General features: G+C 37.4%; 94 protein-coding genes, 1 tRNA gene and 1 pseudogene. 35 read left to right on the forward strand and 61 right to left on the reverse strand.

Features of this window, described 5'->3' with window-relative positions; translation table 11 throughout:
- Window positions 1–205 precede the first annotated feature (205 nt).
- Both V7122_RS03860 and V7122_RS03865 read left to right on the forward strand, forming a co-directional pair.
- Window positions 206–574 carry a YtxH domain-containing protein gene (locus V7122_RS03860; protein ID WP_335525855.1) on the forward strand — a complete coding sequence of 123 codons (369 nt, stop codon included), beginning with the start codon at window positions 206–208 and terminating at the stop codon, window positions 572–574.
- 283 nt (window positions 575–857) lie between these two features.
- Window positions 858–1433 (forward strand): HTH-type transcriptional regulator Hpr, encoded by a 576-nt coding sequence (locus V7122_RS03865; RefSeq protein WP_335355609.1) that lies wholly within the window; start codon window positions 858–860, stop codon window positions 1431–1433.
- A 3-nt stretch (window positions 1434–1436) separates the two neighbouring features.
- Here V7122_RS03865 and V7122_RS03870 read toward each other — a convergent pair whose 3' ends face one another.
- On the reverse strand, window positions 1437–1772 hold the full coding sequence (locus V7122_RS03870; protein WP_335355608.1) for a DUF1878 family protein: 336 nt from the start codon (window positions 1770–1772) through the stop codon (window positions 1437–1439).
- Window positions 1773–2048: 276 nt separating this feature from the next.
- Between V7122_RS03870 and V7122_RS03875 the strand changes: the two genes are divergently transcribed.
- Entirely contained in the window at window positions 2049–2597 is a 549-nt protein-coding gene (locus tag V7122_RS03875) for a DUF3267 domain-containing protein (RefSeq protein WP_335525856.1), read from the forward strand.
- Between the two features lie 183 nt (window positions 2598–2780).
- Entirely contained in the window at window positions 2781–2984 is a 204-nt protein-coding gene (locus V7122_RS03880) for a hypothetical protein (RefSeq protein WP_335344873.1), read from the forward strand.
- Window positions 2985–3061: 77 nt separating this feature from the next.
- Here the strand turns inward: V7122_RS03880 and V7122_RS03885 are convergent, their stop codons facing one another.
- Window positions 3062–3157 (reverse strand): YjcZ family sporulation protein, encoded by a 96-nt coding sequence (locus V7122_RS03885; protein ID WP_335355371.1) that lies wholly within the window; start codon window positions 3155–3157, stop codon window positions 3062–3064.
- 36 nt (window positions 3158–3193) lie between these two features.
- A complete protein-coding gene (locus V7122_RS03890) occupies window positions 3194–3295 on the reverse strand; it encodes a YjcZ family sporulation protein (RefSeq protein WP_438824764.1) in 102 nt (33 codons plus the stop codon).
- 276 nt (window positions 3296–3571) lie between these two features.
- On the opposite strand from V7122_RS03890, the gene V7122_RS03895 reads away from it, so the two are divergent.
- Window positions 3572–4447 (forward strand): peptidylprolyl isomerase, encoded by an 876-nt coding sequence (locus tag V7122_RS03895; RefSeq protein ID WP_335355369.1) that lies wholly within the window; start codon window positions 3572–3574, stop codon window positions 4445–4447.
- Window positions 4448–4519: 72 nt separating this feature from the next.
- On the opposite strand, the gene V7122_RS03900 is transcribed toward V7122_RS03895, so the two are convergent.
- From V7122_RS03900 to V7122_RS03915, 4 genes are all read right to left on the reverse strand, one after another.
- Window positions 4520–4708, reverse strand: a complete 189-nt coding sequence (locus V7122_RS03900; RefSeq protein WP_335355104.1) for a sporulation YhaL family protein — start codon at window positions 4706–4708, stop codon at window positions 4520–4522.
- Between the two features lie 417 nt (window positions 4709–5125).
- Complete coding sequence (gene yhaM, locus V7122_RS03905) at window positions 5126–6070, reverse strand: 3'-5' exoribonuclease YhaM (RefSeq protein ID WP_335355105.1); 945 nt, start codon at window positions 6068–6070, stop codon at window positions 5126–5128.
- 90 nt (window positions 6071–6160) lie between these two features.
- Window positions 6161–8959 carry an ATP-binding protein gene (locus tag V7122_RS03910; protein WP_335355106.1) on the reverse strand — a complete coding sequence of 933 codons (2799 nt, stop codon included), beginning with the start codon at window positions 8957–8959 and terminating at the stop codon, window positions 6161–6163.
- Between the two features lie 11 nt (window positions 8960–8970).
- A complete protein-coding gene (locus V7122_RS03915; RefSeq protein ID WP_335355107.1) occupies window positions 8971–10191 on the reverse strand; it encodes a metallophosphoesterase family protein in 1221 nt (406 codons plus the stop codon).
- Between the two features lie 299 nt (window positions 10192–10490).
- On the opposite strand from V7122_RS03915, the gene V7122_RS03920 reads away from it, so the two are divergent.
- On the forward strand, window positions 10491–11846 hold the full coding sequence (locus tag V7122_RS03920; protein ID WP_335344881.1) for an arsenic transporter: 1356 nt from the start codon (window positions 10491–10493) through the stop codon (window positions 11844–11846).
- 36 nt (window positions 11847–11882) lie between these two features.
- Here the strand turns inward: V7122_RS03920 and V7122_RS03925 are convergent, their stop codons facing one another.
- Both V7122_RS03925 and V7122_RS03930 read right to left on the reverse strand, forming a co-directional pair.
- On the reverse strand, window positions 11883–13139 hold the full coding sequence (locus V7122_RS03925) for an ABC transporter permease (RefSeq protein ID WP_335525857.1): 1257 nt from the start codon (window positions 13137–13139) through the stop codon (window positions 11883–11885).
- Complete coding sequence (locus V7122_RS03930; protein ID WP_335525858.1) at window positions 13132–14031, reverse strand: ABC transporter ATP-binding protein; 900 nt, start codon at window positions 14029–14031, stop codon at window positions 13132–13134. The genes V7122_RS03925 and V7122_RS03930 overlap by 8 nt, the downstream gene beginning before the upstream one ends.
- Window positions 14032–14197: 166 nt before the next feature.
- Here V7122_RS03930 and V7122_RS03935 point away from each other — a divergent pair, with 166 nt between their 5' ends.
- On the forward strand, window positions 14198–14383 hold the full coding sequence (locus tag V7122_RS03935) for a YhzD family protein (protein WP_335346563.1): 186 nt from the start codon (window positions 14198–14200) through the stop codon (window positions 14381–14383).
- 61 nt (window positions 14384–14444) lie between these two features.
- On the opposite strand, the gene V7122_RS03940 is transcribed toward V7122_RS03935, so the two are convergent.
- The 4 genes from V7122_RS03940 to V7122_RS03955 form a co-directional block, all read right to left on the reverse strand.
- Window positions 14445–15236: an enoyl-CoA hydratase gene (locus V7122_RS03940; protein WP_335346562.1), complete on the reverse strand. Its 792-nt coding sequence runs from the start codon at window positions 15234–15236 to the stop codon at window positions 14445–14447.
- Between the two features lie 148 nt (window positions 15237–15384).
- A complete protein-coding gene (locus V7122_RS03945) occupies window positions 15385–17004 on the reverse strand; it encodes a long-chain fatty acid--CoA ligase (protein WP_335346566.1) in 1620 nt (539 codons plus the stop codon).
- A 152-nt stretch (window positions 17005–17156) separates the two neighbouring features.
- A complete protein-coding gene (locus V7122_RS03950) occupies window positions 17157–18668 on the reverse strand; it encodes a coproporphyrinogen III oxidase (RefSeq protein ID WP_335525859.1) in 1512 nt (503 codons plus the stop codon).
- 160 nt (window positions 18669–18828) lie between these two features.
- Window positions 18829–19695, reverse strand: a complete 867-nt coding sequence (locus V7122_RS03955; RefSeq protein WP_335525860.1) for a Cof-type HAD-IIB family hydrolase — start codon at window positions 19693–19695, stop codon at window positions 18829–18831.
- Window positions 19696–19886: 191 nt separating this feature from the next.
- Here V7122_RS03955 and V7122_RS03960 point away from each other — a divergent pair, with 191 nt between their 5' ends.
- The gene (locus V7122_RS03960; protein ID WP_066295079.1) at window positions 19887–20087 is read left to right on the forward strand and encodes an alpha/beta-type small acid-soluble spore protein; all 201 of its coding nucleotides are present in this window, start codon (window positions 19887–19889) and stop codon (window positions 20085–20087) included.
- A 73-nt stretch (window positions 20088–20160) separates the two neighbouring features.
- Here V7122_RS03960 and V7122_RS03965 read toward each other — a convergent pair whose 3' ends face one another.
- A complete protein-coding gene (locus V7122_RS03965) occupies window positions 20161–20511 on the reverse strand; it encodes a YlbF family regulator (RefSeq protein WP_335355148.1) in 351 nt (116 codons plus the stop codon).
- A gap of 94 nt (window positions 20512–20605) precedes the next feature.
- Window positions 20606–21742: a DUF445 domain-containing protein gene (locus tag V7122_RS03970; RefSeq protein WP_335525861.1), complete on the reverse strand. Its 1137-nt coding sequence runs from the start codon at window positions 21740–21742 to the stop codon at window positions 20606–20608.
- Between the two features lie 346 nt (window positions 21743–22088).
- Between V7122_RS03970 and V7122_RS03975 the strand changes: the two genes are divergently transcribed.
- From V7122_RS03975 to V7122_RS03990, 4 genes are read left to right on the forward strand one after another with little or no spacing between them, the layout of a single operon-like run.
- The gene (locus V7122_RS03975; protein WP_335355114.1) at window positions 22089–23453 is read left to right on the forward strand and encodes a YheC/YheD family endospore coat-associated protein; all 1365 of its coding nucleotides are present in this window, start codon (window positions 22089–22091) and stop codon (window positions 23451–23453) included.
- A gap of 60 nt (window positions 23454–23513) precedes the next feature.
- Entirely contained in the window at window positions 23514–24617 is a 1104-nt protein-coding gene (locus tag V7122_RS03980; protein ID WP_335355115.1) for a YheC/YheD family endospore coat-associated protein, read from the forward strand.
- Window positions 24583–25950 carry a YheC/YheD family endospore coat-associated protein gene (locus V7122_RS03985; protein ID WP_335355116.1) on the forward strand — a complete coding sequence of 456 codons (1368 nt, stop codon included), beginning with the start codon at window positions 24583–24585 and terminating at the stop codon, window positions 25948–25950. The genes V7122_RS03980 and V7122_RS03985 overlap by 35 nt, the downstream gene beginning before the upstream one ends.
- The gene (locus V7122_RS03990) at window positions 25947–27116 is read left to right on the forward strand and encodes a YheC/YheD family endospore coat-associated protein (protein ID WP_335525862.1); all 1170 of its coding nucleotides are present in this window, start codon (window positions 25947–25949) and stop codon (window positions 27114–27116) included. Before V7122_RS03985 ends, V7122_RS03990 begins: the two co-directional genes overlap by 4 nt.
- A 45-nt stretch (window positions 27117–27161) precedes the next feature.
- On the opposite strand, the gene V7122_RS03995 is transcribed toward V7122_RS03990, so the two are convergent.
- A complete protein-coding gene (locus V7122_RS03995) occupies window positions 27162–27290 on the reverse strand; it encodes a hypothetical protein (protein WP_335345325.1) in 129 nt (42 codons plus the stop codon).
- Window positions 27291–27437: 147 nt separating this feature from the next.
- Here V7122_RS03995 and V7122_RS04000 point away from each other — a divergent pair, with 147 nt between their 5' ends.
- Both V7122_RS04000 and V7122_RS04005 read left to right on the forward strand, forming a co-directional pair.
- Entirely contained in the window at window positions 27438–27650 is a 213-nt protein-coding gene (locus tag V7122_RS04000) for a YheE family protein (RefSeq protein ID WP_335345326.1), read from the forward strand.
- Between the two features lie 65 nt (window positions 27651–27715).
- Window positions 27716–27901 (forward strand): hypothetical protein, encoded by a 186-nt coding sequence (locus tag V7122_RS04005; protein ID WP_335345327.1) that lies wholly within the window; start codon window positions 27716–27718, stop codon window positions 27899–27901.
- A gap of 58 nt (window positions 27902–27959) precedes the next feature.
- Here V7122_RS04005 and V7122_RS04010 read toward each other — a convergent pair whose 3' ends face one another.
- The gene (locus tag V7122_RS04010) at window positions 27960–28202 is read right to left on the reverse strand and encodes a hypothetical protein (protein WP_335345328.1); all 243 of its coding nucleotides are present in this window, start codon (window positions 28200–28202) and stop codon (window positions 27960–27962) included.
- Between the two features lie 285 nt (window positions 28203–28487).
- On the opposite strand from V7122_RS04010, the gene V7122_RS04015 reads away from it, so the two are divergent.
- On the forward strand, window positions 28488–28700 hold the full coding sequence (locus V7122_RS04015) for an alpha/beta-type small acid-soluble spore protein (RefSeq protein ID WP_335345329.1): 213 nt from the start codon (window positions 28488–28490) through the stop codon (window positions 28698–28700).
- A gap of 73 nt (window positions 28701–28773) precedes the next feature.
- On the opposite strand, the gene fumC is transcribed toward V7122_RS04015, so the two are convergent.
- The 8 genes from fumC to V7122_RS04055 form a co-directional block, all read right to left on the reverse strand.
- Entirely contained in the window at window positions 28774–30156 is a 1383-nt protein-coding gene (gene fumC / locus V7122_RS04020; protein WP_335525863.1) for a class II fumarate hydratase, read from the reverse strand.
- Between the two features lie 370 nt (window positions 30157–30526).
- Window positions 30527–30841: a YbjQ family protein gene (locus V7122_RS04025; RefSeq protein ID WP_335345331.1), complete on the reverse strand. Its 315-nt coding sequence runs from the start codon at window positions 30839–30841 to the stop codon at window positions 30527–30529.
- Window positions 30822–31025, reverse strand: coding sequence for a hypothetical protein (locus V7122_RS04030; protein ID WP_335345332.1), 204 nt, complete (start codon window positions 31023–31025; stop codon window positions 30822–30824). The genes V7122_RS04025 and V7122_RS04030 overlap by 20 nt, the downstream gene beginning before the upstream one ends.
- 6 nt (window positions 31026–31031) lie before the next feature.
- The gene (locus V7122_RS04035) at window positions 31032–31247 is read right to left on the reverse strand and encodes a sigma-Y antisigma factor component (protein WP_335355119.1); all 216 of its coding nucleotides are present in this window, start codon (window positions 31245–31247) and stop codon (window positions 31032–31034) included.
- Window positions 31244–31573, reverse strand: coding sequence for a YxlC family protein (locus tag V7122_RS04040; protein ID WP_335490097.1), 330 nt, complete (start codon window positions 31571–31573; stop codon window positions 31244–31246). Before V7122_RS04040 ends, V7122_RS04035 begins: the two co-directional genes overlap by 4 nt.
- Window positions 31548–32108, reverse strand: coding sequence for an RNA polymerase sigma factor SigY (gene sigY / locus V7122_RS04045; RefSeq protein ID WP_335525864.1), 561 nt, complete (start codon window positions 32106–32108; stop codon window positions 31548–31550). Before sigY ends, V7122_RS04040 begins: the two co-directional genes overlap by 26 nt.
- A gap of 173 nt (window positions 32109–32281) precedes the next feature.
- Window positions 32282–34327, reverse strand: a complete 2046-nt coding sequence (locus V7122_RS04050; RefSeq protein WP_335525865.1) for a transglycosylase domain-containing protein — start codon at window positions 34325–34327, stop codon at window positions 32282–32284.
- A gap of 275 nt (window positions 34328–34602) precedes the next feature.
- Window positions 34603–35085, reverse strand: a complete 483-nt coding sequence (locus V7122_RS04055; protein ID WP_335485530.1) for a helix-turn-helix transcriptional regulator — start codon at window positions 35083–35085, stop codon at window positions 34603–34605.
- Between the two features lie 265 nt (window positions 35086–35350).
- On the opposite strand from V7122_RS04055, the gene V7122_RS04060 reads away from it, so the two are divergent.
- The gene (locus V7122_RS04060) at window positions 35351–36484 is read left to right on the forward strand and encodes a histidine kinase N-terminal domain-containing protein (RefSeq protein ID WP_335485520.1); all 1134 of its coding nucleotides are present in this window, start codon (window positions 35351–35353) and stop codon (window positions 36482–36484) included.
- A gap of 138 nt (window positions 36485–36622) precedes the next feature.
- On the forward strand, window positions 36623–37162 hold the full coding sequence (locus V7122_RS04065) for a GNAT family N-acetyltransferase (protein ID WP_335345844.1): 540 nt from the start codon (window positions 36623–36625) through the stop codon (window positions 37160–37162).
- 322 nt (window positions 37163–37484) lie between these two features.
- On the opposite strand, the gene V7122_RS04070 is transcribed toward V7122_RS04065, so the two are convergent.
- Window positions 37485–37862, reverse strand: a complete 378-nt coding sequence (locus V7122_RS04070) for a heavy-metal-associated domain-containing protein (protein ID WP_335525866.1) — start codon at window positions 37860–37862, stop codon at window positions 37485–37487.
- A 256-nt stretch (window positions 37863–38118) separates the two neighbouring features.
- On the opposite strand from V7122_RS04070, the gene V7122_RS04075 reads away from it, so the two are divergent.
- From V7122_RS04075 to V7122_RS04085, 3 genes are all read left to right on the forward strand, one after another.
- Entirely contained in the window at window positions 38119–39420 is a 1302-nt protein-coding gene (locus V7122_RS04075; RefSeq protein WP_335345843.1) for a hemolysin family protein, read from the forward strand.
- A gap of 261 nt (window positions 39421–39681) precedes the next feature.
- The gene (locus V7122_RS04080; RefSeq protein ID WP_335345847.1) at window positions 39682–40083 is read left to right on the forward strand and encodes a MerR family transcriptional regulator; all 402 of its coding nucleotides are present in this window, start codon (window positions 39682–39684) and stop codon (window positions 40081–40083) included.
- Between the two features lie 63 nt (window positions 40084–40146).
- Complete coding sequence (locus V7122_RS04085) at window positions 40147–41490, forward strand: hemolysin family protein (RefSeq protein WP_335345842.1); 1344 nt, start codon at window positions 40147–40149, stop codon at window positions 41488–41490.
- A gap of 115 nt (window positions 41491–41605) precedes the next feature.
- Here V7122_RS04085 and V7122_RS04090 read toward each other — a convergent pair whose 3' ends face one another.
- Window positions 41606–43012 carry a HAMP domain-containing sensor histidine kinase gene (locus tag V7122_RS04090; RefSeq protein WP_335355126.1) on the reverse strand — a complete coding sequence of 469 codons (1407 nt, stop codon included), beginning with the start codon at window positions 43010–43012 and terminating at the stop codon, window positions 41606–41608.
- Window positions 43002–43703, reverse strand: a complete 702-nt coding sequence (locus tag V7122_RS04095) for a response regulator transcription factor (protein WP_335355127.1) — start codon at window positions 43701–43703, stop codon at window positions 43002–43004. The genes V7122_RS04090 and V7122_RS04095 overlap by 11 nt, the downstream gene beginning before the upstream one ends.
- 180 nt (window positions 43704–43883) lie before the next feature.
- Here V7122_RS04095 and V7122_RS04100 point away from each other — a divergent pair, with 180 nt between their 5' ends.
- Entirely contained in the window at window positions 43884–44522 is a 639-nt protein-coding gene (locus V7122_RS04100; RefSeq protein ID WP_335345839.1) for a hypothetical protein, read from the forward strand.
- A gap of 128 nt (window positions 44523–44650) precedes the next feature.
- Here the strand turns inward: V7122_RS04100 and V7122_RS04105 are convergent, their stop codons facing one another.
- Together V7122_RS04105 and V7122_RS04110 are read right to left on the reverse strand one after the other, a co-directional pair.
- A complete protein-coding gene (locus V7122_RS04105) occupies window positions 44651–45583 on the reverse strand; it encodes a hypothetical protein (RefSeq protein WP_335525867.1) in 933 nt (310 codons plus the stop codon).
- The gene (locus V7122_RS04110; protein ID WP_335345837.1) at window positions 45576–45971 is read right to left on the reverse strand and encodes a response regulator transcription factor; all 396 of its coding nucleotides are present in this window, start codon (window positions 45969–45971) and stop codon (window positions 45576–45578) included. Before V7122_RS04110 ends, V7122_RS04105 begins: the two co-directional genes overlap by 8 nt.
- Before the next feature lie 228 nt (window positions 45972–46199).
- Between V7122_RS04110 and V7122_RS04115 the strand changes: the two genes are divergently transcribed.
- The gene (locus V7122_RS04115) at window positions 46200–47093 is read left to right on the forward strand and encodes a YitT family protein (protein ID WP_335345836.1); all 894 of its coding nucleotides are present in this window, start codon (window positions 46200–46202) and stop codon (window positions 47091–47093) included.
- Window positions 47094–47327: 234 nt separating this feature from the next.
- Here V7122_RS04115 and V7122_RS04120 read toward each other — a convergent pair whose 3' ends face one another.
- Complete coding sequence (locus V7122_RS04120; protein ID WP_335355128.1) at window positions 47328–47543, reverse strand: hypothetical protein; 216 nt, start codon at window positions 47541–47543, stop codon at window positions 47328–47330.
- An 852-nt stretch (window positions 47544–48395) separates the two neighbouring features.
- Here V7122_RS04120 and V7122_RS04125 point away from each other — a divergent pair.
- A complete protein-coding gene (locus V7122_RS04125) occupies window positions 48396–48704 on the forward strand; it encodes a hypothetical protein (protein WP_335355129.1) in 309 nt (102 codons plus the stop codon).
- Between the two features lie 201 nt (window positions 48705–48905).
- A pseudogene (locus tag V7122_RS04130) lies at window positions 48906–49152 on the forward strand (GMC family oxidoreductase); the annotation flags it as partial.
- A gap of 212 nt (window positions 49153–49364) precedes the next feature.
- On the opposite strand, the gene V7122_RS04135 reads toward V7122_RS04130, so the two are convergent.
- The 6 genes from V7122_RS04135 to V7122_RS04160 all read right to left on the reverse strand — a co-directional run bounded on the left by V7122_RS04135 (window position 49365) and on the right by V7122_RS04160 (window position 54856).
- Window positions 49365–50780: a SpoVR family protein gene (locus V7122_RS04135; protein ID WP_335355130.1), complete on the reverse strand. Its 1416-nt coding sequence runs from the start codon at window positions 50778–50780 to the stop codon at window positions 49365–49367.
- A gap of 110 nt (window positions 50781–50890) precedes the next feature.
- The gene (locus V7122_RS04140; protein WP_335525868.1) at window positions 50891–51475 is read right to left on the reverse strand and encodes a PepSY domain-containing protein; all 585 of its coding nucleotides are present in this window, start codon (window positions 51473–51475) and stop codon (window positions 50891–50893) included.
- Between the two features lie 106 nt (window positions 51476–51581).
- The gene (locus V7122_RS04145; protein WP_335525869.1) at window positions 51582–52307 is read right to left on the reverse strand and encodes a PepSY domain-containing protein; all 726 of its coding nucleotides are present in this window, start codon (window positions 52305–52307) and stop codon (window positions 51582–51584) included.
- 79 nt (window positions 52308–52386) lie between these two features.
- On the reverse strand, window positions 52387–53736 hold the full coding sequence (locus V7122_RS04150) for a sensor histidine kinase (protein WP_335525870.1): 1350 nt from the start codon (window positions 53734–53736) through the stop codon (window positions 52387–52389).
- Window positions 53733–54425 (reverse strand): response regulator transcription factor, encoded by a 693-nt coding sequence (locus V7122_RS04155; RefSeq protein WP_335525871.1) that lies wholly within the window; start codon window positions 54423–54425, stop codon window positions 53733–53735. Before V7122_RS04155 ends, V7122_RS04150 begins: the two co-directional genes overlap by 4 nt.
- 128 nt (window positions 54426–54553) lie before the next feature.
- On the reverse strand, window positions 54554–54856 hold the full coding sequence (locus V7122_RS04160) for a DUF3889 domain-containing protein (RefSeq protein WP_335525872.1): 303 nt from the start codon (window positions 54854–54856) through the stop codon (window positions 54554–54556).
- Window positions 54857–55087: 231 nt separating this feature from the next.
- On the opposite strand from V7122_RS04160, the gene V7122_RS04165 reads away from it, so the two are divergent.
- On the forward strand, window positions 55088–55339 hold the full coding sequence (locus tag V7122_RS04165; RefSeq protein ID WP_335345829.1) for a YhdB family protein: 252 nt from the start codon (window positions 55088–55090) through the stop codon (window positions 55337–55339).
- A gap of 81 nt (window positions 55340–55420) precedes the next feature.
- Here the strand turns inward: V7122_RS04165 and V7122_RS04170 are convergent, their stop codons facing one another.
- The 4 genes from V7122_RS04170 to V7122_RS04185 form a co-directional block, all read right to left on the reverse strand.
- Window positions 55421–55948 (reverse strand): NADPH-dependent FMN reductase, encoded by a 528-nt coding sequence (locus tag V7122_RS04170; RefSeq protein ID WP_335355149.1) that lies wholly within the window; start codon window positions 55946–55948, stop codon window positions 55421–55423.
- Window positions 55949–56106: 158 nt separating this feature from the next.
- A complete protein-coding gene (locus V7122_RS04175) occupies window positions 56107–56748 on the reverse strand; it encodes a response regulator transcription factor (protein WP_335525873.1) in 642 nt (213 codons plus the stop codon).
- An 11-nt stretch (window positions 56749–56759) separates the two neighbouring features.
- Complete coding sequence (locus V7122_RS04180) at window positions 56760–57875, reverse strand: GAF domain-containing sensor histidine kinase (RefSeq protein ID WP_438824734.1); 1116 nt, start codon at window positions 57873–57875, stop codon at window positions 56760–56762.
- A 170-nt stretch (window positions 57876–58045) separates the two neighbouring features.
- Entirely contained in the window at window positions 58046–59782 is a 1737-nt protein-coding gene (locus V7122_RS04185; RefSeq protein WP_335355138.1) for a phospho-sugar mutase, read from the reverse strand.
- A 476-nt stretch (window positions 59783–60258) separates the two neighbouring features.
- On the opposite strand from V7122_RS04185, the gene V7122_RS04190 reads away from it, so the two are divergent.
- Window positions 60259–60693 carry a disulfide formation protein C gene (locus tag V7122_RS04190; protein WP_335355139.1) on the forward strand — a complete coding sequence of 145 codons (435 nt, stop codon included), beginning with the start codon at window positions 60259–60261 and terminating at the stop codon, window positions 60691–60693.
- Between the two features lies 1 nt (window position 60694).
- Complete coding sequence (locus V7122_RS04195; protein ID WP_335355140.1) at window positions 60695–61165, forward strand: thioredoxin family protein; 471 nt, start codon at window positions 60695–60697, stop codon at window positions 61163–61165.
- 51 nt (window positions 61166–61216) lie between these two features.
- On the opposite strand, the gene V7122_RS04200 is transcribed toward V7122_RS04195, so the two are convergent.
- The gene (locus tag V7122_RS04200) at window positions 61217–61615 is read right to left on the reverse strand and encodes a YhcU family protein (RefSeq protein ID WP_335355141.1); all 399 of its coding nucleotides are present in this window, start codon (window positions 61613–61615) and stop codon (window positions 61217–61219) included.
- 132 nt (window positions 61616–61747) lie between these two features.
- On the opposite strand from V7122_RS04200, the gene V7122_RS04205 reads away from it, so the two are divergent.
- Window positions 61748–62692, forward strand: a complete 945-nt coding sequence (locus V7122_RS04205) for an RluA family pseudouridine synthase (protein WP_335355142.1) — start codon at window positions 61748–61750, stop codon at window positions 62690–62692.
- Between the two features lie 99 nt (window positions 62693–62791).
- On the opposite strand, the gene V7122_RS04210 is transcribed toward V7122_RS04205, so the two are convergent.
- Window positions 62792–63052: a GlsB/YeaQ/YmgE family stress response membrane protein gene (locus V7122_RS04210; RefSeq protein ID WP_335345567.1), complete on the reverse strand. Its 261-nt coding sequence runs from the start codon at window positions 63050–63052 to the stop codon at window positions 62792–62794.
- 454 nt (window positions 63053–63506) lie between these two features.
- Between V7122_RS04210 and V7122_RS04215 the strand changes: the two genes are divergently transcribed.
- Window positions 63507–64124 carry a DUF47 domain-containing protein gene (locus V7122_RS04215; RefSeq protein WP_315668054.1) on the forward strand — a complete coding sequence of 206 codons (618 nt, stop codon included), beginning with the start codon at window positions 63507–63509 and terminating at the stop codon, window positions 64122–64124.
- 13 nt (window positions 64125–64137) lie between these two features.
- Window positions 64138–65136: an inorganic phosphate transporter gene (locus V7122_RS04220; protein WP_335345568.1), complete on the forward strand. Its 999-nt coding sequence runs from the start codon at window positions 64138–64140 to the stop codon at window positions 65134–65136.
- 117 nt (window positions 65137–65253) lie between these two features.
- Here the strand turns inward: V7122_RS04220 and V7122_RS04225 are convergent, their stop codons facing one another.
- The 3 genes from V7122_RS04225 to V7122_RS04235 form a co-directional block, all read right to left on the reverse strand.
- Complete coding sequence (locus V7122_RS04225; protein ID WP_335525874.1) at window positions 65254–66945, reverse strand: DL-endopeptidase inhibitor IseA family protein; 1692 nt, start codon at window positions 66943–66945, stop codon at window positions 65254–65256.
- Between the two features lie 108 nt (window positions 66946–67053).
- A complete protein-coding gene (locus V7122_RS04230) occupies window positions 67054–68433 on the reverse strand; it encodes a sensor histidine kinase (RefSeq protein WP_335525875.1) in 1380 nt (459 codons plus the stop codon).
- Window positions 68430–69140, reverse strand: coding sequence for a response regulator transcription factor (locus V7122_RS04235; protein WP_335345571.1), 711 nt, complete (start codon window positions 69138–69140; stop codon window positions 68430–68432). The genes V7122_RS04230 and V7122_RS04235 overlap by 4 nt, the downstream gene beginning before the upstream one ends.
- Before the next feature lie 192 nt (window positions 69141–69332).
- Between V7122_RS04235 and V7122_RS04240 the strand changes: the two genes are divergently transcribed.
- On the forward strand, window positions 69333–71222 hold the full coding sequence (locus V7122_RS04240; RefSeq protein ID WP_335525876.1) for a dihydroorotate dehydrogenase: 1890 nt from the start codon (window positions 69333–69335) through the stop codon (window positions 71220–71222).
- Window positions 71223–71238: 16 nt separating this feature from the next.
- On the opposite strand, the gene V7122_RS04245 is transcribed toward V7122_RS04240, so the two are convergent.
- Window positions 71239–72627, reverse strand: a complete 1389-nt coding sequence (locus V7122_RS04245) for an L-cystine transporter (protein WP_335485448.1) — start codon at window positions 72625–72627, stop codon at window positions 71239–71241.
- A 224-nt stretch (window positions 72628–72851) separates the two neighbouring features.
- Here V7122_RS04245 and V7122_RS04250 point away from each other — a divergent pair, with 224 nt between their 5' ends.
- A complete protein-coding gene (locus tag V7122_RS04250; protein WP_335489517.1) occupies window positions 72852–73037 on the forward strand; it encodes a hypothetical protein in 186 nt (61 codons plus the stop codon).
- Window positions 73038–73103: 66 nt separating this feature from the next.
- Here V7122_RS04250 and proC read toward each other — a convergent pair whose 3' ends face one another.
- From proC to nikC, 7 genes are all read right to left on the reverse strand, one after another.
- Window positions 73104–73913 carry a pyrroline-5-carboxylate reductase gene (gene proC / locus V7122_RS04255; protein WP_335525877.1) on the reverse strand — a complete coding sequence of 270 codons (810 nt, stop codon included), beginning with the start codon at window positions 73911–73913 and terminating at the stop codon, window positions 73104–73106.
- A 27-nt stretch (window positions 73914–73940) separates the two neighbouring features.
- On the reverse strand, window positions 73941–74594 hold the full coding sequence (locus V7122_RS04260) for an NUDIX hydrolase (RefSeq protein WP_335525878.1): 654 nt from the start codon (window positions 74592–74594) through the stop codon (window positions 73941–73943).
- Between the two features lie 30 nt (window positions 74595–74624).
- Entirely contained in the window at window positions 74625–75581 is a 957-nt protein-coding gene (locus tag V7122_RS04265) for an MBL fold metallo-hydrolase (RefSeq protein WP_335525879.1), read from the reverse strand.
- A gap of 132 nt (window positions 75582–75713) precedes the next feature.
- The gene (locus V7122_RS04270) at window positions 75714–76727 is read right to left on the reverse strand and encodes an ABC transporter ATP-binding protein (protein ID WP_335525880.1); all 1014 of its coding nucleotides are present in this window, start codon (window positions 76725–76727) and stop codon (window positions 75714–75716) included.
- Window positions 76720–77745 (reverse strand): ABC transporter ATP-binding protein, encoded by a 1026-nt coding sequence (locus V7122_RS04275; protein WP_335525881.1) that lies wholly within the window; start codon window positions 77743–77745, stop codon window positions 76720–76722. Before V7122_RS04275 ends, V7122_RS04270 begins: the two co-directional genes overlap by 8 nt.
- 14 nt (window positions 77746–77759) lie before the next feature.
- Entirely contained in the window at window positions 77760–78683 is a 924-nt protein-coding gene (locus V7122_RS04280) for an ABC transporter permease (RefSeq protein WP_335346551.1), read from the reverse strand.
- Window positions 78684–78704: 21 nt separating this feature from the next.
- A complete protein-coding gene (gene nikC / locus V7122_RS04285) occupies window positions 78705–79610 on the reverse strand; it encodes a nickel transporter permease (protein WP_335489538.1) in 906 nt (301 codons plus the stop codon).
- 309 nt (window positions 79611–79919) lie between these two features.
- On the opposite strand from nikC, the gene V7122_RS04290 reads away from it, so the two are divergent.
- Window positions 79920–81512, forward strand: a complete 1593-nt coding sequence (locus tag V7122_RS04290; protein ID WP_335525882.1) for a glutathione ABC transporter substrate-binding protein — start codon at window positions 79920–79922, stop codon at window positions 81510–81512.
- Window positions 81513–81600: 88 nt separating this feature from the next.
- On the opposite strand, the gene yhbH is transcribed toward V7122_RS04290, so the two are convergent.
- Window positions 81601–82761 carry a sporulation protein YhbH gene (yhbH, locus tag V7122_RS04295; protein WP_438824765.1) on the reverse strand — a complete coding sequence of 387 codons (1161 nt, stop codon included), beginning with the start codon at window positions 82759–82761 and terminating at the stop codon, window positions 81601–81603.
- Window positions 82762–83365: 604 nt separating this feature from the next.
- Between yhbH and V7122_RS04300 the strand changes: the two genes are divergently transcribed.
- A complete protein-coding gene (locus tag V7122_RS04300) occupies window positions 83366–83518 on the forward strand; it encodes a hypothetical protein (protein WP_335525884.1) in 153 nt (50 codons plus the stop codon).
- 73 nt (window positions 83519–83591) lie between these two features.
- On the opposite strand, the gene V7122_RS04305 is transcribed toward V7122_RS04300, so the two are convergent.
- The 5 genes from V7122_RS04305 to queG form a co-directional block, all read right to left on the reverse strand.
- Window positions 83592–85487 (reverse strand): PrkA family serine protein kinase, encoded by a 1896-nt coding sequence (locus V7122_RS04305; RefSeq protein ID WP_335525885.1) that lies wholly within the window; start codon window positions 85485–85487, stop codon window positions 83592–83594.
- Between the two features lie 435 nt (window positions 85488–85922).
- Window positions 85923–86672 carry an oxygen-insensitive NADPH nitroreductase gene (nfsA, locus tag V7122_RS04310; RefSeq protein WP_335525886.1) on the reverse strand — a complete coding sequence of 250 codons (750 nt, stop codon included), beginning with the start codon at window positions 86670–86672 and terminating at the stop codon, window positions 85923–85925.
- Between the two features lie 382 nt (window positions 86673–87054).
- Window positions 87055–87528, reverse strand: a complete 474-nt coding sequence (trmL, locus tag V7122_RS04315) for a tRNA (uridine(34)/cytosine(34)/5-carboxymethylaminomethyluridine(34)-2'-O)-methyltransferase TrmL (protein WP_335525887.1) — start codon at window positions 87526–87528, stop codon at window positions 87055–87057.
- 82 nt (window positions 87529–87610) lie between these two features.
- Window positions 87611–88492 carry an amidase domain-containing protein gene (locus tag V7122_RS04320; RefSeq protein ID WP_335354376.1) on the reverse strand — a complete coding sequence of 294 codons (882 nt, stop codon included), beginning with the start codon at window positions 88490–88492 and terminating at the stop codon, window positions 87611–87613.
- Between the two features lie 90 nt (window positions 88493–88582).
- Window positions 88583–89713 carry a tRNA epoxyqueuosine(34) reductase QueG gene (queG, locus tag V7122_RS04325; RefSeq protein WP_335525888.1) on the reverse strand — a complete coding sequence of 377 codons (1131 nt, stop codon included), beginning with the start codon at window positions 89711–89713 and terminating at the stop codon, window positions 88583–88585.
- A 107-nt stretch (window positions 89714–89820) separates the two neighbouring features.
- On the opposite strand from queG, the gene V7122_RS04330 reads away from it, so the two are divergent.
- Window positions 89821–90489 (forward strand): B3/B4 domain-containing protein, encoded by a 669-nt coding sequence (locus V7122_RS04330; protein WP_335348139.1) that lies wholly within the window; start codon window positions 89821–89823, stop codon window positions 90487–90489.
- 75 nt (window positions 90490–90564) lie between these two features.
- On the opposite strand, the gene V7122_RS04335 is transcribed toward V7122_RS04330, so the two are convergent.
- Window positions 90565–90638 (reverse strand) — tRNA-Gly (locus V7122_RS04335).
- Between the last annotated feature and the right edge of the window lies 1 nt (window position 90639).

The following is a 90639-nucleotide window of genomic DNA, read 5'->3' on the forward strand; positions in this document are numbered from 1 at the left end:
ACCTCGAGGTCGACAAAAACGCGACGTCCTGTCGCATTGTCGACACTAGTACGTCCTGTACGTCGGGGGTAGGCGCTGGAGCTAGACAGTTCTCAAATTTGGAAAAGTTATACAAACACTTTAATAATAATTGTTATCATTATTTTATGGAGTCATGTTTTAACTCATAGTAAAATTGGTATAAGCTAATCAATGAGGTGATAAAATGAAGGCAAAATCATTACTTATAGGCTTTTTAATAGGTGGTGTAGCAGCAGGGATTAGTACTCTATTAACTGCCCCAAATTCTGGAAAAGAAACGAGTCGAAATTTAAAAGAAAATGCTGGAAATATAAAGAAACAAATGGAAGAGCTGAAAAATCAGATCATTGATCTAAAGGATACAGCTTTAAGGGGAGGCAAGGAAAGCAAAATCATCATTGCTGAATTTTTATCAGATGTGAAAACGATGGTTGATGAATGGAAACGTGATATCCATTCCGGCCAGCAAGCTTTACATAAGGAAATTCATGCGATTGAAGAGGCTATTTCAAATCTTGAAAAAAGTCTAGATCTTAAGAATGAGAAAAAATAAAATTTTTTTTAAAAAATCCTTCTTTATTCTATTAAAAAGAAGGATTTTTTCATTTTAAGCCGAAAATAAATATATTAATAAAGTGACAATGCCAAAACTTCATTTTTTTGTTTGTTCTTCGTTTTAAAAAAGTTTTTTCTAAAATCATAAGTTGTTTCACAAAATTGAAGAAAAAATAGCTTTAAGAAATAATTTCTAAAAATTTAGTAAATTTTTTCTTTATTAATTTTTACTTTATTGGCATAATGAATATAGAGAACTAGAAAAGTAGGTGAATAGTTTTATGACAGATAAAATGTATTCAATGAAGGAAGCAATGATTTTCAGCCAAAGAATTTCTCAACTTAGTAAAGCTTTATGGAAATCCATCGAAAAAGACTGGCAGCAATGGATTAAGCCCTTTGACCTAAACATCAACGAACATCATATTTTATGGATTGCCTATCACTTAAAAGGGGCATCTATTTCGGATGTGGCTAAGTTTGGAGTCATGCACGTATCAACAGCATTTAACTTCTCAAAAAAACTTGAAGAGCGTGGCTTTCTGAAATTTTCCAAAAAGGAAAGCGACAAAAGAAATACGTATATTCAGATTACTGCCGAAGGCGAAAACATTTTATTGCAATTAATGGAGACTTACGATCCAGATCAATATGCAGTGTTTTCAGGAGCAGCACCATTAAGAGAACTTTATGGGAAATTTCCAGAAATTATTGAAATCATGGCCATAGTGAGAAATATATATGGAGATGACTTTATGGAGATTTTTGAAAAATCATTTAATAATATTGAAAATGATTTCGTAGAGGAAGAAGGAAAGCTGCAAAAAAAAGAAAGCTCTCTTCAGGAATCAGTTTAATCTTTAAAGATATTTCACAAATTCGTCCATTAGAGGAATAAATAAACCTTGCTTTAAACAAGCTTGCACTGCTTCCTTCGGTTCAAGATCCTTATGTAACCTATAAGTAAATTTATTGTAAAGCGGATGAAAGTAGACAAACCCTTCCGCTTTTTGTTCTTCCAACTCTATGCTCAACTCTTCACATTGTCTGTAGAAATCTTCAACTTCGCTTTCAGCTAATGACTTTTCGACAATTAGTTTAAAAAATTCCAAATTTCTATTTTCGATCATCTTAAGTAAAAGCTTTTGCTGATATTCTAACTTATTCATTCTCTTCATAACCTCATTTATATCCATTATTCACCTTTTCCTCCTAACCGTTTTAGACCATAATGTCTTATATTGTGAACAGAATCACTTCAATTAATATCAGCTATTATTCAAATATAAACTATACCATATTTTCGACAAAATCCATGATTTTTCCCTATTGATTTTTTTAGACATTCAGCGTAAAGTATCTTAGTAAGTTTGAAGAAAAAGATTTTAAAAGAAATGTATAAAGTGAAAACTTTCATTGAAATTCCATCATTTCTTCTCGAACTTTATTTCTCCTTTTGGAGGTATGATACTATGAATTCATGGAAGACGATTAACTTTTCTAGACAGTATGGCTCACAAAGACTTTTCATTTTGTCTTCCTTAACAATGTTGCTGACATTTATTTTCGTATATGTGCCTGCGCAATTTTTATTTAATGCACATTCATTCTATGACAATTATTTTTACTTATTTATTCTCGGGCTTTGGCTAATTTATCCACTTCATAAGTTTTTTCATTATTTACCATTAGCTCATCATGTAAATAAAGTAAAAAAGGAACTATCAATAAAATATGGGATTTTACCTGTCATTCATATAAAGGTTTTTGAACCGATTTCTAAATGGCAATTTATTTTTGCCCTTTTTGCACCTTTTATCGTTATTAATAGTATTTTGATTTTTGCTTGTTATATGTACCCTCATTATTTACATTATATTACCATCATACTTGCTTTTCATGCTGGCTTATGTCTTCCTGATTTTATTTGTGCAAAGAATGTGCTGTTCGCACCAAATTGTTCATATATTGAAGAGAATGATGATGGAATTGAAATATTGCTCCACAAAAACGATGATTAGAAGAAAAAGGTATCCGATATTGGATGCCTTTTTCATGAATTTGATAAAACCAAGTTTTCACAAGTCTTAAAGACTATCTTTTTTCCGTAAATTTTGTTATTGTAAATAACATACAACTGGATTTAGGCTGTCTGAATTGCTATTTACGCAAATAGCCCAGACCCTACCTTTTTTTCTTCATAAATGCAAAGGAGGGAATCTTCGGTGATCTCCATATTTTTCATTATTTTTGCCGTCTTTATCCTATATAATATTAACAAAATGACCAATTCGCTTTGTCTCCAAAAGGAAATCCCTGAGGAGCGACAGCCTTCAGTGTTTAGAACGATTAATATTTTAATAACAATTCTTCTCATATCGTCATTTGTAGAGATTCTTTATGCTTAAATAATGTAGAAAAAGCGGCGGATTATACTTCCCGCCGCTTTTTCATTTAGGATGGATGAATCTTTATGTCGAAGTCTCTATAGCCAAGATGTTCCAATGATGATTAATAGGATAAACAAAACGACAATTAAGGCAAATCCGCCTCCGAATCCATGTCCAACTCCTTCTGACATAATGCTTCCTCCTTCCCTGCTTGCAAAACAGTTATCTTAGCACCAAGAAGCGCCAACAATTATTAATAAGATGAATAGCACTACAATTAGTGCAAATCCACCTCCGAAACCAGCACCCATGAGACACCCTCCTTTCATGTTGCTAAAATATACTATTCAACGAACACCCTATTCGAATAGGCACCTATCATCATAATCCGAAAATTATTGGGTTTTAATCTTTAGTGCTTTGATAAAAGTGTCTTTGTAGTATATGACCCCACTTTAATTAAGAATAGTCAGTTACCTACAGGAGAGAATCTAAATAAATTTTTAAACTTCAATAGGTTATTGTTTTTGTTCTCCAATTCATTTGTGGTATAGTAGGTTTTATGAAATTGGTTATTGAAATAAATTATCCTAGGAGTGTTCAACATGAAAAAATGGATTGTTACCCTCACATTAACAGCTGGGGTCTTAGGCTTAACTGCTTGTAATGTTACTAATAATGCGAGTGATTCAGATGTAGTAGTTCAGACAAAGGCTGGAGATATTACAAAGGACGAGCTTTATGATGCGATGAAAGAAAAAACTGGCGAGGCAATTCTTCGTGAGCTAGTTTATGAAAAGGTCCTTTCAAAAAACTACAAAGTATCTGATAAAGAGTTAGATGAAAAAATTGACGAACTTAAAGAACAGCTTGGTCCAAATTTCGAGATGGCCCTTCTTCAATATGGCTATAAAGATGAAGCTGAGCTTAAAGACACCTTTAGAACTGGCTTAATGCAGGAAAAGGCAGCTATTAAAGATATAAAGGTAACTGAAAAGGAACTAAAAGAATACTACGATAATTACAAGCCTCAAATAAAGGCAAGACATATTCTTGTAGCAGATGAAAAAACAGCTAATGAAGTAAAGAAGAAGCTTGATGAAGGAGCTAAGTTTGAGGATTTAGCGAAGGAGTATTCTACAGACCCAGGCTCAGCAGCAAATGGTGGAGATCTAGGCTGGTTTGGTCCGGGAAGAATGGTCCCTGAATTTGAAAATGCAGCATATGCGTTAAAGGTTGATGAAATTAGTGCGCCTGTGCAATCACAGCATGGATACCATATTATTCAAGTAACAGAGAAAAAAGAGAAAAAATCCTTTGAAGAAATGAAAGAGAAAATGGAATATGATTTAAAGGTTTCAAAGCTTGATGCGGATAAAATTCAGAAGGCAATGGAACGTGAATTAAAGGATGCAAACGTGAAGATAAATGACAAGGATTTAAAGAGTATTTTAGAGACCCCTGAAGCTGCTCAACAATAATTTTACAAAAAAAGACCCCGGACAGCTTATATAACTATATAAGCTGTCCGGGGTTTAATTTTTAGAGGTTGTTCATCCTAATGACTGCTGATTGGTTCTTCTCGCCTCCCTTTCCTTTTCAATCCTTTCGATATAAACTCTGCCTTCAAGTTCGATGCTTTCATTTTCTACTCTTCGTTCTTCTCTTCCTGCCTTAATCGCCATATAGGCACTAAGGAGAATCCCAATAGCGATAAAAAAAACCCAAAATGGTATGATCATGACAATCATCTCCCTCCTATTTGTCTAGCTTCAGCGCCTACCCCCGACGTACAGGACGTACTAGTGTCGACAATGCGACAGGACAAGGAAAGCTTCGTCAGCGACACATCGCACGACCAAAAGTGAAGCTTTTGGGAGGACGTCGCGTTTTTGTCGACCTCGAGGTCACAAGCCAATCCTGAAAGGTAGAGCTCACCTTTCCGAGAGGCTTTCTTGTGCTTGTCGGGGGTGGACACAAAGGATAGCTTCTGCGAATAATCATCGCAGGAACAATTGTCCTTTGATTGTTCCGAAGGCGCTTACGCTTTTCTATTTGAATGGTTGTCCACTCTTTTATAAAATATTTATGTTTTTCAAATAGAAATATGAATAAACAGCAAAAAATCGTCCTGCCAAATATGGAGGACGATTTTATTATTATTTATGGAAAGCAGGTTTATAAAATGATCTATTATCAAGTGCGAAGACTCTTTCAGTAAATTCACCTGGTTTTACCCGTTCAAGCGCACGGTCAAGCATATTCATTTTAGCGTCTAGATTATCAATATAATGAAGAATTTCCGCCTCTTTTATGAGCGGAGGCTTAGGGCTTCCCCATTCTGCCTTTCCGTGATGGGAAAGGACTAAATGCTGCAGAATAAGAACTTCTTCTCCTGTAATGGATAGCTCTTCTGCTGCTTTGCCAATTTCGTTAACCATGATCGTTATGTGGCCAAGTAAATTTCCTTCTATCGTATAAACGGTTGAAATTGGGCCAGATAGCTCAATTACCTTTCCTAAGTCATGGAGAATAATTCCCGAGTATAATAGATCTTTATCCAGACTTGGATAAAGGCCCGCTATCGCCTTTGCTAAATCAAGCATAGAAACTACATGATAAGCTAATCCTGAAACAAATTCATGATGATTTTTCGTTGCTGCCGGATATTCCAAAAATGCCTGCTGATGCTTTTTTAATAAATGACGCGTAATTCTCTGGAGATTTGGATTTTGCATTTCAAAAATGTATTGAGTGATTTTACTAATCATTTCATCGGCACTTAAAGGGGCTGTTTCAAGAAAATCAGCCAGTTTAACAGAATCACTTGAGGAGGCTGGGCGTATTTGTCTAATTCTGAGCTGATTACGCCCCCGATAGTTTAATATATCACCCGAAACTTTAACAATGGTCTCCGGCATATAGATCTTTTCATCACCGTCAGACACATCCCAAAGCTTCGCCTCTATTTCTCCACTCTGATCTTGAAAAATAAGGGTTAAAAAAGGCTTTCCATTACTTGCAATTCCTTTTGTTGCATTTTTTATCAATAAAAAAAGTTCGATCTGTTCACCAACTTCATAATAGACAATTCCTTTTGACATAAGTGGTCCAACGCTCCTTTCTATTAAAATAGTATATCATAGACAGATAAGAGTCTAACAGAAATCGATGGATAACCTATTGATTCCCTTTCAGTTTATTGGCATTCCCATCTCTTTACCAACTTCAACGATCTGCTCATCTAAGAAATAGGTTAATAAATGCTGATGGCAAGTAAAAAACAGAACCTGGCGCCCGTTTAATTGCTTAAGCAATTGAATAACTTTCTTTGTTCGATGTTGGTCAAAATTAACAAAGCTGTCATCAATAATGATAGGAAAAGAGAACTTTCCATAAATGGTAACTGCTAAAGCAAGCCTTAATGACACATAAACCAGTTCGGCCGTTGCTTGGCTTAGCTCATTGGCTTCAAATAATTGCTGATCCTTCCTTTGTATAAGGAATCCGCTTCCCTCTTGTTTTGGAAAGATTTTTATGTATCTGCCATCTGTTAAATACTTCAGATTTTCCTCTGCTTTTTCAAGCATTTTCGGAAGTCTCTCATTTTTAAATCGTTCAATCGTATGATTTAACATATCCTTTGCCAGAGCAAATTTGGCCCATTCACGTGCCCCTATGTCTAATTCTGACTGCTTATGCTTATATAAATGTAATAAATCAGCATAAGTGCCTCCTTCTTCTAACAATTGAATTTCATATTTTACCTTTGCGATGTCGCTTTGCAATATAGGAATATTTTCTTCATGTATTTTATGCTTTGTTGTATTGCTGTAAATTCGTTCATCTAAATCAGCAATTTCCCGAAAAGATTCCATTTCCTGTTCATTTAACGTGGCAATCTTTAACTGCCTCTGTAAATGAAGCAATTGTTCCTCGAGCGTCCGTTTCCTCTCATCAAGTTTTCCAGTTTCCCGGAAAGACTTTTCAGTTGTTACAAATGCTTGTTGAAATAGCTCTTCTTTTTTCCGTTTGAAATGATTCCATTCTAGCTGATATTTCTGTCTTTCTTCCTTTAGTTCATTAAACTTTTCCTTTCTTCCTTCATAAGCCATATTCTTTTCGATTTCTTCCTTTAATCGTTTTCTTAACGTATATGCCATTTCTTGAATGCTCGAATAAGTCAATCCTAAAAACTCATTACATTGATGCTCGATAGCTTCAACGATTTCATTAATTTTTGCTGTAATTAATTGATGCCTATCAATAGCCATTTTCTTTTCACGATAAAGCTTTTTTAGCTGTTCGATTAGCTCAAAGGCATCAGATAAATGGGCAAGGGCAATTTCTCTAGGCAAAAACAAGCCTTTTCCAAGTTCGATCATTTCCATTTCAGCCTTAACCATTTCATTTTCCCAAGTTTCATAGTCCAATAATACCCTTTCATATTGAGCATTTCTTTCTGTCCATTGAACTTTGAACTGAGTCAGCTGTCCTAATTGATTCCTGTCTTTAACAATGTCATGATCCGCATTTGCCGATTTCTTATTAAACAGATAAATTGAAAAAACAAGTCCAATGACACCAAGCAAAATGATTGGTAATGTTGATTCGAATATCCCCCAAGCAATCAAGACGGAAAAAAGTATCGAAAATATTGTGAATTGAGTCCTTTCCTGAACTCTTTTTCTCCGAATGTTTTCTTCCAAAGCTTTTCTTTCTGTTTCAGACTGAAGCTTTTTTTCATACTCCTTTATTTTATCTTCGATTTCCTCAAGCATCTGCTTTTCATTATTAAATCTTTCATCAAGGTCAATTTTTTTCAAATCGAGCCGCCGATATTTTTCCTGAGCGTTTTTGACTTTTTCTTTCATGAAGACACTTGTATTTATGGAGATTAAATCTTCCTCTTCAATGTTTAAATGAAGCTTTTCTCTTAAACTTAATTCTTCGTCCTTTAGCTGTGCACACCTTTCTTGCAGTTCCTTTTCTTCCTGTTCAAGCCTTTCATATAAAGATAGGCTTTCGACAGCCCTCATGATTTCATGCTCCTGACCTAGCAGATTGATATCAGGTGTGTTACTTCTAATCTCCTCTGCTAAAACAGACAGCCGATCGGTAAGGCTAGAAATATACCCTTCCAATGGCTTCATCAGTTCTTCAATTCTTTCTAATTTTAAATGACCATCAATTGGAAATTGAATATCCTCATACTCCTTTAATTCCTCTAAAATGGCCATTTCCTCTAGCTTGAGCGGCTGAATTTGCATCCAGGCTTCTAATTTTAGTTTCATCGAATGGAGCAGGGCTTGTTCTGCTTGTGTATCTGTCAGTTCTTTTTCTAAACGTTCTTTTTCACTTTTGAGTTTCCAATAATGCTCATTTTGCTGCTCAGCCTTTTTTAATTCACTGCGCAGATGCTTTAGCTCTCTAAGCTTTTCATTTAAGTATGGTTTTTTGCCATTTGGTTTAAAGCGGCTATCCATTTCCTTTTGCAATGAATTTTCAGCACGAACAAGCTGATCTGTTCCTAAAGCTCCAGCCGAAAATAGGAATTTCCCTAGATCTTCTCCTTTTATTTGATGTACATTTTGAATACCATGTATACTAAATGAAAAAATCGATTGAAATAAGGTTTTATTAACACGATGTAGAAGGTCTCTAAGAAGCTCTTCTCCTCCCCTAGTTCCATCCTCAAGCATCACATTTACATCTCCCGAGGCTTTCCCTTTAACCCTTTCTATGATCACGATCCCTTTTTCGTCTATATCTACAGTCATCCTGCCGCCGTATTTTGTGCCCTCTTTTGGTTCATATCTCAGCTCTGATTGAAGCTTCGTTGGGAATCCAAATAAAATACTATGAATAAATGACATAATCGTTGACTTCCCCGCCTCATTTTCTCCAAATAGAACTTGAAACTCATGCATATTAGTCATTTTCAAATCTGTAAATTTCCCAAAACCATAAATATGGATATCCTTAATTTTCATCCAATCACCTCCTATTGCTTATATAACATATTAACTAATAGTCTCTCTGCCTCTTTGGCAATCTCACTTTTCTCCTCATCTGATATACTGTGCAGAAGCCTTCTTGCATCTGGATGACTAAATAAAGTTGAAATGCTGCTGTCTAAGATGTCATATTGGTCTGCTGTCATAAAAAGCTCCGCGTAAAATTCCGATTCATTTGCCAATTGCTCTCGATTCCAATCGGCTTTTTCATTTATTGTTAAGCTAGAAACCCAAACAAACGCCTCTTCTTCCCATTCATCTTCCTGCAAAGCATCTAATAAATCCCCATTCGTTATGCTACTCATATCCTGTTTTGGCAGATTAACATCATTTAAGTCCAACGATACAATGGTTCCTTTATTTTCTACCCTAATCTCCTGCATTAGACTTTTGCAAATGTCATATATCTCTTGAAATGATGAAGCCTTGGAGACATCTACTTTCACTTCCTCCCAAAGAACTGCTGAAGTTTCAATAAACTGCAGCTCCGCCTCTTCCTCTGTTAATTGAACTAAGTAACAGCCCTTACTCCCTGTCTCCTTTCGATTCCTTCCTTGAACATTTCCTGAGTAAATAACTGGAGGAAATGTATGCAAGGTTTGGCGTTTATGTATGTGGCCAAGAGCCCAATAGTCAAATTCCTTATCAAGTAAATCCTTGATCGAAAAAGGGGCATATTTATCGTGTTCGTTATTCCCTTCCAAATGACCATGGAGAATCCCAATATGAAAATCCGCTCCCTGTTTCTTTTTATAATGATTGATCATTTTATCGTACACATGCCTTCTAGGATAGCTGAATCCATAAAGATGGACAGACACATTTTCATTCTTAACAAACCTGACTCCCTCTATCTCATGAGAGAAAATGTGGACATTATTTGGCATGGCTAGATGTGTCCAATTTCCTTCCATATGGTCGTGATTTCCATGAACAACATACACTGGAATATTTTTTTCATTCAGGCGCTCCATTTCTTTACAAAATCTAATCTGGGCACGAATACTGCGATTCTCCCCATCAAATAAATCACCTGCAATAATGACAAAATCCACTTGATGGATTAAGGCATTGTCTATAACTGTCTTTAATGCCTCAAAAGTGCTGTCTTGAAGTTTACTAAATATTTTCTGGGGCAAGTTCATTAACCCAATCATTGGACTATCCAAATGCAAATCTGCAGCATGGATAAATGTCAGCTTTTTCATTTGATAACCTCTCGATCTTTTTCCCCTAATTTTACCCTATTCTAAATACGAATGCACGTTCTTACAATCTAAACATTTTAGATAAGATCAAAGACTATTCTTTCTTAAAATTTCTCCGCTATTAACAAGATTTGCATACATAGTCTCCTATCCTCTGTAGGCATCTTGCTTATATGGATAAACATACTTTTTGACTAAAATGGATGTTTGTCCATACCCCGCTTCATTAGGATGAATATAAATATGGTATATAGGACACGCAGGGTAGATGTCCTTTCGAGTATAAGGAGAGAAATAACATGACTTTCGAAATTGGTATGACTATATTTGTCTTTATTGTCACAATGTTAGTCATTTTTTGGAGACCAAAAGGGTTAAATGAGGCGTGGCCAGCTTCTGTTGGAGCCCTGATTATTTTACTTACCGGGATTGTATCAAAAGCAAACATTCTCGATATTATAGATAAAATTGGCGGTGCCTCAATTACGATTATGGCAACCATTGTCATGGCTGTCATACTAGAAAGCTTTGGATTTTTTCACTGGGCAGCTGCCAGACTTGCAAATTTATCAAGGGGCTCTGGCTATAGGCTATATTGGTATATTCAATTACTATGTTTCTTAATGACACTATTATTTAATAATGATGGCAGCATCCTAATTACCACTCCTCTATTAATCATCCTTCTTAGAAATCTACGGCTAAAACCACATCAAATGATCCCCTATTTATTGAGTGGAGCTTTAATCGCTACTGCATCTAGTGCACCAATCGGCGTAAGTAATATTGTCAATTTAATAGCTTTAAAAATTATAGACATGTCGTTATATATGCATACGGCCATGATGTTTGTACCAGCGACATTGGGATTATTATTTATGGCAACGATTATGTTTCTAGTTTTAAAGAAGAAGCTTCCAAAGCAATTGCCGGCCACAAAGGATGAAATAGACGAGGTTTTTTTCACAAAGCATTTTCATCCTCTAAAAAAGTCACTATCTGTTGAAACGAAAAAGAAGAGAACAAAACTAATGTTAAAAGTATTATTATTTGTTTTCGTCATGCGCTGCTTGCTTTTCGTTGCATCCTATTTAGCTATTCCGATTGAATTAGTCGCTGTATTAGGATCACTCGGCTTACTTATGTGGAGATGGTATCATTTAGGAACAAATCCAGTAGATATCATAAAGAAAACACCATGGCATATTCTCATATTTGCTTTTTCAATGTATGTGATCATTTATGGGCTTAATAATGTGGGGCTTACAGAATTACTCGTTCAAACTTTTGAACCAATTGTAAATAGAGGATTGTTTCAAGCAAGCTTTATAATGGGCGGACTCGTTTCCATCCTTTCCAACATATTTAATAACCACCCAGCATTAATGATCGGGACCATTACTTTGACTGAAATGGGACTAGATGCGATTACATTAAAGACCATTTATTTAGCTAATATTATTGGCAGCGATATGGGATCCTTATTACTGCCAATCGGGACACTCGCTTCCCTCATTTGGATGCATATATTGAGGAAATATAAAATTAAAATAAAATGGAAGGACTATCTTAGTGTATCCATCCTTGTCATTCCAATCTCTACAATCGTTACATTGTTTCTTCTCTATTACTGGGTGCAGATGGTGTTTGCATAAAAGAAGGCTCTGCACTGTGCAGAGCCTTTTAATCTTTTATTCATTTTTCGTAAGCTGCAAAGCCTTTTTAATATCCTTAAAGGAGTTTGATTTGCCATACATGAGAACTCCCCCTTTATATACCTTTGCACCGAATATGGCCAAAATTACAATCGTGATGATCAATATCGCAATGCCTAATAACGGCTCCCAGACTGGCAATGTCAGCATTCCTACCCGCATAAACATAAGCATCGGCGTGAAAAATGGAATATAAGAGGCAATCGTCATAAAAGACGTATCCGGCTGGCTTAGTCCAAACATGGATATCATAAATCCTGCCACAACAAGCATCGTCATCGGCATAATCATTTGTTGGACATCTTCAATCCGGCTGACAAGCGATCCAAGAAATGCAGCTAATGTTGCATATAAGAAGTATCCTAGTAAAAAGAATACGAGAGCATAAATAATAGACGAAATCGGAATATCACTAAACCCGAAAACTTCGAAAAAACCGCCTTGCATGCTTTCCATATTTCTCTTTACAAAATAAAAACCAACAACTAGGATAATTCCCATTTGCGTTAAACTAAGCAATGCTATTCCAATAATCTTTGCAAACATTTGCTTAACAGGTGCTACGCTTGAAATAAGAATTTCCATTACACGTGAGGATTTTTCTGTAGCAACCTCCATGGCAATCATATTCGCGTATAAAATAACAGCGAAATAAATGATAAAGAGCAGGACATAGACGAGCCCTCTTGCCTGGTTTAATTCTTCTTCCGTTTTTGCATTTTCTTCAAGTGCGATTTTACTAAAGGAAACTGGCTCATAGAGCTTGCCTAATTGATCCTGAGATAAATTTATTTTTGAAGCTGCAAGCTCTGTCTTTATTTGCTGCAAGTAGTGCTGAAGTTCTGAAGAAAGTGCAGTATCAGCAATGCTTCTTGCTTTATAAGCGGCTTCCGGCAACCCTTCCGGATTATGGGATAGGATGAGCAAGCCTTCATATTCATCCATTTTCACTGCGTTTTCTGCATCTTTTACACTACCATTAAAGGTTTTAAGCTGAATATCACTATTGTTCATTTTCAATTGGTTCAATAAAGGATTGATTAGTTCTCCCGTTTCGTCTATGACAGCAATCGTTTCTTCAGATCCTTCACCTTTATTGAAAAAGTCCATAATTCTAGACATATTAGTTAGGCACGCTACAATTAGCACTGTGATAAGCGTTGTAATAATAAATGATTTTGTTTTGAGCTTGGAAAAGTATGTATGACCAAGAATGATCCAAAAATTACTCATAGGAAGCACCCACCTTCTCAATAAAAATATCATTCAATGAAGGCTCTTCAAGTGCAAACTTTCGAATAAATCCTTTTCCAACAATCTCCTTCAAGACTCTCTCTGCAATGTCTTCACTTTCGATTTGCAAATGGATGCCTTCAGTCGTTTGCCGAGCCCTTGAAACGCCAGGATAATTCTTTAAATACTCAAGGCTGAAGTCAGCATGAATAACTAAATTCTTTTTCCCGAATGAACGTTTGATTTCTTTTAGGGCCCCTTTCACAACTGGCTTCCCTCTATGCATGATGCACAAATGCTCACACATTTCTTCCACATGCTCCATGCGATGGGAAGAGAAAACAATCGTAGTCCCTTTATTCTTCAATTCAATAACAGCATCTTTAAGCTGTTCCACATTTACTGGATCTAAACCGCTAAAAGGTTCATCGAGAATTAATAATTTTGGTTTATGTATGACCGCTGTAATAAATTGGATTTTTTGTTGGTTCCCCTTAGAAAGCTCCTCGACTTTTTTATCCACATATTCAGGTACTTTAAACCGGTTCAGCCAGTAGTCAAGCTCCTTCAATATTTCTTGTTTATGCATTCCCCTTAATCTCGCTAAATAAACAATTTGATCCTTAACCTTAAGCTTCGGGTATAACCCTCTTTCCTCTGGCAGGTACCCAATAATCGGACTAGTAGAATAATCAATCCGTTTTCCGTCCCATGTGATATTCCCTTCACTTGCATCAATTAAGCCAAGAATCATTCGAAAAGTTGTCGTTTTTCCCGCTCCGTTCGCCCCAAGAAAGCCAAACATTTCTTTTTCGGGAATCGTTATTGAAAGGTCATCAACAGCTGTAAACTTTCCAAAGCGCTTTGTTACATGCTCTAATTTTAATCCCATTTCATACTCCTCCTATCCTCTTACTTATACGATTAATATAGAAAAAAGGTTCAAATACTTTTTCATTTTTTCCTATTTGATCTCCATTAATAAAGACTTTGCACAAATCCGAAAATTATGGAAAAATAATAGTAATCACTATTATTAGGATCAAGGAGGATTTTTTATGAAGACATATAAATTAACTGTTTTTGAAAAAAGTGGAGAAAAGCTTTTAGACGAGGCCTTTCAAGCAGGAGATGATATAGAGGCAAAAGGGAAGAGCGAGCAAATGATAAAGGAAAAAGGCTTCGATGAAAAAACATATCGCTGCACTTCTCCTTCTGGGAAACTCATTTTATTTCATTCTTAATTGACTTAAATGGCGATAGCAAAAAAGAACTGAAGCTAACCTTTTTTGCTTTTCGCTCACATTATTTTCCGATAAATACAGGTTTTCTTTTTTCGATGAACGCTTGAATGCCCTCTTGGTGATCTTGCGTTTGCGTCATTTTATACTGACCCGCTTTTTCAAGCTCGAGGATTTTATTTAGTTCTGGGAGGTTTTTTTCTATAAAGATTTTTTTCGTTTCAATCATGGCTTTTACTGGGCTTCTTAGCCAAGTATTTATTTTTTTGTCTAGTACATTGTTCAGCTCCTCTTCAACTGCCTCATGAATAAGACCTAGCTGGTAAGCCTCATCAGCAGCTAATGGCCTCCCTTCCCAAATGAGGTGCTTTGCTTTATCTTCTCCAAGACGCTTTTCTAAGAAATAATGGGCCGCACCATCAGGAATTAAGGCGATTCCAATAAAATTCATCGCAATCTTGCTCGATTTCTCAGCTATCACATAATCAGTCGCTAAGGCAAGGCTAAGACCAAGACCTGCAGCTGCACCCGAAATTGCACTAATTGTTAATTTAGGCATGCAATAAAGCTCTTTTACGACTGTACTAATGCTATCCATCACTTCAGGAAAGGCACTTTTATCAGTTGACGATAACATCGTTTTAATGTCTCCCCCTGAACAGAAAGCCCGTCCTTTTCCTGTCAAGACAACAATATCAACCTCATCAACAGTAGTAACCTTCTTTAATACAGCAGCCAGATCCTTAAGCATTTCTACGCTTAACGCATTAAGGGAATCTGGTCTGTTCAGCTCAATTTTAGCCACACGCCCATGAATTACCAAATTTACTGTTTCAGTTCCAAAGTCAATAGTCAATCTAACCCCTCCCTTTCTTTAAATCTAATTATAATGACTTTCATCAAATTTAAAAACTTAAATGAACGATTATTCATAATATTTTTGATAATAATTTGAACAGCCAAAATGAGAAACGACCGTAAAAAAATACGGCCGCATACTTTACCTATTTTGTCTCGGTCAGATCCTTTTGTACCTGATCTCTTAGTGCCATCTTCAGAAACTTGCCAACGGAGGTTTTCGGAATTTCATTTAAGAATAATATCTCATCTGGAAGCCACCATTTGGCAAATTGCGGCTTTAAAAATTCCAATATTTCTTGTTTGTCTACTTTACCTTGATAAGCTTCTTTTAGGACTATACACGCAACTGGACGCTCCTGCCATTCTTCATGAGGTACAGCTACTACAGCTGCCTCAAAGACAGCCTCATGTGCCATCAAGGCGTTTTCAATATCAACAGAGGAAATCCACTCTCCGCCACTCTTAATCAAATCCATCGTTCGGTCGACAATTTTCATAAAGCCTTCCTCATCAATGGTGACCACATCCCCTGTGTAGAGCCACCCATCACGAAACGCCTCAGACGTTCGTTCGTCCTTATAATATTCTGAGGCAATCCAAGGTCCCCGAATAGCAAGCTCCCCCATTTCCTTTCCATCCCAAGCTGCTTCTCCATCCTTCCCGACAATTTTCATTTCAAGTCCTGGAACGAGAATGCCCTGCTTTGCTTTCAAGTCTAGACGCTCCTCATAGGAAAGCTCTTCCTGATAGCTTTTTAAGGTAGAAATTACGACTAATGGACTCGTTTCAGTCATCCCATAAGCATGCATGAAAGGAATATTGTGCTTTTGTTCAAAGGCTTTGATCATCCCTTTCGGTGCTGCAGAACCGCCACATAGGACTGAACGCAGTGAGCTCATATCATACTTGTTTTCGTCAAGCTCCTTTAATAATCCCAGCCAAATCGTTGGAACACCTGCTGTTATGGTCACCTTTTCCTCTTGAATGAGTTCAGCTAATAGCCTTGGAGTAAAATACGGACCCGGCATAACTAGGTTTGTGCCAAACCAAACAGCTGCAAACGGCAATCCCCATGCATTAACATGAAACATCGGAACGACCGGCATGGCAATATCCTTCTCACTAACCCCCGCACTATCTGCCATTCCTAATGCCATACTGTGAAGGACGATTCCGCGATGAGAATAGATGACACCTTTTGGATTCCCTGTCGTGGCTGACGTATAGCACATGCCAGCTGGAGCATTTTCATCAAGATCATCTGGATAATCATAGTCACCCGTAGCCTCTTCAAGTAACTGCTCGTAATGGTAAACAGGAGATAAAGTTGTTTCAGGAAGCTCTTCATCATCCGTCATGATGATAAATGCTTTCACATTCGGCAACTTGTCCTTTACTGCTTCAATCAACGGGAGGATATCTGAGTCAATTAAAAGAACTTTATCCTCTGCATGATTAATAATAAAAACAATATGCTGCGGAGATAGGCGAATATTAATCGTATGGAGTACGGCCCCGCTGCATGGAATCGCAAAATACGCTTCCAAATGGCGGTGGTGATTCCAAGCTAGAGTCCCTATCTTATCTCCTCTTTCCACTCCTAGCTTTTGGAGACTTTCAGCAAGCCTTCTTGTCCGGTCAGCTATCTGCTTATATGTAAACCGCTGAATCCCGCTCGCTGTTCTTGATACAACCTGTTTCTTTGGAAAAAATCTTTCCGCTCTCTTGATCATTTGCGTCATTGTTAAAGGTGTTTGCATCATCATATTCGATTCCTCCCTTAAATTAAGCGCTTACATTCTATTCAATGAAGTGTATGATCTTTTGTACCTAAAACATTCTATTTAATTTAGAAAAACCCTTCTTATTTTCTAAATTTTCAAAAATATCATCATTAAGAAAAACCCCTGCTGTTTTAAACAAGGGTTTCTTGTGTATCAAATAATTCACTTAATAATCTCAACTTCTCATCTGTGTATTTCTCAAAGCTTTCATTGTATGTTTTTGGGTCCTTCGGATTGGCAAATTGTGTGATTTTCCCTGTGGTCGGATGGACAAATTTACTAGCTGCGCCACAACCCAGACCAATTATCGTCTGCTGCTCTTCCATGATCATAATATTATAGATACTGTCCTGACCGGGAAGTGAGTAGCCAACATTCTCAAGATTGCCAAGGATATTTTTTTGTCTATATAAATAATATGGGGTATAGTTATGCTCTTTTGTCCAATTCTCAGCCGTGTCCATCATCTTTTCAATTTCATTTCGATCGGCTACCTTGTATTTTTCCTTGTTTTTCGTCATTTCGGAAGCACGTTTGAAAGAAAGAGTATGCACAGTAAGCGATTCTGGCAAGAGCTTTTCTGTTTCACTTAGTGTGTGTGAAAATTCCGGCATGCCTTCACCTGGGAGCCCAATAATTAAATCCATATTAATATTATTCATGCCCATATTTCGTGCTAAATGGAACTTTTCTATCGTTTCTTCAACAGTATGATGTCTTCCAATCGCTTTTAATGTTTCCTGAATATAGGACTGCGGATTAATGCTAATCCGATCTATTTTCCACTTTTTTAACACTTCGAGCTTTTCAGTTGTGATCGTGTCCGGCCTTCCTGCTTCAACGGTAATTTCACGTATCTTTTCCACATCAGGGAATGAGGTATACATTTCTTCATAAAGCATATCCATCTCTTCAGCGGTAATACTTGTAGGGGTGCCCCCGCCGTAGTAAACTGTCGTGATTTTCACCTTATTTTCTTTAAGCCAGTCCCCAACCTTCCTCATTTCATAATGAAGACCTCCTAAGAATGAATCAACAGACCCTTGCCGTCCATTAATGGCATAAGCCGGGAATGTACAATAGGCACACTTTGTTGGGCAGAATGGAATTCCAATATAAATGCTGACTTCATTTTGAAGCTCATAAAGGTCAGGTACAACAGTCAGTTGCCTGTCAACAATTTGCTGCATAAGCTGGATCTTTTCATCTGTAATTAAGTAATCCTCTTTTAATTGATGATGTGCCTCGGCCATAGGTGTTTTCATTTTCATATGGCGATGCAGAAGCTTTGTTGGACGGATTCCAGTAAGGATTCCCCACTTTTGACTAATGCCAGTCCACTCTTGTAGAACCTTTAAATATACATGGGAAACGGCAGTTTTAATTTGCTTAAAATACTCTTTCTCTGACTCTGTATCTATTAATAAAGCTTCATAGGATGCTGCCTTCTCCATCCTATCCCGATCTGTAAGCGAAGCTTTAACACGAACAGATTCTTTTGCTTCCAGATTAATAACGATCTTTAAATCCTCATCATGATGAGAATTCAAGGACACTTGGCATTCCTCAAAAAATAAATTTGCGATCAGTTGAAGCGGACGCAGAAACCGCTCATCTTGTAACCCTGTAACTAAAATTTGCAATGCAATCACCTTTTTATCAATATAGTGAAACTACCATCAAAATAGATTTGATGGCAGTTAGAATTGTATTATTATGAACCTATTTAAGTGTACAGAAATGATTATTTAAGGTCAATATGTAAAGAGCTGATCTGTTAAGATCAACTCCTTTTGAATAAAACTATTTCAATAAATTCATTTTCTTCAAAAATTCAATCGGATGCTGCTTTCTGAAATGCTCCTTCACCATATAGGTGACGCCGTGCTGATTATTCAAACGTGTGACCCAATCCGCTGCTTTTTTAACTTCTACAGGTGCATTTCCCATGGCAACACCGAGTCCGGCAGCTTCAATCATGCCAAGATCATCGAGGCCATCCCCAATCACAACCATTTCACTGCGGGCAATATCTAAGTGGTCTCCTAAATACAACAAACCATTAAGCTTGGAAACTCCAGCTGGTATTATATCGATACGGAGATTGTTCAGCTGGAGAATATCAATTTCTGAAAACATCCCTTTTATGGCTGCCGTTGCATCCAATTGATCTGTTTCATCCTCAAAATAAACTTCTATTTTCGGAGGATTGGCAGGGGCATCGAGGATCGTATCACTTAAGGAATCGACAAATTGCTGAGAATAAAAAATCGGATCTCCTGATGAAAAGACGGTCTTAGCCAGCATATTATGATTTAGCTTAGATTTGTTGGCTAACGAATATTTTTCATGAACCAATCGAATCTGACAGGAAAATCCTTCAAGCAACCTCACAATTTCATAAGTTACATCCTCTGCAATCCGCCTGACAAAAATGGGTTTATCCCGTGAGCTGGCAATATAAGCTCCACTATGTGCGACAATGGATGAGTCTAATTTTAGTGCTTTTGCCACTTTTTTTGCGGATGGAAAGCTTCTTGCCGTTACTAGTGTTACATAGATACCTTTTTGCTGCACATATTCGATCGCTTCTTTTGTAGATTTATGAAGTCTTCCATTTGATTGAAGAAGAGTGCCATCAATATTTAACGCTAACAGCCTGTAAATCATCATATTGCCCCCTATTCGTGGAGTGTAAAATTGTCCTATTACACTTTTATGAAAGGAGAAAAAGGAATAGAACAATCCCTGTGAAAACTTCATCCCCTGAAAAATTTACCAATTTAAAAAATGTATAAAGAGTAATTATTCAATTAAAAATAGGATTGTAACATTTAATTACACCAAAGGAGATGATTTACATGGCAAGAAGCAACAATTCAAATCAGCTAGTAGTACCAGGAGTTTCTCAGGCAATTGAGCAAATGAAGTACGAAATTGCAACAGAATTCGGTGTGAACCTTGGCCCAGAAACATCTTCAAGAGCTAATGGTTCAGTTGGTGGAGAAATTACGAAGCGCCTTGTACAAATGGCTGAGCAGCAGCTTGGCGGCAGGTTTTAAAGAATCAACTCAATAATTATATATGAAAAACCGCTCCTAAAATAAGGAGCGGTTTTCATATCCAAATATGGAATTAACCTAGTGGTCCATATAATTCTTCAAGTGGTTTCATAATGATTTTATTTAACTCAGCAATAAGCATGCTCATCCTCTGCTCTGCTTCCATTAGCTTGGCTATTTTAGGATTTTGCTGTACGAGTGCTACAGATTTTTGTGCCTGCTCAACCTCTGCCTGAGATATATCCTGCCCCATCATTTGTTTTTGTTGAAGCTGCATTTGAATATGGCGAAAGTTATCAAACATCGCCTTTGCTGATGGATCAGCATTGACCTCAGCATAAGCTTGCTTCAAAATTAAATATTCATTGCTTTGCCTTACTGCTCTCTCAAGTTCACCTGCGATATTAAATAAATTAACTGCCATCTTTTGAATCCCCTTTCCATTTTGGGCAATCACTTCACTATACCAAACTATGCCATTCATTGCGAGGTGTGTATCTGATAATTGGTAAACTGCTCTAAAGCAGAATGGCCAAAATCCCTTGAAATAGACCAATAATTCCACCAAGCAATGCCCCTAGAAGTGTAATCATTTTTAATTCGCTATTAATAATGGTTAGTACCATTTCTTCCAGTCTCTCGACAGAGAATGCTTCTACTTGCTCCCGAATAATTTCTTGTAATCGAAGCCTCTCCATTAACACATCTACCCGGATAGTTAGCCATTCTCCAAAAAACTCAACACCCTTGGGCACCATTGAATCAATGATTTCTGACCGGTAAGCTTCACTCAATTTAGAAATCGGTGCATGAAATAATTGTTCTAATTTTATGACATTATTAACACTTTTCTTCACAAAAGAAAGGATTTCTTCTTTATTAAATTGCTCTTCAATCTTAGCAGCTTCCCATTCAAGGATTTTATCCCATTCTTTTTTTATTAGTGAAGTGATTATATCAGCTGTACCCTCATTCTTTAAAAACTTGATAATTTCCGGCTGTATCTTATCAGCTATATTGATGTTTCCCATAAACATTTGCATCATACTTCCAAGAACACCGCTTCGTTCCTTTAAAAAATCATCGGCCATTTTCTGAATTCGCAAATTACCTTCAAAGCTTGAAAAATAATCAACCCCTTTTTGAAGAATAAACTTGCTGATTTCAGGGATTTTTCCATTTACTTTTTCGATTATTTTTTCTGGGATTATTACTTTTAATGGCTGATCTCGATATTTCTCCAGTATACTTTCAAATTTTTGCTCAACAACCTCATTCAAACGCTTTTCTGTTTTCTCGTGGACATTTTTTATCCCTAAGTTATCCAATAATTGTGCAGGGCTTTTCTCACTAATTAAGAAATTATCCAGTTCCCTTTGAACAACTGCTGTCATTTCCTTTTGAAAATTGTCATTTAAAAATTTCCTTTTAATACTTTCAGGTGTTAAAAGATGGTTAACGACCATCTTCCCCATTTGTACTGCAAGCTCGTCTCGGCGCCTTGGGATTAAACCGGGTGTAAATGGAACTCTCCACTTTCCAATATATAAAGCTTTATAAGGCCTAAATAGCATTTTTATGGCAAGGTAATTGGTGAACCCATTAATAACTGCCCCAATAGTTACCATTAATAAAATTGTCAATAAAATTTTCATGTGATTGAACATCTACCTTCCATCTGGACTTGCGCACAATTTTAACCTTTTTTACATACGATACTTTATCAGCTTTTGCCTATTTTTTCATTATTAATGCGTTAGTGAAACTTCATTCTGTGGGGGAGTTCCTTCATCCCCCGCAGAATGTTAGTTGCGGCCCACAGGATGTGGGTCACACAGACGTTGCCACAGGACGTGGCGTTCTTAGTCAGTGTTCCTATTATCGGGCCTTTACGGGCTGTTTGATCTCCCATTATAGAATAATATGTTTCGGCAACTCCTTCAAATGGGAGTCTTACAGCCCGTTAATCTGCGGCAAAAAATTCAAAAATGAGGAATGATCATGAATTTATCATTATTACCTATTACGATTGTTCCAGCCAAATCGTTTCAATATATGGACCACTCAATAAAAATTAGCCATTCCCTCATTCATTATTGGAGAATAGATGAAGCTAAAACATTTGATGTTGCTGTGGGAAACAATCGCATTTCTGTCATGATCGAGAGTGCTCCTATTACAAAGGATGAAATCATCATGAGTGAAGATTTGTTCCGAGAGTTGATGCTGCCTATACAGGTAACACAATTTATTGCACATTATTCCAAAAAGGAAAATACCCTTACTATTGGTCCGGTAATTGGCTTATTGACTGAAATAAGCTTCTCGGAAGAGTTGGAACCTCATTTTCGCTCCATCCATAGTTTTTGCAAGGAAATGCACGATGTAGTATCGGAAATAGGCGGCTTTTTCTATGTTTTTTCATTAACCGATTACTCGGATGGGATCATGAACGGCTATTATCTACTAGATGAAAGCTGGCATAATTCTCCTGTCCCTCTCCCTAATGTCATCTATAATCGTATACATTCACGTAGGCTTGAAGCAAGCTTATTTTTCCAAAAATTTAAGAAGGCTGTTTTCTTACACAATATTCCTATATTTAATGATCATTTTCTCACTAAAAACACGGTCAATGATTTATTAATCTCCGAAGAGTATTTGCATCCTTTTCTTCCGGAAACATTACTAGCAACAGAGCAATCCTTGGAAGAATTAAAGATGAAATACGATTCGATTTTTATAAAGCCTATCCATGGAAGCCAAGGCAGAAATATAATAAAGCTTTCAAAAATTAATAATTCGCTCCAAGCAGAATTATCTACTGCCAAGGGGCGGGACCACACGTATTTGTTTAATACGTACAGCGAGTTTTTCAAATGGATTCAGCCATTTCTTGAGAAGAGAACCTATATTGTGCAACAAGGAATCCCTTTAATAAAATACAAAAATAACCAGTTGGATTTTCGAATCCTTTGTCATCGAAATTTACAAAATTCCTGGAAGGCTACCTCCGCAGTAGCAAGAATATCAGCTGAGGAGCAGTTTGTTTCAAATATTGCAAGAGGCGGAGAAATCATGAAACCTGTTCACGTTTTAACAAAATTATCGGATCGGAAGACAGCCATCCAGCAGCTTGCACTAATGAAGGAGCTTGCAGTAGAAGCCTCGTCTATTATAAGCCATCATTCCGATGGCTTGATGGGAGAGCTTGGGATAGATATCGGGGTGGATGAAAGCGGAAAGCTTTGGATCATTGAGGTAAATGCCAAGCCTTCCAAGAACCTCGGAGAAAATGAAAATAAAATACGTCCCTCTACAAAGGCTTTACTAGAATACTGCACCTTATTAACATTTTCCATGTAACAATGAGTCCCAAGATTATTAAACTCAACATCTATGTCTTACTTCAAGGAGGTATTACTAATGCTGTCAATTGGGTTAATGACGTTGCAAACGTTTAATGAAAAACATTATTTCAATGAAATCGCAAAAAGAGCACACCAGCTAGAAATGATCTGTTATCGATTTGTACCCTCTAATATTAATCCCATTTCAGAAAATGTGAACGGGGACTATTTTAATCCCAACACTAATGAATGGGAGGCTTGTGAATTTCCTCTTCCTAAAATACTTTATGACCGTTGTTTCTACAAAGAGGATCCTCATTCCAAACAATGCAAAGCAATTGTAAAATGGCTAAAAACGAAAAAGGAAGTATTATTTTTAGGATACGGTCTGCCAAATAAATTGGAATTGTATCATGCGCTTGAAAATTCAATACTATCACCTTACTTGTTGAAATCGAGTCAAGTAACTTCAGGTCAACATGTCATTCAGCGCCTTATTCCGAATAAGCCTGTCATGATGAAACCAGTAAATGGCTCTCAAGGTAGAGGAATTTACTATTTAGAAAAGAAAAATAATGAAATCATTGTTCAAACAGACAAACAAGATAAAACGATTACACGCCAATTCCCTTATGAAGAGAAGGCCATTTCATGGATCGATTACCTCATTAAAGAAAGAGAATATCTGATCCAGGAATACAAGGAGCTTGCAAACAATAGAAATCAGCCCTTTGATATTAGAGTACTGCTCCAAAAAAATGAATATGGAGAATGGAAGGAAATTGCCAAAGGGATAAGAACAGGTAAAGAAAAGGGGATCGTTTCGAATATTAGTGCGGGAGGAACGGTTTCTGCTTATGAGGATTGGCTGGCAGCATATCCTCCTTCAGAAAGAGATTACCTAAATAATGAAATAAATGAAGTTTTGAGATCCCTGCCACAAATGTTAGAACAGCATTTTCCTCCGCTTTTTGAATTAGGCGTGGATATTGGGATAAGTAAAGATCATGCCATCTGGATACTGGATATCAACTCCAAGCCAGGACGCAAGGTTGCTATAACGATTAATCCATCTTTGGAAGATCCATTATATACTTCCCCCCTTCTTTACGGCAAAAGATTAGATTTTGAAAGGAGACAAATTAATGAGAAAACAATATCAGGTAGAAATTCTTCATGACATCTCCCATCAAGTCTATATCCCAAATGAAGCCGTTCCGAAAACAAACCTATCAAAAATTGCTTTTGGGTCAAAGTCCATTGAAACGAGAATAGACATTCAGCCAAATAGCAAGGAAATGATAAGCCTTAGCAAGGATATCGCCGAGCAACTAAAGCTTCCGGATTTAAAGGTTCCTCTTCATATTTTCAATGATGATGAAACTCTTTTTATTGGACCACTCGTTGGCATTTTCACATCAGGCTTTACCCCTTTTCCGATGCGGCCAATCGGCGAACGGAGCCTATTCTTTGCCAAGCTGCTTTCGGTAAAAAAGGCTGTTGGTGCAATGCCCTTTGTGTTCGGGGAGCAGCATATTAATTGGGAGCAAGGATTAATAAACGGATTATTTTACCACCATAATGGATGGAAGACATTTGAGGTTCCCTTTCCTAACGTTATTTATGATCGGCTGCCTAACCGAAAAAGCGAAAGAAAAGCGGAGCAGAAAAATATAAAGGAAAGGCTGCAATCTGAATATTTAATCCCATGGTATAATCCCGGTTTTTTTAATAAATTAGATATTTTTGACCGGCTAATTCAAGATGACACAATTGCAAAATTCTTACCGGAAACTCATCCCTTTGTTTCATTTTCTGAAATTGAAAGAATGCTGAGCGAATACGGGCATGTGTATGTGAAGCCGATAAACGGAAGTCTCGGCTTAGGAATCCATCAAATCTTATATGATAAAGCAAAAGGTTATTATTTTTGCAGATTCCGAAGCCATGAGGGAGAAAATAAGCTGCTGAAATATAACAGCTTAGAAGGATTAATGAATCATGTTTTTGCAGATAAAAAATTAAATCGAATGCTCGTTCAGCAAGGAATTCATTTATTGCGAAAAGATCAACGGCCAATTGACTTTAGGATACACACAAATAAAAATAATTTTGGAGATTGGGTTGTGACGGCCATTGCAGCTAAAGTAGCAGGGGCTGGAAGTGTGACAACGCATGTTAAGAGCGGTGGGGTCATCCAAACGATGGCCGAGGTTTTTCCATCTTTAGAAGAACAAAGGCTTGCAGAAACAAAACTTTCAAATGCTGCCCTGTTATTAAGCAAAGCATTGGAAGAAAATATGGAAGGTATAATTGGTGAAATTGGATTTGACCTCGGGCTCGATCGACAAGGAAATGTATGGCTATTCGAAGCTAACTCTAAACCGGGCAGATCCATTTTCAAACATCCAGAGTTGAAGGAATTTGATTTTCTAACGAGAAAGCTTTCCTTATCCTTTGCTGTATTTTTGGCTGAAAGGGCGATTTTGAGTCCTGAGGAAGTTTTTAGATGAGCATTTTTTATGACCTTGAACTTAAAAATTGGTTTACTCTTAATAAACAATCGAAAACATTAGGCTTCAATAAGCACCCAGTTCAAATGGTTAGCTCCGCACCCGCATGGAGCCTCTCCTTTCATATTTCACCTCAGAAGGAAGTTCCCTTAATTGGAATTTTAACAGGTAGAAAAAAGGATAATAAAGTAACTGGGAATGGCAGATTATTTAAAGAGCTTCAGAAAGAAATCATAAAAAACGGCGGAATATCCATCGTTTTTACTCCCCAAAATATTAACGACCATTCAATAAAAGGATATATGTATCATCCAACTAAAGATAAATGGTACGCTGTTCAATGCCCTATCCCACATGTTATCTATAATCGGGTACCTTTTCGCAGAATTGAAAAATCAGATTCATTTTATGAAGCTTATCAATTTTTCAAAAGCAAGAACATTCCCTTTTTTAATACGTGTTTCCTTGATAAACATGAATTATATCAAGTATTATCCAAGGATTCTTATTTCCAAAAGCTGATGCCAGAAACTATAAAAATCTGTGAAAAACCTTCGCTAATGAATTTTTTTGAAATGCATCGTCAATTATATTTAAAGCCATCATTAGGTTCAAAAGGAAAGGGCATTTACCTTGCTTCTTTAAATAAGGATTCCACAATTAAATTGCAGGGGCATGAGGAATTACATCTGTATGAAGATTTTCATACCTTTTGGATGAAGTGGAACTCGGTTTTTTTAAAAAAATCGTATATCGCCCAAAATGCGATCGACCCATTGTTATATAATGGAAAGCGGTTTGACTTTCGAATTCTTGTCCATTATGTAAATAATCAATTTAACGTAACGGGCATAGGCATCCGGCAATCCAAGGAACAAAATATAACAACTCATGTTCCTAATGGCGGAATTATTCTGCCCTATAAACAATTACAATCGAAGGAGCATGATCAGTTTATAGTAGAAGTAGCCAATCGTGCAGGAAAGCTATTATCAAAGGAAATCGGTTTTTTTGGCGAATTTTCAATAGATGCAGGAATCTCTGCAGACGGCCAGTATGTGATATACGAAATCAATTCCAAGCCAATGCGCTTTGATGAACAGGAAATAGAAAGGAAAAGATTTCAAACTTTGGCCTGTCTTTTTCTTGAGTTAGCAGGATTTTAATTCAGCAGTCCACAAAAGGTATCAGCCTATGTGGACTGCTTTTATTTATGCTCTCTTAGTTGGTCCGGCAAAAGAGCGGAACTGTTTCTTTAATTTTTGGCGGGATTTATCATTCCTTAATAAGTACGCTGCTCCTAATGCTAAAGTGGTTAAAGCCCATTTATTTCTATTCATTTAAGCAACTCCTTTTTCGTTTAATAAGTGTACATACTTCTTCTTCCCTTCAACTAAATGAATTACACTGGTTTTTCATGTCATGTGATTTATATTATTGGGTTGTTTGACAAAAAGGTGTAAGATAAAAGCAAAGGAGGCCGTGATATGTTAACGCATTTTCAATACAAGCCTTTATACGAAAATAAACAATTGCCAGGATGGAAATTTTCCTTTTACTTTAACAAACAGAAATTTAATGGGATTTATCATCAAAATGGTAAAATCGAATGGACCTCAAACACGCCAAATGGAGAAGATGAGATTATATTAATGGAACAAATTCATGAATTAATGCTTTTTCATGTTTATGATCAGTGATTAGTATGTTTTCATAACTTCTTTGGAATGATAAGCCATATCAAATCCAAAGGAGGCATACAGCGATGCCTGATAAAAAAAGTGTAAAAGATGATTCTCATTATGAAGGACGAGACAAGGCATATTTAGACATTGATCGAATGATCAATGAAGGAATGTCGGGCGGTTCCGTACATATGAGGGAAGAAACAACTAATATTGAGGAAGCTAGAGATCTTTTCGAAGAAGATCCCCCATATACAGCTGAATAACTAAGCATGACAAAAAATAGCACTTTCTCAAAATGAGGGTGCTATTTTTTAGTAAAAATTATTCCTTGATCAAGGAGATCTCCTGATTTCCGCATGATAAACATTTCAATAAATGTGGGCATTCTTTGTTTAAGTAATCAGTTGGATAGCCATTTTCCAATTTCATAAGATCAATAGGCATGTATGCACTATAATCATCGTAATAATCCATAACCCTTCCTTGATCGTAAACTCGATTACCGCAAGATGAGCATTTTGTCTTTATTTCCTCAAATCCATTACAGATTGGACAAATAGCCATTTCTATGCCCCCACTCCATACTTAATTATGTCATTCATTTTCCATAACCTTATCGTTCGTAAATACTTTAATAGTTATGACAAAACCATTAGGAAACAATTCCCACTACAAAAAAAGAATAAGCGATCAGAAAAACACCATAATATAGAGTAAACACAGACACACAAACAACTTTCCACTAACCGATGGGTTAAACCAGTTAGAGGTAACAAGTTTATCTTGTGTCGGTGCAACTCCGGCTAACCCAACCATACTAATAAAATTTAATGAGGAGATGAACCAATTATGAACAACAACACAAGAAGCAATTCCTCAAACCAATTACTAGTACCAGGAGTAGCACAAGCACTTGACCAAATGAAGTATGAGATTGCTAACGAATTTGGTGTAAACTTAGGTGCTGACACTACATCTCGTGCCAACGGATCTGTTGGAGGAGAAATTACAAAACGCCTAGTTCAAATGGCTGAGCAACAACTTGGCGGTTACCAACAATAATAATTTGTTAAACACAATTTAATAAGATATGGCTTTAGCCCCCTTCTAAAAGGGGGCTTTTCCATAGGTTTAGCTATACCATCTTTGAAGGATCTACCCACAAATCGAATTGTTCACTTGTAACATGCCCAGTCTTCAGGGCCGCTTCTTTTAAAGTATTATTTTCTTTAAATGCCAGCTTTGCAATCTCAGCTGCCTTTTCATAGCCAATATGAGGGTTAAGAGCGGTGACAAGCATTAGTGATCTATTTACATGATCCGCAATAATCTCTTTATTAGCTTCTAGGCCTAGCAAGCATTTTTCATTAAACGAATCCATTCCATCTGATAAAAGGCGAAAACTTTGGATAAGGTTGAAAATAATGACTGGCTTAAAGACATTTAATTCGAAATTCCCTTGGCTTGCGGCAAAACCGATTGTTGCATCATTGCCGAAAACCTGACATGCGATCATTGTAAGTGCTTCACTTTGTGTCGGGTTTACCTTTCCTGGCATAATGGAGCTTCCCGGTTCATTAGCGGGGATAGAAAGCTCCCCAATACCGCTCCTAGGTCCACTGGCGAGCCATCTGACATCATTGGCTATTTTCATGAGATCTGCAGCCAAAGCCTTTAAAGCCCCATGAACATAAACAATTTCATCATGGCTTGTTAAGGCATGAAACTTATTGTCTGATGATCGGAAAGCATGCCCCGTTCGCTTCGAAATTTCTTTTGCAACCTCTTCCCCAAAAGATTTATCTGCATTTATGCCTGTACCTACTGCTGTTCCCCCAATGGCAAGATCTAGTAAATGATCCATTGCTTCCGAAATCATCCGCTCGCTTTTATCAAGCATAGCGCGCCAGCCGCTTATTTCCTGACCTAATGTCAATGGGGTAGCATCCTGTAAATGAGTCCTACCAATTTTCACAATCGCTTGAAAAGCCTCTTCCTTTTGATGGACGGTTTTCTTCAATGCTTGAAGTGAAGGAATCAGCTTTTCGGCTATTTCGATATATGCTGCTACATGCATCGCTGTTGGGAACGTATCGTTCGAACTCTGGGACATATTCACATCGTCATTAGGATGCACCTTCGTATTTGAAGCTCCTTTTGCCTGCAGGAACTCATTTGCTCTTCTTGCCACGACTTCGTTTACGTTCATATTGGATTGGGTACCGCTTCCTGTCTGCCAGACTACTAGTGGAAAATGATCATCAAATTTCCCTTCAAGAATTTCCACGGTTGCCTGAACAATGGCCTCCTTTTTTACTTCCGATAATTTTCCTAGCCTATTGTTTACAATAGCAGATGCATTTTTAATTTGGGCAAAGGCATAAATAACCTCCATCGGCATTTTTTCAATGCCAATACGAAAGTTTTCCCGGCTTCTTTGGGTTTGTGCACCCCAATATTTATCCGCTTGAACCTTTATTTCCCCAAGCGTATCTCTTTCAATCCGAAAGTTTTCCATGAAACCACTCCTTGGTAATGTTTAAATAATTCCCTTCCCTTATATTCTATTCCCTATTTTTAGACTTTTATCGGTAACTTAGAAAAGGGTAGGCGTCAGGGCTAGACATAAAAAAAAACTGCTTTGCATGAGCAAGCAGTTTTTAGTGTTTCACAACTGTATATCCGATAAAATAACCAAGGACCATAATACTGGCAATAACTAATGTAATCGAAAGCTGTTCCATTTTATATTCCCCCTGATTCTATTTATACGTTAAAAATAGCATAGAAAGAGGGTTAATTTTATGTATAGATAGGAACATTTCGTGACAAGAAGGTGACATATTTATGAACTCTTTGCTCACCTGTGTACAATCTCTTTGCATAACTTATTCAACATAAACAGCCGTTCCATATGCAATAATTTCTGATGCATTCTGCATAACTGCTGAAGATTGCAGACGCATGCCTATAATCGCATTCGCTCCCTTTGACCTAGCATCTTCTACCATTCTGCCAATGGCCTTCTGTCTTGCTTCTTCCATCATCTCCGTGTATTCACTTATTTCTCCACCTACAATAGTCCGTAAGCCAGCCATAATATCCTTGCCGATATGCTTAGATTGAATGCAGCCTCCTCTGACAAACCCTTTTAAATCTTTAATTTCCTTCCCCGGAACAGAATCAATAGTTACGATAATCATTACGTTTTTCCTCCTCTTTTTCTTTCTGTCTTTCCATGATTAATATGATAAAAATAAGTAAAAACAGAACAGCGTATATGACATAAATCAAAATGGCTATTTTAATATTGATAAACAGCATAACCAATCCAATTATTTGGCTTACGACTGTTAACAGCAGAAACAGCTGCTTTAGTTTCCCCATAAATCTTCATTCCCTTAAATGAGACTTTTTCTTCTTTTTCCACAGCTTCCTTACAAACAGTAAATAAACTAATGTGGGAAGCGGCGCCTGGATTAAGCCGATAATTCCCCAAAGCCAATAGTTATGTCCATGTTTCCTTGCATTTATGAATAGAAAAGTACTTTGACTGATCAAAATGACGGCAACAACCATAAGTAACGGAAAAGAAACTTCCTCATTCATGTTTCCTTCACCTGTTTAACGTACTGAAATGACACGAATCCAATAATAAACATTATAGTAAGACCTTGTATCGTGAAAAAGACAATTGGAACACGGTACAGGGCAAATAAAATGCCGCTTAATATAATTAGTGCAATGATTGCGAAAAGTGAAGCATCGAAAATAAGCTTCTTTTTTAAATTTTTCTTCTCTTCGACAATCAAATTCTCAAACCACTCTAAACTTGGCGTATGAATAGGTGTACCTTGATCAATTTTTTCTAGGCCGTGCTCAATTTCTTTCATGACGAATAATAAATCTTCATCTTGATGTAGATTTTCTCTCATGTCTCTCTCTCTCGTCATTTATTCTCAGCTCCTTCCTGACAGCCATAATTCCGTTATGAACTCTCGACTTTATCGTACCAGGGGATAGCTTCATCCACTCCCCTATCTCATCATAGGAATAGCCATAATAATGTCTTAATATGATCGGAATCCTAACATCATCCGCCAATTTTCCTAAGGCGGACATGGCATCATTCCATTCTTCATTCCTCGTTTCCAAATGCCATTTTAGCTTTCTGTATTGTTCTTCATCCATCTGGTATGCTTTTTCTCTTTTCTTTCTCCGCTGCTGATCAATATATAAATTCGTAGCAATTGAAATAAGCCAGGAAGAAAACTTTGATTTAAATTGATATAAATGAATTTTTTCAATACATTTAGCCATTGTCTCCTGTGCAAGCTCTTCTGCTGTATCTGGATTCATTGTAACTTTAATTAAATACTTAACTAAGAAGGGGTAATTATTTTGAAAAAGCATGGCTAGAGCGCGTTTTTTGCCTGATTTCGCGCTATGTATGAGCTCTTTCTCCTCCATCTGGCTATGTTCCTCTCCTTCGTATCGTCCCGCCTTCTTAACAAATGATTTTTCTAAGAAGCATTATAAATTAGACGCTTGATAATAAATAATCGTTCACATCTATTATAAATTTTTTTCATAAAAAAACATGGAAAATTTAAAAAAACTTGGCGAAAAATGCCAAGTTTCTTCTAATCATGTTTTTTCCCTTTATTTTTCTTCCGTTTCTTCTCCCACTTTTTCTTTTCTTTTTCTATTTTCTTTTCCCACTTTTCTTTATTTTTCATGAAACCTTTATCAAATGAATTAAACTTCTCTTCTTGCTTTTTCTTTTCGATTAAAGAGGAAATATGCGGGACGCCGAAAGAAATTGCTTCTTGATTTTGCAAGGCTTTAGACATGATGGCCTTGAAAATTGGTGCAGTTCCCTCTCCGCTCGTAGTTGTTAAATAGTGATCCTTGTCTGTCCGATCATATCCTACCCATACAGCGCCAACAAGCTGAGGAGTATAACCTACGAACCATTGATCCTTTATCCCATTTACCCCTTCAATGGGAACCTGTGTTGAACCCGTTTTACCGGCTACCTCTCTCCCGGGAATCTGAGCTGCTCTTCCAGAACCTTGCTCTACAACACCAAGCAGCATCGTTGTGATCTTATCGGTAACCTCTTTCGTTGTTACCCTAGTTTTCTTATCATCCCAATTAGCAATGGTGTCACCATTGGAGTCAACAATTTTTACGATCGAATGCGCGTCAGCCTTTTCCCCGCTGTTAGCAAAAACAGTGTAAGCTTCAGCCATATTTAATGGGGATACCCCCTTATTTGTTCCGCCAAGTGCCAGGGCAAGGTTATTGTTGATCGCGTCTTCCGGAATTCCAAACCTTTTTGCCGCGTCAATTCCTTTATCAACACCGATTTCGTTGAGGAGCCATACTGCAGGAATATTTAAGGAATCTTTAACTGCTTCATACATCGGAACCTGACCGCGGAATTTGAAATTATAATTATTTGGCTCATAATCTCCAAACTTTATTTTTTCATCCTTTAATACATCTGAAATATCCCAGCCATTTTCAAGTGCTGGCGTATAAGGGACAAGTGGCTTCATTGTTGAGCCTGGCTGACCTACCGGATGAATCGCCCGGTTGTGACCAAGGAGTGTATGCTCCCCCCTGCCTCCAACCAATGCACGAACACCCCCGCTTTTCGGATCAATAAGAATAGCCCCGCTTTGAACCAATCGATCCCCTTTCCCTGCTGGAAACATGGAATCGTCACGATACGTTTCTTCCGCTGCCGACTGCATGAATGGATCAAGCTCCGTATAGATCTGATAACCGCCGGTTAGTAATTCATCAAGAGTTAGACCGTATTTCTTCATCCCTTCCTCTAGAACAAAGTCAACATAATACGGATATTTCCCCTTGAATGGATCTCCCCCTTTATCGTCAAAAACTAATTGTTCATTTTTCGCTTCTTTCCATTGGTTTTCTGAAATAAAACCATTGGTTTTCATTTGTGCCAGTACAATGTTTCTGCGATCTAGTGCTGCCTTTTCATTTTTGTAAGGGTTAATCACAGAAGGAGCTTTGATTAAGCCGGCTAATAAAGCTGCCTCACTAATCGTCAAGTCCTTGACATCCTTACCGAAATACTTCATTGCTGCTCGCTTAAGCCCCCAAGCACCTTCACCAAAATAAATCTCATTCAAATACATCTGCAGAATCTCGTCTTTTGTAAACTGTTTCTCAATTTCCCTTGCAAGAAAAAATTCTTCTATTTTTCGCTTATATGTCTTTTCTGCTGATAGCAATGCATTTTTTGTCAGTTGCTGTGTAATTGTGCTGCCGCCTTCGACAATTTCTCCAGCCTTCATGTTTCGGAAGAATGCTCTGCCAATACTCGTAAAATCAACACCATTATGCTCATAGAAACGGTGATCCTCAATGGCGATTACCGCATTTTTCATATGCTCTGGAATTTCCTTAATCGATATTCCTTCGACTTTATTAGCAGATATTTTGCTTGCAACTTCTCCGTTCAAATCATATATAACAGTGGACTGTGCAAGACCGCGTTCTAGCGAACTAATATTTGCCCCGTTTGCGAAATAATAAAAAAAGCCCAAAAATGCTAATACTGCGGTTGATGCAGACAGGATAGCAATTTGAGTCATATGTTTCTGCTTCCAAAATTTCTGGAACTTACTATAAATAGATTGTTTTTTCCTCATATTTCCTCCATAGTTGGTCAAAGATGTCTAAAACTATGATGATACTATAAAGGAATTCGGCAGATTATTTCTTTTTATGGGGGTTATAAAGTGAAACTTCAATCAGTGGGGTGCCTTTTCCCCACTTGTTAGTTGCGGCCCACAGGATGTGGGTCACACAGACGTTGCCACAGGAAGTGGCGTTCTTAGTCTGTGTTCCTATAATCGGGCCTTTACGGGCTGTTGATCCCCCACTTAGAAAATTTTGTTTAAGTCAACTTCTTGAAGTGGGGGGCTTACAGCCCGTTAATCTGCGATAAACTGTTTTTTTCATGTACCAGCTCTGCAAATCGTTCTTTGGAGGAGGGTTCATCAAAGCTGCTATAAATACGAAAATGGTCTTCATCAATAATGCGAAAATGCTGACTAATAATATTTTGCTGAAGCAAAATGCCATTTTCGTTCTCTATTTCTCTCCACCAAATCTTTCCGCCCATCGTTTTTTCTTTTCGATAGTCAATCCCTTCTCTTGCAATCGTTTCAAGAACCTCTAGCGGCTCGTTTCCAAATAAAAAGCGGACTGTTTCCGTTTCCCTAAATAGGGCACAAACAGCAACAACTGTTGACCAGCCTGCTTCTACACGCCCTTTTTCTATTTGAACAAGGGTTTTTTTGGAAACACCAATAATCTCTGCCATTTTATCTTGTGTATATCCTGCTTCTGTTCGGATGAGACGCAACTTTTCAGACACTTTAAAAATAACTTCTTCGCGATTCAATGTATGCTTCATTCCTTTAAATTTAGTGTATTATTACACTGCTTCTTCAATTATAAAAGATAGAATTATAAAATGACAATAATTAATAAATCCTACTTTATTTATCTCTTTTTTTGACCAATCTCCCCCTATTTTGACACAGAAAGACTAGTCTTGAAGAACTGTTTTTTTATTCGCTTAAATTCGACAAAGGATATTCTCAAAAAAAGTAGAACTTTATATAACTATGAAAAAAGATTTTTATTCATGAAGAATGGAGAGACAAATGTTAACAAGATCGAGTAAGAAGGTTGTTGAGCAATTGCACATGGAAAAGAATAATATGTTATATGAGTGGGGAAAGAAGATAGTTGTTTCTTCTGATGATCCTTTTAAAGATCGAATGAAGGAAAATGGCGAGGTTATGTTTTATCTTCTTATCCAATGCTTTTCATACCCAGAGGAGGAATTAGTAAAAACGATTCGCAAATTTTCAATTTCTATTGCAGATCAACGGTTAAAAGCCGGTATAAATATAGGCCAATTTGTCTATAACGTAAATCTTGGGCGTTCCATTTTCCAAGAGAATCTCAAGAATATGAACCTAGATTTAGACGAACTGAACGAATACAATCAGAAGGTTCAATTTTGTTTTGATCAATTCTTATATTTTTCTGTTACTTATTATAGTGATGCAAAAAATCAGATTATCGAAGAAAAAACTCAATTTATTGATACGAGTCATAAAGATCGACTTACACTGCTAGGACAAATGACTTCTAGCTTCATCCACGAGTTTCGAAATCCACTTACCTCTGTTCAAGGCTTCATTCAATTATTAAAAGCTGAAAATCCAAATTTGAAATATTTAGATATTATTTCGATTGAATTAGAACAGTTGAATTTTCGTATTTCTCAGTTTCTCTTACTATCAAAAAAGGAATTGATTGGAAAAGAGAAAGTAAATTTTTCACTTAATGAAATAATTGACGAAGTATTAGTTTTCTTGTATCCCAGCATTTTGGACGGAAAAGTGAAAATTGATAAATGCATGCCAGACTCCATTTCCCTTTTAGGTTATGCGGATGAGATCCGTCAAGTATTGATCAATATTATTTTTAATGCCATTGATGTTTTACATACATCTACTTCAGAACCATTAATTAAAATAACCAGCCATATTCAAGATGATTCCTTTATAAGGCTAGAAATTGCCAATAATGGGCCAAAGATCCCGTCGCATCTTGTAAAGTCCATCTTTGAACCATTCGTAACAACTAAATCTCTTGGCACAGGGCTAGGATTATTTGTCTGCAAAGAAATTATTGAAAAGCATAAAGGGAAATTAGAATTTGAAACAAAAGGAGACTTAACGGTTTTTAGCATAATCCTTCCAGTTTCCGATATAAACCTGGGCTGACTCCTATTGAAGTCAGCCCTTTTTTCTATAATCAAATACGTGATATCAATCCTATAGAAAAATTCTTATGTACTTCATTCATTTTTAAGATTAAAATTGGTAATTATCTCTAATTTTTTTATTTAAGGAGAGTGTACGATGTTTGTGTTAAAGGTTGATCAGGATATCGAACTGCAGCTTTTTCAATTACACCATTCAGAAGAACTGTATCATTTAGTCGATACGAATAGACAGCATTTAAGAGAGTGGCTTCCTTGGGTTGATAATATGACTTCACCAATCCAATATCATGAGATTATTCCAATGTGGCTAAAAGCCTTTGCTGATAATAATGGATTTAATGCTGGCATTCGTTATAAAGGCCAGCTTGCCGGTTCAGTCGGTTTCCATCAAATTGATTGGAATAATAAACAAACGAGTATGGGCTATTACCTTGCAAAAGGGTTTGAAGGGAAAGGGATTATGACTAGATCGGTTCAGGCTCTAGTCAATTACGCGTTTCTAGATTTAAGTTTAAATCGGCTGGAAATCCGCTGCGGGGTAGGAAATAAGAAGAGCCGTGCGATCCCTGAAAGATTAGGATTTATACAAGAAGGAATTATTCGTGACGCAGAATTTTTATACAATCATTATCATGATCTAGTCATCTATGGAATGCTATCACGTGATTGGAAATAAAAGAAGTAGATTAGTTTTTGTGGAGAAAAATTGTAATAGCATACTGGCTATAATAATTTGAGCTTTGCGGACATCAGTTCCGTTATTCGTGACAAAATGGGAGAATTCCTTATGTTTGCGGACACTGGTTCCGGTATTTTGTAAAAAGCAGTACTTTCTACGTGTTTTTACGTAAATAACGTACCCTGAGTCCGCTTAGCCATTAATTAAGGCTATTTTAATGAAAATATCGGATTCAATGTCCGCATTTAATTGAAAAAGTGCAAAAAAGTAACGCTCAAGCGATTTTTGTATCTAAGCGTTACTTTTTTTGGGTTTTTCTCTACAATAATAATTTTTGACTTTCCTTCACTCTCAAGAATCTTAAACCATTTAAAGTTACAATTAAAGTCGCACCCATATCAGCAGTTTCAAGTGCTGTATCCGTACCCGCTCCCCACATTACAATGCCAACATTTGCAGCTACAAGAGCGGGGGCATCGTTTACTCCATCCCCCACCATTGCCACTTTTTCATATATGGCTCGAAGCTCATTTTCTAGTTCTTGTAATGTGGCTTCACCGTAGACCGTAAGCTTAGAAGCTCCAAAATTAACATTCGCATCCATCACACCATCCAGGTGCTTTACGTTCTTTTCGAACTTTTGGGTGCAGCTAATTCAAGAAAAGCCTTGAACACGATAAACAGTTTTATTCTGCACTTTCTACATTGCCTGTACCACGTAAAGCCACCTTCTTTTGATTGTTCCCTACTAGTTAATTCAATCATTTCATTTTTTGTCAAAGAAATTCAAGCCATGTTTATTTTGATCTATTATAAGGTATTCATTCAATAGAAAGACCCAATCAAAATCATTAACAGATGGCAGTATAGTTTTTCAAATAAAAAAAGATCATTTCGGGAAAAGTAAATTTCAGAGGAGGTGAACGGTCCTTACATATTTTGTGAGGATATGAATGATGGTACTAAATATTTTCCTTCTATTTTTATTAATTGCCTTAACTGCTTTTTTTGTTGCTTCTGAATTTGCCATGGTTAAAGTGCGATCATCCCGAATTGACCAATTAATTGCAGAGGGAAATCCGAAAGCTCACACGGCAAAAAAAGTAACCTCCAATTTAGATGAATATTTATCAGCCTGCCAGCTAGGCATAACTATAACTGCTTTAGGACTCGGGTGGCTCGGTGAACCGACTATTGAAAAAATTTTGGAACCAATTTTTGAACATTTAAATTTGCAGCCTTCTATCACAAAGGTTCTTTCGTTTATTATCGCTTTTTCGTTAGTCACCTTCTTGCATGTAGTAATAGGTGAACTGGCTCCTAAAACATTTGCCATTCAAAAAGCTGAAGCCATTACATTAGCATTTGCACAGCCTTTAATCTGGTTTTACAAAATTTTATTCCCATTTATTTGGACTCTAAATCACTCGGCAAGATTTGTAACTAGCCTGTTTGGTTTAAAGCCTGTTTCTGAGCATGATATTGCCCACTCTGAAGAAGAACTGCGGATCATTCTTTCTGAAAGCCTGAAGAGCGGGGAAATAAACCAGTCAGAATATAAATACGTAAATAATATTTTTGAATTTGACAATCGCATCGCAAAGGAAATTATGGTTCCACGAACAGAGATTGTCAGCTTAGATGAAAATGCTACTCTATCTGAAGTACTTGATGTCATCATGAATGAAAGATATACAAGATATCCGATTACAGGCGGAGACAAAGACACCATTCGCGGACTTATTAACGTGAAAGAAATATTAACCGATTGCATTCGAAAAAAATGCCAAGAAGAAAAAACAGTTGTGCAATATATAAAGCCTGTTATTAGAGTCATTGAAACGATCCCCATTCATGACCTCTTGTTGAAAATGCAAAAGGAACGAACCCATATGGCCATTTTATTCGATGAATATGGAGGAACAGCCGGCTTAGTAACGGCAGAGGATATTTTAGAAGAAATCGTTGGTGAAATTCGTGATGAGTTTGATGCAGACGAGCTTCCTTTCGTGCAAAAGCTGGACAAGGATCATTATATATTAGATGCAAAGCTGCTCATTTCAGAAACGAATGACTTATTAGGAACGGATCTTGATGAAGACGAAGTAGATACTCTTGGCGGCTGGATACTCACACAAAAATTCGATCTCGAACAGGGTGAAGCCATTGAACATGATGGATACCTATTTATCATTAAAGAAATAGAAGGCCATCATATTCTGTACATTGAAGTTAAAAAGACTGACGCTGACTGATGAATAGACCTTTAGGAATACAACAATTTTCATTCCTAATTCCGGTCTGTTCCTTTCGGTTCGTTTTTTTATTCTCTGAAAATTCAAATACATATTTCTTTAGAATGCCCAATAAATTAATGTAACAAATGATTATTAAACTGTTACGTTTGACTGTATGGTTTTATCTAGCATATAATAAATTTAGGGAGTTACACTTTTTTTTCGAAACTCTAGTTTAATTAAATGGCAATGGGGTGATACGATGGGGCAGTTTATCGTATTGGTGAATTAGCAAAAATTGCAAATATTTCTAAACGAACTATAGATTATTATACAAACATCGGGCTTATTCAAGCTCAGCGTACTAAGTCTAATTATCGTATGTATTCAGAAGAAGTTCTGTCCGACCTTCATTTTATTGAAGATTGTAAATCTATGCATTTTCCGCTAGATGAGATTAAGAGAAAACTAGAATTAAAATCAAAAACGGTCATGCATACAAGAGATGTTGAGAGGCAAATTGATGCGATTACACAGCAAATTAAACAGCTTCATAATGAAATTGCTGTCCTGCTGCCATTAATCAATTGCCTGGACGAAGATCAAAAGGGTGACCTTTCAAAAAAGCTTAATACAGAAGGCACAACATTAATTAAGACTCTTGTAAGCTTGACAAGTTAACCCTATTTTCTAATATTTCAGGAGGTGACTCCTTACCCGAAAGATCGGGCTAAGGGAATTTATTTGGACATATTAAACTTGGTTATTATAGCCATTTTAATTGCTTTGACGGCATTTTTTGTGACATCGGAATTTGCCATCGTTAAGATAAGAAGTTCAAGAATCGATCAGTTAATTGAAGAAGGAAATAAAAGTGCTATACATGCAAAGAAAGTGATTAGTAATTTGGATGAGTATTTGTCAGCATGCCAATTGGGAATAACGATTACTGCCCTTGGTATTGGGTGGCTTGGTGAACCAACCATTGCACATATGCTTCACCCTATTTTTGATAAACTAAGCATTCCAAGTTCTGCATCACAAATTCTTTCGGTAGGAATTGCCTTCGGGATTATTACCTTCTTACATGTTGTTGTTGGAGAATTGGCGCCAAAAACCCTTGCGATTCAAAAAGCTGAAAAGGTTTCATTGTTAACCGCACGTCCATTAATTTTATTCTACAAATTAATGTATCCGGTAATCTGGGCTTTAAATGGATCTGCTCAATTATTAACACGATTATTTGGATTAAAGCCAGTTTCCGAACACGAATTAGCCCATTCAGAAGAAGAACTTCGCATTATTTTATCTGAAAGCTATGAAAGTGGAGAAATCAACCAATCTGAGTTTAAGTATGTAAATAAAATCTTTGATTTTGACGACCGTATTGCGAAAGAAATCATGGTTCCACGAACAGAAATCGTATCATTCTCGAAGGATGACACGCTTGAAAACTTTTTAGAAACGGTTTATGAAGAGAAATTTACACGTTATCCGATTATCGATGGGGATAAAGATCATATTATCGGATTAGTTAATATTAAAGAAGTAATGACGGATCTCATTAAGAACAGACAGGTCACTTCCAATAAGCTTGAATCTTACACACGTCCCATTATTCGCGTGATTGATACGATTCCGATCCATGATCTTCTCCTTAAAATGCAGAAGGAAAGAATTCATATGGCTATCCTGATGGATGAGTATGGCGGAACTTCTGGACTTGTGACAGTAGAAGATATTATCGAGGAAATTGTCGGTGATATCCGCGATGAATTTGATATGGATGAAGTGCCAGAGGTTCGGAAAATCAATGATGAACACTATATTATTGATTCCAAAATGCTTGTAAGCGAAGTAAGCGATTTGCTTAATGTTGATATAAATGATGAAGATGTAGATACAATCGGCGGGTGGATTCTTACAGAGAATTACGAAGCTAAGCAAGGCGATGTGATTGAATTAGATTCCTATGCCTTTAAGATTATCGACATGGAAGATCATCATATTAAGTATATTGAAGTCCAGAAGCTAAATGAAAATGAAAAGCCTCAACCCCTTCCATTGACGGAAACGCAAGTAGTCTAGAAGTAAGAGGTTAGATGTGAAAGGAGAAATCGGTGAAAGATCCGATTTCTTTTTTTATATTAAAAAACCCTTAGCTAAACAAACTATGGCGCTAAGGGTTTACTGCTCTCACTATTTACCTTTTTGGCAGGTGGATTGTAAATTTAGTTCCTTTTCCCTTTTCACTGCTCACTTCTATATGACCATTATGAAGCTGTACGAGCTGTTTTACTATGGATAAACCTATGCCGAATTCGCCAAACGACTCTCCCGTTCTTGATACATCTGCTTTATAAAACCGATGCCAAATGGACTCGATTTCTTCGGGATCAATTCCAATGCCGGTATCCTCGATTTCAATTATCGTTTCCTTCTCTTCCGATATTCCTTTTAGGATAATCTGGCCCCTTTCTGTGAACTGATTACTATTTTTGACAATATTAATGAGAATTTGGATGAGCCTGTCATAATCGGCAATGACCTTAATATTCTCATCACATATGACCGATATATGATTATTTTTTTCAAGGGCCTGCATATGAAGCTGCTCTTTTACGACTTCGAGCACTTCAGATAAATTTATTTCCACCCTATCGAGCTTCAGTTGGTTAGAGCGGATTTTTTCATAGTCAAGATTTTCGTTCACAAGCCGTATCAGTCTTTTCGCCTCACGGTCAATTAATATCATGCCTCTTTCAATATCCTCTTCCGGAATTAACTGATTCTTTATTCCTTCAGCAAGTCCGCTAATCGTCGTTAAAGGGGTCCGCATCTCATGAGAAACATCTGCTATAAATTTCCTTCGCCTATTTTCCAGCCGGTCAATTTCTTCGTGAGATTTCTTTATCTTTCCAGCCATTTCATTAAAATCCCTTGCAAGCTGGCCAATCTCATCGATAGACGATTCTGGAACGTAAACATCATAATTTCCGGCCGATATCATGGAAGTCGCATTGCGGATTTCCTTAATCCGTTTTATCAAGCTTTTCGAAAAAATAAGGCTAACTAGAATGGAAGCTGATAAAGAGATGACGATCGTATATAATAAGAATTTATTTAATTGGGTAATCATATTCATCGTCCCTGTAATGGGCGATAGCAAAAGAATTCCCCCGCCTAACCGATCTCCTTGCATGAAGGGAACAGCTACAAGTGAAACCTCCTGACCAAATCGTTTAATATCATGCTTAACAGATACTTTATTTCCCTTTGATATTTCCGTCCACTCTTTTTCAGTCAACTGTATTAATGGGCTGCTTTGTAACTTCGGATAGATAACTTTTCCTTCATAATTAAACAGAATATATTTTATATGCCTGGTATTAAGAAGCTGGCTGTACTCGGCTAAAAATTGTTCATTCCCCTCAAGCCTTAACGTTAAATCTGTTAGGATTTGATCGCCATATGCCTCTAGCTCCTCCACTTTATTCTGGAAAATATACCTTTCAACAAACTGTGAAAATGATAAACTCAAAATGAGGAAAGCCAAAATGAGGATGCTAATATGACTAATTAAAAGCTGATAAAAAAATCTAATCCTCATTCGGGACCACCGTTTCATCAAATTTATAGCCAATTCCCCATACCGTTTGAATAAATGGCTGCTCAGGTGTACCGATTTTCTTCCTTAACCGTTTAATGTGAACGTCAACCGTCCGTTCATCCCCATAAAACTGATAGCCCCATACACGATCTAACAGCTGCTCACGTGAAAAAACCTGCTTTGGGTTTTTCACAAAATAATAAAGCAAATCAAATTCCTTTGGCGTTAGATTAAGGAGAGGCTGCCCATTAAAATATACTTCGCGTGAATCCTTACTAATTTTAAAATATTGGCTTGTAATGACATTGCTTTCCTCTTTCTCTATGACATCTGATTGATAGCGTCTTGTTACAGCCTTTATTCTTGCCATCAGTGCGAGTGGACTAAAAGGCTTCGTCACATAATCATCCGCTCCCATTTCAAGACCTAACACTTGATCAGAGTCGCTGTCCTTTGCCGTCAGCATGATAATTGGTACTTGACTCAGTTGGCGGATTTTGCGGCAAAGAGTAACTCCATCCATAATAGGAAGCATCCAATCGACAATAATTAAATCCCATTTCCCCTTATTAAATCGATCAAAGCCTTCTTGTCCATTATGAACAAAGACTCCTTCATACCCTTCCTTCATAAAAAACATCTCCAGCATGGAACAAACACTTTCATTATCTTCAACAACGAGAATTTTCATAAAAACATGCACCTTCCCATGTAAATACCTTTTCTTTAATGTAATCGAACCCTCCCCTATTTTACAATAAATATCACTTATACCTAAGTATTTAATGGGCGGGCCAATTTTTTCCACATTTGTTTAATAATTTTGGACATGCTATATACGGACCCAAAAAAAACAAAAAGGAGAATGCAAATGGTGACAAGAAATTTACTTAAAAAATGGGCGATCGGGATGCTTGTTTTTGGATTCATACTAGCCCAATCAACTGTAATTACATATGCTGAAAACGGTGGGCATCATGAGTTTAAGAGAGACCATCACCATCATTTTATAAATGAAGGGGATCTAAAACGCCTTTTGGATCAAGGTTATTCCAAAGAAGAAATTCTTAAAGCCGCTCATATCGCTAATTATTCGAATAAAAAAATTGATGATGTCCTAAATGTTTATAAGAAAAATGATTCGTCATGGGAGAAAACGGCAGAGCATTATGGGCTTGATTTGAAAAAGCTTAAGGAGCAATACCATGAGCATAAGGAAAAATACTTGCAGGATCATAAGGGCGAGGTCATAGAAAACGTAGCTGAATATACTGGAAAAACAGAAGATGAAATTAAAGCTTGGGTAGACGAAGGTATTTCATTACGGTTTATTGTAATAGGTGCGGCCATTGCAAAGGTAAGCAATAAGGATTTATCTGAAGTGATTAAGATGAAACAGGAAGGACTATCCTTTATGCATATAAAAGATAGCCTCAAAATCGACCAAAAAAAAGTCCGCGAAGAAAAGAAAGCATTGATGATGAAAATAAAAGAGGATATTAAGGATTAAACAAATTGCTTAGAAGGCTGCCTTATGAGATAAGCAGCCTTCTATAATTAATTAGACTAGCCCCCTTAAACGCGGATGGCTTCTCCTTCATTCTGATAGAATAAATCCTTATTCCAGCGCATATTTTCTTACATAATGGCAGGAGTTTCTTGAATCTTAGCAGAAACTTTAGAGGACTGAGGCTGCTTCGTAATGATTAATTTGAATTCACCTTTAGAAGTATGGACAGTTATATGTAAGCTTGTGTCTTCATCGAATAGGAAAACTGCTTCACTCTGAACAGATTGAGGGGCCATTCCTAATTCTATTCCTCTATTAGACATATTCACCAAGTAAATTCCGTTATGAAGATTCAGAAACTCACTGACAGATGCTTGAGCCAGTTCGCAAGCTTCTGTCAATTCTTCTTCGGCATAGATGGATGCGATTTGCAAAAACATTTCTTCACTAGCAGCAAGTGCGGTTAACAGTGGTGCCTCACCTTGGATTTCCTGCAAGACAAGCCAATCTGTTTCGACTTCTCCACTTACTGAACTTAACTCAATATAAACTTGATCATCAATAAACCGAATCATATTCTTTATAAATAATGAAAGATAGTCAATAAATTCTTTTATTTCGTTTGAAGATGAATGTAATAGGCTTTCGACCATTGCATCAATGTCACTTTTTTTAATCGCTTCAAAACGTTCATCTGATAGGCTATATAACTTTTTATATTCATTTAAAGAATTCGAGAACTCGTCAATCGTCATAAAGTTGTTGTCCACAATTGATTGTGCCAATAGTAAATGATTGCTTTTCTGTGCAGCTAGCATTTGCTCAACCTGATCATTGGATAAAAGCCCCAGATCAACTGCAATTTCACCAAATCTTTTATCCTGTTTTTTCTGTTTTTCATGAATTTCTTCCACTTGGGCTGAAGTTAGAAAGCCTTTATCAACTGCTATGACACCAAATTTTACATGGGTTGATTTTTGCTGATCAAGCGCCTGTTTGAGCTGTTCAGTTGTTAACAGTCCTTTATTTAATAAATAATGTCCAAAGTATTGACTAAACATGAGCACTGTCCTTCCTTTCTTCCTTTAACGCTTTTTCAATAATGGAAGTTACCGCTTCTAGCGTAATAGGCTTTTGAATAAAATCATCTGCGCCAAAGTCGAGTGCTTTTTTCAAATGAGATTGAGTCCCTGCAGAAGATGCCATAATCACTTTCATTGCAGGATGATCTCTTTTTATTTCTTCTAATGCTTCAATGCCGTCTTTACCAGGCATAACAATATCCATAAAAATGAGATCAGGCTTAAAGGTATTTGCCTTTGTTATAGCTTCTACCCCATTTTGAGCCTCCTCGATATTTTTGCATTGGCAAACTTCTAATATATTTCTAAGTTTCTTTCTAATTAATGCAGAATCATCGCAAATTAACACTTTTAAATGATTTTCCATTTTGAATTCACTCCTGATTTTAAAGATATAGGATAAAAGTTCTACAATATATGACAATATTCCTTCTTTATTTTCTAAATGCATTACTTAATTCCTGTAATTCGTGTAACATTTCCGACATTTTTCAATGCTCATGTACTTGAATAAAGTAAAAAAATGTTATAATTTTAAAAATGGATATTCATGATCCAACTGAAAAGGAATCATGTAAAAATTGGGGGAAACTATATGATCGATTCATCAGAAAATGTGGTCGCGGCACCCTTGCATAAGGGATTGTCCAAAGCAAAATTAGCAAAAATTTTGTTTTTTATTTGTCTCGGTTCTGTATTAATGGGGGTAGGGATTGAGGAGTTTCTCGTTCCGAACAAAATTTTGGATGGAGGAATAACTGGTATCTCCATCATGCTTTCACATGTTACCGGTATAAAATTAGGATTATTTATCTTCATTCTGAATCTCCCCTTTTTCTATATAGGTTATAAACAGATTGGTAAAACCTTCGCATTTTCCACTCTACTGGGAATTACAGTTCTCTCTGTTTCAACCGCTCTTCTCCACGATGTTCCCGTATTTACTAAGGATCCTCTTCTCGCAACTGTATTTGGAGGGATTATTTTAGGAGCAGGAGTCGGAATCGTTATTCGCTATGGCGGCTCTCTCGATGGGACCGAGATATTAGCCATTATTGTGAACAAAAAGCTTCCTTTCTCTGTAGGAGAAATTGTTATGTTTTTTAATCTTTTTATTTTCACTTCAGCAGGGTTTGTATTTGGCTGGAATCGAGCGATGTATTCAGTTCTCGCCTATTTTATTGCATATAAAACGATTGATATCGTTATTCAAGGATTAGATGAATCGAAATCTGTTTGGATCATCTCAGAAAACCACAAGATAGTCGGAGATGCTATTCTTGCAAGACTCGGCCGTGGCGTCACTTATTTGAACGGTGAAGGGGCATACACCGGAGATGATAAAAAAGTTATTTTTTGTGTCATTACACGTCTCGAAGAAGCTAAGTTAAAAACGATTGTGGAAGAAATTGATCCACATGCCTTTTTGGCCATCGCCAATATCACAGAGGTTCGTGGCGGACGGTTTAAGAAAAAAGCTATACATTAAAAAAGGGTTTATGTAGCTCAGTTTTTGTGGAAAACATATTAATCAGCTGATCAAAATCGTATATTAATTTGGGCAGCTGAGCTTGGCCTTGGCGGACACTCGTTCCGTTATATGTGGCAAAATGGATTAGATTCTTCTGTTTGCGGACATAGGTTCCGCTATATTATAAAAAAAGCAGTGATTTCCTCGTGCTTTTTCGTAAATAGCGTACTCAGTGTCCGCTTAGTCCAGAAATTACGGGCATTTAATGAAAATAACGGATTTAATGTCCGTAGCTTTTTTATTAAACAGCACCCTTTTTACTTTCGTATCCTTAACTGTCCATTCATTATTGCTTTGTTCTAAATGAATCGCAATATTTGGACTTTCCAAATCCTTATAAAAAGATAGACGCTTCATTAGGGTTACCGTGGAAAAAATAGATTCTTTTTTCTCTAGTTGACTCCCCACTCAAATGCCCATTTATGCTCTAATATAGAACATCCCGTTTACCGGCAATTACGCTATATTTCATCAGATCAATAAAATTTAGATTCATACTGTGGTCAATAACCTCATCGTATTTATGGCCGAAGCTCGAAAAAATATCCATCTTTTTTAATACTTAGTTCAAAGCATGCCAAACTTTAAGAAAAAATTTAGAGGTCAATAATGCTTTGTGCAACCATACAATTCATCAGTTTTTCAGCTAACCTGCTCTTTTGTTCAGTATATTCAACAAAATACCGCTCCTTTATCAACAACACCTCCGTTTCAAATACGACTACTTTACATGTTTTTCCAAGCCTCTCTAGTTTTCCAAAGCAGGCAAGAAGATAATTCAAAAACTCAACTTAATACTCTTTAAACAAAATGGTAAAAAAACAAATGCATTTATATGGACTTGGTCTATTAGTCTATACATCATTAATACCAAAGGAATACAGTAATACTAAGGAAGATAAAAAGTGAGTTAAGTAGCTTAAGGAAAAACGTAAATATGAAAGGGGAGACATATTTAAGCGAGAGAAACAGGAGAAGGAATGGATAGTCAAGGTAAATATTGATACCGAAAATTTAAAACTGATAGTCGGTAACAGAAAAAGATATAATTTCAAAACTTGATTTTGAAGTTAGAAAAACTGTCAAAAACTTCAATTTCCACACAAGATACTATTACTGCTTCCGATAATTCTTGTATGTTCTAATGCTCCTATTAATTCAAATCAGGAACAAGAAAAAATACAAAACTAATATTTTGATATAGATTTTGATTAGGTTTAATGCAAGGTAATTTTATGAAAAACGAAGGAGTCGATAAAAATGTTAAGTAGAAGAAGAAATAATGAAAATACTAATGTAGATGTGGATTTTGACACAGATATTGAATCGGAGTTAAGAAATAGATCTAATTCAGAAGCAGAAGCGGATGTTCGAAATACCGATAAAAATACCAACGTTGCACGTTCTAATGTTACTAACTCAGGTAATTCTAAGGTTGATATCAGACTCAACAGCCGCAGTAACGCTAGAGTGAGATCTGAACAAGAACAGGAAAATGATCAAGATCAAGATGTAGATATAAATATAGATATCGAGGAAGAAAGAAGACGCCGCCGTCGTCGTCGTTAATATTTGAATAAAAGGTGGGATTGCACTATTATCCCAAATGATGTTTCAACTGTAAAAGAAATGGAAGAAGGGTGGATTAAATTGTTCCACTCTTTTTATATTTCCATATCCTATTAAGTGAATGATGCATTTCGTAAACTGTGTAAAAACTTTATCTCTTTAACTAATTCTCCCCCATTGCTTTCATGAAATAAATTAATGATGAAAGGGGATTACAAATTGGTTAATTCAAGAAACATTGTTGATTTTATTGTTGTCGGCACTGGTCCCGCCGGAGCTGTTATATCTAAGATACTTACAGATGATAAAAAAACTTCAGTTCTCGTCCTGGAAGCAGGAGGAATTAATGACAATGACAAACCTATAAGTGATTCTAGATTTGCTCTTGAACTAGAGGAATCAATTCTTTCCAGAGTATTTTTGGCAGAGAGAGGGTGTACCTCAACAAGCAAAGGTGCCAGACACCACTATTCATATCTAGTGTCAAATTAGTGGAGCAGACGCTAGATGTTATGCTTGTGGAGCCAGACACCTAATAGGACAGCCTCTCAGATTGTGGACAAAGGGGTTCGGAATGGTCTCAATAAATCGGTATCTTTAAAGCGATGTTCAAAGTTCTTGCCAAAAGTACTTTAACTTTTTTCCCCATGATCCCGTTATTTATAAATATTTCCGATGTATCCCTTTCCCATCATACGTAAACAGCATATTCTTGCCTTCGACGATTGTTTCCATATGGACACTTCTGCCCCAAAGCTGATGGACATATGGCAGGACTTTTTCTAAATATTTTAGATCTAGCTCTATTCCTTCAAACCAATGCTTTAAATATAGTTCGCCATTCTTTAAATAATCACCGTCATTGACGGTTAAATATGGGAATCCCCCATTAACACGCATGCTTACGAGCTGATCACGAACATGCTCCCATTGCTTGTCAACGACTTTGTAGTCCTTCCCCTGTTTTTGGAACAAATACATATCCTCGCGCATAACAAGATCTTTTGTTAAGTAGTTCCGTAAAAAAGAAATGTCAGACTCGATTTCTCTGACCTCGAACATTTTCTCCCGTCCGGAACCAGGCTGAACTCCATGCTTTTTCATTTCTTCTGTCGGATTATTATATCTCTCTTCAATATCCTCAAAAATTTTCAATCCTAAATAATATGGGTTAATGTTTGTGCGGGATGGCTGAACAACACCTGCATTTAATTTCGCAAACTCTAATGCCTCTGAGCTCGTTAAATCCATTTCTCTAAGAATGCGCTGATGCCAATACGATGCCCAGCCCTCATTCATGATTTTTGTTTCCAGCTGTGGCCAGAAATAGAGCATCTCTTCTCGCATCATCGTTAATATATCACGCTGCCAGTCTGTAAGCTCACGGGAATAGCTTTCAATAAATAGCAATAAGTCCTTTTCAGGCTGTGGCGGAATTTTCTTCTTCTTCTTTACCGGATCTGGTTTTTGATTATTCCTTTCATCAAGTTTCCATAAATCATCGTAAGGGGAGGATGCCGTTGGTTCCTCTTCTTCATATTCAACATCATCTAAATTCCAGGAGAGCTTAGGTCTCATTAACGATGGATCAATATGTTCTTCAATGGCTAGAACAGCATCTAAAAAGGTTTCTACCGCTTTTTTGCCGTGTAAAATTTCGTATTGTCTGATTCGTTCGGCTGTTGCCGCCATGCTTTCGACCATATCTCGCTTTGTGTTTTGAAAACGAATATTGTTTTTGAAAAAATCACAATGTGCCAGCACATGCGCAACAATTAATTTATTCTGAATTAATGAGTTGGAATCGAGCAAAAAGGCGTAGCATGGATCTGAATTGATGACAAGCTCATAAATTTTAGAAAGCCCAAGATCATAATGAAGCTTCATTTTAAAAAATTGCTTGCCGAAGCTCCAATGAGAAAAACGCGTTGGCATCCCATAGGCGCCAAAAGTATAAATAATGTCTGCTGGGCATATTTCATAACGCATCGGATAATAATCTAAGCCAAAACCTTTAGCAATTTCAGTAATTTCTTCAATGGCGTTATATAGCTGCTTACGGTCCTCTTCCAGCATTTACAATTCCCCCTTTTTGTTCTTATCACAATCTATGAAAAAATAGGCGGAATGATGAATTGGAGTAAGAATAAAAAAGCGGAAGACCATCGTCTCCCGCTTTTTTCACCTTAATCATCGCTGTTATCATCATCATCGTTATCGTCTCGATCATGATCAATCTCGACATCTAATACCTTCCCGGTTACAGCATCAATCTCTACCTCGGCCTCGCCCTTGCTTGTTTTCAGTTCAACTTCATAAATAAGTTGATTGTCATCCTCATCACGATTAATTTCTATGACCTTGCCATTGACTTCCTTTTCAGCAATTTCTATTGCTTTTTGAATTGATATAAAATTATTTGAAGTTGATTTAGCTGTCTTTTCAAAATCATCATCATCGTCATCAAGATCTTCTTTCATTGATAGAACATCACCTGTTATGGCGTCAATGCGGATTTCAAATTCCTTATCCTTATTCTCTATTTCCACTTCAAAATAGCGCTTTCCAGACTTGTTTTCTAATTCAACACTTTCTACATATCCCTCAGCTTTTGTTAAAGCGATCTTTATGGCTTCTTCATGGGTAATTATTTTCTCATTCGTGTTTTGCATCTCTGCTTTTGGATATTCATTTTTTGCAGCACCAGCCGCAACGGCTCCCCCTAAAATAACTGCTGCCGAAACGGCTCCAATCATAATTTTTTTCTTCATCATTTTTCCTCCTTAATCTTTTTCCTTACATCTACAATATAAACTTGCAATATTAAAGGAAAAGGATAGGAAGATTAAAAATTGATGAGAATCATGTAACTCTTTTCTAATCATCCCAAGTAATGGATAGCACTTCTCCTGTTATTCCATGGATTTGGACGGTTGCTTCCCGATCATCTGAAGTATCAATTTCAATGAGATAATAATGTATATTGTCATCCGACTCCAAATCAACATCATTTATTTGACCCTTTACTTCCTTTAAAGCAATTTGAATGGCCTCATCCTCTGTAATGATCACGGTTGCTTCAGTTTCCGACTTTTGGAGAAGGATTTCCCCTGTTTGTGCATCTACTTTTAAGATGGTTTTCTTTCCTTTCCCTTGAACGATAACTTTATACTGGCTTTTTCCCTGCTCATTTATTTTTATAAATTGAACGAGCTCACCAGGAAATTCTGATAGAATTTTTTCCTTTATTTCGTTTTCAGTTAAGGGCTTTGCTAGAGGTTTAGGCTCTGCTTGTTCTGGATTCGCTTTATTGGATGCGATGTTGCTTTTTTTAGTAAAGGAAATGACCTCTCCTTTCTCAGGATCCAGTTTGATTTCATAGTTCATTTCATTTCGATCCATTTCAATGACATATTGGTTATTCTTTAGGATTATTTCTGTTATCTGTCCATTGTATCTTTCCTCTACGAGGGTTTTAACTTCGCTTTTGGATAGAATTTCAGCAGATGGATTTAAAACAGGACCTAAAGCTTTAAAAGCAATAAATAGGATAACAATGGCTGCAAAACCCATCATGATGAAAAGAGAACGTTTGTTTTTCAAAAGGATAGCACCTCACCTTCTATACTCCTTCCATTTTCCTATATGAAAATGAGAAAAAGATGAGAAAGGAAAATTTTTATTAATTAATTGTTAAAGTTACTGTTGTTCCAGCATTTTCTTTACTTTCAAGCGTGACTCGTACATCTAAGGCATCAGCAATTTCCTTTGCAAGGGAAAGTCCAAGTCCTGAGCCGCCGCTCTTTCTGCTTCTCGCTTGATCAACACGATAGAAACGATCAAATACCATTGGCAATGCCTCTTCAGGTATTCCGATCCCTCGGTCTATTATTTTAATATAGGCTCCATTCTTTTCTACGCCAACCGCAATGGTAATGATGTCATCACTATATTTACGGGCGTTATCGAGAAATATAAACAATAGCTGCTTAAGCTTTTGCTCATCTGTAGTGACAGGGATGGAAGTCAATTGCTCCCCTTCAATCATAACATTACGATTATAAGCATTTTGAAACCCTTTTACCGTTTGTTTCAAAACATCGATTAAATTAATGTTTGTTAGCTTGAGATTCCACTGTTCATTATGCTTAGCGAGCAATAACAGCTGCTCGGTCATTTCCCTCATACGAATGGATTCTGACAGGATAGCCTCAATTGATTCATTAAACAACTCAGGCTCCCTTAAGCCTCTTCTCTTTAAAAGACTTGCGTAGCTTTCAATAACCGTTAAAGGCGTTTTAAGCTCATGTGATGCATTGGATACGAACTGCTTCTGTTTTTCGAAGTTTGCCTCCAGCAAATCAATCATATGATTAAATGTCTCTCCCATTTGATAAAGCTCATCTTTTGATCCTTCCTCTAATGGCAGCCGCTTGAATTGACCGCTTTCCTTAATTTCTCTCATTGTTTTAATCATACTTGTCACTGGATTAAGCAGAAGATTGCTTAGCACCCTACTCGAAATAAACACTGGAATTAAAGCGAGCATGGTAACTATGATTAACACAAGCCTAAGTGAATGCAGGTTCTCGATGGATTTTTCTAAGCTCTTTGTAATTTGCAGATTTGCGATATTTCCATCTGAAAGAATGATGGGCATGGAGTGAAAGGCATAGGTGTGATTATTAATAATTATTTCTTTACTTACCTCGCCTGTATAAAATTCTGCTTTCTCTTTCCTCAATACTTGTTCATTTAAGGATGTAACAGCTAGTGACCTCTTTGTGTCAGGTCTTACGATTCGAATCATGCCATCCACCGGAACGTACGCTCTGAGAAGTTCATTTTCTGGAATCGTTACAAGATATTTGTTAAACGTCATGGAGGTTATTTTCATTTCTTCTTTAGCTGTTTCAAGTTCACTGTTTATAAGGAAATTATTAAATAAGAAATAAATCGAAATATTCATTAACACTAACAAGATAGTAAATAAAACTCCGGTATTAAGGTTGATCTTATTACGCAGCTTCATTTTGTTACCTTAAGAACGTAGCCAACACCGCGTATTGTATGGATTAATGGCTCTTTTTCAGGAGTATCAATTTTTTTCCTTAAATAGCGGATATATACGTCTACTACATTTGTATCGCCAAAAAAGTCGTATCCCCATACGGCTTCTAATATTTGGTCACGGTTTAATACCTGCAATTTGTTTTTTAACAAATAAGCTAGAAGATCAAATTCTCTTGGAGTTAATTCGATGTCATCTTCTCCTCTTATAACTTCACGTGTCTTTTCATTTAATTTTAAATCCGCTAATGCTAGCCAGTCAGTTTCTTTCTTTTGTTCGACTGCTTTAAGTCTTAATGCAGCTCGAACCCTTGCTAGCAATTCTTCTATTTGGAATGGTTTCGTTATATAATCATTTGCCCCTAAATCCAGCCCTGAGACTTTATCTTCAACCGAATCCTTCGCTGTTAACAACAAAATAGGTGTATGGCTGTCGCTCATTCGAATTCGCCGCAAAATTTCAATTCCACTTAATCCCGGAAGCATGACATCCAATAATATTAAATCCCATTTTTTTGACCGATATTCCTCAAGACCTTTTATCCCGTCCATTGCTTTTGTTACCTTATAGCCTTCATATTCGAGCTCCAATTCAAGCAGCCTTGCTATTTTCTCTTCATCCTCAACAACTAAAATTGATTCTTTATTCAATGGAGTCTCCCCTTTTTCAATAACCATTTATGAATCAAGGTTAGCAAAAATCAGCAAATAATTCATTATCAATAAGATTAAATAGGAAAAAAGAAGGGATAAGGGGCATTTATGCCCTCTTATCCCTTCTACTCTTCAACTGACAGTTGAAGAAGCTTATTGTTTTTTAAACTATGTGAAATATTAACTGTTACTTTTTTGAGCTGATTATTTTCTTTCACTTCAAAAATAAAGGAATCCACGACATCTGTTTCAGAAATTTTCTTTCTGCCGGCATATTGAAAATCAACAACCGCTTCACCAGGGTAATCCTCTTTGACAACTGCAGTAGCAATTCGTCCATACTTTTCATAACCATTTTGAGCAAACGCTAAATTGTGGACGTTCATAATTAAACTAATGGTAAACAACATACAAAAAAGCTTTTTCATAACTTGTCCTCCTGTAATAAAAACACTTTCCCCTATTGTTTGTGTTTTTTCATTTTTTTATGTAGTTAGTCCACAGGTTATTTGTTTTAATTTTCAGTTCCTTAATGATTCGTTTATATGCAGGAAAAAGTTGAAAACCCTTTATAATCAAGACGTCCAACATTTACAGTGTAATTTTTGTTCACATCAACATAAGCTAAAGTCAACTCCTTAAGTGAAGGAGATGGACAAATGAATAAATTAGATTATGACCGAGCGTTATATTATACACATCGCTCTGAATGGGATAATTTGCTAATATTGATGGTAAGAACAGAAGATCATTTTCTTTCCAAAAAGATCGAGTACTTCCTTCATGCGTACAACTTTGAAAAAGACTATTCCGTTATCGAGAAACATCTATATTCCTTACTCCGATACATCGACCATGCTAATGCCTATACTGCTTATGAGTTGCAAGAGGAGATTTACCAGTTACCATAAGAATTCCACCACCAAAAAAACACGGTTCTTAACCGTGTTTTTTATTGCTTCTATATGTGTCGAACATTTCTCCGATACCTATTAGCCCTTCATCTGGACATACATATTCGTATACATTTGAAGCTCATTCATTAATTGATCAACGTGTTTCGCTGGCTCTTCATGCAGCCAATCGTTTTCATAATCAAAGCAGTGAGGATCTAATACTAGCTGACGCGGGATCACATTTGCATAGACCCCTCTCCCAACAATTCTCATATTACCGAGGGCATTCATTCCACCCTTACCTCCTCCTGCTGCAACAAGTAATGCGACAGGTTTGTTAGCAAATTGTTCACTGCCAAGGAAATCAAGCGCATTTTTTAAAGCACCGCTCATTCCACTATGGTATTCTGGTGAAGCCAAAATAATGCCATCCGATTTTAACACCTTTTCGCGCAATGCTCTAACCTCAGGAATTTGAAGTTGTAACTCCTCTCCGTTATATAAAGGCAGCTCGCCCTTACTTAAATCAATAAGCTCCGCTCCGTATTTCTTCGCGATATATCTTGAGGCAATCCCTGTTCTTCCTTTTTTTCTTGGGCTCCCATTTATTATTGTTAATTTCAACATAGGATCTCTCCTTTTTAGCACTATTTTCGCTATCGTTTATATTCATTCTAGTATAGGGGAGAGATTGTACCTTTTTCATCATCGTAAAGATTTATTTTTGACTGCAACTATAGGCACAATTACTAACCCTATGAATAGGCATTTCTTTAGTAAAACTAATTGATTATTCCATTTCTTACTGCATAGAGGGCAGCTTGCGTCCTATCAGCAAGTTCAAGTTTAGAAAGCAGATTAGACACATGGGTCTTAACTGTTTTTTCGGTAATGAAAAGATCAGCGGCAATTTCCTTATTACTTTTTCCTTTAGCAATTTCCCGCAGCACTTCGATTTCTCTTTTTGTCAGCTCATCTACATGTCTTCTTTCGGAATGACTTTTTCCTGATAGGTGGGATAATAGATGAGTGGTTGCCTTCGGATGAAGCTGATTTTCGCCGTTCATTAATTGAATAATGGCTTTGACAAGCTCATTTGGTTCAATGTCCTTTAATTGATAGCCAGAGGCTCCAGCCTCTATAGCAGGAATGACATGATCCTGATCAGAAAAGCTTGTTAACATCAAGACCTTGATTTCTGGACAGTGTTTTTTTATTTCACGCGTTGCTTCAATCCCGTTTATAACAGGCATCTCTAAATCCATTAATACAATGTCCGGACGAATTCTTGTTGCTAATTCAATTGCCTCTTGTCCATTTTTAGCCTCACCAATAATTTCAATTTCGGGCTGCGTTTTAAGAAAAAAGACAAGACCACGCCTAACAACATGGTGATCATCTGCGATAAGAACACGTATGGTCATTTTCTCTCCCCCTAAATTGGTATAAATATTTCAATTCTAGTCCCATTTTCTTCAGAGCTTTTCAGCTTAAATTGTCCATTCAATGATTCAGTACGATCTCTCATGCTCTTTAATCCAAGAGATGGAATATTCCTTAAATCTCCATCATAATAAAAACCGCAGCCATCGTCAGTTATAACCATTTTTACATGCTTTTGATCTACAGATAAGATTAATTCCACCTTTGGCTGCCCAGAATGCTTTTTACAATTGGCGAGCGCCTCCTGACCAATTCTCCATAAGGCCTCTTCAACCTTTCCTGGCAGCGAAACTACACCCTCTACTTTAGAGCTCACTTCTAAATCAAGCATTTCACCATAACTTAAAAGGGCACTTATTATTCCATTTTCCAATCCCCTTGGCCGAAGCTGCCAAATCAATGCTCTCATTTCACTTAAAGCTTCCTGTGCTAAATCTTGTATATAGGAAAAAGTTTCTTTTGTTTCTAAATCCTTTGTCATTTCTGCCGCTCCTCTTGCCGTTAAACTTAAAGAGAATAGAAGCTGATTGACTGAATCATGCAAATCTCTAGCTAGACGATTTCTTTCCGCTGTTAAGGCATTCTCCTGCTCATGCCCTGTTAGCTTTATTCGCTTTAAAGCAGTGCCTATTTGAAAAGCAATCGATTCGAGCAAAGCCAATTCTTCCTTAGTAAAATGGGTCTTATTTGGTGAACCGACATTTAAGATGCCTATTTTCTCATCACCAGCCCGAAGAGGAACTGTAGCATGATGCGTTAATTGATTTGTGTCCGCTTTTTTTTCATTTCGAGCATCTTCAATTCTTTTGCACTCAATTATATTAATTGCCTTATGCAATCTTCCATCGATATAACGATCGATACACCAGCAGTCTCCCTTGCACATCCGCTCATTATCATTGTATGATAACGCTTCGGGCAGCTTTTCCTTTGCAGCTAGCTCGTATTTTCCATCTGGCTCAATTAGAAAAATCCATCCCGTTTCCAAGTCCGTAACATGCAGTAATTTAGCTAAAACCTCGGACAAAATTGTTTTTATTGATGTCCCTTCGTTTAATAATTCAGCAATTTCCTTTAATATCCAAATTTCCGAATGGCGATTCTCCAATGTCACCTTTATTCCTCCCAATGGATGTTCCTTCCATTATTATAATACTTTTATGTAGCCTAATCCTTAGTAATTAGAATGAAAATTTATACGACTAAAGTTGTAGTTTTGCCTGCCGGTAAAATTAAAGAGCACCGAGGAGTTTATTACCCCCGGTGCATCCCGTTTCATTATTTTTCTGCAGAATTTATCTTCTTATCAACAATCGCCATGAAATCACTCTTGATTTCCACGAGCTTTTGCTCACTTTCCGCAGAACTTGCCCCATTTACTCCGAAATAAAACTTCATTTTCGGTTCTGTTCCAGAAGGTCTTAAACAAATCCATGTTCCATCCTCAAAATGATATTTAATCACATTTGATTTAGGAAGGCTGATGGATGACTGATCCCCATTGCTTTCAGTTCGAACACCTGTTAAGTAATCCTCAACAGCAGCTACTTTTATTCCAGCTACTTGATTTAGCGGATTAGTACGGAAAGAAGCTAATATTTCCTGAATTTGTTGAGCTCCTTCCTTTCCTTTCAAAGTAATCGATTCAAGACCCTCAAGAAAATAACCGTACTGTTCAAATAGAGATAATAATCCTTCATATAATGTCATCCCTTTTTTCTTATAAAAGGCTGCTGCTTCTGAGGCCAATAAAGCAGCTTGAACGGCATCCTTATCTCGTGCAAAGTCTCCAATTAAATAACCATAGCTTTCTTCATATCCAAATAGAAACTGGTATTCCGCCGTTGCATCATATTCCTTCATCTTCTCAGCAATAAATTTAAAGCCTGTCAATACATCCACTGTATCAGCGCCAAAAGAGGATGCAATTTTTCTGCCGAGCTCAGATGTGACAATGGTTTTTAAGACTATGCCGTTTTCTGGAAGAATGTTCTTTTCTTTTTTCTGTGACAAAATATAATGCAGCAGTACAGCGCCAGTTTGGTTTCCAGTTAAAAGAACAAACTCACCAGATTGATTTCTGACTGCGATCCCAAGTCTATCAGCATCAGGGTCAGTAGCGATTAATAAATCAGCATTCTTCTCTTTTCCAACCTTTATCGCCAATTCAAAGGCTGACTTTTCCTCTGGATTAGGACTTTTCACTGTGGAGAATTCAGGATCTGGAAGTTCCTGTTCGTCTACTACATACACTTGCTTATAATGTAAAGCAGCTAAGGCAGCCCTTACAGGTATATTTCCAGTTCCATGCAGTGGAGTAAAAACAATCTTAAGATCTGTCTCACTCCCTAAGGAAGGATTTTCAGAAATCGCGACCAGCCTCTCTATATATTGACTGTCAACCTCTTCTCCAATTATTTTAATTAGCCCTTTGTCCATTAAATCTGTTTCATCGCCAATGTTGATTAAAAGTTCATTTTCAATTTCATTTACCTTCGAAATGACGATGTCAGCTAATTTAGGAGGCAGCTGTGATCCGTCAGACCCATATACTTTATAGCCATTATATTCAGGCGGATTATGGCTTGCAGTAATAACAATACCTGAGAATGCCTGCAAATACCGAACGGCAAAGGATAACTCAGGAGTAGGTCTCAATTCTTTGAATACGTACGTCTGAATCCCTCTTGTTGCCAGTGTTTTAGCTGCCTCCATGGCAAACTCCTTAGACATATGACGGGAATCATAAGCAATAACAACCCCTTGCGCTTTTGCTTCTGACCCATTTTCTTCTATGTAAGCTGCCAGGCCAGCAGAGGCTTTCCTGACTGTATATATATTCATCCGATTCGTTCCTGCCCCGATTTCTCCTCGCATTCCGCCGGTACCAAACTCTAAGTCTTTATAAAAGGCATCCTCCAGTCGTTTTTCATCTTTTTGAATCAGGTCCTCTTTTAATTTTTGATCTAAACTTTCAAATCCAATCCATCTGTCTGCTTTTTCTTTCCAGTTCACGCTATTCCCTCCCAATAGTAAAAGCGAAATTGCCTCGCTCAGGGGCGACAAGCATAAGACAGGCTGGCGAGATGGTTATACTTTAACCTTCTTGACAGACTGGCTTATGACCTCCGACGTACAGGACGTACTAGTGCCGACGAAGACATTAGGCCGTGGCGTTCTTAGTCGGCGGGCCCCTAGGCACTGTAGCTAGATAATAAAACACTATCCAATCTACAAAATCACTTCGATAAAAAGACCTTTTTCCCTTTTAAAATTTTTCTTGTTTTTTTGACATAACCATATAAATCAGCCAACATATTTGAATATTTTTTCCGTTTTCTTTAAGATAAAACAATGGACAAACTTTATTGATGACAAAATTATGACGAAACACAAAACAAACCGTGATATTCTCTTAATAGTAATTTACAACGAATGCTGAGAAGCACTATACTTTTTCTAAAGTATGATCAATTAATGAGGAGTACACTATGAATAAAACGAAAGATAATCGTGAATCGTTACTGTTTATTTCCTGGGCAGCCTCCGTTATTGCGATGTTCGGAAGCCTATATTTTTCAGAGATTCGTCAATATGAGCCTTGTACACTGTGCTGGTACCAAAGAATAGTTATGTATCCATTTGTTATTATATTAGGAATGGCGGTTATTCGAAAGGATTATCGAATCAGCATTTATTCCATGGTCCTGTCTGGTATTGGTGCTTGTATTTCACTATATCATTATTCCATACAAAAAGTGTCCTTTCTTGCTGAGCATGCCGCTTCATGCGGGAGAGTCCCTTGTACTGGCCAATATATTAATTGGCTTGGATTTATTACAATTCCATTTCTAGCTTTGACTGCTTTTATCATTATTTTTATATGCAGTTATCTTTTATGGAAAAAAACGAAAGAGGTAAAATAAGATGAAAAAAATTGTTATATTTCTTGCAGTCATCATTGTTCTTTTTGTAGCTGTCGGTTTTTTAACAAAAATGCAAAATGAAGAGAAGGTTTCCGGTGATAATCCATATGAAAAGAATAAACTTCATCCTGAAACAATATCTCAGCTTGATGACCCTAATTATCAAAATATAATCCTTCCTGAGGAATTAGAAAAGAAACTTGATAATAAAGAAGATGTGACTGTGTACTTTTTTAGCCCAACATGTTCCCATTGTCAAAGAACCACACCGGTTGTTGCTCCTTTAGCAAAGGATATGAAATTAGATCTTGTACAATATAATTTGCTCGAATTTGAAAATGGCTGGGATAAATATCTGATTACGCAGACACCTACCATCGTCCAATATAAAGATGGAAAAGAAGTTAATCGGATAACAGGATACCAAGACGAAGATGTGTTTAAACAATGGTTTAATGAAAATAGTTTGTAATAAACCTACGAAAAAAACGCCTGCAATTTTCACATTGCAGGCGTTTTCATGTTATATTAATATTTCATTTGCAGCTTTTGTATAAATACTAAGTACATCATCCTTTATCATTTTGCTGCTGCAAAATTGGCTGAAGGAAAATGGGAAGGTTAAACCAAACTCCTGTAGTGTGTATACATTTTTTACAAATAAGCCCTCATATTTCTCATCTAATTGTGGAAGTTCTAGTATGGATATAATGGTTTGCATACTCGCTATAACCTGATATGCTTCTTTTAATGTTCCAAAGTATTCGGAATGTCTTGTTGTCGTATGTAATACTTGCATGCGCTCAAATTCCTTTATTTCTTCATCAGGAAAATAAAGAGGAAAAACATTTGAATATAGAGTTTGTATAAGTTCCTTAATTTTCAGCTCTTGTACATGAGTTGAAGCATATACAACTTTCACATAAATGACCACCTTTTAAACATTGTAACCTGTTCGTAATATATATCATTAGAATAGCATATTCATTAAGTTTTTTAGGGTGGTAATTAAATCCAAAGTGTTTCCATTTTTGCATATATAAAGGAGAAGTCTATGATTAAAGCCATAAGATTTGGAGAATGGTATGAATTAACTTTGCCCCGTGATTGGGACGGATTTACTATAGATTATATTCTAAGAAATATTTGGAGAGCACCGAAAAAACAAATTCATTTTATGCGTATGGAAAACCAGGTAAAGGTTAACGGTGAATGGGTTAACTGGAATTCTCCATTAAAATATATGGATAAATTGCAATTACGAATTTTTGTTGATGAGGATTTTGGCGTGACTCCTTTTTATAAAGATGTGAAAATCCTTTATGAGGATGATCATATACTTGTTCTTAATAAGCCAGCCTATATGGATACTCACCCTAACGAGGATGGACAGACAAATACACTTTCTAATGCAGTTGCCTATCACTTACAATCCCAAGGGGAATATCGGAAAGTGAAGCATGTTCACAGGCTGGACCGCGATACGACTGGAGCCGTGCTCTTTGCCAAACATCCTCTTGTCGGAAGCATTCTGGATAGGATGCTGGAAGAAAGGATCATAAAACGCACGTATGTTGCCCTCGTTCATGGCTTGTTAAAGACTAAAAAAGGAATCATTAGGGAGCCCATTGGACGTGATCGCCACCATGCAACAAGAAGGCGTGTATCCTCAAGCGGACAACAGGCAATTACACATTTTGAGTTAATTAAAACGTATCCGAAACAAAACCTGTCACTTATTAAATGTCAGCTGGAAACTGGACGTACACATCAAATCCGTGTACATTTAAGCTATATTGGTCATCCTTTAGCTGGTGACGTTTTATACGGTGGGAAGCCCATCTTTGACCGACAAGCATTACATGCTGCTAAACTCGAATTTCCTCACCCCTTTACGATGGAAAAAATCAGCTGCAATGCTCCTTTACCTGAGGAAGAGAACAACAAATCAGTCATGCCGGCAGAGCTGCTGCAAGTTTTGCCCAGTGACCTTACCTAAATGAAAAGGGCCGCCTCTTATGCCAATTATTTGGCATTTGAGACGACCCTTCTACTTTTCTTTGTCTTGTTTCAGCGCCTAATTACTTCCTCAATTTTATTAGTCAGTCGTTCTTCTAAAGGCTCGCATAATAAGGCTTAGAAGGAATACGAGCAGCACTGAACCGATTAAGGCTGGAATAATCGGGAAGCCAGCGATATCTGGACCCCAATCACCAAAGATTGCAGACCCTAACCATGCTCCTACAAATCCTGCAATTATATTACCAAAAACACCGCCTGGAATATCTTTGCCGGCAATCATTCCAGCAACCCACCCAATAATTCCTCCTATAATTAATGCCCATAAAAAGCTAAACATAATATCACTCCTTGCTGTTTTGATTATAGTTTTTCTCCGTTTTTTTTCTTTCATTCAAAAAACTAATTTCCACTTTTTATAAGTGAACGAAAAAATTGGTACAAGCTTGAAAAGCTTATATGTAAGTTACCCAGAAATCATCACAATTACACTTTTTTTTACTAAAAAACCAAAAGCGATTGCTCTAAGGCAATCGCTCAACCTATATAAACGGCATATGCCGGGATATTAATAACAAATTACCCGCTCAGCATTTGTCCAAAACTTTTGCTTTTTGTAAAATGATGATAATGTAACCGAAATTTCACATACTAAGGAACCTATAAGAAATATTGAATTTTTTTTCTATCAAAAGAATTTATCAACTTTTTTCGACTTAAAACTATCTAATTCACTCATTTTCGTATAAAATTGTTTTCGTTTGGATGAAATTTTTTCTATGGGGGTTATAAACATGGTTTTCAAAAAGAAGGACAAATTCAATACGTTGTTAAGCAATATTGCATTGAACGTAAAAGAGGGTGCAATTTACTTCGCAGACTATAAACTGAACAATGTAAGTGATTTGAAAGTTTTTTCAGAAACGATGAAGGATTATGAGTCAAAAGGGGATACGTATGTTCATGAAGTGATCAGGGAATTAAATAATGCCTTTATTACGCCAATTGAGCGTGAAGATATCCTGCACCTTGCAATGAGTTTGGATGATGTAATCGATGGAATTGAACATTGTGCAGCCCTATTCGAAATGTACTCCATCACTCAGGCTGATGATTACATGCTTAAGTTCGTAGATGCAATTAAAAACTCTGCTTTTGAAATTGAAAAATCAATAGAACTTCTTTCAACAAAAAAATTACTGCAAATTAGAGAACATCTAATCATAATTAAAGATCATGAATCAAAATGCGATGGCGTTCTTCGCCAGTCGATCAAACATCTTTTCTCCGTAGAGAAGGATCCAATCAGAATCATTCAGTACAAAGAGATATACGAAAATATGGAAGATATAGCCGATAGCTGCCAAGCGGTTGCTAACACACTTGAAACCATCATCATGAAAAATGCATAAGGAGCCGTAACAAATGGATGGATTATTTATTTTAACAATCTTAATTGTCATCGGAGCCTTAGCTTTTGACTTCATAAACGGTTTTCATGATACTGCTAACGCAATTGCTACATCTGTGTCAACGAAAGCCCTTAAACCGAGGCATGCGATCATTTTAGCATCAGTAATGAACTTTGTTGGAGCGATGACTTTTACAGGTGTTGCCAAAACAATTACAAAGGATATCGTTGACCCGTTTACATTGCAAAATGGATCATTAGTTATTCTGGCTGCACTGATTGCAGGGATTTTCTGGAATTTATTAACATGGTATTATGGCATTCCAAGCAGCTCCTCACATGCGCTAATTGGCTCTATTGCCGGTGCGGCCATTGCTGCTTCAGGGTTTGCTGCTCTTAATTACCAAGGTTTTCTAAAAATTTTACAGGCGCTTATTTTCTCGCCAATTATCGCGTTTGTAGTCGGATTTATTGTTTACAGCATTTTTAAAGTCGTATTTAGAAATAACAATTTAACAAAGACCAATCGAAATTTTCGCTTGTTTCAAATTTTTACTGCTGCATTACAATCCTATACACACGGGACGAATGATGCACAAAAAGCGATGGGAATTATTACAATGGCACTTATAGCTAATAATTATGTGACAACTACAGATATTCCATTCTGGGTTCAGTTCTCCTGTGCGCTTGCAATGGGACTTGGAACATCTGTCGGCGGCTGGAAGATTATTAAAACAGTCGGCGGGAAAATCATGAAAATACGTCCTGTGAATGGCGTAGCAGCCGATATAACAGGTGCCATGATTATTTTCGGGGCTACGTTTATTCATTTGCCAGTCAGTACAACACATGTTATCTCGTCTTCTATTTTAGGAGTCGGTTCTGCTCACCGCCTAAAAGGGGTTAAATGGGGAACAGCACAAAGAATGCTTATCACCTGGGTTATCACATTACCCATTTCTGCAACGATCGCAGGTCTTGTTTACCTTCTTTTAAATGCTATCTTTTAATGGAATGAAAGATGGTATTTCGATTTTTGCTGGTTTTAAGAGGATAGACTAACTTCCTATCTTCTTAAAACCATTCACTTTTCAAAAAATTAGCAGGCTATAATAGCCTGCCACATTTTAAAAGCTGCCGGGGATGGAATCGATTCTCCAGCCCTTATCGGTTTGGCGAAAAACGATATGAACAGTTTCAGTAACTAAACTATCACCGAGCGGAACTTTTAGATTGTATTCTTTTTCAGAGCCTGCATCCTTTGTGAGAAAAATGGTTGCTCTTTCGTAATCTGCACGTGAACCTCCGTCTGCATTTGGCTGAGCAAGCTTTCCATTATGCAGGACTATGCCTGCTCTTTCCATATATTGATGAATAGCTTCCACCGAGTATGTGCTTAATAAATATTCGTTCATTTTCTCCTTTGTATCAAGGTCACTCCCCATATAACGGTAATCCATCTCATTCAATAGAAAGCTTTCAATCAGACCCTCTTCCATTTTTCCTCCGCTTGTCACATACCAGTAATTCTTTACTGCCGTTTGAACCATTTCCAGCAACATTTGTTCTTCCTGACTTTTTAGTTTCTTGTAGTCCGCCCCCGGTCTAATACTGCTAATTATTTGACCTACCTCCGGATCATGAAGAAATTCTTTATTCTTTCGAACGCCATACGTAAGAGTTTTTGTTTCAAAGAGCGGAGATAAACCATAGTTCTCCAAACTGCTAATCCAATCTTTTTGATGGGCTTCCACGGTAAATAATATTTCCGTTTGCCCATTGTCTAGGACTTTATTTACATTAATCATATATTCACTATTATTTCCTTCTTTACCTTTTATGAAAAGATTTGAAGCCAAAGCTTTCGGGATATTCATCGTGATATCTGCCTCCCGTAAATAAAAGGGAACCGTATCACTGTTTCGGTGTGCTAGCTTTTCTTCTATCTCCATTTTCAGATTTTCAAATTCATCTCTTGAAGGAAAAGTCATTTTCAAATTCATTCCCTTTTCAATTGCTTGAAACGCAAGCTCAGGGTGCCCTTCTTTTAACCTTGCGTCCGCAAGATAATACCAATAATAAGGAGCTTTAGGGACATTCATAGCCCTTGAATCATAGTAATCAGCTACCTTTACGAAATAGGCAGGATAGAAGCTTAAGTCAGATTGAAATGAATTGTTATTCCACTTAACAAGATCTGTTCTATACACATCGGCCATTTCTCTATTCCAAATAGCTAATCTTGCCTGTGAGTCCTTTTTATCCTCTGGAATCAGAACTTCCATTTCGTGGTAGTTTAACTGTGCTAATTTTACTAATCCACCTTGTTGGCCCGGTTCCCATGTGAAAATGTCCAGGATATTCCCGGCCGATACACCTATTTTCCAGCCTAATAATAGTTCTGGTCTTCCGTCACCTGTAATGTCTGCACTGCTAGCCCAGCTGACTTCATACCCAGTCCCTTTAACCTCCGTTTCCTTTATCCATTCACCTTTTTCTTTCCGTAATATTAATGCCCCTGATTGTTCTTGTTTTCCAATGGACTGGTAAAGAAAAACGACCTCATTATCTCCGTCTCCATCTAAATCCGCTTGTATAGTAGATTCATTGCCTACTGGCTGACCAGCCGTTGTAAACATTGTTCCGGCAGGTAAGAATTCTTTAGATTTTAATAACAGTGTTTTTTCTATTTCACTAGCCGCCTCCGTGTATTGAGGTGCTTGTATTAATGTCACTGGCTCTGGAAGGAAGTTGCATCCCCCAAGAAAAAATGTACTGGCTAAAAGCAAAGCACAAAACCGCAAGTAATATTTCCTCATAATTTCCCCCTATATTTCCTCCCTACAAAAAGAATACTACAATAAGTAATGGAATTCGTTTCAAATAGGTTAACTAATCATTGCATATACATTAAGAAGATTAGATCGCTAATCGACATTAGGGAAGGATATGATGGCGGTTGTTCCTTTACCGACCTCACTATTAATCTCAAGACTTCCTCCATGGGCATGAATAATTTCGTGGCAAATAGCAAGTCCCAGTCCTGTACCAGACCCACGAAATTTGCCTTTATAAAATTTCTTCGTTATGGCAGGCAGGTCATCAGGTGGTATTCCTTTTCCTGTGTCAGCTATTTCAATGATTGTCATTCCTTCTTTCCGTTCAATATGAATGGTAATGCTGCCATTTTGGGGTGTAAATTTAAGAGCATTATCCAAGATGTTAATCAATACTTGCTTCATCCGGTTTCGATCAAGTTTAACCATTAAGCCTTCAGGCATTGTTAATACCTTTAAATTTACCATCTGCCTCTCTGCACGCGGATGCAGCTGTCCAGCCACTTCCCTTATTAATTTTGATAAATCGGCACTAGCAAAAAGATATTCTACTTTGCCAGTTGATAAACTCGATAAATCAAGCAAATCCCCTAGCATCAAATTTAACCGGTCACTTTCATTTGAAATGATTTCCAGCCCTTCTTTAAACATCGGATCATCAGACAACGAATGTAAAGTAACTGCCCATCCTTTTACAGAGGTTAACGGCGTTCTTAATTCATGTGAAACAGATGCAATAAATTCATTCTTCAGCTTTTCATGCTTTTCAACCTCTCTAGCCATAAAGTTTAATGTGTCAGCCAGCTTGCCGATTTCATCATCTTTTTTCTTCGGTATTCTTGTCGCAAAAAAACCAGCAGCCATTTGCTCTGCCGCCAATGTAATGGTGCTTATTGGTTTTGTAATGGAGACTGCCAGGAAATAGCTAATACATGCTACAAGCAAAATAACAATGATTCCGATTCCAGCTAACATTACTGAATTTTGAATAAAAACAGAATATAGGTTGTCTATAGATGAAATAAACCTGACCGCTCCAATTGGCTCATTTCCCACTAAAATTGGCTGTGTTACTGCTAACAGTTTTTCATCACCGTTATCACCCATCCAATAGCCTGTAGTACCATTTAAAGCAGATTTAACATCCTCAAGAGCCGCAAGATTTAATTTCCCCTGATCATGAGTATTGGCAAGCACAGTCCCATCAGAATCAATAATTTGCACCTGTGCACCGATGTTAAAATGATATTGACTAAGAAGCTGTTCCGCTTGATGGGATAATTTTCCGGACTCAATGTATGGCTCATAAAAAGTTGAAAACATGGATCCCTGATCTCTAAGAGCCTGTTTGACTCCCCCCATGTAATAAGTGTAAAGGGCAGATAGAATAATAGTCTCATATAGAACTACTGTAAAGATGATTAATAAAAGATAACTCCATACTAGACGCTTCTTAATCCCTTTCTTCATCCCAGCTTTTCGCCTTCCTCAAAGCAATACCCAAATCCCCAGATCGTTTTTAAATATAATGGATTTGAAGGGTCATCTTCAATTTTTTCTCTTAATCTTCTAATATGCACATCAACTGTTTTGGGGTCTCCAAAATAATTTAATCCCCATATCTCATCAAGGAATTCATCTCTTGAAATGGTTTCATTCAACTTTTCAAAGAAATATTTCATTAGTTGAAATTCACGGGGAGTTAACTTTAAAAGCTGTCCTGATTTATAGACCCTTTGTGTTTTAATATCAATTACGTATGGTCCTGCCTCTAATTTTGAAGTTTTTGCCGGCTGTTGTATGATTTCTGTTCTTCTTAATACAGTCCTAATTCTAGCTACAAGCTCCAGCGGATTAAAAGGCTTCACAATATAATCATCTGCCCCAAGCTCAAGACCCATTATTTTATCCATATCCTGCCCTCGTGCCGAAAGGATAATGATTGGCAGCTGAGGATTCTTTTCCCTTATCGTAGTGCAAATCTCAAAGCCATCCATGTCAGGAAGCATGAGATCAAGAATAACTAAAGATGGGTTATACTCTTCGACTAGCTTTAATGCAAGCTTCCCTTCACCAGCTTCCATTACTTCAAAATTAGATCTTTGTAAATTAAATGCGATTAATTTACGTATAGACTGCTCATCTTCAATAATTAATATTTTTCCATTTGTCGTCATCTTTTTTTCACCCTATATGAATAATTTTCATTTTCCCATCTAAATTAGACGTTAGAATTAGCGAACTGTCACATCTTACCATTATATTTTCCTTCTTATAAAAATTCCCTAAAAACCTTTCCATTTCCTCTTTTATTTGAAAATTCTTCCTGTAGAATAGAGATATAGTTCTTATATAGGGGGGACAGCTTTATGCCTGATTGGTCCTATCACCCTTTGTTTAAGCCATGGCTTTCCCGGCTATCCGGTTCGGCTGGAAGAGAATTCATTCACCGGGGAATGTGTATGATTGCGAGTGTACCAGGCGGAAAACAAGGAATTGAATTTCTAGGCCATATGAAACCTTCTCCCACAATAGGCAAAAGGTTATTTAATTGCACATTTTCAAGCCCACTCGGCTTAAGCGGGAAAATTGACCCGCTATTGTCCGGAACAAAGGCATTTTCTTATCTCGGCTTCGGTTTCATTGAAGTAGGTCCTGTCAGTTTGGATCCTAATGACTCCAAAGAGACAGTAAGATTTGATAATCAAACAGGGACCATTCTTTATCCAAAGCCCCTCGAATCAATAGGGATCGATCAAACCGTGCAAAGGTTAAAGAAACAGAAGGCTACTATCCCACTATTTATTCGATTAAATTTATGCTCCAGTGAAAGTATGGATGAATTAATAAAGCTTTCAAAGCCGTTGACACCATTTGCAGATGCATTTGTGATTGACTTTCTTTCATTACTAAACGCCAGTCAGCATTTAGGACTTCTTGCAAAAGAAAGCAAGAAACCAATTATTCTGGCCATTGCTCACAATAAAATAGGTAGGTTCCTGCCTCACATTCAATCACTAATCAGCTCAAATTTCATAAATGGATTATTAATTGAGGAAGCGAATGAAGATCAGCCTTCGGGCAGGCAAACTATGGAGATAGCCGGTGCCTTAAAGCTTCTTCAAGGTAAGCAAATGGCGGGGATTCCTATTATTATTTCAGGAGGGATATATGAGCCTGAAGACGCCGTTCTGCTTCATGATTTAGGAGCAGACCTTATCATGCTGACAGAGGGCTATGTCTCTTCTGGCCCTGGTCTTCCAAAAAGAATTAATGAAGCTCTTGCTGATTCTAAAGGAATAGATGACGGAATGGATGTTATACAAGGCTGGAAATGGTATTGGCTGTTTGGGTTTATTATTTTCTGCGGAGGACTTCTTGCACTTATTTTTAGTATGACACGTGTCATTCTTCCGTATGATGAAGCATTTATCCAAATGACAAGAGAGGAATTAATTTCCTTAAATCCGAACATCCTTAAATTTATGGCTCATGATAGGATGACCCTTGCTGGAACGATGATTTCTGGGTCGATTCTTTATATGCAGCTAGCAAAAAACGGAGTGCAATTTGGGTTGCATTGGGCAAGGAAAGCCATTAATATCGCTGCCATTTCAGGGTTTTTAGGAATACTTCTATTTATCGGGTATGGATACTTTGATTGGCTGCATGGTTTATTTTGGCTTATCCTGCTTCCATTTTTCATATGGGGTGTTCGTCAAACAAAAGGAGCCATTCATTCTCCAGTTTCAAAAAACCGCAGAAATACCTCGAATTGGAAAAAATCACTATGGGGCCAGCTTTGCTTCGTCATTTTGGGATTTTCATTTGTCATTGGCGGAGTCGTCATCTCGACTATCGGGACTACAAGTATTTTTGTACCGACAGATACTGGGTTTATTTGTATCCCGCCTGAGATTCTTAATGAAATTAATAACCGGCTAATTCCAGTCATTGCCCATGATCGGGCCGGGTTTGGGAGTGCCTTATTTAGTGTCGGGCTGCTTGTACTCATGATGGCGCTTTGGAGCTTTCATGAAGGGGCTAAATGGGTATGGTACTCCTTTCTATTTGGGGGCCTGCCAGCCTTTTCAGCCGGTATCTTAACTCATTTTTTTATCAGTTATACAACCTTTATTCACCTTCTTCCAGCATACTTTGCCTTACTTCTTTATATTGCTGGGCTTATTTTATCAAAAGGGTTTTTATTTGATAGTGAAAATCTGCAAAATGAAAAAAATCGGCAAATGCCTTCGTAGGCACCTGCCGATTTTTTTATGCTTCTGCTTCAATTTTCTCTTCCATATTATTATAAATAGTTGAATCAATTTCACCAGTCATTCGGCTCGTTAGAAGTCCTGATGTCATAGAACCACTTACATTAAGAGCAGTACGCCCCATATCGATTAGCGGCTCAACTGAGATTAAGAGACCCGCTAAAGCAACTGGCAGGTTTAGTGCAGATAAAACTAAGATAGCTGCAAAGGTTGCACCGCCGCCAACTCCAGCAACACCGAAGGAGCTAATCGCTACTACGGCAATAACCGTTGCGATGAATGATGGTGATAATGGATTAATTCCAACTGTTGGCGCAATCATAATTGCAAGCATAGCTGGATAGATACCAGCACATCCATTTTGCCCAATCGAAAGACCAAACGATCCAGAGAAGTTGGCAATTCCATCAGGGACTCCAAGAGACTTTTGTGTTTTTATATTTAATGGAAGGGCACCAGCACTTGAACGTGATGTAAAGGCAAAGGTTAGTACAGGAAATGCCTTTTTCACATACGTTACCGGATTAAGTCCAGCAAATGTCAGCAATAATAAATGAATTAGGAACATAACGAGCAATGCGACGTAGGACGCGAGCACAAACTTACCGAGCTTTAGTATGGCATCAAAATCACTCAAGGCTACCGTCTTTGTCATAATAGCAAGGACACCATATGGAGTTAAGCGTAAAATAATCGTCACAACACGCATGATTACTGCGTAAAATGCATCTACAATTTTCGAGAATAATTCAGCTTGTTCAGGTGCCTTTCTTCTAACACCTAAATAGGCAAACCCAAGAAATGCTGCAAAGATAACAACTGAAATCGTTGAAGTTGGACGTGCACCAGTTAAATCCAAGAATGGATTAGCTGGAAGTAATTCCAAAATTTGTTGAGGGAGATTTTTTCCTTCTAATTCAAGATTTCTTTGCTCCATCACTTCACCGCGGGCTATTTCAGCATCGCCTTGAGTAATCTGAACAGACTCCAAATTAAACCCTAGAGTTGTAGCAATACCTACAGCGGCTGCTACAGCTGTTGTTGCAACTAGCAAGCCAATAATAAGAGTACTAATCTTTCCTATATTATTGCTCAATTTCAGCTTCGTAAAAGCAGTTAATATCGAAATGAATACAAGTGGCATAACAATCATTTGCAGAAACTTTACATAGCCTCCGCCAACAATATTGATCCACGCTGATGATTCAGCAACAACCTCTGAAGTCGGTCCATAAATAAACTGTAAAGCAAAACCAAACACAATCCCTAATCCTAATGCGGTAAAAACACGTTTAGAAAATGATATATGTTTTTTCTGCATATAGAACAGGCCAATAATAATTAATAACATAATAGCAATATTTATGATAACAAGCCCTGTTGTCATTTTATTTCCTCCTAAAATAATAATCTTCAATAATGATAAAACTATATCTCATGTAATCCTATGAGTCAAGTAGGAATTAAAGAACCTTATTTATTTTTATTAATTTACCCTTCACTATTTTTTAAATGCATAATACTTTTTTTATTTGGAGGTTTATTTTACAATTAAAAGGATATATTCTTTTTATAATATTAAAAATTTTTTATTGAATGGGATGTGTAATGATGGCAGATAGCAAAAAGGATAAAAACGAAAAAAAAGATGTAAACATTGGCTCGAAAGTATCCCTCAACGGTCTTGTTACTGCTGTTTTTGACAACATGGTACATGTTCAAATCGGTGCTAAAATTGTTACTGTCCAAATGAAAGACTTGTACTCAGGTCTTAATCAAACTTTGCTGAAAAATTAACATTGTGTTTTTCAATAAACAGGAAGAGCAGCAAATTTATGCTGCTCCTCCGTTTATTTTGAAAAATTACTGATTAGAGAGTGCTTTTGTTTTCTCTGTGCATTTCTCCATTGCCGACAGGACAGCAGTACGCAATCCCTTTCTCTCAAGCTCAGCTACCGCCTCGATCGTTGCTCCTCCAGGAGTACAAACCTCATCTTTAAGCTCACCCGGATGTTTTCCCGTTTCGAGAACCATTTTCGCAGCCCCTAAAACTGCTTGGGCTGCTAATTTATAGGACTGCTCTCTAGTTAATCCGTTTTTGACTCCCCCATCTGCTAATGCCTCGATAAACATATACACATAGGCAGGTGATGAGGCACTAATAGCTGGAATTGAATCCATTAAGCTCTCATGAACGACTTCAGCCTGTCCAAAGCATGAAAAAATACTAAGAACTTCATCCAGTTCCTCTTTTGTCACAAATTGGTTTGCACAAAGTACGCTCATCCCCTCTCCAATTAATGAAGGTGTATTGGGCATAGACCGAATCGCTTTTACCTTCCGTGGAAATGATTCCTCAAGGAATTGCAGGCTAATTCCTGCAGCAATTGTGATAATGAGCGAATGAGGCTTAATGATATCTTTAATTTCCTCAATAATAGATTGGTGGAGATTTGGCTTTATCGCAAGGAAGAGTATATCAGCATGCTCCGCAACTGCTTTATTATCCGTTGTTACCCGGATAGAGAACCTTTCCATCACGTTCCTAACTGTCTCCTTTGAAGCCGCACTTGCCATTATATTCGCAGCTGGAACTTTATCCGCTTGGAGGATTCCCCCTATAATCGCCTGCGCCATTTTTCCCGAACCTATGAAACCAATCTTTCTATTCAAATTAACACATCCTGACTTTTTACATGATTATAGTGACGACCCTTGATCATTAAGGCCTAGCCCATCTGAGTTAAGGATTTCAATAAAATGCTTAAGAATTCTAGCTGTTAAACCCCATATCACCTTATCTTCATAATAATAAAAACACTCTTCCATTTTTCTAATTTGCCAATCATAATTTTCTCCACCGATAATTTGGTTAAATGGAAAGTCTTTTTCAGGCTCAACGCGAAAGCGGATTTGAAAGGTCTCGGGCTCAGTTTTTTTTAAGTATGATAGCGGCACAGTGAAAGTCTTCTCCACTTCACTTCGGTTAACATTGATCATTTCCGGATTTCTTATGTGGCCAACGTAAGGATAGATAATAGTTCCAAACGGAGAAATCATATAGTCTAACGGAAAAACATGATGAATATGATCCTCTTTTATCCCTAACTCTTCTGAAGTCTCCCTTATTGCCGTATGCTTTTCATCACGATCCGTCCTATCGACCCTTCCTCCTGGAAAGCAGACTTCACCTGGCTGTCTTCTTAATTGTAGAGAACGAACCTCAAATAAAAGGTGAATATCATCTTCCATTTGGATAAGGGGAATGAGGATGGCATATTTAGAGAATTTCTCACTTCCTAGAATGGAAGGTGTACGGCTTTTAAGCTTATTTATTATTTTCTGAAGATCCATTTCCTACACCTCCATACTTTGTTTAACAACTTATTTTTCTCGTTTTGCTAAATAATCTATAATTCCCATTGATCCGACAGTCAAATCAAGCTGAATAATTTCCGATAAATCTACGTCTAAAACTATTTGTTTTTCGGATAAAAATTGATTGACCTCATTCAAAAGGAGTTGGAAAAGGGCTTTCTGCTTCGTATCAAATGAAGCAGTTTGGTTTTCTGCCCATACCTTTTCCCCAGCAGCCATAAATAAGGGAAGCCAATACTCCATTTGCTTAAAAACCTGATCAGGATTAGCTGACATTCCATAATGGCCAAAGTAAATCCTATCGACACGAAGGGACGAAATTCTTTTCATTGATTGAAGCATCGTCTCAGGATCAAATTGATTCGGTGAGGTAGATGGGAGAAATAGCTCAACCCCCTGATCGAAAACTTGAGGATAATAAACCCCGATCGTATCGCCAGTAAATATCCCATTACTTAATGAATCATGTATAGAAAAATGATGGTTGGCATGACCTGGTGTATCCATAAATTTCAGAATACGTTCTTTTCCAATTTTTATCGTTTCCCCATCCTCTTTGATTACCAAACGATCCTCTGGCACTGGCAAAATGGGATCAAAGAGCTCATTAAATTTATCTCCATAAACGGCCTTTGCCCCTTGAATCAGTCTAGAGGGATCAGCAAGATGACGTTTGCCCCGAGGATGAACAATTACTTTAGCATTCGGGCAATGATTAAGCAATAAACCAACACCGCCAGCATGATCAAGATGTATATGTGTGACAATTATATTTTTTACTTCTGTTAACTTTATGCCTAATTCCTCTAACCCTTTCAGCACAAACGGAATAGATGGACTCGCGCTCGTTTCAATAAGCGTTACTTCCTCGGCTTGAAGAATATAGGACCCTGTCCTTCTTTCTTTTCCTAAATCGAATGTATCGATAAGAGATACATTATACCCTAAATCTGTTGCACTCATTCGCCAAACCCCTTTCGAAAGTATATTTACTATTTTATAACGAATTCTTCGATACGAGGCAAAATTCCTCTTTCCGCTGATTTTCCCCCCTAAAAAAAGCCCTCTCAAAGAGAAGGGCTTTCGAAGCATTGTTTAATAGTTTGCTTTTAATGCAGAGAAATCGACAGAACCTTCCTCTGCTAAATGGCAGGCCACTTGATGATTCTCACCAGGAATGGCATGCAGGGATGGTTCCACTGTTGCACATCGATCAAATGCATATGGGCAGCGTGTGTGAAAACGGCATCCGGCTGGTGGATCTATCGGTGATGGCACATCCCCTTTGAGTATGATCCGTTCTTTCTTCTCTAATACATTCGTACTTGGAATTGCAGATAATAATGCCTTTGTATAAGGATGCTGCGGATTATTAAATAAGGATTTTTTATCAGCGATTTCCACAATCTTGCCTAAGTACATGACAATGATTCGATCAGAAATATGGCGTACTACACCAAGATCATGGGAAATAAAAAGATAGGTTAATTTGAACTCTCTTTGCAATTCCTTTAGCAGGTTTAACACTTGTGCTTGAATAGACACGTCAAGTGCTGAAACAGCCTCATCACAAATAATCAGCTTTGGATTAACTGAAAGAGCACGGGCTATGCCAATTCGCTGACGCTGTCCGCCACTGAATTCATGTGGATAGCGGTCAACCTGGTGTGCTCCAATTCCTACTGTTTCAAGTAACTCAGTAATTTTTTGTCTTCTTTCTCTTGGAGGCACAACATTTTGGATCTCCAGTGCTTCTTCTAAAATCTGACTTACTGTTTGACGTGGATTTAATGAAGCATAAGGATCCTGGAATATGATTTGCAAATCTTTTCGCTTTTTTCTCATTTGTGATTTGCTTAATGCAAGCAAATTCTCGCCTTGGAAATACACTTCACCAGAATAAGGATTATCCAATCTAAGGATCGCTCTGCCAGTTGTCGATTTGCCGCAGCCCGACTCTCCTACAATACTGACAGTTTCCCCTTCATATATATTAAAGCTAATGTCATCGACTGCTTTAACGTGGTTAACAGTTCTGCCTAGAATACCGCCTTTAATTGGGAAATATTGCTTAAGCTCTTTCACTTCTAATAATGCTTGCTTACTCATGGCTAGCTGCAACCCCCTCTTGTTTTTCCCATTTATCTGTATACATCCAGCAGCGAACCTTATCGCCATCAGGAGCATCCTTTAGCTCTGGCAGCTCGGAATGACAAATTTCTCTTGCATGCGGACATCGAGGAGCAAATCGGCAGCCAAGGGGCAAATTAAATGGACTTGGGACTTGACCATGAATGACAGAAAGATCTCCTTCAACATCTTCATCATGTTTAGGAACTGAGTTTAATAGACCGATTGTATAGGGATGCTTAGGGTCAGTAAAGATGGTTTCTACATCTGCATATTCTACAACTTTCCCACAATACATAACCGCTACCTTATCACACATTTCAGCTACTACACCAAGATCATGAGTAATAATCATGAGTGATGTTCCAAGTTCATCCTGAAGCTTTTTTATCAATTCAAGAATTTGTGCCTGAATCGTAACATCCAATGCAGTTGTCGGCTCATCAGCAATTAATAATTCTGGATTACATGCTAATGCAATCGCAATCATAACCCGTTGGCGCATTCCCCCTGAAAGCTCAAACGGATATTGCTTGGCACGTTTTTCTGGTGATGGGATTCCTACCAAACTCAGCATATCAATTGCTTTAATCCAAGCATCCTTGCGGTTAAGCTTCTGATGGATACGAATGGATTCCGCAATCTGTTCCCCGCAGGTTATTGTTGGGTTCAAAGAAGTCATTGGTTCTTGGAAAATCATCGAGATATTATTTCCGCGAATATCCATCATCTGCTTTTTCGTTTTTTCTAATAGGTTTTCCCCTTTGAAATAAACTTCCCCACCGACAATTTTCCCAATTGGCTCTTGCAGAAGGCGAAGAATCGAAAGGGAAGTAATACTTTTACCTGAGCCAGATTCGCCAACTATTCCTAGCGTTTTGCCCTTTTCAATCGAGAAGTCAACACCATCAACCGCTTTTACTTCTCCTTCATCTGTAAAGAAAGAGGTACGGAGATTTCTTATATCAAGAATTTTTTCACTTTTTTGTTTAGTCATTGGTCTCACCAGCCTTAGTTCAAATCAATCCGTTTGTTAATGAAACGGTATGTAACATCCACAAGTGTATTAACAATTACAAAGAGAACAGCACATACAAGAATCGTTCCTTGTACCATCGGGAAATCATGTGCACGAATAGAATCGATAATTAAGCGGCCTAAACCATTAATGGCAAAAACCGTTTCTGTTACAACTGCTCCCCCTAATAAACCTCCAAATTGCAGGCCGACCACCGTAACAACAGGAACTAAAGCATTACGCAGAGCATGCTTGTAAATGACTAGACGATCGCTAACCCCTTTTGCATAGGCTGTGCGAATATAATCCTGATCAATAACTTCAAGCATACTTGAACGGGTCATTCGGGCAATAATGGCTGCACCAACAGTTCCTAACGTAATAACCGGCAAAATCATATGTTCAATAGAACCCCACCCTACAACAGGCAGCAATCCAAGATTGACGGAAAAGAAATAAATTAACATAATACCGAGTAAGAAGTTTGGCATTGAGAAGCCGAAAAGTGCTACAAGCATAAGAGAAATATCGGCAAAAGAGCCTTTCCTTGTAGCGGAAATGATCCCTGCAATTAGCCCCCCTAAAACAGCTAATATCGTACCAAGTACTGCAAGTTGAACAGTAATCCAAAATCGTGAATCGAATATTTCATTGGATACAGCACGATTCGTCCGGATAGATGTTCCTAGATCACCTTGAACAGCATTTGAAACATAACGGAAATATTGCTCATATAAAGGATCGTTCAAACCTAAATTCTCTCGCATCTGTTCGACCTGCTCCGGATTAGCGTTCTCTCCAGCCATGATTTGAGCGGGATCCCCTGGAATTAAGTGCATCATTAAAAATACAGCTAGAGTAACCCCGATCATAACAGGGATTGTCTGGATTATTCTTCGAAGAATATATATAAACATGTTCGTTCACCTTCTCTCATATTATTTCTTGGATTTTGGATCAAGTGCGTCACGTAATCCGTCACCAAATAAGTTAAAGCCTACTACAACTAGCAAAATAGCTAATCCCGGAATTAAAGTAACGTGCGGAGCCTGTGCTAAATAAGAACGGCCCTGTGAAAGCATGAAACCCCACTCAGGAGTTGGCGGCTTTGTCCCCATTCCAAGGAAAGACAGTGAACTAGCAGTAATGATGGCTGACGCAATATAAAGTGTAGCTTGTACAATGATTGGAGAAAGAATATTGGGAAGAATATGCTTAAAGATAATTCTAAAATCACTCGAACCCATAGCCCTTATAGCATCGATGTACTCTAGCTTTTTTACACTTAAAGTAGACCCGCGAACAATCCGGGCAAATGTTGGAACCGCAAAAAATGCAACTGCGATAATCACATTCGTTGTACTTGCGCCAAGCACACTTATGATGGCTAGCGCTAGCAAAATACCAGGGAAAGCTAGTAAAATATCGCATATTCTCATAATAAATGAATCGACCCATTTGCCGTAATATCCGGCTATAATTCCTAATAGAATTCCGGCAAACGCACCGAGGACAGTTGATAAAATTCCTATAGATAATGAAATTCTTGCCCCAAATAATATACGGCTTAATATATCACGTCCCTTGTCGTCCGTGCCTAGCCAATGTTCAGATGAAGGCGCTTGCAATTTTTTGCTCAATGCCATTTCCGCAGGATCATACGGTGCAAGCAGGGGTGCAAAAATAGCCATAAAAGCAATGGCAAGGACAATAAAGGCACCGCACATGGCCGCCTTGTTTTTCGCAAGTTTCTTATAAAAGGCTTTAGCTCGGGCTGCCTTTGGATTGTACTGTTTAACAGGAATTGCCGGAGCAGTTGATTGAAGCTGTGGCTGTTGATTCATATCCTATTTTTCATCCTTTCATTAGTAGATTAAAGATTAAAAAAATTCAAAACACACAACGAATATAATATATAAATATTAATGATATGACAATGCTTTTTAATTAGCAGAATATGATTATCCTTTAATCAAAATGCTAGCTTATCACCCTTTCTCCTATTATGTGGAAAATTGTAGAATTTTAGAGATATGATTACATTTTTATGACAATATTAACATATAAATTAAATATTACCAAAATAAATCTTGTATATTATCAATTGTTCTACTATTATAAAAATTGTACGACTAAATAAGGGGGTTATTTTTTTGATCAAGAAGAACAATCTTCTGCTTATGTTAGCGCTTGCATTTATTTTAGTGCTGTCAGCATGTAGCGGAAAAAGCAACACTACCACTGAGGAAACTCCTGCTAAGGAAGGCGAAACGCCTAAGACAGAAGAGCCAGCAGCTGGTGGCAAAGACTTCGTCTATGTTACAGGATCAGATGCACCAACTTTAGATCCACATGGAGTGAATGACACTGCATCTAATACTGCAACAACCCAACTATATGAGCGTTTGACAGATTACGCACCAGATGGATCTGTTGTTCCATTACTTGCTACTGAATATAAAGCAGTAGATGATACAACTTGGGAATTCAAACTTCGTGAAGGAGTTAAATTCCATGACGGAACAGATTTCAATGCTGAAGCTGTCAAAATGAGTTTTGAGAGAATTATCGATCCAGAATTTGCTTCACCAAAAGCGGTTATTCTTAACGTGATTACAGAAGTTAAGGTTATTGACGATCACACAATTCAAATCATTACAGAGAAGCCTTTTGCTCCGCTGCCAGCTCACTTAGCACATAACGCTGGTTCAATCATCGCTCCTTCTGCTCTTCAAGAAGAAAAAGATGGCGGTAAGAAAGTTGACGAAAATCCAATTGGTACAGGTCCTTTCAAATTCGATTCTTGGAACCGTGGTGCCGAAATTAAATTTGTTAAAAACGATGAATATTGGGGAGAAAAGCCTTCCATTGAAACTGTTGCAATCAAAGTTGTACCAGAACAAGCTACACGTGTAGCAATGATTGAAACAGGCGAAGCTCATCTTATGCTAGTAGGTGCTTCTGATGTTACTCGTGTAGAAGCAATGGATGGAATCGAGATCGACCGTGTTCGCGGTACTCGTATGGATTACGTAAGTTTCAACTTGAATAAAGCTCCATATGACAATATTAAAGTTCGTCAAGCGATTGCAATGGCTATTAACAAAGATGATGTTGTAAACGGAATTCTAGATGGTCAAGGAGTTCCAGCTGTTGGACCATTAGCGCCTACAGTTGTTGGTAACTACCAAGACTTAAAGCCACTTCCATATGATGTAGAAGCTGCGAAGGAATTGCTTGCAGAAGCTGGATTTGCAGATGGTTTCAAAACAACGATCTTTGTAAACGAAGGAAGTAAAGAGCGTGCGGATATTGCGGAATTAGTTCAAGCTCAATTAGCTGAAATTAATATCGAAGTAGATATCCAAGTTATTGAGTGGGGAACATTCCTTGAGAAAACAGCTGCTGGTGAGCATGAATTATTCGTTCTAGGCTGGACTACAGTAACAGGTGATGCTGACTATGGCCTATACGCATTATTCCATTCTGCTAATCATGGATCAGTTGGTAACCGTTCATTCTATACAAACGCTAAAGTGGATGAGTTACTAGATAAAGGACGTACAAGCACAAATCAAGATGATCGTAACGAAGCATACAAAGAAGTTTCTGAAATTCTTGTAGAAGAAGCACCAATGGTATACCTGCATCATCCTGACTTTGTTCATGCTACAAACGGAGTTGAATCTGGTTTATTCGTAAACTTCAGTGGAACTCCATTCTTTAAAGATATTAAATTAAAATAATATCATAAAAGTACAACCCCATTTCTATTTTTGAAATGGGGTTGTACTTTTTTAATAGAATAAGAGAGAAGGGGTCACCCTCTCTCCATTAGACGTACATTTTATCTTCTTCCTTCTTGAAAAAGCTCTTCATGGCGTGAAATACATCCACTTTTTGTTTTAAAATATAGTAACGGAAATCATCATGTTTGATATTTTTATATGCGGACATGAGGGTCGAATGGCGGTTGTATTGGTTTACCTCGCCATAGCCAAACATATTGGAAACCTTCATTAGCTCTTCAACTAGCTTTACACAGCGGGCATTGTCGGAGGTCAAGTTGTCACCATCGGAAAAGTGAAATGGATAAATATTAAATCTGCGGGGATTATATTTTGCCTCAATAAGTTCTAATGCTTTACGGTAGGCTGAGGAACAGATCGTACCGCCGCTTTCACCTTTTGAAAAGAAATCTTCCTCTGATACAACCTTTGCCTCCGTATGGTGTGCAATAAATTCAATTTCTACGGTTTCGTATTTCGTCCTCAAAAATCTTGTCATCCAGAAGAAAAAGCTTCTAGCCATATACTTTTCCCATATTCCCATTGAGCCGCTCGTATCCATCATTGCTAATACGACTGCTTTGGAATCAGGCTTAGTGACTTCATTCCATGTCTTGAACTTTAAATCCTCTTTATAAATGGGATGGAAGCTAGGCTTTCCGGTCATGGCATTTCGTTTAAATGCTGTCATCATCGTTCGTTTCTTATCAATATTCCCCATTAAGCCTGTTTTTCGGATATCATTAAATTCAATGTTTTCAACAAGAATTTCTGCTTGTTCTTTTCTTTTTAAATTGGGCAGCTCTAATTGTTTAAAGAGTGCCTCTTCAATTTCCATTAACGAAACTTCAGCTTCAAAATAATCTTCACCAGGCTGATCGCCTGCTCCCTGCCCTTTCCCAGGTCCTTTTTGATTACTTGATCCATCACGGGCCACTACATCACCTATGCGGCTATCTCCATCTCCTTGGCCAACATGTTTGTTCTTATCATAATTATAGCGAATTTTATATTCGTCTAATGAACGAATCGGGATTTTTACTACTTCCCGACCATTCGACATGACTATACTCTCTTCTGTTATAAGATCAGGTAAATTATTTCGGATGGCATCCTGAACTTTTTCCTGATGGCGCTGCTGGTCATCATGGCCTTTGCGATGGAGGGACCAATCTTCTTGAGAAATCACAAACTGATGGTTATTCATTTCGGTCACATTAAGCCCTCCTTTTATCAATTTCGCCTGGGCGAAATTGCGCCCAGATTTTTATCGAGCTTGCTCGATAATTTCCTCTAAAAAATCTGAGGCATCCGCCGGAGGCTTAACTTCAATCAGCCGGCGTTTGACCCCCGCTAAATTAGATACAATTTTGCATCCAACAATCAATTTATTAGTAGGAGTCTTTTTGCTGAATGAAGTTAAATTTTCGCGCACAATTCTAACTAAACAACATACAATATCGAGAGTGTCAACAGAACTGCGCCTAGCTATTATAAAATGGCTTCATATAAGCTAAATACAATGTATAGCTAGACAATGGAACTTGGTTAATGCTCATTTAACCAATTTTACATTTCACAAATCCAATTGACAAAAGGCTCTTAACCTTTTTTCTTCCTTTGGACAACTTAAGGCTAAGAATGTTTATTACTTTATCCTATGCAAGAACGCGAAATAATTTACAAATAATTTCGATAATCGAGCGGATTCCCTTTTCTTAAGGACTAGCTTTCTTTTATACTAAATAAATACATATAGTGATTCAGCCAGAAATAAACTTTAGTAACCATTAATAAATCGAGGTGACATAATGAGCGAATTCCTATGCTGTGACCGATGCGGTGAGCTTTCCATGTTTGATCGGACGATCTATATTGATAACAAACCCATTTGTCCTGCCTGCAGCAATTTAGTCGTTTATTTACCAGATTCACGATTGGTTGAAGAGAAATTAAGCAAATAATGGTAGAAAAAGGACTGACAGATTTGCTGTCAGTCCTTTTCTTTCCTAAACTTTATAGTCATGATTTTGCATTCTACCTATTTAAGAGGCTGCCAACATACCTCAACAGTTCGTTCGCAGAAGTCGAATTGTAGCCATGCTCATCGATTAATCGCGCTACGACTTCGTTTACCTTTTTAAGCTGCTGTTCATCAGGTGTTTTTGAAGAGGTTGTAATTTTTACAACATCCTTTAAATCGGCAAATAATTTCTTTTGAATCGCTTCACGGAGCCTGTCATGAGAGTTATAATCAAATCTCTTTCCTTTTCGGGCATAAGCGGAAATTCGAATAAGAATCTCTTCCCGGAAGGCTTTTTTTGCATTTTCCGAAATGCCAATTTGCTCCTCAATGGAACGCATGAGCTTTTCGTCCGGATTAATTTCCTCGCCTGTCAATTGATCACGAAGCTTTGACTTATTGCAATAGGCCTCCACATTATCTAGGTAGTTATCCATAAGTGTTTTCGCGGATTCTTCATATGAATACACAAATGCCTTCTGTACTTCCTTTTTCGCGATTTCATCATATTCCTTACGGGCAAGTGAAATGAAGTTTAAATATCGCTCCCTAAGCTCTTGTGTAATCGATGGATGCTGATCCAGTCCTTCTTTTAAAGATCTTAATACATCCAGTGCATTGATGGAGGTGATCTCTTTACGAATAATCGTTGAAGAGATTCGATTAATCACATAACGCGGATCGATGCCGCTCATGCCTTCATCTTGGTATTCCTTTTTCAGTTCTTCCACATCAGCCCGATTATAGCCTTCAACACTTTCACCATCATAAAGACGCATTTTCTTAACTAAATCGATATCGCCCTTCTTTGGTTCCTTCAAGCGTGTTAGAATCGTAAACATCGCAGCTACTCTTAATGTATGCGGTGCAATATGAACATCATAAACATCGCTTTCGCGAATCATTTTATCATAAATTTTCTCTTCTTCTGTAACCTTTAAATTATACGGAATCGGCATCACAATAATCCTTGAGTGAAGGGCTTCGTTTTTCTTATTGGAAATGAAGGAACGATACTCTGTCTCGTTTGTATGTGCGACAATTAACTCATCAGCGGAAATAAGCGCAAACCTTCCCGCTTTAAAATTTCCTTCCTGTGTTAAGGATAATAAATGCCATAGAAACTTTTCGTCACATTTCAGCATCTCCTGGAACTCCATCATTCCACGGTTTGCTTTATTCAGCTCCCCATCAAACCGGTATGCCCTCGGATCTGATTCAGAACCGTATTCAGCAATGGTAGAGAAATCTATGCTTCCAGTTAAATCGGCAATATCTTGAGATTTCGGATCGGATGGACTGAATGTTCCGATTCCAACTCTTCGGTCTTCTGAGAAAATAATTCTTTCGACTAGCACATCCTCAATTCTTCCGTTATATTCCTGCTCCAAGCGCATCATGTTCAGTGGAGATAGATTTCCTTCAATTCTGATCCCGTATTCCTCATGAAAATCCTGTCTCAGATGGTGTGGGATAAGATGTAACGGATCTTCATGCATCGGACAGCCTTTAATCGCATAGACTGCCCCCCGATCCTGATGAGAATAAGCTTCTAAGCCTCTTTTGAGCATTGTGACTAATGTGGATTTTCCTCCACTAACAGGCCCCATTAATAAGAGAATTCTTTTGCGAACATCCAGCCTTTTGGCAGCCGGATGAAAATATTCTTCTACAAGTCTTTCGAGTGCTTCCTCTAACCCAAATAATTGGTTGCTGAAAAAGCGATATCGTTTCTGCCCCTTTACGTCCTCAATAACCGAATCTTTAATCATATTATATACCCGGGAATGTGCCGACTGGGCAACCCATGGCTTCTCTTTAATAATTTCTAAATACTCTCCAAAAGTCCCTTCCCATTTAAGCTTTGCCTCTTCATGTCGATACATCTCAATTTTTTTTAGAATATCCATAAGGACCTCCCCCTGTCGCAATTTCAGAGACGTTTAATATACTCTATGCGCGCCTGTAAATGAACATGCTAATTTAGGGAATACATCCGGTTGTCCTTTTTTAAAATAATTTTAGTAAAAAGAAGAATGATAAGATGGGATGCGTTGATACCCATTTGTTTCCGATTCGTCTATTAGTTTTTCATGAAAACTTCACAAATGATCAAGTGTTACAAATTTTCCACAGATTTTATTTCACACTTTCATTTTATTGGGCTATAATAAGCATATATATTGATTGAAATTACTAATGTTAATAAGGAGGATTTCATACATATGGGTACGGTTATTATTCTCGGTGTTATGGTTGCTTTCCTTGCTGCTATTTTCGCATCTGGTTACGAAGATAAGCCAGGAACAGGTAATAAATAAAAAAGCTGCCAAGTGCAGCTTTTTTTATTTGAGGTTTAGTTCTAATTTTTCTACAAATTCCTTCATATACATTCTTGATTGCTTCTCCAGCATATTGGCCATTTGGCTTGTCCAAGTATCATTTCTTTTTCCTTTTGATCTTTCAATATAATACTCGGATATGATACGATTATACATTTCCAGCTGGTTACGAATTTCTTCTTTATCTTGATGGTATTCATTTTCATGATAAACCGATTCCAGTGGAAGTCTTGGTTTCAGATCTGTATTTTGTTCAGGGTACCCTACTGCTAGTCCGAATAAAGGAACTACCCGTTTTGGTGTCTTTAGCAGCTTGCATACTTCTTCGAGATTATTGCGGATACCGCCAATATAGCAAATCCCAAGCCCCATAGATTCCGCAGCAATGACTGCATTCTGGGCAGCTAATGCCGTATCGATTAACGCAACCATAAACTTTTCAGTGCTTTCTATGGATGGATGAACGTCCTTGTTTTCCATTTCTCCTACTAGCTCATGTCGTGATAAATCCGCGCAAAAAACAAAGAAATGTCCGTTATTGGCAACATAATTTTGTTCTCCGGCAATTTGAGCCAATTTATTTTTCTTCTCCTGATCTGTTATGCCAATAATTGAATAAGCTTGAATAAAGCTTGATGTTGAAGCAGATTGTGCACATCTCACAATAGTCTCAATCTGTTCTCTTGTTAATGGCTTGTCCTCGAATTTCCTGACAGACCGATGATTTAAAAGAAGTTCTATGGTTTGATTCATTTACAACCATCCTTTCCATGCCTCAATTACATTGTAACCAAAATTTACTAATCTATCAAAAAGAAAAGACCTTAGCGGACACCAGTTCCGTAATTTGAAGCAAAATGGGGTATTCCCTACGTTTATGGACATACGTTCCCTTATTTTGAAAAAAACAGTAATTTTTTTGTGTATTTTCGCAATTAACGTCCTCAGTGTCCGCTTAACCTTTAAAATATATGCATTTAATGAAAATAACGGAATGACTGTCCGTATTATTTTCTTCACAAAAGTTACAAAAAAAATAACACTCAGTACCTGAGTGTTATTCTTTGTTAAGTCTGTTGATTAGAGTTAATAAAGTTATTTCCACATATTGGACTACTTAATTTAGTCCTTTTCCTTACAGTAAATGTATATAATCTTGCTGGCGTAGTGCTTCATATATAAGGATGGCTGCAGTGTTGGATAAGTTCAAGGAACGAACATTATCATTCATCGGAATTCGAAGAGCACGTTCCTTATTATTCGCGATAATGTCCTTAGGCAGGCCTGTTGTTTCTTTTCCAAAAATAAAATAATAATCCTTTTCTTTATCACTATAGTTAAATGAAGAGTGGGGCTTCGTTCCAAACTTTGTTAGAAAAAAATAGTCCCCGCCTGCCGTCTTTTCAAAAAAGTCATCGAGTGAATCGTAATAAATGATATTGACGAATTGCCAATAGTCCAATCCAGCTCGTTTTAACATTTTATCATCAGTTGAAAAGCCGAGAGGACGAATTAAATGCAAGGTTGTATCAGTCGCAGCACAAGTACGAGCGATATTTCCTGTATTTGCCGGAATTTCTGGTTGATATAAAACTACATGCAATGCCACGTTTGTCACCTCAAAAAATAAACTATATCGATTATTATATCACTGATTTACTCCTTCTACAGGAAAAAGGTTTCATTTCCAATCATTGATCATCCACTATTGTAAAAAATTTATATTTAATATTCGGTGTGTAGGCAGTTGAATCCTCATAGGCCCAATATCTCATCCGGCTATTTGTTGTATGGGCATTGACTAAAGGCATCCCATTTGCATCCTTTGCCGTTACAATTGTCGTATGATCAAATCGTCCGTCCCCTTGGAAATCGTAGCAAATGACATCACCGAGCATTAATTCTTCAGGACTAGAAACCTCTTTGGCCCGAAGTCCAATGGAAGTACGAGGCAAATGCAGCCTCATGGAGTTTGCAACAGACCAGCTATAGCTCCAATTCTTATTCATCATCCACCAGCCTGCCACCCTATTAGGATACCCTCTCATTGGGCCGCCACCGGCATGCAAGCATTGCGATATATAATTCGTGCAATCAACCTCGAATGTTTCATAGGAAGGATTATAGCTATTCCACCATCTTTCGGCATATTGAACAGCTCTTAAGCGGTTATATTCGTAAACAATTCTCTCTTCAGTTTCTTCTATTTCTAGCTCTTGTTCCCTTTCCTGTTTCACTTCTGCATATCGATTAATTTCATGATCCTCGATTAAAATTCCTTTATAAAATTCAGCTTTTCTTTCCTCAATTTCCTCTTCTAAGAAGAACATGTCCTTCTGCTTCACCAAATACTTAAAATGGACATTATATCGAACGGAATCTTTTTCTTCACGACCATGATCAACAGTTATGATGTTCCCAATAGACTTTGCTTTAATAATTTCACCTGAACGCTTAGCAAGCCCCTCTTTCTTAAGTTCTATTTTTGGGCAGAAATGAGTTGAGCTCCTATTTTTTTGAGAAACACATTGCTGCACCCTTTTTTGTAAAAGCTCTTGAAGCTGCTCTCTCACTGGCAACCACTCCTTTCATAAATATATATATGAAAGGAGATGGATGATTTTCCCCATAAAAAATGAGGCAGGCAATCTGGCCGACCTCGTTTACTCAAAAAAGCTTAAGCCTAAATGGATCTCACTTAAAACTTCTTCGTCTTTTTCCTTTTGTTGAGCCTTTTCTAATGCAAGACGAGCGGTTTCTCCTCCAATTTTACCTATCGCCCAAGCAGCAGTTCCACGGATAACAGGCCGTGAGTCTGAAATCATGACTTCAATGAGATCATCAACAGCTGTTTCGTCTTTAAAATGTGCTAATGCAAAAATAGCATTACGCTGGATAGGCTTTTTTCCTCTCCACGATCCAGATAAAGGTCCAAACCTTTCTTTAAAGTCCCGATTACTAATTTGAAGAAGCGGTTTTAATAGTGGTTTGACAATTTCAGGATCCGGCTCCATTTCCTCGTGAAAATAGAAGTTCTTCCCTTTGTTTTCCGGACAAGCCGTTTGGCAAGAATCACAGCCATATAGGCGATTCCCTAATTTCTCACGGAATTCCTCTGGAAGAAATCCCTTTGTCTGTGTGAGAAATGCTATGCACTTTTGTGCATTTAGCTGCCCCCCTTGCACTAAAGCTCCAGTAGGGCAAGCTTCGATACATTTATTGCATGTCCCGCAGCGATCCTCCATCGGCTGGTCAGGCTCAAAAGGAATAGATGTTATCATTTCACCTAAATACACGAAAGAACCAAATTCTGGAGTAATGATGGAACAATTCTTCCCGCTCCAGCCAATTCCCGCTCGTTCAGCAACGGCTCTATCCACTAATTCCCCTGTATCTACCATTGACTTACATTTGGCATCAGGAACTAAGCCCTTAATAAATGCCTCCAGCAGCTCCAGCCGATTCCGTAAAACATGATGGTAGTCTTCTCCCCATGAAGCACGGCAAAATATTCCGCGTCTTTCTCCTTTAATACTCACAACTCTCTCGCTCATTTTAGAAGGGTAAGCAAGAGCTATAGAGATAATGGAGCGAGGCTCATCCATCAGCAACGCAGGATTAACCCTTTTCTCAATATCCTTTTCTTCAAATCCTGATTGGTATTGAAGCTCCTGCTGGCGAATAAGCCGATTTTTCATTTCATCAAAAGTATTTGCTGTTGTGAAGCCAATTTTATCTATTCCAATTTTTTTACTGTATTCGATAACTTCTTGTTTTAACTTTGCCGAATTCACTTTGCTCCCTCCTTTCTATATTTGTTTATATATGAAGGTCCATAATATTATTTAAATCATCGCTTCCTATGATAAACTATTTTTAATCGATTTTGGAGGTGGAAAGGTTGGAAATTCATGTTTCTTCTGAGATTTGCGGGCTTATACCAGATTTTAAAATCGGAGTTATCCGTTATCAGAATATTGAGGTAGGTGAGTCTCCACAAATGGTAAAAGGGCGACTGCAGTTGTTTCAAGAATCGATTTACTTCGATTTAGAGGATAAAAATGTAACAGATTTAGATGGGATTAAAGAATGGAGACAGATTTTTAAAGCTGCAGGGAAAGATCCTAACCGCTACCGTCATTCAGCTGAAGCCCTATACCGCAGGGTCAAAAAGCAAAACTATTTACTGCCTGTGAACAGTGCTACTGATATTAATAACTTCTTCTCTTTGCAATATCAAATTTCACTAGGCATCTATGATATGGACAAACTCAATGGGAGTGTGACGATGAGACTTGGAGAAGATGGTGAAGAATATGTTGGACTAAACGGCAGATCCAATTCGCTTCACCGTTTAATTGTAACGAGTGATGATTCAGGCTCTTTTGGCAGCCCTTTTGTAGATTCAGAAAGAACTTCTGTGACAGAAAAAACAAAAAACGCTATACATATTGTTTATTTACGCCCTTCCTTCAATATCGATGAGGCGAATGAAATGGTCACTTCTCTTATGAATATGTTTATTCAAATTCATGGAGGACAAGGAAATATAGAGATTATAGGGTGCTAAACTGGCACCTTTTTTTGACATTAAAAAACGCAATACCTCGTTCTTTATTGAAACGAAACACTGCGTTGATATGTATGGAGCGGGTGATGGGAATCGAACCCACGACAACAGCTTGGAAGGCTGTAGTTTTACCACTAAACTACACCCGCA

Origin of the sequence: Bacillus sp. JJ1532, from assembly GCF_036965085.1 — a bacterium.
GTDB lineage: Bacteria > Bacillota > Bacilli > Bacillales > Cytobacillaceae > Cytobacillus.

Bases quoted from the DNA above. Each gene is read 5' to 3' on its own strand.
- V7122_RS03860 (WP_335525855.1), top strand. From the start codon at position 206: ATGAAGGCAAAATCATTACTTATAGGCTTTTTAATAGGTGGTGTAGCA.
- V7122_RS03865 (WP_335355609.1), top strand. From the start codon at position 858: ATGACAGATAAAATGTATTCAATGAAGGAAGCAATGATTTTCAGCCAA.
- V7122_RS03870 (WP_335355608.1), bottom strand. From the start codon at position 1,772: ATGGATATAAATGAGGTTATGAAGAGAATGAATAAGTTAGAATATCAG.
- V7122_RS03875 (WP_335525856.1), top strand. From the start codon at position 2,049: ATGAATTCATGGAAGACGATTAACTTTTCTAGACAGTATGGCTCACAA.
- V7122_RS03880 (WP_335344873.1), top strand. From the start codon at position 2,781: ATGCAAAGGAGGGAATCTTCGGTGATCTCCATATTTTTCATTATTTTT.
- V7122_RS03885 (WP_335355371.1), bottom strand. From the start codon at position 3,157: ATGTCAGAAGGAGTTGGACATGGATTCGGAGGCGGATTTGCCTTAATT.
- V7122_RS03890 (WP_438824764.1), bottom strand. From the start codon at position 3,295: ATGAAAGGAGGGTGTCTCATGGGTGCTGGTTTCGGAGGTGGATTTGCA.
- V7122_RS03895 (WP_335355369.1), top strand. From the start codon at position 3,572: ATGAAAAAATGGATTGTTACCCTCACATTAACAGCTGGGGTCTTAGGC.
- V7122_RS03900 (WP_335355104.1), bottom strand. From the start codon at position 4,708: ATGATCATACCATTTTGGGTTTTTTTTATCGCTATTGGGATTCTCCTT.
- yhaM (WP_335355105.1), bottom strand. From the start codon at position 6,070: ATGTCAAAAGGAATTGTCTATTATGAAGTTGGTGAACAGATCGAACTT.
- V7122_RS03910 (WP_335355106.1), bottom strand. From the start codon at position 8,959: ATGAAAATTAAGGATATCCATATTTATGGTTTTGGGAAATTTACAGAT.
- V7122_RS03915 (WP_335355107.1), bottom strand. From the start codon at position 10,191: ATGAAAAAGCTGACATTTATCCATGCTGCAGATTTGCATTTGGATAGT.
- V7122_RS03920 (WP_335344881.1), top strand. From the start codon at position 10,491: ATGACTTTCGAAATTGGTATGACTATATTTGTCTTTATTGTCACAATG.
- V7122_RS03925 (WP_335525857.1), bottom strand. From the start codon at position 13,139: ATGAGTAATTTTTGGATCATTCTTGGTCATACATACTTTTCCAAGCTC.
- V7122_RS03930 (WP_335525858.1), bottom strand. From the start codon at position 14,031: ATGGGATTAAAATTAGAGCATGTAACAAAGCGCTTTGGAAAGTTTACA.
- V7122_RS03935 (WP_335346563.1), top strand. From the start codon at position 14,198: ATGAAGACATATAAATTAACTGTTTTTGAAAAAAGTGGAGAAAAGCTT.
- V7122_RS03945 (WP_335346566.1), bottom strand. From the start codon at position 17,004: ATGATGCAAACACCTTTAACAATGACGCAAATGATCAAGAGAGCGGAA.
- V7122_RS03955 (WP_335525860.1), bottom strand. From the start codon at position 19,695: ATGATTTACAGGCTGTTAGCGTTAAATATTGATGGCACTCTTCTTCAA.
- V7122_RS03960 (WP_066295079.1), top strand. From the start codon at position 19,887: ATGGCAAGAAGCAACAATTCAAATCAGCTAGTAGTACCAGGAGTTTCT.
- V7122_RS03965 (WP_335355148.1), bottom strand. From the start codon at position 20,511: ATGGCAGTTAATTTATTTAATATCGCAGGTGAACTTGAGAGAGCAGTA.
- V7122_RS03970 (WP_335525861.1), bottom strand. From the start codon at position 21,742: ATGAAAATTTTATTGACAATTTTATTAATGGTAACTATTGGGGCAGTT.
- V7122_RS03975 (WP_335355114.1), top strand. From the start codon at position 22,089: ATGAATTTATCATTATTACCTATTACGATTGTTCCAGCCAAATCGTTT.
- V7122_RS03980 (WP_335355115.1), top strand. From the start codon at position 23,514: ATGCTGTCAATTGGGTTAATGACGTTGCAAACGTTTAATGAAAAACAT.
- V7122_RS03985 (WP_335355116.1), top strand. From the start codon at position 24,583: ATGAGAAAACAATATCAGGTAGAAATTCTTCATGACATCTCCCATCAA.
- V7122_RS03990 (WP_335525862.1), top strand. From the start codon at position 25,947: ATGAGCATTTTTTATGACCTTGAACTTAAAAATTGGTTTACTCTTAAT.
- V7122_RS03995 (WP_335345325.1), bottom strand. From the start codon at position 27,290: ATGAATAGAAATAAATGGGCTTTAACCACTTTAGCATTAGGAGCAGCG.
- V7122_RS04000 (WP_335345326.1), top strand. From the start codon at position 27,438: ATGTTAACGCATTTTCAATACAAGCCTTTATACGAAAATAAACAATTG.
- V7122_RS04005 (WP_335345327.1), top strand. From the start codon at position 27,716: ATGCCTGATAAAAAAAGTGTAAAAGATGATTCTCATTATGAAGGACGA.
- V7122_RS04010 (WP_335345328.1), bottom strand. From the start codon at position 28,202: ATGGCTATTTGTCCAATCTGTAATGGATTTGAGGAAATAAAGACAAAA.
- V7122_RS04015 (WP_335345329.1), top strand. From the start codon at position 28,488: ATGAACAACAACACAAGAAGCAATTCCTCAAACCAATTACTAGTACCA.
- fumC (WP_335525863.1), bottom strand. From the start codon at position 30,156: ATGGAAAACTTTCGGATTGAAAGAGATACGCTTGGGGAAATAAAGGTT.
- V7122_RS04025 (WP_335345331.1), bottom strand. From the start codon at position 30,841: ATGATTATCGTAACTATTGATTCTGTTCCGGGGAAGGAAATTAAAGAT.
- V7122_RS04030 (WP_335345332.1), bottom strand. From the start codon at position 31,025: ATGGGGAAACTAAAGCAGCTGTTTCTGCTGTTAACAGTCGTAAGCCAA.
- V7122_RS04035 (WP_335355119.1), bottom strand. From the start codon at position 31,247: ATGAATGAGGAAGTTTCTTTTCCGTTACTTATGGTTGTTGCCGTCATT.
- V7122_RS04040 (WP_335490097.1), bottom strand. From the start codon at position 31,573: ATGAGAGAAAATCTACATCAAGATGAAGATTTATTATTCGTCATGAAA.
- sigY (WP_335525864.1), bottom strand. From the start codon at position 32,108: ATGGAGGAGAAAGAGCTCATACATAGCGCGAAATCAGGCAAAAAACGC.
- V7122_RS04050 (WP_335525865.1), bottom strand. From the start codon at position 34,327: ATGAGGAAAAAACAATCTATTTATAGTAAGTTCCAGAAATTTTGGAAG.
- V7122_RS04060 (WP_335485520.1), top strand. From the start codon at position 35,351: ATGTTAACAAGATCGAGTAAGAAGGTTGTTGAGCAATTGCACATGGAA.
- V7122_RS04065 (WP_335345844.1), top strand. From the start codon at position 36,623: ATGTTTGTGTTAAAGGTTGATCAGGATATCGAACTGCAGCTTTTTCAA.
- V7122_RS04075 (WP_335345843.1), top strand. From the start codon at position 38,119: ATGATGGTACTAAATATTTTCCTTCTATTTTTATTAATTGCCTTAACT.
- V7122_RS04090 (WP_335355126.1), bottom strand. From the start codon at position 43,012: ATGAGGATTAGATTTTTTTATCAGCTTTTAATTAGTCATATTAGCATC.
- V7122_RS04095 (WP_335355127.1), bottom strand. From the start codon at position 43,703: ATGAAAATTCTCGTTGTTGAAGATAATGAAAGTGTTTGTTCCATGCTG.
- V7122_RS04100 (WP_335345839.1), top strand. From the start codon at position 43,884: ATGGTGACAAGAAATTTACTTAAAAAATGGGCGATCGGGATGCTTGTT.
- V7122_RS04105 (WP_335525867.1), bottom strand. From the start codon at position 45,583: ATGTTTAGTCAATACTTTGGACATTATTTATTAAATAAAGGACTGTTA.
- V7122_RS04110 (WP_335345837.1), bottom strand. From the start codon at position 45,971: ATGGAAAATCATTTAAAAGTGTTAATTTGCGATGATTCTGCATTAATT.
- V7122_RS04115 (WP_335345836.1), top strand. From the start codon at position 46,200: ATGATCGATTCATCAGAAAATGTGGTCGCGGCACCCTTGCATAAGGGA.
- V7122_RS04125 (WP_335355129.1), top strand. From the start codon at position 48,396: ATGTTAAGTAGAAGAAGAAATAATGAAAATACTAATGTAGATGTGGAT.
- V7122_RS04135 (WP_335355130.1), bottom strand. From the start codon at position 50,780: ATGCTGGAAGAGGACCGTAAGCAGCTATATAACGCCATTGAAGAAATT.
- V7122_RS04140 (WP_335525868.1), bottom strand. From the start codon at position 51,475: ATGAAGAAAAAAATTATGATTGGAGCCGTTTCGGCAGCAGTTATTTTA.
- V7122_RS04150 (WP_335525870.1), bottom strand. From the start codon at position 53,736: ATGAAGCTGCGTAATAAGATCAACCTTAATACCGGAGTTTTATTTACT.
- V7122_RS04160 (WP_335525872.1), bottom strand. From the start codon at position 54,856: ATGAAAAAGCTTTTTTGTATGTTGTTTACCATTAGTTTAATTATGAAC.
- V7122_RS04165 (WP_335345829.1), top strand. From the start codon at position 55,088: ATGAATAAATTAGATTATGACCGAGCGTTATATTATACACATCGCTCT.
- V7122_RS04175 (WP_335525873.1), bottom strand. From the start codon at position 56,748: ATGACCATACGTGTTCTTATCGCAGATGATCACCATGTTGTTAGGCGT.
- V7122_RS04190 (WP_335355139.1), top strand. From the start codon at position 60,259: ATGAATAAAACGAAAGATAATCGTGAATCGTTACTGTTTATTTCCTGG.
- V7122_RS04195 (WP_335355140.1), top strand. From the start codon at position 60,695: ATGAAAAAAATTGTTATATTTCTTGCAGTCATCATTGTTCTTTTTGTA.
- V7122_RS04205 (WP_335355142.1), top strand. From the start codon at position 61,748: ATGATTAAAGCCATAAGATTTGGAGAATGGTATGAATTAACTTTGCCC.
- V7122_RS04210 (WP_335345567.1), bottom strand. From the start codon at position 63,052: ATGTTTAGCTTTTTATGGGCATTAATTATAGGAGGAATTATTGGGTGG.
- V7122_RS04215 (WP_315668054.1), top strand. From the start codon at position 63,507: ATGGTTTTCAAAAAGAAGGACAAATTCAATACGTTGTTAAGCAATATT.
- V7122_RS04220 (WP_335345568.1), top strand. From the start codon at position 64,138: ATGGATGGATTATTTATTTTAACAATCTTAATTGTCATCGGAGCCTTA.
- V7122_RS04225 (WP_335525874.1), bottom strand. From the start codon at position 66,945: ATGAGGAAATATTACTTGCGGTTTTGTGCTTTGCTTTTAGCCAGTACA.
- V7122_RS04230 (WP_335525875.1), bottom strand. From the start codon at position 68,433: ATGAAGAAAGGGATTAAGAAGCGTCTAGTATGGAGTTATCTTTTATTA.
- V7122_RS04235 (WP_335345571.1), bottom strand. From the start codon at position 69,140: ATGACGACAAATGGAAAAATATTAATTATTGAAGATGAGCAGTCTATA.
- V7122_RS04240 (WP_335525876.1), top strand. From the start codon at position 69,333: ATGCCTGATTGGTCCTATCACCCTTTGTTTAAGCCATGGCTTTCCCGG.
- V7122_RS04245 (WP_335485448.1), bottom strand. From the start codon at position 72,627: ATGACAACAGGGCTTGTTATCATAAATATTGCTATTATGTTATTAATT.
- V7122_RS04250 (WP_335489517.1), top strand. From the start codon at position 72,852: ATGGCAGATAGCAAAAAGGATAAAAACGAAAAAAAAGATGTAAACATT.
- V7122_RS04260 (WP_335525878.1), bottom strand. From the start codon at position 74,594: ATGGATCTTCAGAAAATAATAAATAAGCTTAAAAGCCGTACACCTTCC.
- V7122_RS04265 (WP_335525879.1), bottom strand. From the start codon at position 75,581: ATGAGTGCAACAGATTTAGGGTATAATGTATCTCTTATCGATACATTC.
- V7122_RS04270 (WP_335525880.1), bottom strand. From the start codon at position 76,727: ATGAGTAAGCAAGCATTATTAGAAGTGAAAGAGCTTAAGCAATATTTC.
- V7122_RS04275 (WP_335525881.1), bottom strand. From the start codon at position 77,745: ATGACTAAACAAAAAAGTGAAAAAATTCTTGATATAAGAAATCTCCGT.
- V7122_RS04280 (WP_335346551.1), bottom strand. From the start codon at position 78,683: ATGTTTATATATATTCTTCGAAGAATAATCCAGACAATCCCTGTTATG.
- nikC (WP_335489538.1), bottom strand. From the start codon at position 79,610: ATGAATCAACAGCCACAGCTTCAATCAACTGCTCCGGCAATTCCTGTT.
- yhbH (WP_438824765.1), bottom strand. From the start codon at position 82,761: ATGAATAACCATCAGTTTGTGATTTCTCAAGAAGATTGGTCCCTCCAT.
- V7122_RS04300 (WP_335525884.1), top strand. From the start codon at position 83,366: ATGAGCGAATTCCTATGCTGTGACCGATGCGGTGAGCTTTCCATGTTT.
- V7122_RS04305 (WP_335525885.1), bottom strand. From the start codon at position 85,487: ATGGATATTCTAAAAAAAATTGAGATGTATCGACATGAAGAGGCAAAG.
- nfsA (WP_335525886.1), bottom strand. From the start codon at position 86,672: ATGAATCAAACCATAGAACTTCTTTTAAATCATCGGTCTGTCAGGAAA.